Source organism: Staphylococcus sp. GDH8C109P (assembly GCF_017893405.1).
GTDB lineage: Bacteria > Bacillota > Bacilli > Staphylococcales > Staphylococcaceae > Staphylococcus > Staphylococcus cohnii.
Map to the genome: position 1 here is coordinate 461,373 of NZ_JAESMX010000009.1, position 115,343 is coordinate 576,715.

The 115,343-nt window shown below is 33.2% G+C and carries 93 protein-coding genes and 2 pseudogenes (2 of these 95 cut by a window edge); 34 read left to right on the forward strand and 61 right to left on the reverse strand.

The features are described 5' to 3' along the window. The 6 genes from KA867_RS04055 to KA867_RS04075 form a co-directional block, all read right to left on the reverse strand. On the reverse strand, positions 1-599 hold the start of the coding sequence (locus KA867_RS04055; RefSeq protein ID WP_210137087.1) for a PTS ascorbate transporter subunit IIC. 760 nt of this gene lie to the left of the window's left edge; the window shows 599 of its 1,359 coding nt (coding positions 1-599); the start codon lies at positions 597-599; the stop codon falls past the left edge of the window. A gap of 22 nt (positions 600-621) precedes the next feature. Beyond that, positions 622-906: a PTS sugar transporter subunit IIB gene (locus KA867_RS04060; protein ID WP_107383531.1), complete on the reverse strand. Its 285-nt coding sequence runs from the start codon at positions 904-906 to the stop codon at positions 622-624. Between the two features lie 5 nt (positions 907-911). Then, positions 912-1,352: a PTS sugar transporter subunit IIA gene (locus tag KA867_RS04065; protein ID WP_107383530.1), complete on the reverse strand. Its 441-nt coding sequence runs from the start codon at positions 1,350-1,352 to the stop codon at positions 912-914. 11 nt (positions 1,353-1,363) lie between these two features. After that, positions 1,364-2,731: a BglG family transcription antiterminator gene (locus tag KA867_RS04070; protein ID WP_348634796.1), complete on the reverse strand. Its 1,368-nt coding sequence runs from the start codon at positions 2,729-2,731 to the stop codon at positions 1,364-1,366. Positions 2,732-2,900: 169 nt separating this feature from the next. Further along, entirely contained in the window at positions 2,901-3,305 is a 405-nt protein-coding gene (locus tag KA867_RS13535) for an HTH domain-containing protein (RefSeq protein ID WP_348634792.1), read from the reverse strand. A 376-nt stretch (positions 3,306-3,681) separates the two neighbouring features. Next, positions 3,682-4,578, reverse strand: coding sequence for a DUF7916 family protein (locus tag KA867_RS04075; RefSeq protein ID WP_210137088.1), 897 nt, complete (start codon positions 4,576-4,578; stop codon positions 3,682-3,684). A gap of 283 nt (positions 4,579-4,861) precedes the next feature. Here KA867_RS04075 and KA867_RS04080 point away from each other — a divergent pair, with 283 nt between their 5' ends. From KA867_RS04080 to KA867_RS04105, 6 genes are all read left to right on the forward strand, one after another. Continuing rightward, a complete protein-coding gene (locus tag KA867_RS04080; RefSeq protein ID WP_107383527.1) occupies positions 4,862-5,686 on the forward strand; it encodes a zinc ribbon domain-containing protein in 825 nt (274 codons plus the stop codon). A 14-nt stretch (positions 5,687-5,700) separates the two neighbouring features. Further along, positions 5,701-6,996 carry a TcaA second domain-containing protein gene (locus tag KA867_RS04085; RefSeq protein ID WP_145372890.1) on the forward strand — a complete coding sequence of 432 codons (1,296 nt, stop codon included), beginning with the start codon at positions 5,701-5,703 and terminating at the stop codon, positions 6,994-6,996. Positions 6,997-7,317: 321 nt separating this feature from the next. Continuing rightward, positions 7,318-8,136 (forward strand): hypothetical protein, encoded by an 819-nt coding sequence (locus KA867_RS04090; RefSeq protein WP_210137089.1) that lies wholly within the window; start codon positions 7,318-7,320, stop codon positions 8,134-8,136. A 535-nt stretch (positions 8,137-8,671) separates the two neighbouring features. After that, positions 8,672-9,781 carry a carbohydrate kinase gene (locus KA867_RS04095; protein WP_107505238.1) on the forward strand — a complete coding sequence of 370 codons (1,110 nt, stop codon included), beginning with the start codon at positions 8,672-8,674 and terminating at the stop codon, positions 9,779-9,781. Further along, the gene (locus KA867_RS04100; RefSeq protein ID WP_119535607.1) at positions 9,765-10,676 is read left to right on the forward strand and encodes a pseudouridine-5'-phosphate glycosidase; all 912 of its coding nucleotides are present in this window, start codon (positions 9,765-9,767) and stop codon (positions 10,674-10,676) included. The genes KA867_RS04095 and KA867_RS04100 overlap by 17 nt, the downstream gene beginning before the upstream one ends. A 9-nt stretch (positions 10,677-10,685) precedes the next feature. Further along, a complete protein-coding gene (locus KA867_RS04105; RefSeq protein ID WP_107505240.1) occupies positions 10,686-11,900 on the forward strand; it encodes a NupC/NupG family nucleoside CNT transporter in 1,215 nt (404 codons plus the stop codon). Positions 11,901-12,022: 122 nt separating this feature from the next. On the opposite strand, the gene KA867_RS04110 is transcribed toward KA867_RS04105, so the two are convergent. The 5 genes and pseudogenes from KA867_RS04110 to KA867_RS04130 all read right to left on the reverse strand — a co-directional run bounded on the left by KA867_RS04110 (position 12,023) and on the right by KA867_RS04130 (position 17,972). Beyond that, complete coding sequence (locus KA867_RS04110) at positions 12,023-12,154, reverse strand: beta-class phenol-soluble modulin (RefSeq protein WP_019469020.1); 132 nt, start codon at positions 12,152-12,154, stop codon at positions 12,023-12,025. Positions 12,155-12,554: 400 nt separating this feature from the next. Beyond that, positions 12,555-13,322: a glucosamine-6-phosphate deaminase gene (nagB, locus tag KA867_RS04115; RefSeq protein ID WP_192959349.1), complete on the reverse strand. Its 768-nt coding sequence runs from the start codon at positions 13,320-13,322 to the stop codon at positions 12,555-12,557. Positions 13,323-13,384: 62 nt separating this feature from the next. Then, a pseudogene (locus tag KA867_RS04120) lies at positions 13,385-14,922 on the reverse strand (PTS transporter subunit EIIC). A gap of 178 nt (positions 14,923-15,100) precedes the next feature. Next, positions 15,101-16,132 (reverse strand): ornithine carbamoyltransferase, encoded by a 1,032-nt coding sequence (gene argF, locus KA867_RS04125; RefSeq protein WP_181187390.1) that lies wholly within the window; start codon positions 16,130-16,132, stop codon positions 15,101-15,103. 583 nt (positions 16,133-16,715) lie between these two features. Further along, a complete protein-coding gene (locus KA867_RS04130; RefSeq protein WP_210137090.1) occupies positions 16,716-17,972 on the reverse strand; it encodes an MFS transporter in 1,257 nt (418 codons plus the stop codon). Positions 17,973-18,332: 360 nt separating this feature from the next. Here KA867_RS04130 and KA867_RS04135 point away from each other — a divergent pair, with 360 nt between their 5' ends. Both KA867_RS04135 and KA867_RS04140 read left to right on the forward strand, forming a co-directional pair. Further along, entirely contained in the window at positions 18,333-19,922 is a 1,590-nt protein-coding gene (locus tag KA867_RS04135) for an L-lactate permease (protein ID WP_107505419.1), read from the forward strand. Positions 19,923-20,417: 495 nt separating this feature from the next. Next, on the forward strand, positions 20,418-21,077 hold the full coding sequence (locus KA867_RS04140) for a hypothetical protein (protein ID WP_107504476.1): 660 nt from the start codon (positions 20,418-20,420) through the stop codon (positions 21,075-21,077). A gap of 127 nt (positions 21,078-21,204) precedes the next feature. Here KA867_RS04140 and ssuE read toward each other — a convergent pair whose 3' ends face one another. Continuing rightward, positions 21,205-21,744, reverse strand: coding sequence for an NADPH-dependent FMN reductase (ssuE, locus tag KA867_RS04145; RefSeq protein WP_019469028.1), 540 nt, complete (start codon positions 21,742-21,744; stop codon positions 21,205-21,207). Between the two features lie 593 nt (positions 21,745-22,337). On the opposite strand from ssuE, the gene KA867_RS04150 reads away from it, so the two are divergent. After that, complete coding sequence (locus KA867_RS04150; RefSeq protein ID WP_107386034.1) at positions 22,338-23,570, forward strand: ArgE/DapE family deacylase; 1,233 nt, start codon at positions 22,338-22,340, stop codon at positions 23,568-23,570. Between the two features lie 186 nt (positions 23,571-23,756). On the opposite strand, the gene argB is transcribed toward KA867_RS04150, so the two are convergent. The 10 genes from argB to KA867_RS04200 form a co-directional block, all read right to left on the reverse strand. Further along, complete coding sequence (gene argB / locus KA867_RS04155) at positions 23,757-24,518, reverse strand: acetylglutamate kinase (protein WP_107384554.1); 762 nt, start codon at positions 24,516-24,518, stop codon at positions 23,757-23,759. A 12-nt stretch (positions 24,519-24,530) separates the two neighbouring features. Then, positions 24,531-25,769 carry a bifunctional glutamate N-acetyltransferase/amino-acid acetyltransferase ArgJ gene (gene argJ / locus KA867_RS04160; protein WP_210137091.1) on the reverse strand — a complete coding sequence of 413 codons (1,239 nt, stop codon included), beginning with the start codon at positions 25,767-25,769 and terminating at the stop codon, positions 24,531-24,533. A 23-nt stretch (positions 25,770-25,792) separates the two neighbouring features. Next, entirely contained in the window at positions 25,793-26,824 is a 1,032-nt protein-coding gene (gene argC, locus KA867_RS04165) for an N-acetyl-gamma-glutamyl-phosphate reductase (RefSeq protein ID WP_107384556.1), read from the reverse strand. Positions 26,825-26,869: 45 nt separating this feature from the next. Next, a complete protein-coding gene (gene rocD / locus KA867_RS04170; RefSeq protein WP_107384557.1) occupies positions 26,870-28,057 on the reverse strand; it encodes an ornithine--oxo-acid transaminase in 1,188 nt (395 codons plus the stop codon). Positions 28,058-28,432: 375 nt separating this feature from the next. After that, positions 28,433-29,770, reverse strand: coding sequence for a gluconate:H+ symporter (locus tag KA867_RS04175; protein ID WP_119517842.1), 1,338 nt, complete (start codon positions 29,768-29,770; stop codon positions 28,433-28,435). Between the two features lie 202 nt (positions 29,771-29,972). Next, positions 29,973-30,638 (reverse strand): ABC transporter ATP-binding protein, encoded by a 666-nt coding sequence (locus KA867_RS04180; RefSeq protein WP_107504469.1) that lies wholly within the window; start codon positions 30,636-30,638, stop codon positions 29,973-29,975. A gap of 10 nt (positions 30,639-30,648) precedes the next feature. Next, positions 30,649-31,572 carry an ABC transporter permease gene (locus KA867_RS04185; RefSeq protein ID WP_107384560.1) on the reverse strand — a complete coding sequence of 308 codons (924 nt, stop codon included), beginning with the start codon at positions 31,570-31,572 and terminating at the stop codon, positions 30,649-30,651. Beyond that, the gene (locus KA867_RS04190; protein WP_210137092.1) at positions 31,569-32,735 is read right to left on the reverse strand and encodes an ABC transporter permease; all 1,167 of its coding nucleotides are present in this window, start codon (positions 32,733-32,735) and stop codon (positions 31,569-31,571) included. The genes KA867_RS04185 and KA867_RS04190 overlap by 4 nt, the downstream gene beginning before the upstream one ends. Positions 32,736-32,754: 19 nt before the next feature. Beyond that, a complete protein-coding gene (locus KA867_RS04195) occupies positions 32,755-34,251 on the reverse strand; it encodes a DUF6583 family protein (RefSeq protein WP_210137093.1) in 1,497 nt (498 codons plus the stop codon). 346 nt (positions 34,252-34,597) lie between these two features. Then, positions 34,598-36,010, reverse strand: coding sequence for an MFS transporter (locus KA867_RS04200; protein ID WP_210137094.1), 1,413 nt, complete (start codon positions 36,008-36,010; stop codon positions 34,598-34,600). A gap of 212 nt (positions 36,011-36,222) precedes the next feature. Between KA867_RS04200 and KA867_RS04205 the strand changes: the two genes are divergently transcribed. Then, a complete protein-coding gene (locus KA867_RS04205; RefSeq protein WP_119536015.1) occupies positions 36,223-37,161 on the forward strand; it encodes a nucleoside hydrolase in 939 nt (312 codons plus the stop codon). A gap of 104 nt (positions 37,162-37,265) precedes the next feature. Here KA867_RS04205 and KA867_RS04210 read toward each other — a convergent pair whose 3' ends face one another. Together KA867_RS04210 and KA867_RS04215 are read right to left on the reverse strand one after the other, a co-directional pair. Then, on the reverse strand, positions 37,266-38,405 hold the full coding sequence (locus KA867_RS04210) for a CapA family protein (protein ID WP_210137095.1): 1,140 nt from the start codon (positions 38,403-38,405) through the stop codon (positions 37,266-37,268). A gap of 376 nt (positions 38,406-38,781) precedes the next feature. Further along, positions 38,782-39,408: a nitroreductase family protein gene (locus KA867_RS04215; protein ID WP_210137096.1), complete on the reverse strand. Its 627-nt coding sequence runs from the start codon at positions 39,406-39,408 to the stop codon at positions 38,782-38,784. A 394-nt stretch (positions 39,409-39,802) separates the two neighbouring features. On the opposite strand from KA867_RS04215, the gene KA867_RS04220 reads away from it, so the two are divergent. Beyond that, positions 39,803-41,959, forward strand: coding sequence for a bifunctional glycosyltransferase family 2 protein/CDP-glycerol:glycerophosphate glycerophosphotransferase (locus KA867_RS04220; RefSeq protein ID WP_210137097.1), 2,157 nt, complete (start codon positions 39,803-39,805; stop codon positions 41,957-41,959). Between the two features lie 383 nt (positions 41,960-42,342). Here the strand turns inward: KA867_RS04220 and betA are convergent, their stop codons facing one another. Continuing rightward, complete coding sequence (betA, locus tag KA867_RS04225; RefSeq protein WP_107383834.1) at positions 42,343-44,025, reverse strand: choline dehydrogenase; 1,683 nt, start codon at positions 44,023-44,025, stop codon at positions 42,343-42,345. Between the two features lie 57 nt (positions 44,026-44,082). Continuing rightward, the gene (gene betB / locus KA867_RS04230; RefSeq protein WP_210137098.1) at positions 44,083-45,576 is read right to left on the reverse strand and encodes a betaine-aldehyde dehydrogenase; all 1,494 of its coding nucleotides are present in this window, start codon (positions 45,574-45,576) and stop codon (positions 44,083-44,085) included. Positions 45,577-45,780: 204 nt separating this feature from the next. Between betB and cudC the strand changes: the two genes are divergently transcribed. Beyond that, entirely contained in the window at positions 45,781-46,332 is a 552-nt protein-coding gene (gene cudC, locus KA867_RS04235) for a choline uptake/conversion transcriptional regulator CudC (RefSeq protein ID WP_107383832.1), read from the forward strand. Between the two features lie 165 nt (positions 46,333-46,497). Here the strand turns inward: cudC and KA867_RS04240 are convergent, their stop codons facing one another. Continuing rightward, a complete protein-coding gene (locus KA867_RS04240; protein ID WP_210137099.1) occupies positions 46,498-48,120 on the reverse strand; it encodes a BCCT family transporter in 1,623 nt (540 codons plus the stop codon). 424 nt (positions 48,121-48,544) lie between these two features. Between KA867_RS04240 and KA867_RS04245 the strand changes: the two genes are divergently transcribed. The 5 genes from KA867_RS04245 to KA867_RS04260 all read left to right on the forward strand — a co-directional run bounded on the left by KA867_RS04245 (position 48,545) and on the right by KA867_RS04260 (position 52,294). Then, complete coding sequence (locus KA867_RS04245; protein ID WP_210137100.1) at positions 48,545-49,009, forward strand: DUF805 domain-containing protein; 465 nt, start codon at positions 48,545-48,547, stop codon at positions 49,007-49,009. 147 nt (positions 49,010-49,156) lie between these two features. Then, positions 49,157-49,429 (forward strand): class I SAM-dependent methyltransferase, encoded by a 273-nt coding sequence (locus tag KA867_RS13510; RefSeq protein WP_281060317.1) that lies wholly within the window; start codon positions 49,157-49,159, stop codon positions 49,427-49,429. Between the two features lie 22 nt (positions 49,430-49,451). Continuing rightward, the gene (locus KA867_RS13515; protein WP_281060318.1) at positions 49,452-49,874 is read left to right on the forward strand and encodes a class I SAM-dependent methyltransferase; all 423 of its coding nucleotides are present in this window, start codon (positions 49,452-49,454) and stop codon (positions 49,872-49,874) included. 136 nt (positions 49,875-50,010) lie between these two features. Then, positions 50,011-50,901: a fructose bisphosphate aldolase gene (locus tag KA867_RS04255; protein WP_107383828.1), complete on the forward strand. Its 891-nt coding sequence runs from the start codon at positions 50,011-50,013 to the stop codon at positions 50,899-50,901. A gap of 385 nt (positions 50,902-51,286) precedes the next feature. Continuing rightward, on the forward strand, positions 51,287-52,294 hold the full coding sequence (locus KA867_RS04260) for a PTS sugar transporter subunit IIC (protein ID WP_210137101.1): 1,008 nt from the start codon (positions 51,287-51,289) through the stop codon (positions 52,292-52,294). Positions 52,295-52,467: 173 nt separating this feature from the next. Here the strand turns inward: KA867_RS04260 and KA867_RS04265 are convergent, their stop codons facing one another. The 6 genes from KA867_RS04265 to KA867_RS04290 form a co-directional block, all read right to left on the reverse strand. Further along, positions 52,468-53,853: an APC family permease gene (locus KA867_RS04265; RefSeq protein ID WP_107385776.1), complete on the reverse strand. Its 1,386-nt coding sequence runs from the start codon at positions 53,851-53,853 to the stop codon at positions 52,468-52,470. 142 nt (positions 53,854-53,995) lie between these two features. Next, complete coding sequence (locus KA867_RS04270) at positions 53,996-55,375, reverse strand: NAD-dependent succinate-semialdehyde dehydrogenase (protein ID WP_210137102.1); 1,380 nt, start codon at positions 55,373-55,375, stop codon at positions 53,996-53,998. Positions 55,376-55,449: 74 nt separating this feature from the next. Next, positions 55,450-56,772 (reverse strand): 4-aminobutyrate--2-oxoglutarate transaminase, encoded by a 1,323-nt coding sequence (gene gabT / locus KA867_RS04275; protein ID WP_107383825.1) that lies wholly within the window; start codon positions 56,770-56,772, stop codon positions 55,450-55,452. Positions 56,773-56,879: 107 nt separating this feature from the next. Next, entirely contained in the window at positions 56,880-58,265 is a 1,386-nt protein-coding gene (gabR, locus tag KA867_RS04280) for a MocR-like transcriptional regulator GabR (protein ID WP_210137103.1), read from the reverse strand. A 238-nt stretch (positions 58,266-58,503) separates the two neighbouring features. Continuing rightward, positions 58,504-59,988, reverse strand: coding sequence for a cardiolipin synthase (gene cls / locus KA867_RS04285; RefSeq protein ID WP_210137104.1), 1,485 nt, complete (start codon positions 59,986-59,988; stop codon positions 58,504-58,506). Positions 59,989-60,145: 157 nt separating this feature from the next. Next, entirely contained in the window at positions 60,146-61,330 is a 1,185-nt protein-coding gene (locus KA867_RS04290) for a CynX/NimT family MFS transporter (protein ID WP_107383822.1), read from the reverse strand. An 86-nt stretch (positions 61,331-61,416) separates the two neighbouring features. Here KA867_RS04290 and KA867_RS04295 point away from each other — a divergent pair, with 86 nt between their 5' ends. Continuing rightward, the gene (locus KA867_RS04295) at positions 61,417-61,968 is read left to right on the forward strand and encodes a helix-turn-helix domain-containing protein (protein ID WP_107383821.1); all 552 of its coding nucleotides are present in this window, start codon (positions 61,417-61,419) and stop codon (positions 61,966-61,968) included. Between the two features lie 521 nt (positions 61,969-62,489). Here KA867_RS04295 and KA867_RS04300 read toward each other — a convergent pair. From KA867_RS04300 to KA867_RS04315, 4 genes are all read right to left on the reverse strand, one after another. Further along, on the reverse strand, positions 62,490-62,903 hold the full coding sequence (locus KA867_RS04300) for a VOC family protein (protein ID WP_210137105.1): 414 nt from the start codon (positions 62,901-62,903) through the stop codon (positions 62,490-62,492). Positions 62,904-63,022: 119 nt separating this feature from the next. Further along, complete coding sequence (locus KA867_RS04305) at positions 63,023-63,838, reverse strand: pyruvate, water dikinase regulatory protein (protein ID WP_210137106.1); 816 nt, start codon at positions 63,836-63,838, stop codon at positions 63,023-63,025. Then, positions 63,828-66,464 carry a pyruvate, phosphate dikinase gene (gene ppdK / locus KA867_RS04310; RefSeq protein WP_210137107.1) on the reverse strand — a complete coding sequence of 879 codons (2,637 nt, stop codon included), beginning with the start codon at positions 66,462-66,464 and terminating at the stop codon, positions 63,828-63,830. Before ppdK ends, KA867_RS04305 begins: the two co-directional genes overlap by 11 nt. Before the next feature lie 311 nt (positions 66,465-66,775). Beyond that, entirely contained in the window at positions 66,776-67,855 is a 1,080-nt protein-coding gene (locus KA867_RS04315; protein WP_210137108.1) for a CdaR family transcriptional regulator, read from the reverse strand. A 138-nt stretch (positions 67,856-67,993) separates the two neighbouring features. Between KA867_RS04315 and KA867_RS04320 the strand changes: the two genes are divergently transcribed. The 6 genes from KA867_RS04320 to larC are packed head-to-tail and all read left to right on the forward strand — an operon-like array spanning position 67,994 to position 74,395. Next, positions 67,994-69,124 carry a glycerate kinase gene (locus KA867_RS04320; RefSeq protein WP_210137109.1) on the forward strand — a complete coding sequence of 377 codons (1,131 nt, stop codon included), beginning with the start codon at positions 67,994-67,996 and terminating at the stop codon, positions 69,122-69,124. A gap of 21 nt (positions 69,125-69,145) precedes the next feature. Beyond that, positions 69,146-70,309 carry a 2-keto-3-deoxygluconate permease gene (locus KA867_RS04325; RefSeq protein WP_210137110.1) on the forward strand — a complete coding sequence of 388 codons (1,164 nt, stop codon included), beginning with the start codon at positions 69,146-69,148 and terminating at the stop codon, positions 70,307-70,309. Next, positions 70,306-71,568, forward strand: a complete 1,263-nt coding sequence (larA, locus tag KA867_RS04330; protein ID WP_210137111.1) for a nickel-dependent lactate racemase — start codon at positions 70,306-70,308, stop codon at positions 71,566-71,568. Before KA867_RS04325 ends, larA begins: the two co-directional genes overlap by 4 nt. A gap of 42 nt (positions 71,569-71,610) precedes the next feature. Next, positions 71,611-72,411 (forward strand): ATP-dependent sacrificial sulfur transferase LarE, encoded by an 801-nt coding sequence (larE, locus tag KA867_RS04335; protein WP_210137178.1) that lies wholly within the window; start codon positions 71,611-71,613, stop codon positions 72,409-72,411. Positions 72,412-72,443: 32 nt separating this feature from the next. Next, positions 72,444-73,214 carry a nickel pincer cofactor biosynthesis protein LarB gene (gene larB, locus KA867_RS04340; protein WP_210137112.1) on the forward strand — a complete coding sequence of 257 codons (771 nt, stop codon included), beginning with the start codon at positions 72,444-72,446 and terminating at the stop codon, positions 73,212-73,214. Positions 73,215-73,219: 5 nt separating this feature from the next. Beyond that, positions 73,220-74,395: a nickel pincer cofactor biosynthesis protein LarC gene (gene larC, locus KA867_RS04345; protein WP_210137113.1), complete on the forward strand. Its 1,176-nt coding sequence runs from the start codon at positions 73,220-73,222 to the stop codon at positions 74,393-74,395. A gap of 92 nt (positions 74,396-74,487) precedes the next feature. Here the strand turns inward: larC and KA867_RS04350 are convergent, their stop codons facing one another. From KA867_RS04350 to KA867_RS04380, 7 genes are all read right to left on the reverse strand, one after another. Continuing rightward, positions 74,488-75,708, reverse strand: coding sequence for a putative glycoside hydrolase (locus KA867_RS04350; RefSeq protein ID WP_210137114.1), 1,221 nt, complete (start codon positions 75,706-75,708; stop codon positions 74,488-74,490). Between the two features lie 225 nt (positions 75,709-75,933). Beyond that, complete coding sequence (locus KA867_RS04355; protein WP_210137115.1) at positions 75,934-76,923, reverse strand: Gfo/Idh/MocA family protein; 990 nt, start codon at positions 76,921-76,923, stop codon at positions 75,934-75,936. A gap of 315 nt (positions 76,924-77,238) precedes the next feature. Then, positions 77,239-78,261, reverse strand: a complete 1,023-nt coding sequence (gene lplA, locus KA867_RS04360) for a lipoate--protein ligase (RefSeq protein ID WP_210137116.1) — start codon at positions 78,259-78,261, stop codon at positions 77,239-77,241. 9 nt (positions 78,262-78,270) lie between these two features. Beyond that, entirely contained in the window at positions 78,271-79,161 is an 891-nt protein-coding gene (locus KA867_RS04365; RefSeq protein WP_210137117.1) for an SIR2 family NAD-dependent protein deacylase, read from the reverse strand. Next, positions 79,154-79,942, reverse strand: coding sequence for a protein-ADP-ribose hydrolase (locus tag KA867_RS04370; RefSeq protein WP_210137118.1), 789 nt, complete (start codon positions 79,940-79,942; stop codon positions 79,154-79,156). Before KA867_RS04370 ends, KA867_RS04365 begins: the two co-directional genes overlap by 8 nt. Before the next feature lie 3 nt (positions 79,943-79,945). Further along, the gene (locus KA867_RS04375; protein ID WP_210137119.1) at positions 79,946-80,278 is read right to left on the reverse strand and encodes a glycine cleavage system H family protein; all 333 of its coding nucleotides are present in this window, start codon (positions 80,276-80,278) and stop codon (positions 79,946-79,948) included. A 26-nt stretch (positions 80,279-80,304) separates the two neighbouring features. Then, positions 80,305-81,309, reverse strand: a complete 1,005-nt coding sequence (locus KA867_RS04380; protein WP_210137120.1) for an LLM class flavin-dependent oxidoreductase — start codon at positions 81,307-81,309, stop codon at positions 80,305-80,307. Positions 81,310-81,612: 303 nt separating this feature from the next. On the opposite strand from KA867_RS04380, the gene KA867_RS04385 reads away from it, so the two are divergent. Beyond that, the gene (locus KA867_RS04385) at positions 81,613-82,842 is read left to right on the forward strand and encodes an NADH-dependent flavin oxidoreductase (RefSeq protein ID WP_210137121.1); all 1,230 of its coding nucleotides are present in this window, start codon (positions 81,613-81,615) and stop codon (positions 82,840-82,842) included. A gap of 236 nt (positions 82,843-83,078) precedes the next feature. On the opposite strand, the gene KA867_RS04390 is transcribed toward KA867_RS04385, so the two are convergent. The 10 genes from KA867_RS04390 to KA867_RS04435 all read right to left on the reverse strand — a co-directional run bounded on the left by KA867_RS04390 (position 83,079) and on the right by KA867_RS04435 (position 93,819). Then, the gene (locus KA867_RS04390) at positions 83,079-84,566 is read right to left on the reverse strand and encodes an aldehyde dehydrogenase family protein (RefSeq protein ID WP_210137122.1); all 1,488 of its coding nucleotides are present in this window, start codon (positions 84,564-84,566) and stop codon (positions 83,079-83,081) included. Between the two features lie 118 nt (positions 84,567-84,684). Then, positions 84,685-86,328: an alpha-keto acid decarboxylase family protein gene (locus KA867_RS04395; RefSeq protein ID WP_210137123.1), complete on the reverse strand. Its 1,644-nt coding sequence runs from the start codon at positions 86,326-86,328 to the stop codon at positions 84,685-84,687. 207 nt (positions 86,329-86,535) lie between these two features. Further along, entirely contained in the window at positions 86,536-86,988 is a 453-nt protein-coding gene (locus tag KA867_RS04400; RefSeq protein WP_210137124.1) for a MarR family winged helix-turn-helix transcriptional regulator, read from the reverse strand. Positions 86,989-87,035: 47 nt separating this feature from the next. After that, the gene (locus KA867_RS04405; RefSeq protein ID WP_210137125.1) at positions 87,036-88,220 is read right to left on the reverse strand and encodes a MalY/PatB family protein; all 1,185 of its coding nucleotides are present in this window, start codon (positions 88,218-88,220) and stop codon (positions 87,036-87,038) included. 18 nt (positions 88,221-88,238) lie between these two features. Continuing rightward, entirely contained in the window at positions 88,239-89,186 is a 948-nt protein-coding gene (locus KA867_RS04410; protein ID WP_210137126.1) for an SLAC1 family transporter, read from the reverse strand. Positions 89,187-89,367: 181 nt separating this feature from the next. After that, the gene (gene arr / locus KA867_RS04415) at positions 89,368-89,796 is read right to left on the reverse strand and encodes an NAD(+)--rifampin ADP-ribosyltransferase (RefSeq protein WP_210137127.1); all 429 of its coding nucleotides are present in this window, start codon (positions 89,794-89,796) and stop codon (positions 89,368-89,370) included. 285 nt (positions 89,797-90,081) lie between these two features. Further along, complete coding sequence (locus tag KA867_RS04420; protein ID WP_210137128.1) at positions 90,082-90,840, reverse strand: glycerophosphoryl diester phosphodiesterase; 759 nt, start codon at positions 90,838-90,840, stop codon at positions 90,082-90,084. A gap of 173 nt (positions 90,841-91,013) precedes the next feature. After that, positions 91,014-92,111, reverse strand: coding sequence for a M23 family metallopeptidase (locus KA867_RS04425; RefSeq protein ID WP_210137129.1), 1,098 nt, complete (start codon positions 92,109-92,111; stop codon positions 91,014-91,016). Between the two features lie 368 nt (positions 92,112-92,479). Next, the gene (locus KA867_RS04430) at positions 92,480-92,830 is read right to left on the reverse strand and encodes a DUF4064 domain-containing protein (protein ID WP_210137130.1); all 351 of its coding nucleotides are present in this window, start codon (positions 92,828-92,830) and stop codon (positions 92,480-92,482) included. Between the two features lie 23 nt (positions 92,831-92,853). Next, positions 92,854-93,819, reverse strand: a complete 966-nt coding sequence (locus KA867_RS04435) for a DUF4352 domain-containing protein (protein ID WP_210137131.1) — start codon at positions 93,817-93,819, stop codon at positions 92,854-92,856. Positions 93,820-94,232: 413 nt separating this feature from the next. Between KA867_RS04435 and KA867_RS04440 the strand changes: the two genes are divergently transcribed. Further along, complete coding sequence (locus KA867_RS04440; RefSeq protein ID WP_210137132.1) at positions 94,233-95,423, forward strand: MFS transporter; 1,191 nt, start codon at positions 94,233-94,235, stop codon at positions 95,421-95,423. A gap of 55 nt (positions 95,424-95,478) precedes the next feature. Here KA867_RS04440 and KA867_RS04445 read toward each other — a convergent pair whose 3' ends face one another. Next, the gene (locus KA867_RS04445) at positions 95,479-96,456 is read right to left on the reverse strand and encodes a tRNA dihydrouridine synthase (protein WP_210137133.1); all 978 of its coding nucleotides are present in this window, start codon (positions 96,454-96,456) and stop codon (positions 95,479-95,481) included. A 277-nt stretch (positions 96,457-96,733) separates the two neighbouring features. Further along, positions 96,734-97,903 carry a YbfB/YjiJ family MFS transporter gene (locus KA867_RS04450; protein WP_210137134.1) on the reverse strand — a complete coding sequence of 390 codons (1,170 nt, stop codon included), beginning with the start codon at positions 97,901-97,903 and terminating at the stop codon, positions 96,734-96,736. A gap of 177 nt (positions 97,904-98,080) precedes the next feature. On the opposite strand from KA867_RS04450, the gene KA867_RS04455 reads away from it, so the two are divergent. Then, positions 98,081-98,887: a DUF3100 domain-containing protein gene (locus tag KA867_RS04455; RefSeq protein ID WP_210137135.1), complete on the forward strand. Its 807-nt coding sequence runs from the start codon at positions 98,081-98,083 to the stop codon at positions 98,885-98,887. A gap of 2 nt (positions 98,888-98,889) precedes the next feature. Further along, positions 98,890-99,342, forward strand: coding sequence for a hypothetical protein (locus KA867_RS04460; protein ID WP_210137136.1), 453 nt, complete (start codon positions 98,890-98,892; stop codon positions 99,340-99,342). 75 nt (positions 99,343-99,417) lie between these two features. Here KA867_RS04460 and KA867_RS04465 read toward each other — a convergent pair whose 3' ends face one another. Together KA867_RS04465 and KA867_RS04470 are read right to left on the reverse strand one after the other, a co-directional pair. After that, positions 99,418-99,759 (reverse strand): DoxX family protein, encoded by a 342-nt coding sequence (locus KA867_RS04465; RefSeq protein WP_070658088.1) that lies wholly within the window; start codon positions 99,757-99,759, stop codon positions 99,418-99,420. Between the two features lie 26 nt (positions 99,760-99,785). After that, on the reverse strand, positions 99,786-100,346 hold the full coding sequence (locus tag KA867_RS04470) for a TetR family transcriptional regulator (protein ID WP_210137137.1): 561 nt from the start codon (positions 100,344-100,346) through the stop codon (positions 99,786-99,788). A gap of 139 nt (positions 100,347-100,485) precedes the next feature. On the opposite strand from KA867_RS04470, the gene KA867_RS13385 reads away from it, so the two are divergent. Both KA867_RS13385 and KA867_RS13390 read left to right on the forward strand, forming a co-directional pair. Continuing rightward, positions 100,486-101,019, forward strand: a complete 534-nt coding sequence (locus KA867_RS13385) for a DsbA family protein (RefSeq protein ID WP_245355907.1) — start codon at positions 100,486-100,488, stop codon at positions 101,017-101,019. Positions 101,020-101,094: 75 nt separating this feature from the next. After that, on the forward strand, positions 101,095-101,427 hold the full coding sequence (locus KA867_RS13390) for a hypothetical protein (RefSeq protein ID WP_245355908.1): 333 nt from the start codon (positions 101,095-101,097) through the stop codon (positions 101,425-101,427). Positions 101,428-101,582: 155 nt separating this feature from the next. Here KA867_RS13390 and KA867_RS04480 read toward each other — a convergent pair whose 3' ends face one another. After that, positions 101,583-101,909, reverse strand: a complete 327-nt coding sequence (locus KA867_RS04480) for a hypothetical protein (RefSeq protein WP_210137138.1) — start codon at positions 101,907-101,909, stop codon at positions 101,583-101,585. 360 nt (positions 101,910-102,269) lie between these two features. Further along, on the reverse strand, positions 102,270-111,071 hold the full coding sequence (locus tag KA867_RS04485; protein WP_210137139.1) for an Ig-like domain-containing protein: 8,802 nt from the start codon (positions 111,069-111,071) through the stop codon (positions 102,270-102,272). 411 nt (positions 111,072-111,482) lie between these two features. Here KA867_RS04485 and KA867_RS04490 point away from each other — a divergent pair, with 411 nt between their 5' ends. Then, positions 111,483-111,896, forward strand: a complete 414-nt coding sequence (locus KA867_RS04490; RefSeq protein ID WP_046206960.1) for a DUF2871 domain-containing protein — start codon at positions 111,483-111,485, stop codon at positions 111,894-111,896. 62 nt (positions 111,897-111,958) lie between these two features. Here KA867_RS04490 and KA867_RS04495 read toward each other — a convergent pair whose 3' ends face one another. Continuing rightward, positions 111,959-112,699 carry a sulfite exporter TauE/SafE family protein gene (locus KA867_RS04495; protein WP_210137140.1) on the reverse strand — a complete coding sequence of 247 codons (741 nt, stop codon included), beginning with the start codon at positions 112,697-112,699 and terminating at the stop codon, positions 111,959-111,961. A 360-nt stretch (positions 112,700-113,059) separates the two neighbouring features. Between KA867_RS04495 and KA867_RS04500 the strand changes: the two are divergent. From KA867_RS04500 to KA867_RS04510, 3 genes and pseudogenes are all read left to right on the forward strand, one after another. Beyond that, positions 113,060-113,985: pseudogene (locus KA867_RS04500) on the forward strand (VOC family protein). Between the two features lie 12 nt (positions 113,986-113,997). Then, on the forward strand, positions 113,998-115,059 hold the full coding sequence (locus KA867_RS04505; RefSeq protein WP_210137141.1) for an LLM class flavin-dependent oxidoreductase: 1,062 nt from the start codon (positions 113,998-114,000) through the stop codon (positions 115,057-115,059). 11 nt (positions 115,060-115,070) lie between these two features. After that, a protein-coding gene (locus KA867_RS04510; RefSeq protein WP_210137142.1) for an NADPH-dependent FMN reductase crosses the window boundary here: on the forward strand, positions 115,071-115,343 show its 5' portion. 294 nt of this gene lie beyond the right edge of the window; 273 of the gene's 567 nt are visible here — the first part of the coding sequence; the start codon lies at positions 115,071-115,073; the stop codon falls past the right edge of the window.

The following is a 115,343-nucleotide window of genomic DNA, read 5'->3' on the forward strand; positions in this document are numbered from 1 at the left end:
AATAATTTACCTATTTCTCCAGCAGCCCAATAACTCAATGTACCAAAATGACCCAAAGCGACTTGGTCATTTCCAGTTATTTTTTTCATTGTAGGCTGTGCTAGTGCAGGTAGTATTGCCATAATTAAACCTAAAATAATTGCTCCAATAATCACCGTTAATGTACCTGTCACATGACCAACTGACAATAATATTTCTAAAAATGCGGCCATATAAAATGTATGGTGACCAGTTAAGAAAATATATTTCAAGTTAGTAATGCGTGCAATAATGATATTCACAATCATCCCAAACACCATGATTAATGCTGCAGTCGTACCATATTGCTCCAAAGCGATTGATATAATCGCTTCATTATTAGGCACAACACCCTGTACACCAAAAGCATGTTGGAAAATCTTGCCAAATGGTTCTAATGATTGCGTTACTACATTAGCACCCGCACTTAAAACTAAAAATCCTAGAATCGTCTTTATGCTACCTGATGTGATATCAGTTGCCGACTTTTTCTGGACAATTAATCCAATAAATGCAATTAAGGCAACTAATATCGCAGGTTGACTTAAAATATCGACGATAAAATCAAGAATTGACTTCATAATCTTACCTCCTTATTAATGATTAAAGTATATTTAAATCTTTTAATTTTTCATCTAGTTTTTGCTGTAATTCTTCTTTATCTAATATATTATCTAATACAATGACATCACCTAATTTTTGGGTATTTTCTTCTAAATCTCTCCCACAAATAAATAAGTCTGCCATATCGGGACTCGCGCTCATAACATCACTATGTTCAACTTTTATATCTGATGGTGCATTTAAATTTTTAAGTGCTTCTTGTGCATTCATTTCAACCATAAAACTACTTCCTAATCCGTGCCCACATACTACTAAAATTTTCATTGTCATCATTCTCCTTTAAATATATTTATAATTTCACTTGATGTTTGTGCATTTAATAAATTTTTTACTGTCTGTTGATTGCCTAATGTCGTAGCTAAACTTCTCAATACTTCTAAGTGTCCTTCATTGTCAATAGCACTTAATACAAAAACCAATGAAGCATAGTGACCCTCTTCTGAAAAGTTAATATGTTGATTTAGCTTTAACAAACTCAAACCTATCTTTTTCACATTATTATTCGGCCGAGCATGTGCAATTGCTATTTCTGGTGCAATCACTATATAAGGACCTAATTTTTCTACACTACGAATCATGTCATCAATATAATCTTGTTGAAAATAACCTTGTTCCTGTAAAGGACTTGCAGCTATATTAATTGCCTCACGCCAACTTTCAACTTGTTCAAGTACTTGCACTTTGTCTGATGATATAATTTCTAAAGTCATTTTTTCCCTCCTTAATGTTGACTCACTTCATTTATACAATGCATAATTGCTTCAATATTTCCTGAAAGTAATATTTTTCTAGTTTTGTCATCCATAATCAGCTCACTAAGTTGTCTCAGGGCATTTAAATGAATTTGTGGTTGAGCGGTTGCTAATGTAATAATAATATAAACAGGATCATATTGTTCATGACCAAAATAAATACCTTTTTGATAGTGAGTAATACTAAAACATACTGTCCCTTTAACGTGAGTTGGTTTCGCATGAATTAAAGCAATATGTGGACTTATAACCATATAAGGTCCAAATGCATCTAATTGTTCAATAATTTCATCGGCATAAATACAATCAACAATTTGAGCATCAACCAAAGTTTCAATACTTTGCTTAATGGCATCATTTCTATAAAGTGAAGGTTGTTGTGTTAAAATTCTATTTTCTGGTAAGACTTCTTTCAAAGTAGGCCCTAAACCTTTGATATCATGCACATATTGTTCTCTTGAATTATTGATGATTGTGTTAATTTGTTGTCGATCATTTTTATCTAAAAATGGCGAAACATTAAGTATAGGTATCGACGCATGTTCAAACGGTACTGTTGATATGATATAGTCAACGCCTTCATGTTTTAATAATGTTTCGTCAATTTCGTAGATTGAATAAGCATCTACAATTTCAAGTTCAGGATAAATATGGCGCATTCTACTTCTCAATAATTGTGAAGTACCAATACCAGAACCGCAAAGTAGCACTACTTTTATAGCATTTGTAGTAATTGCAGAAATACGTTCAATCGCTGAAGCAAAGTGTAACGTAATGTATGCAAGCTCATCTTTGTTAAAGCAAATATGATAATTCTCTTCAACGCCCCAAATATGATTGCGTAATCTTTCTACGATGTGATGATATTGTTGTAAGATTTCTTCTGCTAGAGGATTGTTATGCGTCATATCAAATTTTAATCGGTGAATAGCTGGTCTCAGATGAACAATTAAACCATTTAATAATTTAGTATCGTTAATTAAATCTATACCTAAGTCACCACTCATACGTTCTATCAATTGTTCGGTTAGAATTTCTAAGTCATCGATTGTTTCGTGCTTTTGATTCATCTCTGAAGTTTTAGCACCTAACAAATGTAAGGTAATAAAACCTGCTTCACTTTTAGGGAATTGTATATCTAGCTTTTCTTCCAAAGATGCTTTTATGAGTAATGCCACACGAAAATGGTCCGTTTCTGCCAATTTGTTATATTCCATTTCAGGTATTTCAAAAACAAATTTTTCTTTAGTTCGATGTATTGCAATTAAAATATGATAAATTAATCCATCAATCGCACTTTGTACTAACTGATAATCCGCTTCAAATAATACCGACACTACCGTCAATCGAATCGTTTCTAAAGCTTTGTTCGAAAATAGCTTGTGCCCTATTTGATGTGTATGATTTTGAAAATATTCATGGACACGTGTCGCATATGCTTTGCGGTAATTTGTTTCCTCACCTTGTATGATAAATCCTTTATTTTTAATATATTCTAACTTTAAATCATAAGAAGATAACCAAGTTTGTACATTTTTTTAGATCTTCAACGATTGTTCTACGTGTAACGGATACCATATCGGCCAACGTTTTAGAAGATGTTGGCGTATTAGATTCAAACAACTTTAATATGATATAACGTATTCTTTCTTCTTTAGAATAATGTATTGAAGTCGCCATATATTTTGGAACAATATCATTCAAGGGCATTTTAGATTTAATCATTATACCTGCATTTTTATTTCTAGCAATAGTTAAATCCAAGCGTTGTGCCATACTTTCTATATATTCTAAATCGTACTGTATCGTCCTTTCTGAAACATTGAATTGGATAGCTAAATGATGAATGGTTATGAACGTTTCACGTTCAAGTAAGAATGTTAATATATGATGCTGTCTCTTGCCTAACACATGAGCAACCTCCTTACATATTTATTGTAACCGCTTACTCGTACTTTTAGATGTGTAATCTCTTTCGTCTCATAATCCGAAAAGTTGCACATCTAACATAAACAATCACTTTTTTAAATTATAATTTATTGAATAATAATTTTATGTAAAAAATATCGATTAAATATAAAAAAAGAGAATCCAACGTTAATGTGTTGCATTCTCTCCTCTATATCTTCACTTTTTTGATGTCCAATAATTTATAAGTATTTACTTCAAATGAGTTATTATTGCTAAACCGTTCTAAACCACAAGAAAAATACTTTTTGATATATTTAATTAATCTAAAATAAACCAATTAATATTTGAAAACTGAAATTTATATATTGTAGTTTTATTAGCGATTAATAGAACGTGCAATCATTGACAACGTGTGTCTTTCTCCACGCAATGCCTTACTTAATTCAAATATATTTTCCACAGGTGCTAAACCACAGAAACTACCATCACCAATATGTTGAATATCCACACCACATATTTTATTTCGAATGGCAAAATCTCTAATAGTACTTGGATCAGCGCTTTCTTGACTCGTACCAATTGCTGACATGACAAGTCCCCCTTCACGATGAACTTCTTTGACAATGTCTTTAAGTTGCGCTTCATCGAAACCTGGCACTGTACCCACTGCAGGTACTAGTATAATATCAGCACCCGCTTCAAGAAATTCCCTTACATATTCTCTTGTAATCACAGATTCATCTACACCTGAACTATGCATTTTTCCAGCGATAATCAAACCAGAAAAATGATTTCTTGTATTTTGTATTGCTTCAACTATTTTCTTATTAGATACGCCAGTTGCAGGGTTTCCTGTCATACATATAAAGTTCACCCCTAATGCTTCAAGTACTTGAACCGTTTCAGGACTTGCTTGACGTCCTTCTGCAATTTCTAAGTGTTGATCATACATATTTGTTCCGTCATCAATAGGTTCTAAGTTCACGCCAATGGGTCTACCCACGAATTGTTTTAATGTTTCTATAACCTGTTCATGTTCTTCTATATTTTTCACTTTTGGATGAAACGCATCAAAGCCATTTAGTAAAATCAAATCGGCACCAAACGCACGCGCTATTTCAGCATTGGTAATATCTGGCACGACAGGCGTTTCTGTTACTATATTTTCAGATAAAACCACCCGTCCAGCACTAGCTTTAATACTCTGTTTCAATTCTTCACCTGTCATTGCTAGTAGTTCTGAAGCATTGTTACTTAATAATCGCTTAACCATTTGGATTCCACTCCTTAATATATACTTTAGTTGCCATTTTATTTATTATAACTACATTATATAATAATGATGTTCTTTTCCTTCGTGATAACTACACAGGATTACTCTACATTTCATTATACACACCCTCTACTTATTATTATTCTTTTTTAAATAAAAAACTACTTCTATATACATTTACAATCTTTTGAATTTTAATTTAGTTAATTTTCAAAACAGTAGTGTGTCGTAAATATAAATGTGATATTATATTTTAATATACATATTACAAGGGGGAAGCTTTATGCAGTGTCCAAAATGTGGAAATCCTATTGAAGCATCAGATTTATTTTGTGGAGAGTGTGGTACAAAATTATCTCATCAAACGAATACAACGAACGAAACTAATAACAAACCGAACTACACATCTGAACTAGATTCAACGCAATCTAATGCAACACAAACATCAACACAATATTCAACACAGTCTAATCCTAAAACCGAGCAGTTTTCAAAGCATTCTTCAGACATTTTCAATGAAGCTAAAACGTTCTTTTCAACTGCTTTTAGACATCCGGATAAAGAACTTGTGAGTCCTCACTTTTTTTCTTACAAAACACTTTTCAGTATAATTGTAGCGGGATTACTTTTATCCATCATATTACTAACAATACTGATACCTGCAGAAGTAGCATATTTCATGTCAAGTAAAGCAAGTGTTGTGTTTAACATTTCACTTTTCTTATTAATTGCAATTGCAGTACTATTTGGAATCACTTATGCACTAATCAAAATATTAAATATTAATTCGACGTTACATAAAGTATTTTCAGATTTCGTTTTAGTTAACACCCTATCTGTCATTGCACTTTTACTTGGTTTACTATTTTTAGCAATTCATGTTCCAAGTTTTGCAATATTCCTTATCATTATTGCTATATTATTCACTTTAATTGCACCAATATATTTAATTACGAAATATAGTCACAACCAACTTATACGTATGCCTGTCATTTATTCTATATTCATCTATATCATCATTTTGGGAATCATTTTACGTATTATAGTGGAAAGTACTGTTTCTAATACATTAAGTGATTTAAGTTCATTTTTTAATACAGGTTATTAAGGAGGATGTTTCAAATGAAGTATTGTAGTAATTGTGGTGCTGAAATTAAACCTGGTCAACGCGTCTGTACCCAATGTGGGACGCCTATTCAACAAAGAGCAACTAATCAATCACCTAACCATAAATCAAAATGGCCTCTATTTATTATTATTGCAGTGATATTAGTCATTATTATCGCTTTGTTTGTGGCTTATAAAATAATAGACGCGCAACTATCACCTACAAAACAAGCAGAAACCATTGCTAAAGATTTAAAAAACAAAGATACAGATCGTCTAGCTAGCCATTTAAAATCAAATGGTGAAGCTATTTCTAAAGATGAAGCTAAGGCTATTTATAAATATATTGACGAAACTGATAGCGTAGATCGTGTTGCTGACGAACTACAAAGTAGTGCAAAAAATATCAAAGAAAACAAATTAAACGAACAAACTGTCACTGTTGGCGATACTTCTCTAATCAATATCACCGAAGATGGGAAAAAATGGGGTATATTTAAAAATTACATTTTTAATGTTAATGAGGAACCTGTTTCTATTACTTCAGAAGAAGACACGACACTATCTTACAAACTTAATGACAAAACAACGCAAGTTAAGTTAAAACAAGGTAAGACGAAAACACTTGATGATTTTCCAATCGGCATATATGACTTAAAAGCAACGCAAAAGGTTGATAACAAAAAATTCGATGGTGTCATTCATATCGATATGTCAGAAAGTAATAGTGCAGATCTGCAATTCAAACAAAAACGTTTTACAGTTAGTATCGATTCATCTTTTGCAGATTCCGATTCACTTAAACTTTATATAAATGGTAATGAACAATCAGATTTTGATGAATATGAATCTGTCACTTACGGCCCTTATGCACCTGATGAAAAAGTCGAAGTTTATGCTACCACTGAAGTTGAGGGTAAACAATTCAAATCTAGTGTAGAAAATGTTTCAAGTCCAAATGATGATGAAGATGAAATTGACGTAGCTTTAACATTTGACGATGATGCAATAAGCGATTATGAAGATAAAATGATTGAAAAAGAAGCAGATTCTGATGACGACGATGATAGTACTTCCAATTCTGATGAAAAAGTAACACGTGATAATGTTATTGATAAAGTTGAATCTTATGAAGGGAGTACTTTGGATACAGATAATTATACTTATAAAGAACCCGAAAAAACTGGAGACGGTTGGGGATTCTCCTTCACAGATAAAGACGGAGAGTTAGCAGGTTCTTATAAAATTGATGAGGATGGTTACGTTACTGAATATGACGAAGACGGTGAAGAAGTCGATTCAGGATATTAACAAACCACAAATAGTAATCCAACTTGTTACTTGAAACGTGGCCATTACATTGCATAATTACTTAAACACACTATTTAAAGGAGTGGGATTGAAATCTAATTTTATTAAAAAGATTTCTGTCCCACTTCTTAATTTATATCTTTGTTAAAGTAAAACAAAATATCACCAAATGCATCACCTCAGTCTAAATGATGATGTTATATTTAAAAAAAATTAAGTAATATATATGAAAGACTATTAAAACAAGCAATGTTTATACTACTAGAGTTGGGTAATTTAAAAGTAAGCAATTAATATCTAAATATATTTGAAGGTGAAAAAATGGCTAATAATAACTCTTTCAATGATTATCCTAAAATTTTAAAAATTGAAGATGATGGAAAAATTATTGCGTTAGACAAATATGGGAACGTTAATACGGATTTAAATATTCATACTGTGAATGACCAGCAACAACAAGATACCTTCGGAACGATCTTATACAATCCCTATCGTCGTACTGAAAAAAATAGCGAATCTTATAATGACAATAAGTACAATGATTACAAGTCAGAAACAAGCTACAATCAGCGAGATCGCGAACGTGAGTTGCAGTTATTAAAAGAAAATAAAAAATCAAAACGCAAACAATTTTGGCTAGGTTTAGGTATGGTGGTTTTATTAGTTATCATTGTCATCTTTGCAGTTAGTACTTTTATGAATGGTGGCAATGATGATCAACAAACTGCAAATGAATCAAGTGAACAATCCACCGCCAATCAAAATCAATCGAATGATACTCAAGGCGATAATGTCAATTTCGAACGTCAGAACAATCAAGTTAAAGATGATATACAATCATTAAAAACAGATATTTCAAACTCTAATGAAGCAACAGATTCTAAATTACAAGCATTACAAGATAAGATTGATAGTTTAAAACAAGAAGCTGATTCTAATAAAACAAATCATTTAGCTGATAAATATCAAACTACGATAGATGATTTAAAACAGGCAAAAACCGAAAAAGATAATGGTAATACTGATAAAATGCAAGAAGAATTGGATAAAGTAAATAGTAAGCTAGATGATATAAAATCTAAATTTTCTTCTTTGTTTAATAAAGATGAAGAAGCAAATAATGATAACGCTGAAAGTTAGCATGTAAAATTAATATATGTTTTCAAAAAATATAAAATATAGATGATACTCTAAAATAAAAACTGTCGACTAAGGGCTCACCTTGTCGACAGTTTTTTATTTATGTTCACCTGCTGTCTGACATGTCTATCTATTACCTTAATCTCTCGCTCCCCTAGCTTTTTACTAGTTATAAAACTATTAAATATGTCTATTTATAAACACCCTCATTTCTATTTAATTTCATTAACGTTTGAAAATATGCTTTCCACAATTCAAACATAAAATTATTGAAGTTCGATTATTAATTGAAAAAAAATTTCATTCAAACTAATTTAATAAATTACACGAATTATAAAAAGCCATAAAACTCCTGATTTCCAGCAATATGTAGCATATTCAAATTGATATTTCGCAGTTATATAGATATTACAATTTTACGAACTATTATATGTAAGCGTATACAATTCAGAATATTCATGCTATTATCTTATCAACTTAAACAAATGTTTAATTTGTAAACTTAAGTTTAATTTTGCATAAAGGAGGTTGCCATATGAATAAAAATGAACAAGCAGTTTTAAATCGTATTCAGGAAAATCCATTCATTTCACAACAAGAATTAGCACAGTCCATTGGATTATCTAGGCCAGCAGTTGCAAATATTATATCCGGACTTATTCGTAAAGAATATGTTTTAGGAAAAGCATATGTTTTAAATGAAGATTATCCAATTGTGTGCATTGGCGCTGCGAACTTAGACAGAAAATTTTATGTTCATAGCGACTTACAATTAGAAACGTCTAATCCTGTTACCTCAACGAGATCTATAGGTGGTGTTGCGCGCAACATTGCTGAGAATCTAGGCCGTATGGGAGAAACAGTCGCATTTTTATCTGTGAGTGGCAATGATAGTGAGTGGGATATGATTCATAAATTATCAACTCCATTCATGAATTTAGACCACGTTCAGCAAATTGAAAATGCTAACACTGGTTCCTATACTGCATTAATCAATAGCGACGGTAATATGGAATATGGCTTAGCAGATATGGAGGTCTATGATTATATCACTCCAGAATTTTTAATTAAGCGTACACACTTATTAATAAAAGCAAAATGTATCATCGCAGACCTCAATATTTCAAAAAGTGCAATGGATTTTTTATGTGCCTATTCAGAAAAACATAGTATTAAATTAATAGTGATTCCAGTTTCATCCCCAAAAATGAAAAACATGCCTGATTCGTTACATGCTATCGATTGGCTCATTATCAATAGAGATGAAACAGAAACTTATTTAAATATGAACATACAAGACACTGATGATTTGCGTAAAGCTGCACAGAAATGGAATCAGTTGGGTGTTTCAAATGTCGTTATTACAAACGGTGTAAAAGAACTTATTTTTAGAAATAATGACGAAGAAGTAATTAAACCTGTCATACCTTCTAAGCATGTCGTTGACGTAACAGGTGCTGGTGACGCTTTCTCTAGTGCAGTCATTTTCAGTTGGTTAAATGATCTAGATACCGAAAGCATACTGACAGCAGGCATGATTAATTCTCGTAAAACAATTGAAACAGAATATACAGTGAGGCAAAACTTAGATAAAAAACAATTATTTAGAGATTTGGAGGACTATAAAAATGAAGCAATATATTGAATTTTCCACAGAAGTAGCACAAGCTAAAGCAGACAAGAAGCCCATCGTAGCCTTAGAATCAACAATTATTTCACATGGTATGCCATACCCGCAAAATGTAGAAATGGCTACGACTGTTGAAAATATCATACGTGAATATGGCGCTATTCCAGCAACAATTGCATTAATTGATGGAAAGATTAAAATTGGACTGGAAAATGATGAACTAGAATTACTTGCTAAAAGTGATAATGTCGCAAAAGTTTCACGTCGTGATTTTGCAGAAGTACTCGCTACTAAACAGATTGGCGCAACTACTGTTGCATCAACAATGATGAGTGCAGAATTAGCAGAAATTCAATTCTTTGTAACTGGTGGTATTGGTGGTGTACATAGGGGCGTTGAAAACACTATGGATATCTCAGCAGACTTAGAAGAATTAGGTAAAACAAATGTAACAGTAATATGTGCAGGTGCTAAATCTATTCTAGATTTACCAAAAACAATGGAATATCTTGAAACAAAAGGTGTACCAGTAATTGGTTACCAAACAGATGAATTACCAGCATTCTTCACAAGACAAAGCGGTATTAAATTAAACAGTTCTTCTGAAAACCCAGACGACATCGCACGTATTTGTAAAATTAAAAATGATTTAAATATTGAAGGCGGTGTTGTCATCGTTAATCCAGTTCCGAAAGAAGATGAACTACCAAAATCATATATTGACGGCCTTATTGAAGAAGCAGTTAAAGAAGCAGAAACGCAAGGTATTAGTGGTAAAGATTCTACGCCATTTTTACTCAGTAAAATTGTCGAAAAGTCTGAAGGCAAGAGTTTAAATACAAATATCAAACTAGTTGAAAACAATGCGGTACTTGGAGCTAAAATTGCAGTTGCTTTCAATAAATTGTAGGTGATACTTATGTCAATCATATTCGCCATTACTGGTATACTTTTTGCGTTATTCATCGCTTTTTTATTTAGCTATAACAGAAAGGCGATTGATTTCAAAAAACCAGTAATTATGTTAATCGTTCAAATCGTCATTGTATTATTCATGATGAATACGACTATTGGTTTAACGATATTAACAACACTAGGTTCATTTTTTGAAGAATTAATCAATATTAGTAAAGCTGGTATCGAGTTTGTCTTCGGCGGTTTACAAAACAAAGGTGCTTCAACTTTCTTTATTACAGTGTTACTACCTTTAGTATTTATTTCAGTACTAATCGGTGTATTAAACTATTTTAAAATTCTTCCGTTTATCATTAAATATGTTGGTATTATTATCAATAAAATCACACGTATGGGCCGTCTCGAAAGTTACTTTGCAATCTCAACGTCGATGTTAGGACAGCCAGAAGTTTATTTAACTATTAAAGAAATGATTCCTAAATTATCTAAAGAGAAATTATATACAATTACCACTTCTGGTATGAGTGCAGTCAGTATGGCTATGTTAGGTTCATATATGCAAATGATTGAACCTAAATATGTTGTTACTGCCGTTATGCTCAATATTTTCAGTGCATTAATTATCGCAAGTGTCATCAATCCATATCAATCAGATGATAGTGATGTTGAGATTTCCAACTCATCCACAGTTAAAAGCAATTCAAATAGTGATGAAACAAAGCCGAAAAAGGTTCCATTTTTCCAAATGATTGGTGATAGTGCTACGGATGGTTTTAAAATTGCCGTAAGTGTTGCTATTATGTTACTTGCATTTATCTCTTTGATGGAAGCAGTCACAGTGTTATTTAATTTTGTTGGTTTAGATTTCAAACAATTAATCGGCTTTATTTTTGCACCGATTGCTTTTATTATAGGTGTACCTTGGAACGAAGCAGTTCAAGCTGGATCACTGATGGCAACTAAATTAATCACTAATGAATTTGTTGCTATGTTAGACTTCCAAAAATTAGCTGGAGATTTAACACAACGTACACAAGGTATCATTTCTGTCTATCTTGTTAGTTTTGCTAATTTTGGTACTGTGGGCATTATCGTTGGTGCTATCAAAGGATTTAGTGATACACAAGGTAATAAGGTGGCTTCGTTTGCCCTACGCTTGTTGCTAGGTTCTACACTTGCTTCAATTATTTCAGCATCAATAGTTGGTTTAGTATTATAGTATTTTTAAAAAAAGTATGTACAGAAATCAAATTCACTTAAAATGATTTCGTCGTCCATTCCAGTAATTAAATAATAAAAGGCTGAGACAATTCAATTTGTCTCAGCCTCTTTCAATATTTATTAGTTAAAGAAACCTAAGATGAAGTCAGCGCCTTTAGCTAATGCGTCCGCAATGCTAGTTCCCATTGTTACCCAGTCAGCACTTAAACCTGCTTTTACAGCTTCACTGATTGCGTTTACGAAATCAGACATTTAACACACCTCATTCCTCGATATATTATTTGTTAAAGGTTGATTACCTTTAACTAAATTATAGTAAAAAACATTAATATTGTTGTAAATATTTCTTGGTTTGTAGTTTTTTATGCCTAAGTGTTATTACAATACTTAATTTTTACAATTAATGTTTCCTAGTTGTCATTCAGTGATAAAGTTTTATATTATTTTTATAACGACAGAAATGATGCGTCTGGGAGATAAATCCTAGAAAAATAGCCCTCAGATGATTTAATTCAATTCATCTGAGGGCTTCTTTTTTATTCAATACTTCGTATTGTTGGCTCGCTTTCTTAAGGGACAGCTTCAGTCTATAGTCTTCAGCTTGTCCTGTTACCTTAAGCGTCTCGCCAAAACACAACGTATTCAAATATCTTTATGACAAATGCCTTTCTAATCGCTGAACTTTATCTTGATCTAAAGCTTCGAATACTTCATTATCTACAATCACATCAACATGAGGGTGTTGATGTAATATAGATGCTGGTAATGCTTCAGATATATCCCCCTCTATTAATTGTGAAATGGCTTCTTTTTTATTTCTGCCCATCGCTAACAAAACAATACGTTTCGCACGCATAATGGATGCCAGTCCCATAGAAATTGCTTGCTTAGGAACATCTTCTATTGAATCAAAATAACGACTATTTGCATTAATCGTTGAAGAAGATAAATCTACAACTCTTGTGACACTTTCAAACGACGAACCAGGCTCATTAAATCCTATATGGCCATTTTCACCTATACCTAAAATTTGTATATCTGCAGGGCCTTTATCTTTTAAATATTGTTCATACATTAAGCATTCTTGTTCTAAATTATCGGTATCTCCTTGTGGTATAAATATATTTTCTTTATGCCACGTTTGATGATGTTTAAATAACTGTTGGTACATATATGCGTGATAACTTTGTTCATTGTCTGCGCTTAAACCCACATATTCATCCAAATTGAATGTCACTATTTGATCTAGTTGCAAATTATTATTATTGATTAATGTTTTTAAATACTTGTAAACATCTGTCATAGTATTTCCTGTAGCAAGCCCCAATACTGAATCCGGTTTTAATTTCATTTGTTTTAACAGTTCAATAGCAACATATTGACTTGCAAGTTGTCGATTCTCCAAATTTAAAATATACATATACTCACCAATTACTTTCTACATATTACTTTTGTTTAATGATAAATTGAATATTTTATAAATTACACTTGCTCGCTTTCTAGCAATTCTTCTACTTCATTTTTTATCGTTGTAACATGTGGCCCATAAACAATTTGTACACCATTACCTTTCTGAATAATACCTCTAGCTTCGGTAGAATTAAGCACTTGTTTATTGACAGGTTCATCCGACTTTAACGTCACTCTTAGTCTTGTAGCACAACAATCGACAATATCTATATTTTCTTTACCGCCTAAACCCTTGATGATTGTTTTAGCCCGTTCTGTCGTTTCAACGGTTTCTGTAGTTGCTTCCGCTTCTCTACCAGGTGTTTTAAAATTGAATTTTTTAATTAAAAAGCTAAAAATAACATAATATAAAATAAACCAAAGGATGCCAATTGGTATCACCCATAAAAAATTCGTCTTAGCATTACCTTGCAAAACGCCGAATAATAAAAAGTCTATAAATCCACCACTGAATGTTTGACCTATCGTAATATTAAATATGTCCGCCAACATAAAAGCTAAACCATCTAAAAATGCATGTATCACATATAAAACAGGTGCAACAAATAAAAAGCTGAACTCTAGCGGTTCTGTAATACCTGTTAAAAATGAAGTTAAAGCAGCCGATAACATTAAACCGCCAACGACTTTTTTATGTTGCGGTTTAGCAGTATGATAAATTGCTAAAGCTGCACCACATAGGCCAAACATCATTGTAATAAATCGCCCTGACATATAACGCGAAACACCTGAATAGTATTTCGTTACGTCTGGATCACCTAGTTGAGCAAAGAAAATATTTTGAGTACCTTGAACAAGATGACCTTTGACTTCTAATGAGCCACCTAATGCAGTTTGCCAAAACGGTAAATAGAAAATGTGATGTAAACCAAATGGTCCCAACAGTCTTAATACAAATCCAAAGAAAAAGTACCAATGACACCCGTTTTATCTACGATACCTCCAACGCCAAATATCCATCCTTGCACTGTAGGCCAAACAAAGAACATGATAACCCCGAGTATGATGGCAGAGATTGCTGTAATAATTGGCACAAAACGAGATCCTCCAAAGAATCCTAAATACGACGGAAGTGATATCTTGTGATATTTATTATGTAAGAGCGCTGTCATAACACCTGTTATAATTCCCCCAAACACGCCCGTTTCTACTGTTTGAATTCCAAGAACCATACTCTGTCCTTCTTCTGCCAAATTGCCTTTTGCTAACGTATCTGTAATGATCAACAACCCATTTATCGAAGCGTTCATAATCAGGAATCCTAGCATTGCTGCTAATCCTGCAGTACCTTTATCACTTCTAGCTAATCCTATAGCAACACCTATAGCAAAAATTACTGGTAAATTTTGAAATACAATATTACCTGCAGATGACATAAGGACAAATATATTCTGTAATAAAGTAATATCCAACACAGGATATGCTTTAATTGTATTCGGATTACTTAATGCGCCACCGATTCCCAGCAATAATCCAGCTGCTGGTAATATAGCGATAGGCAACATAAATGATTTACCAAATTGTTGCGCCTTTTCAAACAACTTACTCATAGTCATCAACCTCCTAATTACCATAAATATACAATCAAAGAAAATATTAATCAATATAAATTACCATTATGAAAAACTTTTTCATAAAATAGATAACTATTTTTATTTTAAATACAAAAAACCTCACAAAGTCACTTTACTTTGTGAGGTTCTATATTTATTCAATTATGATATGACGCTAAAAAATATCTCCTAATGTTCCAGCCATAATTGCTTTGATTGAATGTAATCTATTTTCCGCTTGTTCAAATATAACAGCATGTTCACCTTTAAATACATCATCTGTTATCTCCATTTCAGTTAATCCATGGGTCTTATAAATTTGTTGTCCCACTTTTGTATGCACATCATGAAAAGCTGGCAAACAATGTAATACAATAACATCCGGATTCATTGTATTGACAAGCATAGCTTCATTAATTTGATATGGAAGTAATTTTTCAATACGCTGTGTTTGAACTGATTCATCTTCTCCCATTGAAAACCAAACATCTGTATATATTGCATCTGTTTTATAAACTGCTTGTTGAATATTATCAGTAATTAAAATATTACTATGAGATTGTGTTGCATAATTTTTAGCGAGTTGCTGAATATCTTGATCAGGCTGTAGCGATTGAGGGGCTGCAATATGAATATTCATACCTAATATTGCACCGGTAACTAATAAATCATGCGCCACATTATTTCTTGCATCACCGACATAAGTCAGTGTCTTACCTTGTAATGTACCTAGGTGTTCTTTTAATGTATAAAAGTCTGCAATCATTTGAGTAGGATGCCATTCGTTTGTTAAACCATTCCATACTGGAACTTTGGCATGTTGCGCTATACTTTCTACATCTTTTTGATAAAAACCTCTAAATTCAATACCATCATACATACTACCTAATACTTTTGCCGTATCCTCTGTTGATTCTTTGACACCTAAGTGAATTTCACCTTGACCAAAATAATCTGGAAATGCACCTAAATCATTAGCTGCTACGCTAAATGCTGAACGTGTTCTTGTAGATGGTTTTTCAAATAATAAAGCAATATTCTTACCTTTAAGATAAGGGTGTGGAATACCACGCTTTTTCTTTTCTTTTAATTCTCCGGTAAAGTCAATCAATGTTACTAGTTCATCTGCAGTAAAGTCACTCGTTTTCAAAAAGCTCTTACCTTTTAACAATGCTAGTTTTTTTAAATCTGTTGTGTACGCCCCAATTTCATCACTCCAATATTTTTATAAGATTTATATACATATTAAACTTAAATAGTGTTATTTTCAAGTATAAATATACCTTTTTTTGTATATTTTTAAATATTTTATAAAATCAACAACGTGTAAGCTACTTTGAAAACATATTTATATACAATCACGACCTTATTTGCAACGGTTAAGCAAGCAAAATTTCTGACAATAAACAACGTGGCAATCATTTAACTAAGTTGTGCTTTCTTACACTATATTTTAATGATATATAGTAAATTAATGATGTAATCGCTAGCTCATTGGAGGTGAATATATATGTTAGATTTACTATTTGCCACTATTAAGCAAATTGCTGCTCATTTTGTTTCTGGTGGTTTCCAAGAAAAATAATTCCCTTTATCCCACATCATCTCAAAATCATTGCATAATCATCCTTTAAAAATGAATAAAAATAGGCATACAATATCAAAATCCATCATTTTGAAACTGTATGCCCGTTTTTTATTATTTACTAATTTCAAATTCATACTATTAGGTATATCATGCACTAAACCAAGTACTTACTTTTTCATAGCTTCTATATAGATTATTTACGCTATGATGCAAAATTTTCAGTTTTCCTACGTTCTCTTTCTTCTGAGGTTTTTAAAAAACGTGTCATGATTGCACTAGCAACATATAATCCAAAAATTAAGTACATCATGCCTTTCACACCAATACTGTCATAAAACAATGCCACTAATCCTGGTCCTGCAAATACACAAAGTCCAGCTCCTAAATTTAAAATTGCCATTGCAGGCCCTTTATCTCCATCATGAACTAATGAAGGAACAAGCGCAGAAATAGGGACAAAGCCTGCTAAACACATTCCCCATAAAAATCCTACAGCACCGACAATAAAGACATTACCTGTAAATAATTCAGGGACAAAATACAACCCTAACGTAAATATCGCGCATCCCACACCACCAATATAGGAAATTGTATTTTTCCAGCCAATTTTATCACTCAACGCACCAAAAATTAGATTGAAAATAATATTAGCAATAAAAATTGTCCCCCAAATATTTAACCAAGTTGTAGTTGCAATACCTTTGGAAGCTAAATAAATCGGCAAGAATAATGGAAAAGCATACTGCGCTGCTTGGTTAATGACTCTAACAACACATGCCACTGCAACACGCGGTTCTCTTTTTAGTATCGTTATACCTGCAAGCACCTCACTAAAGTGTTCTTTAAAGCCGTGGCCTTTTTCTTCAATAATAAACTGATCTCTATTTACAAACACTGCTAAAAATGTTCCTATTAACACCCAAATGATCGCAGTCCATAATGTAAAGAAATGTCCAAATAACTGAATCGCAAATGAAGAATAAAATGATCCTAGAACACTAAGCCCTCCTGTAAACACAAACCAAAACCATCCTACTGCAGCGCCTAAACGTTTTTGCGGAGAGCGATAAGCAACCCAAACCAAAAAAGAATAAGCAAATAACGGATAGCCAAAACCTCTTATTGCATAAGAAGGAATCATGATATTGTAATTCATCGTTGGAATTGCCAAACCAACGAATATTGCATGACCTATGATATATAACCCAGTCCCTAACAGCATTACTTTTCTTGGACCAATAATTTCTACCAAGACACCTGATAACCAAGAACCAATGGCTATCGTCACACCATAGCACGTTGTCAAAATCGCTGTTTGTTGTACGGACAGACCATGATCATGTAAATAAGGACTAATCCATGCTAACTCCAGACCATCCCCCATCATAAATATTAATACACCAACATATCCCCAAAATAACGTTGGAGGCATGCCCATTTTAGTTAATTTATCACTCATATTACGCACCCCTTATAAATCAATCGTTAATATTAGAATTGATTTAAATATTTTCTTCCAATTTTTGTGACTATTGTTTTGTAAACGCTTTCAAATATTATCATTATATTATTATATTTTTTCTAATAACGCAAATTTATTTTCGTTTATTTTCGTTTTAAGACATAAATGAATAAAATCAATAAATATAGGCTGTTAAAGTTAAAGAAAGAATATTTGCATAACACTTAATTTTTTAAAATTAAAAATATATTTTTTATACATGATTGAAAATTTATTTGTAAACGTTTACAATGAAAGTTATTTAAACATCATATGACTAGATGATTATTAAATTTTTATGAGGGAGTTTTATATAAAATGATGTTATTAGTTGCTTTCAGTGCAGTAATCGTACCTTTTTTATTTCTCGTACTCTTACGTATGTCTGCTTTAAAAGGAATGATTATTAGCGCTATCGTTGTTACAATCTTAGGGATATTTGTGTGGGGGATGCAAGGTAATGTCGTTATTGCTTCAATACTTCAAGGTACACATAAAACATTAACGATACTTTACATTTTATTCGGGGCACTCGTTTTACTTAATACATTACGTCAGACAGGTGCCGTAAACCGTATAAATGCAGGATTCAAAAAAATTTCACCAGATATGCGTGTCCAAGTAATTATTGTCGCTTTCTTATTTGGTTCACTTATTGAAGGTGCTTCAGGTTTTGGTACACCAGCAATGGTTACGGCACCTTTAATGGTTGCTTTAGGTTTTAGACCTATGATTGCTGTTGTTACAGCTTTAATTGCCGACAGTATTGCCGTGTCTTTCGGAGCTGTAGGTACACCAGTTATTGTTGGATTGAGTACTTTAAAAGAAGCAAATCAATCTTTTTTCCAGTCTACAGCTGAACAAATAACTGTATTAGATTTATTAAGTGGTATTTTCATACCTATTATCGTAATAGCTACAATGGTGATTTTCTTTGGAAAAAACAAGAAACTAAAATCTATTATTGAAATTTTACCGTGGCTAGCTTTAATAGGTATTGTATATGCCGTGTCTGCCTTTGTATATGCACATGTATTCGGTGCAGAATTTGTCGCTATATTAGGATCATTAACTGGACTTGTAGTAGCAGTCTTAACTGCAAGTAAGGGGTGGCTATTACCTAAAACAGTGTGGAGAGATGGCTTAGATGACACATACGAAGCAGATAGTACGGAACATTCTATGAGTTTACTAACTGCTTGGGCACCTTATGTAATGGTTGTTATCTTACTTCTATTAACGAGAACCGTGCCAAGTATTGAATACTTCACAACACATGTCCTTGATTTTTCTTGGAATAATATTTTGAATTTCTCTGAAATATCATCTGAATGGCAATTTCTTTATTCACCTGGGACGATTTTATTATTATCTGCAGTTTTCGCAATTATAGTTCAAAGAAAATCTATTAAGGATTTTGGTAATGCAAGTTTAACGTCTCTATCCACAATAAAAATCACTGGTATTACACTTATTGCTACGCTCGCTATGGTGCATGTTTTTATTAACTCTGGTATGAATGCACATGATTTAATTAGTATGCCAGAATACATCGCCAAAAATATGGCCAACACTTTAGGTCCTATTTGGCTATTTGTTGCACCATTCTTAGGTGCTTTAGGTTCATTTATTACAGGTAGTGCAACTGTTTCAACGTTGACCTTCTCGCCTATTCAATTAAATATCGCCAACTCTATTGGTGGAGATCCATTTATTGTATTAGCTGCACAAATCATTGGCGCAGCTGCTGGTAATATGATTTGTGTGCACAATGTAGTAGCAGTGTGTGCAGTGGTTAATATGCCAGGCAAAGAAGGTAGTGTCATAAGAAAAACATTAGGACCTGCACTTCTGTATTGTATTTTAGTTGGTATTAGTGCTTATATTATCTCATTATTATTCACTTAGTATAAGCAAGTCTGATATACAAACATCTTGAACTAACAAATCAGAGTGAAATATTGAAATCTAATTGATTTAAAACCATTTTGTCATCCTACTCTGACAAAAAAGGCTGAGACAAGTTGAATTGTCTCAGCCTTTTCTTTTTATGAAATTTTATCAATCGCTATATTACTATATACACATATCAAATACCATTTCTAGTTTAACTTTATTTAGTTTGCAGCTCTTAAAGTGTTAATAATAAGAAAATGTTTATAATCGTAGACAAATCCTATAACAAACATAAGCGAAATATGTACTGCATTATATATTTCTAAAAAATTAAGTTGTAGTAGATAGCGTTAAATGGCTTCTGAAAATAGGTTTTATTGTTACTTAAAGCGTATTATTTCATATAAAATTCTTATTATTATCATATTGATTATTATTTTGATAAAGTACAAGTAAATTATTTCTTATATTTATATGTTAAACATGAGGATTGGGTGGGGTTCGTTTATGAAAATTGAAAACATTAAATTATTCACTTCAGAGTTTGAAGAGACATTCCAATTTTATGAAGAAATTTTAGAATGTCCTGTTCGTATGATTAGTCGGGAAGCTTTTACAGTTGAAATTGGAGAGACTCATTTGTGTTTTCAACAAACAGACGATGATGTCCAACCATTTTACCACTTTGCAATTGACATTCCATACAACCATTTTTATGACATGAAACAGCATTATCAAAATATATTATTTTTATTGATGGAAGATGGTAAACATACGACTTATTTCGAATCTTTTGTTGCACATTCATTTTACTTTCAAGATCCATCTGGGAATGTCGTTGAACTCATTGCACGCATTTCTAATATTACGGATGACCCTGAATTTTCAAGAATTAGTGAGATTGGGTTCGTTTGTAATGAAACGACGGAAGTCTTTGAAGCATTATCAAAGTATCATTTAAATACATATGAAAATCAAACATTTGTACCAGATGATTTAAATTTTATCGGCGATCATTATGATGACAGTTTTATTTTACTGACGCCGGAAGATAATAAATGGCTATTCTCTGATCAATTTTCTGAAGCCCATCCCATGTGCATTCAAACAAATGAATTTAAGTTAACCTTAGATAACCAAGCTCAGTGGCATTTAAATGAACTATAAAAAATAATAAGCACACAATATCAATTTACAAGTTTTGATACTGTGTGCTTATTTTTTTATTACTGTTATATTATGGTTGATACTACGTTTATCGTAACTTTTGATATAATCCGTATTCCAAATACATTTATTCTTTAACTTGTGATTTGTCGCTGACAAATTTCTTTAAAGTTTTATTTAAGCCATCTTTCGCTTCTTGATCATAACCATAGCTACCATCTTCGTTTTGTGTGATATGCTTATCTAATATAAATCTACCTTTATGAATTGTATCTGCACCTAGTTCTTTGATCACTGGATCAAGACTGTATTGGATTGCCAATACATGCGCAAATGTGCCACCTAAAGCTAATGGTAGTACTGTTTTACCAGTAAATGCTCCACGTGGTAATAAGTCTAAATATGTTTTTACGATACCTGAGTAAGCTGCTTTAAATACTGGAGATACTATAATAATACCATCTGCATCTTCTATCGTTTTATGCGTAGTATTTATTGATTCATTAGAGAAATCTGCAGTAATTAAAGCCTCAGCATCTAATTGATGTACATGAATGACATTTGTTTCGATGCCCTCAGCATTCAAATATGATTCCGCATAATCTATAATACCTGTGAGTCTTGATTTAAGTTTATTGCCGCCAGCAATAATTGCTACTTTTGCCAATATGATTATCCCCTTTCTATATAAAATTTTCATATATATAACTGTCATTTTCATTCTTAACTATTTAAAAAATATATGAAAAAACAAAATAATTTGGAACCAAATTCCACTTCTTTAGCGTATCATCAAATACGGGTAAAATCATAGGAAATGATTTGAAATATTACAATAATTATTTTGCATTCCTTTCGGTTTATATTCAATAATACATTCATTAATGCCACAATAAATGTATACATTTAATTTATAACATTGATTATGCATTTCCATGGAAATACTGATGTTTTATTCAAAGCTATATGTTGAATTACCTAAATCCATTTATAAATTACCACTTCTACCATTGCTTCACAAATTGTTATGACATTTATCTTTCCAATTGATGTATTACTTATATTCCTAACACATACTTAATTTTCAATATCACACTTCGAAATGTGTAATCGTACAAGTACAGTTTATTTTGTTTTCATTATTAAAAATTTTACAATATAAATAATTTTGTTATATTCTTTTTTTAAAAATCGTTTCGCTTTAAAAATCATTTTTTCTAGATGTATACTTAATTTAGTCATACAAAGGAGTGATACACAATGAGTACATTTTCTAATAAAGAAAAAGTACAAATCCTATCAGATATTGTTGCAATTGAAACAGTAAATGATAACGAAATTGAAGTTTGTAATTATTTAGAGCAATTATTTTCGAATTATGGGATTGAATCAAAAATCCAAAAAATTGATGAACGACGTGCTAATCTTATTGCTGAAATAGGTGAAGGAAATCCAGTAATTGGTATCTCAGGTCACATGGACGTGGTTTCTGCGGGTAATAAATCTCAATGGACATACGATCCATTTTCACTTACTGAGGATGATGGATTTTTATATGGCCGTGGTGCAGCAGATATGAAATCTGGACTTGCTGCGTTAGCAATTGCACTTATTGATATTAAACAATCTCAAGCACTGCAACATGGTCGTATTAGATTTTTAGCAACTAGTGGTGAAGAAATGGAACAACTTGGTTCCCAAACTTTATATGAACATGGCTATATGGACGACGTTGATGCATTACTTATAGCAGAACCTTGCCAAGATATCATGGTATACGCACATAAAGGTTCTATGGACTATCGTATAACTTCCTATGGTAAATCAGCACACAGCTCTATGCCGGTAATGGGCATAAATGCGATAAAACCATTGATTTCATTTATACAAGATATCGATGACGCTTATGCTAGAATTTCCAAAGAAGTACAAGGAAAAGCGTTAGATTTCACAAAATTTATTGATAGAATTAAACCTTCATTGCCTGCAACAACAGCACTTGAAGATGTAGAATCTGCACTGCAAGGTTTAGTTATAAGTAATACTTTAATTAAAGGTGGGGTACAAGTTAACTCTGTCCCTGAAGAGGCTGATGCAGATTTTAATATTCGTACAATTCCAGAATATGATAACGCACAAGTAAAAGCATTATTCTCAAACACAATTAAAAGTCATAATGATAAAGGCGCAAATTTATCAAGCAACTTATATTTAGACCTAGATCCAGTACTTACTACTGGTGATAATAGCTTAATTAATACCGCTCAGACTATAGCTAAATCTCTATTTGATAAGGACTTTATTGCCTCTCCAATCGGTGGCGTTACAGATGCTTCAAACTTATTAAAAAATAAAGATGAAAGTTTCCCATTCTTAGTATTTGGCCCTGGTATTAAACCACATCAAATTGATGAATGTGTAGAAAAAGATATGTATTTAAAATTCATTGATTTTTACAGTGAACTTTTAACAACTTATTCTAAAAATCTTTAGTTTTGATTTAATTAAATAATCTTTAGCTATATAAAAAAGCTCAGAACATAGTAAATGTCTGGGCTTTTTTATATATAGGGCACGAGATGACAGATCTGTAAACTTACTTTTAAAACTTCATCCTTGTCTGAGTGGGACAAAAGCTTCACTTTTAAAAAATTGTGTATATACCACTCATGGTAAATATTATTTACGGATTGTAGTGCCTACATTATGGCCATGTTGCAGTTTTTGAATAATATGTGCTTCATTCCCTGCAGCAATAACCACTTTTTGGCATCCCATTTCTATTGCTTTTACAGCGTCTTGTACTTTAGGTATCATTCCACCATATATTAATTTTTGTTCAATATATGTTTCGATGTTTTTCGCATTCAGTGACGGTTGTACTTTTTCGTTGATTAAAACGCCCGGAATATCGCTCAATAAATAAATTGGTGCCTGTAAAGCTTGCGCAAGTTTGTATGCCAATGTATCGGCGTTAACATTATATACTTGAGACGTCGTCTGATTAGCACCTATAGATGCGATGACTGGTAGAAAAGATTGAGTTAAAGTTGCGATAACACTTGTATCTATATGAATAGGTTCGCCAACAAAACCATATTTTAGATCTAACGGTTTAATATCAAATAATTGAGCATCTATGCCATTCATACCAATACTTTGAACACCAAATTGATTGATTTTATTGACTAAACTAGGATTCACTTGTCCAATTAATGTTTGAGTCGTAACAGAAAGCACATCGTCAGTAGTAACTCTCAAACCATTTTTAAATTTTGATTCTACTTTTTGTAATTCCAAAGATTGATTTATAAAAGGGCCTCCTCCATGGACGATTATTGGATTATAACCTTGATTTTTTAATGCAACAATATCTTCAATTGTAGAATCATGCATATCCGTCAAAGTGCTTCCACCTATTTTAATTACAATGTAATCCATATCAAACACCTCTTAAGTTCTATACGACGCATTTATGCGCACGTATTCATATGATAAGTCACAACCATAAGCGGTAGATTCTCCTTCTCCATCACCTACAGTAGCCTCTATAACGATGTTATCTGCTTCCAATTGTTGTTTTAAATAAGCTTCATCAAATGCCACCGACATGCCTTGTTTAACCACAGAAACTTGGCATAATTTCACATTGGTTGCATTAGGGTCTATATATTTTGATGCGTAGCCCATCGCTGTTACAATTCTTCCAAAATTTGCATCTTCACCATGAATTGCTGTTTTAACTAAGTTAGATGAAACAATGCTTTTCGCCATTTTTCTAGCCTCATGAATATCTATTGCACCTTTAACCTTAGCTGTCACCAATTTTGTAGCGCCTTCACCATCTTTTGCAATCGACTGAGCCAAATAACGTGCAACATAATTGATAGCATAAACAAATTTTTGCCACTCAGGATGATTTTCATCTAACGAATGATGATTAGCTTGACCATTTGCCATACATAAGACCATGTCATTCGTACTAGAATCACCATCAACGGTTATCATATTAAAAGAGTGATCTGTAGTTTGACTTAAACATTGATTCAATGCCTTACTATCAACTTTTGCATCTGTCGTTATAAAACCTAGCATAGTCGCCATGTTAGGATGTATCATTCCAGATCCTTTTGCAGTGCCACCAATTGTCACTGTTTGATTATCTATGTCTACTTTTACAGACAAATGTTTCGTGGTCGTATCTGTCGTTAAAATCGATTGATTAAAATATTCACTCTGATTAAACGAATCTTGTAAAACATGATCGACGCCATGTTTTATTTTATCCATAGGTAAAAACGAACCAATAACCCCTGTCGAAGCAATACCAACATGATGTGGTTCTATGTTTAATCGTTCAGCTACCCAACTTTGCGTATCTTTCGCATCTTGTATACCTCTATCTCCAGTGCATGAATTCGCATTTGCTGAATTAACTACAACTGCCTGCAATGTTTGATTGATGCTGATACTATCTTCAGTTACTTTAAGAGGTGCCGCTTTGAAACGATTAAGGGTATATACACCTGCTGCAGTTGCTGCTGTCGTAGAATAAATCCAACCAAAATCTTTTTTCTTTCTTCTTAAACCAGCATGAAAACCACCAGCTATAAAGCCCAATGGTGATCCTACGTCACCATTAATATCTACAGTAATTTGATTGAGTGTATCTATTGTTTCAATATCTTTCATCTCATCTCTCCTTTCGCATTTTGTTAAGGATAAATTGGTAACTGATTCAAACCAGTTGCCTCATCTAAACCATAAAGTAGATTTAAATTTTGGATTGCTTGACCACTAGCGCCTTTAACTAAATTATCTATCACTGAAACGATGACAGCTCTTTGATTTTTTTCATCTACATATAGACCTATATCGCAAAAATTACTACCATACACTTCTTTTGTTTTAGGGTATTCTCCTAAGTCTCTAATTCTTATAAATGGTTTATGCTCATAATCATTTTTATAAATAGCATGTAAATGCTCAGCTGTCGTATATTCGTTTAACTTCACATAAATTGTAGATAAAATACCTCTTGTCATCGGTACTAAATGCGGCGTAAACATCACATTACACTTTGTTCCTGCAATTTTAGATATATACTGTTCTATCTCTGGTTTATGTTTGTGGTTTCCAATTGCATAAGCACTAAAATTTTCATTCATTTCAGCGTAATGCACATGTTGTGCTAATGAACGGCCTGCCCCTGAAACACCCGTTTTTGAATCAATAATAATTGATTGAATATCGATTACATTTTGAGCAATCAGAGGATGTAAAGCTAATAAAATAGAAGTAGGAAAGCAACCAGGATTCGCTATCAAATTTGTGCGTTGTGAATCTATTTCACTCCACTCTGCAATGCTATATAGCGACTTATCTAAAAGTGCTTGTTCTGCAGCTGCTTCACCATAAAATGTTTGATATAGATTTCTATCCGTCAGCCTAAAATCCCCTGACAAATCAATCACTTTAACACCTTTATTAATTAAATTTGGTGCCAAATGTTTGCTGACATTGGAAGGTGTTGCAAAAAATATGACATCACAAGACGTCGCTTGTTCATTTAATTCAGTATAATTAAGTGCGATATGGTTTAAATGTGGAAATGTTTTACTAATTGGTTCATCAATCTTAGAATGTGAAAATACATATTTAATTATGACGTTAGGATGATGTTGTAATAAACGTATAAGTTCTACCGCACCATAACCGCTTCCGCCTACTATTCCAACTGTTATCATCTGTTTCATACCTTTCTGAATATTCGGAATTTTTAATGTGCTATTTTATTTTTTTTCAAGCACTTCTTTAATCACTTCAGCAATTTGGTTAATCTCATCTTCATTAATAACTAACGGTGGTGCAATTCTAATTACATTGCCTTGTGTTTCTTTACACAACACACCTTTTTCTATCATTTCCAAGCAATAGGGCTGCGCTTGTTCTGTTAATTCAATACCGATAAATAATCCTCTCCCTCTGACATCATCAATGATTGGACTATCAATAAGTTGTAAATGGTTCAGCAATGTTTGGCCTAATTCAGCGGAACGTTCAATTAAGTTTTCGTCTAGCAAAACATCGATAGCTGCCATCGATACTGCGCATGCAAGTGGATTACCGCCAAATGTAGAACCATGTGTGCCGGGTGTTAAGACATTCATGATTGTTTCATTTGCTAAGATAGCTGAAATAGGGTAAAGTCCGCCGCCCAATGATTTACCGAGTAAATAAATATCGGGCTCTACACCTTCCCATTCCATAGCAAACATCTTGCCTGTCCTACCTAGTCCAACCTGTATTTCATCGGCAATGAATAAAATATTATGTTGATTACATAAATTACGCACTTCTTGAATAAAATAGTTTGGAGGAATATTCACGCCGCCTTCACCTTGAATCGGTTCTAATATAATGGCCGATGTATTATCATTAATCAATACTTTCAAATGTTCAATATCTCCAAATTCTATATAATTAATATTATCTAGCAATGGGCCAAACCCTTCTTTGTAATTATCTTGGGCAGATAAAGATAAAGACCCTAATGTACGACCATGAAAGTTACCTTTCATAGCAATGATTTCACTTTCATTTTCTTTAATACCTTTGACATCTGAGCCCCATTTTCGTGCAATTTTAATTGCTGTTTCCACAGCTTCAGTCCCAGTATTCATAGGTAGTACTTTGTCTTTGTTTGCTAACTTGCAAATTTTTTCTTCCCATTGCCCTAAGTTATCACTATATAAGGCACGTGATACCATAGTTATTTGCTCGCTTTGTGCTTGAAATGCTTCTATAATTTTCGGATGACAATGTCCTTGATTCACTACTGAAAATCCTGCTATACAATCAATATATCGCTTACCTTCAACATCCCATACTTGCGCACCTTTACCTTTGGCTAATGCTAATTTCAAAGGACTATAATTATTTGAACTATATTGATCTGTTAATTCGAATAACTCATTCATTAAATACACCAACCTTATTATTATTCTAATATTTGTATTAATATTCATGAATATTACACTTTTAAATATAATAAGTCAAAGGTTTATTTAAATAATTTTTTATAAAAATATATTTAAAGGCTTTAAAACAAGCAAAAAAGCATCTATCAAAATTATAAAATTTCAATAGATGCACATAAATCATTGTATACAATTTGCATATCATCATTTGATGTTTAAGATAATATTCGTACCTATCATTCAAATTATACATTCAGTCGTTTTAACAATTGCGGTAAAGGATATATTTAAGTGAAATGCCACATTAAATAACTAACAAAGGGGTATAGAGCGGAAAAAATCACCATTTTTTATTCCGCTCATACTATTGTTACTTTACATAAACAAATCCATGATTAATACAATGACCAAACCAACAATAGAAGATGTAAATAATAAAAGCCCCCAAGTTTTAAATGTATCTTTAATCGTTATATTAAAATATTCTTTAAATAACCAAAATGATGCATCATTCACATGCGTAATCGTGTTACTACCAGCAGCAGTTGCTAAAACCATCAATACTGGATTAACATTAAATGTAGGAATTAATGGCCCTACAATTCCAGCTGCAGTTATTGCCGACACCACGCCTTGTCCTGTAGCAATACGAATAAGTGCTGTAATTAACCACGCCATGATAAGTGGTGAAATATTTGTATTTTGCATTATTCCCGCAATATAATCACCTACATTTGCTTTTAAAATGATTTCTTTAAATGCACCACCAGCACCAACAATAAATATAATCGTTGCTACACCTTTCAACCCACTTTCAAAAGATTTCATCAATTCATCCATCTTTTTACCTTTTCTTAATCCAAAGACAACAATTGATGTAAGAATTGCGATTATAAGACTAATTTCTGCACTCCCAAAAAATGATACAATTTCATGCCATAAAGTGTCTTTAGTTATAAACATACTTAATATTGTTGAAAGTGAAATTAAAATAGCAGGAATTAATGGTATTAATAAACTCATTCCAAAACTAGGCATTTCACTTTCACTAAATTCTTTATTTTTCTGTAATAATGGTGGCACAGGATAATTTAAATTTTTCATCATTTTTGGCAAAAGAATACCTGCAATTATCACGCCAGGAATAAAGACAATCATTCCTAAAATGTATACCATTCCCATATCAGCATGATAAGCATCTACCAATGCAGTTGGACCTGCTTGAGGTGGAAATAAACTATGAGAAAGTGTCGTTGCGGCAACCATAGTAATAGCTAATTTCATAAATGGTATTTTAGCTTCAACCGCAATACTGATCACTAAAGGGGCTAAAATCATAAAGGCTACTTCATAAAATACAGAAATACCAAAGACAGCGCCAATAATAATCAATGCCCAATGTACATGCTTTGCACCAAATTTATTAATTAACGTAGTAGCTATTCGCTGAGCCGCGCCTGAGTCGACCATTAACTTACCTAAAATTGCACCAAATCCAATAATAAGCGCGAGACTACCTAACGTTGAACCTAATCCTTCTTTAATTGTATCTAATATTACCATCGGCTTCATACCGTTCAATAAGCCAACAGCAATAGCTGCAAAAATCAAAGAAAAAATACTGTTAACCTTTAATTTAATATTTAAGAATAATAATAACGCTACGCCAATAATAAGTGATATTATCGGTAAATGCTCACTCACAAATGACAATTTAAATCCCCCAGTCAAACCAATTTTATGAAAACGTATTCATAAACATATATTATACACCTTTTATTTTAAAATAACAACGTTGTTATTTTGAGGGTTTAAGCTTCATAAAAATTAAGAAGCACTTGCAAAGCAAATAGTTGAAATTTACCTTGCGCGTGCTTTTTTAGGAGTGAAGGGTCAAATTATCTTGAAACTAAAGTTAATTCTGATAACTTTCAAATTGCCATTGTTTATCTGATAATACTTTTTTATAAAAAGGATCGACACCTATGACTTTAATACAATCAGCCAGTGCCTCTACCTCATCTAAATGATGTGTTGTTAATATAATCAAACAATTTCGTTTCATTTGATTGAGTAAATTATGAATATCAAACCTTGATTTCAAATCTATACCTACCGTAGGTTCGTCTAATATGAGAACTTGTGGGTTGTTCAATAAACCAATTAATACATTAACTTTACGTTTCGTTCCTCCAGATAGACGAGAAACAGTAATGTCCAAATCATCGATATTTAATTGTTCCATATATTTTGTAATTAGCGCGTCCGATATTGCGTTTTTACATAAAGCTTTAAAACAATTGATGTTTTCTGCGACAGTCATATGCTCAAATAACGCAATATCTTGTGGTACATATCCAATCATTGCTTGTAATTGTTTTTTAGATAACTTTTTCCCAAAGTACGTAATTTCACCTTGATCGGGTTTTTCTAACCCCGAAAGCATTCTTAATAATGTCGATTTGCCAGCACCATTTTCACCTAATAGCACAGTTAATTGTTGATTTTCTAACTTCATATTTAGAGATTGAAAAATTGTTTTATTATGATATTTCTTCTGCACATGTTTTAAGGCTATCATCCCATCACTCCTAAATTTGTATAAAGACATAAATCACACTCATGACAAGCGCATATATAAACGTCATAAATAACCTATGACTCAGTGTGTTAATTTTAAATAATAGATACGCAACACCTGCTTCAAATAATACAATGATGAAAAGTGATTTTAAATAAAATATCCATGATAGTGACTGATGAAACAATAATGCGCTTATAATTAATATCATTAGCAACAAAATTGCATGTATAAGTATGTATGTAACATACAATCTTAACTGACTAAATTGTACTAAAAAAATTCTAATCAACGGACCGTTCTGTTTTAATCTTTGGTGCAAAATAATTTGCACACTACTGATACACAACAATATCGCAAAAATAACACTCAATGATATAGAAGTTTCTGAATGTGACTTCACAAAATAATGTGCAATTTGCGATTGAGGTGTCTTGTCATCCAATATTTTATTCACTCTAGTCAAGGATGTACGATCACCATTATCATCTAGATGACTTTTAACGATGTTAGGTATCTGTTGTTCATATAATGACATACTTATAATTTCTAAAGTAATATCACCAATAAAATCATCTCTTCCATACAATAAAATGGTTTCTTTCAAACGATTGTCATGTAACTGTTGACTGTAATTTTTCGGTATTTGTAAACTTACAATCGCTTCTTTTCTTACTATATATTCATCCAAATATGTTTCTTCTGTTGGCACTTCGATTTTAGTAATGTATTCGTTACTTGTGATGCTTTTGATTAAGCTTTTTGAAGCTGCTGATTGATCTAAATCTTGTACTGCCACAGGAATTTGAAATGATTTATTTAGCGTTTTATATACACCCCAGATAGCAATTAAAGAGAGTAATAAGATGCAAATAAAGGCTAAATGTTGTTTCCACTGTTTTTTAACAATTATGAAGAAATAGGGTTGGATCATGTGCGATACCTCCCAATCACTATCAGGACTAAGATAAAAATTGATATAAATAGACTACTATAAAAAGTTATTGGTACATCTAAAATATAATTATTCAATACAATTTCTAGCATTTGATTTGTTACAAAACTAAACGGTAAGTAATCAACCATACCCAAAATAGAATGTTTAAAATAAATTGTTGGTATCGTCATCCCCGATAATACACTAATCAATGTACTCAATATAATTTTTAGTGCATAGTTCATCCATTTAAAAGCAATTAAATCAATAATGGTTAACCAAATAATAATCATTAAGACATAGTAGCTAAGTTGAATTACAAGCGTTAACCAATTATAACTTTCAAATTGATTAGGTATAGATTTAATCAACCAAAGCGCACCGAAAAATGTCCATAATCCTGTATAAAATAGCGTGAATATACTTCTTATCAATGTTAATTTTTCAAAAGAAAAATGATGCATGCTTAACCTTGACCACAACGCCGTCGTTTGGTTCATTTTTAAAATGGTAAATAATGACAAAGCGAAAATATAAATAGACGCTAAATAAGTCGTGATTACATAATAACTTACACTGTCATATATATGTATAGGTTCATAATCAAATGCACCAGTACGGTTTAGTTCCGTAAACAATAAATCTGTTAATAACATCAATGTATGATCTTTATCATTATGTGATGACAATGTTGTATAACTTAGACCGCCACCCATCGATAGCATGAGTCTTTGATATACTGAATCTGTTAACTGATTAATAACTAGACTTTTTGTAGATTGTTTATCATATGTATGTACTGAAATGGGCAAACTTCCATTTTTATAAAAATCATGTGTCATACCTTTTTCAAAAACATAATAACCCTCTAAAGTTTTATTTTCTAACTTTTTTTCAGCTACTTTTTGATTATACTTTTTTATGCTAATATCCTTCCCCAAATTGGCACCGTCACCTAGTGATTTCAATATGATTTGCGTTTCTGGAGACTGATCTTTATCAACAACACCAATTCTAAATTTCTCATTATCTTGATTTAATTGTTGAATCACTATTAAAGTAGCAAATAACCCTACAACTATAATTAATAAGTATAGTTGTAAATACCATTTTTTTAATAAAAAAGAGTGGTAAATGCGAAACAATTGTAATGTTTTCATTTTACCACTCTCCTTTTAGTTATTTATTAAAATCTTTTGCTAAATCTTTAACGATATCTTCTGTTTTTTTAGAAATTTCCTTTTGTAATTTTTTCAAATCACTATCGGACAATTCATTTAAATCTTTAGCACCTGATTTTTCAAATTTAATATCGTCTTTAAGTTTTGTCTCACCTTTGATATTAAATGTTACTGGCTGATATTGAACGTCTGTAGTTAATTCGAAATCTTGTTTTTGCGTATTATTTTTCACGTCGGTTTCTAAATTATTATTATATTCAAATTCAGTTTTGCGATAATTTGCATCGACGCTCACTTTACCTTTATCTGTACGTTTGTCACCATCTTGAGTTTCATTGTTTGATAGTTTTATCGTAGATTTCTTGTAACTTTCATTAGCTCCAATAGTATAATTATCTTTATATTTATCATCGTCTTTTGTTGATTTACCTTTCAATGATAGCTCAGTATCATCTGCAGTAATTTTATAATTCATAGCTAATTTGTCATCATCAATTTGATTCGTTCCTGTTAATTTTACCTCTGAATCATTTTTATCTTTAGCAGTTAATTCACGTTTTAAAATCAGATTATCTTCTTCCCAAATCACAGATTTAATACTTGGAAAATCATTTTTATCTTGATCTTTCACTTCTTGTATAGCTTCATCAATTTTATCTTCATAATCTTCTGTTTTGAATTGATCTTCTGCAATTTTTTTAATATCTTTATCTTTCTTAGCTTTTTCCAAAACTGATTTCACGATTGCTTTTGTTTCGCCTTTGCTAAGTTTCAATGTTACTTTCTTAACATCTTTTTCATCACCATCTACATCAATCGTAGCATTTTCTTTTTCAAAATTATCTTTGTCTAATTTATCTATGACAACATCTGTATATTTACTACTTATTTTTTCTATATCTTTTTGTGAAATTTGAGACCCTGATAATAATGAGTTTAAGTTTAATGTATCATTTGTCAATACACTCTCTTTACCTGTTGTGCTTGATGTATCTCCAGTTATTTTTTCATAAACGTCTACAAGTTCGTCATTTTTAGCTTTGTAAATATCATTAAACAATGGTGATGCATAATATTGATTATCTTTGTCTGCTGCCCATTGAAACTTTCCAATTTCATTGTCAGCTATCGTTGGATTTAAAGCTAAAACTGATTTTTCTTTTTTAGGATCGTGTCCCACTGTCAATCCTATTTCAGAAGCATCCGCGACAGATTTAGGAATACCTGATGATTCTAATAAACTTTTTGGAACATCAGCATTTGCTTTTAAATCGATTAAATATGATTCATCTTTCATTTTATCTTGAAATTTAAATTCATTTTCAAATCGATCCTTAGCATATTCTTGAAATTGGTTAGCTGTTTCCTTTTCGCTCAATAAATATGTGTTTTTAGGTGTATTTTTGGTAATAAAGTAATAAGCGGCGCCCCCAATACCGGCAATTAAAAGCACACCAATTACAATTGAGATAATAATTTTTATTGTTTTAGACATACCCTTCAACCTCCCATTAACTTTGATTGTTTTAATAATACCACAAAAGGCTTAATAATAATTTATTTATTTGATTTTTCTTTTATTTTTTACTTGCACTTTAAATTAATTACTAAACATTTTTAATAAATATAATATATCATTACATCCAATCAATTGTGCACACAATACATATATAATTGATATTTTTACATCTTCTCTTAATTTGTAATATATTCATAACCAACGAATTACAATATGAGAATAAAATGAGCCTCAAAGATTACTTTCATCAGCAATCTTTGAGGCTCAATCTTAAGCTCTAAATTTTAAAATGTATAATTGAAAAACTGTGATTTCAGTCACTCTATGTTGTGCTATTTTTTTCATGTTTAACTTCTTTTTCCCACCATAACGCATCTTTTGGATTTTGAATCACCTCTTCGTAATCTTCCTGTGATTCTACATTAGGATATGATCCTCTTAAAGATTTATTAGATGTTGATTTGAACATTGTTACAAAGATAATTAGTCCAACTATATTTATAAACATTAAATAGTAGGAAGGTGCAATTTGTTGGCCGGTTGTTTCTACTAGTGTAGAAAGGATAAATGGTGTTAGACCACCAAAAATAGCAGCACCTATATTATATACAAGCGACAGTGTACGCAATCTAACTTTAGTATGGAACATACTTGGTAACACTGAAGGCATAACACCTTCAAATGTTGACATAAATAGTGCAATGATAAATAAACCTAAGACTACTAAAGGCAACATTGGGATACTCATTAACCAAAAAGCTAACACTGAGAATAAACTAAAGCCTACTAAACCAAATATAATCGTCCGTTTATTTCCAATTTTATCACTATACCATCCGAAGAAAAATACGGCTGGTATCATGAGTAACATGGTAATCGTACTTAATATTGAGCCCATCGTTCCACCTAAATTAATCGTCGTATTCAAGAACGAAGGCATATATGACAACACCATGTAATTAGCTACATTTAAGAAAGCTACACCAGTAAAACAAACAACAACATCTTTCCAGTAATATTTAAAGATATCTAAATATGAATATTCTAATTCTTTTTGTTCTTCTAGTGTAGACTCATAGGCTGGACTTTCGTCAAGACTTGAACGAAGTATAATACCTACAATACCTAATGGTGCTGCTATGATAAATGGAATTCTCCATCCCCATTCAGCCATCTGTTGGTCATTCAACAAACTATACATTGTACCAGCAAGTATTGCAGCTAATATATTCCCTGCAAGTGTTCCTACTTCAAGTCCGCTACCTAATTTACCTCTTGTTTTATCTGGAGATGTTTCAGCAATATAAGTCATTGCTCCTGCATATTCACCACCAGTAGAGAATGATTGAATCATTCGAACTACTAATAAGAGTATTGGTGCCCATATTCCAATTTGTTCTTGCGTTGGTAACAAACCTAGCATTAATGTAGAGGCAGCCATCAATAAAATGGTTGTAGATAAAACGATTTTTCTACCATATTTATCTCCCAAATGACTAAAAAATATTCCTCCAATTGGTCTTACAATAAATGCAAAAGCAAAGACGGCAAAGGTTGACACAATTTGCATTTCTTGTGGTAAATTACCAAAGAAATTCGCACTGATAACTACTGCCAATTGTGCATACAATCCAAAATCAAACCATTCGATTGCGTTACCTATCCCCGTTGCTACTACACCTTTTTTAGCTTGATTAGAATCTACATGATTCACTTTTTCTTTTTTAAACTTCACAAATAAAAACACCCCTTATTTATTTCCATAGATATAACATAACCTTTACGCGTATATATAAACACTTTCATTCTCTATTTTCAGAATTTTCCTACTCAATGACTATTAATATAGCGTTCTTAAGATTTATGAACTTTTGTTGAATGAACTATTTCTAATAACTGAGTTTGGTATAATGATTAAAAATCATTAAATTCGGAGGATTACATTTTATGAAAAAAGTTTATTTTAACCATGACGGTGGTGTAGATGATTTAGTCTCACTTTTTTTATTAATTCAAATGGAAGAAGTTGATTTGATTGGTGTCAGTGCAATTGGCGCTGATAGCTATGTAGAACCAGCTGTGAGTGCTTCACAAAAAATTATAAATCGTTTTTCATCAACGCCTATCCACGTAGCAGCATCGAAAGAACGCGGCAAAAATCCATTTCCTAAAGATTGGCGTATGCATGCATTCTTTATGGATGCTTTACCTATACTGAATGAACCTACTTCGCAACACTCCAAATTGCTAAAACACGCAGCTTATGAAGATATTATAGAAAAAGTGAGCGCAAGCGATGAAAAAGTCACTTTATTATTTACTGGACCGCTTACGGATTTAGCTAAAGCTATCACTATCGAACCAAAACTCGTAAATAACATTGAACGCTTAGTATGGATGGGAGGCACATTTTTAGATAAAGGTAATGTTGAAGAACCCGAACATGACGGTACAGCTGAATGGAATGCATTTTGGGATCCTGAAGCAGTTAAAACTATTTTTGATTCAACGCTAAAAATTGATATGGTCGCTTTAGAAAGTACAAATCAAGTACCTATGACTTGGGATATCAGACAAATGTGGGCAAATGAGCGTGCGTATACCGGTGTTGATTTTTTAGGTGTAAGTTATGCTGCAGTACCGCCGCTCACACATTTCCAAACAAATTCTACATATTTCTTATGGGATGTCTTAACAACTGCTTACATAGGCAAACCAGACTTGGTAAAACAACACGATGTTAAAACTTCTGTTCATGTTGATGGCCCTAGTCAAGGAAGTACATATATCGATGAAGAAAATGGCCGATTAGTTTCTGTGGTACATCATGTTGAACATGATAGTTTCTTTAATTACATCACAAATTTAGCTAAGCAAGTAAAATAAATATATGTAAATCAAAGAAGAAGCATAATCAAAATATGTGAATTGATTATACTTCTTCTTTTTTGCTTAAAAATATATGCTTTGATTTTATAAACAGTTAATAATCAGAAACTTTCTTCTGTTAAAAATGCAGGATCGATATGTGCTTTAGTGATTTCCTCTAAACGTTGTACGTTAACGTCACCTTGCTTTGTTTGATTTAACCCATGCCTATGAGCTAATTCATTATTATATTGATTCAATGGATACATTTTAAAATTTTGTTTCTTATTTTTATACAACGTAGGTTCCAGCTCATAATGTGTTACCAGTGATTTCCATTTAACCTGATTAATTTTAGTTTGTTTCGGAGACTTTTCAATATTGAACGTTAAATTGCCTCCCAGTATATTGTTTTCATCACCTGTTGCCTGGCCATTCAAAAAATTTCCCAGGGAATAAGCCACTAGTGTTTTATGATTATCTTTACCTTTAACCCACTCCACAGGTTGAATGACATGGGGGTGTGTCCCAATCACTACATCTACCCCAGCGTCCGCAAACACTTTCGCAAATTTCTTTTGTGTTTTGTTTGGGTTATGTTTGCCTTCATTACCCCAATGCGCTGAAACGATGACAAAATCACCTTGTTTTTTGGCCTTAGCCACATCCTTTTTAATTTGTTTTTCATCGAAATAGTTAATGTAATATGGTTTATCAGATTGAATATCATTCGTGCCATATGTATAACTCAATAACGCTATATTAATATCGTTTTTATTCATGATTTGAATTTTATCTCTATTGTTTTGCGAATTGTATGTCCCAAAATATTCAATATCATCAAATTGATTCCAAAGTGCAATTTCATTCATAAGTCCGCTCATTCCTTGATCTAATGCATGATTATTAGCACCGTTCACTAAATTGAACCCTGTGTCGGATAAATCTTTTGCTATAGCTTCTGGCGTATTAAACCGCTTAAACCCAGACAAACCTTTACTATCTCCACCAATGGGAGATTCTTGATTTATATAAGCTATATCTGAAGCTTCAATATCTTTTTTTAAATGACTATACATTGGTTTGAAATCAAAATTCCCATTGTTCACCGAAGCATCATTATATACTTCTGGATGAATTAAATTATCTCCCACTGCATAAAATGAAACATTATGGTTCAAATGCTTAATATTTAATAAACAGCAGGCACTAACTACGATAAAACATAAAAACAATAAAGGAAGTAAAACTTTATATCTCATCACCTAAAACCCCTTCAATACAATATAAATTGTTGAAATGTTTTTCAAATTATAAATTCAATCGCTTCATATATTTATAAACTATTTATAGCATAACAAACTTTAAAAAATTAAGCTTTTATTACATATATTAAAATGAAATTTATATTGTGTAGTAAGCAATTTAAAAATAAACACGCGAAACCAAATAGCGTTCGCGTGCTTATTCTTGAGTATCAAATTTTTCGTCTAAACTCTTTTTGTCTTTATTAACTTATAATTTTAATCCTTTTAAAAATACAAATTCATATTTAGACAACATTACTTATCAATAATGATTTGTCTATTATCTAAATTATAACTAATAATTAGACGAATTTTATCAAAACTATAATTTTTAAACATATTTTGTAACAGTTTCTGCTGACAACCTGTATGAGTCATGTCCAGGATTTTTAGCCTTTCCAATTGCAACAATCATTACTGGTTCAAAGCGTTCTGGGTCTAAATCGAATGCTTCAGCAATTTGATCTTTTTCAAAACCACCAATTGGATTTGTGTCATAACCATAAGATCTAGCAACGAGCATAAATTGCATTGCTGCTAAACTACTATCAATTTTAATAATATCATTCATTTCTGAACGATTTAAACTTTTATATAAGGGCGATATTTTTCCCAACATTTCAACCTTTACTTCTTCAGGCATATAACCATTTAAAACTGCATTATGATAAATATCTTCTCCATATTCATAATTTTGCATGTCGCCAAATATAATAACCATAGCTGCGGATGTATCATTTTGGCGTGTATTAAAACGAACAAGTGGTTTCAATTTTTCTTTCCCTGCTTCACTTTCAACCACTAAAAATCTCCACGGTTGCATATTCACAGATGATGGCGCTTTTGTTGCTTTTTGTATCATCTCATCCATTTCTGATCTAGGAATTTTAACTTGCTCATCAAACACTTTTACAGATTTTCTATTTAATACAACATCTTCAAAATCATTATTTTTCATTTCAAAATTCTCCTTAGTCTTTTTTACAAAATCAAATTATACGCAATTTGTTATATTTTACAAATCATCTGTTTAAAAATTTAATGATTTTTAAACTTCGAGAATAACATTACTTTGACTCATGAATTTCGTATTAATGAAGTTTTTGATTTATTAAAATAATGAATAAACTAAGAAAAATATTTTTTATCAATAAGTCATATATAGTATAATTGAGATTAAACAATAGTTGATGTTTTGAATATATATTTATATTGTAGTAAAATAAATAAATCCGTTTTAACTCACAAACGGTGAACTTGTTTTTAAAAAAACACCCTATTATTTTGAACATTAGCAGACGATGTGTGCTATTCAAATAATAAATAGAGTTAATGGAAAAAGAGGTAAAATAATGAAATCTGTATCTGTTATTGTAACTTATTATAACTCAGAAGATTATATTGAAAAATGCTTAAACAGCTTAAAAAATCAAAGGTTCCAGGATTTTGAATTAATATTAGTTAACGATGGTTCAACTGATAATTCAAAATCTATTGCAACTGAAACAATCAAAGATTGGAACATCTCAATTAAAGAAATTGATTTAACTCAAAACTATGGGCATGCTTACGCAAGAAATATCGCGTTAGAAGCAGTAACATCACCTTATTTTATATTTATAGATTCTGATGATTATCTTGCATCATATGCGCTCGCTTTTTATATGAAACATTTAAATCAATACGATGCTTTAATTGCACCTATTCATTCTTTCACTTTAGATGTACCTCAATACGTTGACCAAAATTTAGTGAAAGTGCAATATTTAAACACTAAAACAAAATCAAATCAGTTTCTGCGTAAACATTCTGTTTGTAACATCGTTTTTAAAACAGCCATCATACGTGGACATAATATTAAATTCAATGAAGATTTAGATATCTTTATCGATTGGTCTTTCGTCTTAGAATTCATTAAATATTCTAATGGTTTTGTAAGAATCAGTAGATTTCCTTTCTATATTAAAGGAGAAATCTATGATCCTTTCGAAAAACCGACTTTATCAACTCAAGATTTCAATATTATTTTTAATGACTATGTATATAGCTTTTCAGACGCTGTAAAACGTGCGCCTTTAAAAGAAAATAAGAAATTCATAAAAACTAAAATGAAGAATTTATATAGAGATTCTTTTGAACCATCATTAAGAAAAACACCAGAAAGATATGAATCAAATAGCGAACTTTTACCAAAAGTCACTAGGCAGTTAATGACTACAATATTCAAGAGTGAAAAACCATTATTTATTTTAGAATCATTAATGCTTATGTTTAATAAGAAAACACCAGCATTTAAAGTTAATAGATTTAGAAAGCGTGCTCGTTTAGCCAAAAATGTTGTTTTACGTCGGAAAAATAAAAATCGTTCATTATATCAACTTACAGATAATGAAAACAAAGTTAAGCCGAATACGATCATTTTTGAAGCTTTTGGTGGTAAAAATTATAGTGACAGTCCAAAATATATCTATGAATATATGATGAAATACCATCCAAACTATGAATTTATTTGGGTCTTCAGAAAACCTGATCAAGTATATTTACCAGGACCTGCTAAAAAAGTTAAAAAAGGTTCACAAGCATATTATGAAGCATATGCTAGCGCTAAATACTGGGTAACAAATGCAAGGCTGCCTTTATACTTGAATAAAAAAGCTAATCAAGTTTATATTCAAACTTGGCATGGAACACCTTTAAAACGTTTAGCAAATGATATGAAAGTCATCCGTATGCCTGGAACAACAACTGATAACTATAAACGTAATTTCAAGGAAGAAACAAGCAGATGGGATTATCTTATCTCTCCAAACGCTTATTCATCTAAGATATTTGAAACAGCTTTTTGGATGCCACCAGAAAAAATACTTGAAATTGGTTATCCTAGAAATGATGTCTTAGTTAATCGTGCAAATGATCAAGCTTACATTCAAGAAATCAAAGAAAACTTAAACTTGCCTGAAGACAAAAAAGTAATTATGTACGCACCAACTTGGCGTGATGATGAATTTGTCAAAAAAGGAAAATATTTATTCGACTTAAAAATCGATCTAAATAACTTGCAAGAAAAAATTGGTGATGACTATGTTATTCTATTAAGAATGCATTACCTTATCGCTAACGCATTAGATTTAAGAGGTTATGAAGATTTTGCAATTGATGTATCAAATTATAGTGATATCTCGGAATTATATCTAATTTCTGACTGCTTAATTACAGATTATTCTTCAGTAATGTTTGATTATGGTGTGCTAAAAAGACCTCAAATCTTCTTTGCTTATGACCTAGATAAATATGCCAAAGATTTGAGAGGCTTCTATTTAGATTATCACAAAGATTTACCGGGACCTATTTATCAAGATGCTCATAAACTAGCAGAGGACCTACAACACTTAGATCAAATTGAAAATGACTATAAATCTGAAATTAATAAGTTTTATAACGATTTTTGTTCAATTGAAAATGGTAATGCTTCTAAAGCAATCGCTGATTTGATTACCAAAAATCAATAAATATTGAATGAATGATGCAAAGCGCATGGATATACACGCTTATGCTCAAAATAAGAGGGCAAATCCTTAACAATGGATTTGTCCTCTTTATATTTAAAATATTATGATTTTGATCGTGCATGCTTGCCTGGGGATATGGCTCGAGCCTGTAGTCTCTCAATCATACTATTCCCCCAGGCGTCAACACGTTACAAAATCACTGTAACTGATGCGCTATAGTATAAGGTAAACACATTTTCGTCTAAGCGCATTAAGTTTCATAAATTAAAGAGAACGCCATTTTACAACAGTTGGTCTCGATTCAACATATTAAACATAAACATCCCTTTCTCATTCACAATGAATGAAAAAGGGATGTGCTATATAGTGTCTTAACTTATAAATTATTTTACTGTTCCTGCATCTTTATCATGTACACCATGACGATAATAATCAATATGTTCAGGTTCTAATAGTTTTTTACCTCTGATTACATCAGCAGCTCTTTCAGCTATCATTAATACTGGAGAATGGATATTACCGTTTGTCGTGCGTGGCATAACTGAAGCATCTACAACACGTAAGTTTTCCATACCATGTACTTTAAATGTATCAGGATCTACTACTGACATTTCATCAGATTTTGGTCCCATTCTACAACTACAAGATGGATGCAATGCTGTTTCTCCGTCACGTTTTACCCATTCGATAATTTCTTCATCTGTTTGAACTTCAGGTCCTGGTGAAATTTCTCCACCATTGAAAGGATCTAAAGCTTTTTGAGACAAGATATTTCTAGCGACCTTAATTGCTTCTACCCATTCACGTTTATCTTCTTCAGTAGATAAGTAATTAAAGACAAAATCAGGTTTTTCAAATGGGTCTTTAGATTTGATCTTCAAGTGACCGCGTGAATTAGAGTACATTGGACCAACATGCACTTGGTAACCATGTGCTGTTGGTGCTTTAGTGCCATCATATCTTACTGCAATTGGTAAGAAGTGGAACATTAGATTTGGGTAATCTACTTCATTGTTAGAACGCACAAAGCCGCCACCTTCAAAATGATTGGATGCAGCAGCACCTTTACGACCTAATATCCATTGCAAACCAATAAATGGCATTTTCAATTTATTCAAACTTGGTTGCATTGATACAGGTTGTTTACATGCATGTTGTACATATACTTCTAAATGATCTTCAAAGTTTTCCCCAACACCTGGTAAATGTAAACGAGGTTCGATTCCTACAGAACGTAAATGTTCTGAATCACCAATACCTGATAATTGTAATAATTGTGGTGAATTAATTGCACCACCTGATAAAATAACTTCTTTAGCATTAACTGTATGTTCTTTACCATTTTTCTTGAATGTAACACCAGTTACTTTATTTCCATCAAAATTTAATTTAGTAACAAAAGCACGTGTTTGTACGTCTAAATTTTTACGTTTCATAGCTGGATGTAAATAAGCTCTTGAAGCTGAAACACGACGACCATTATGAACTTGGCTATCAAAAGGACCAAATCCTTCTTGTCGGAAACCATTAACATCTGGTGTTTTATTATAGCCCGCTTCTACACCTGCATTGAAAAATGCTTGGAATAGTGGATTTGTTGCTGGACCTCTTCTTAACTTAATCGGACCATGATGGCCACGATATGGATCATCTTTACTTGAACCAAATGTTGTTTCTAAACGCTTAAAGTATGGTAAACAATGCGCAAAATCCCAATTCTCCATACCTTCAGGTTTTGCCCATTTTTCATAGTCCATTGGGTTACCTCTTTGATAAATCATGCCGTTAATAGAACTTGAACCGCCAAGCACTTTACCACGGGCATGACCTACTTTTCTACCATCCATATGTGGTTCTTCATTAGTTTCATAAATCCAGTCATATAGCTTATTACCTGCTGGATACATTAAAGCAGCTGGCATTTGGATTAATAAATCCCAAGGGTAATCGCTGCGTCCTGCTTCAAGTACAAGTACATTATTAGATACATCTTCACTAATTCTCGCACCTAATACTGATCCGGCACTGCCGCCTCCGATAATAATATAATCATACGCTTCTCTCATTTTTATAGCCTCCTGATATATATTTCTAAGATTTTTAGTTAATTTTAGTGATTAACGTTACGCTTTACCGAACCAATTCACAGGCTCTGGATTTGTATTACGAAGGATATGTTTCTCAACTTGATACTCTGCTAGACCTTCTTTTCCAAGTTCTCTACCAATACCTGACTGCTTATATCCACCCCAAGGTGCTTGTGCAAAATATGGATGGAAATCGTTAATCCAAACTGTGCCCATTCTTAATTGATTAACGACACGTTCTGCTTTACCAACATCGTTAGTAAATACACCGCCAGCTAGTCCATAAATAGAATCGTTAGCTAGTGTGATTGCCTGCTCTTCTGTATCAAAACCTTCGATTGTTACAACAGGGCCAAACACTTCTTCTTGAACGATGCGCATTGAAGTATCGCAATCAGTAATCACTGTTGGTTCAAAGAATAAGCCATCTTGTAAGTCTTCACGTTCTGGTCGCTTACCACCTATTGCAATAATGGCATTTTCTGATTTAGCTACTTCCATATATTTCTCTATTTTTTCTCTATGTTCTACAGAGATTACTGGACCCATTTCAGTTTCTGGGTTAAAGCCATCGCCTAATTTTATGTTTTTGATTCTCTCAATTAATGCTTGTTCAAATTGGTTTTTAATTTTGTTATCCACTAAAATTCTGGCACCTGCTGAACAAACTTGTCCTGCATGGAAAAAGCCACCATTTAGTGCCTGATCAACTGCAAGCTCAAAGTCTGCATCACCGAATATAATATTAGGATTTTTACCACCTAATTCTAAAGCAACATTCGTTACATGATCTGCCGCTTGTTTCATAATGTGTTTACCTGTCTGAATACCACCTGTAAATGATACTAAATCGACATCTTTATGCGCTGATAATGGTTCTCCTACTTCAGAACCCTTACCTAATACTAGGTTAATAACGCCTTTAGGGAAGCCAACTTCTTCCATCAATTCAAACACACGGATTGTTGTTAATGGTGTAATTTCACTTGGTTTCATTACTAAAGAACAACCAGTCGCTAATGCTGGCGCAATTTTCCAAGATGCTTGAAGTAAAGGATAATTCCAAGGTGTGATTTGTGTAACTACACCAACTGGTTCTTTAACGACTTTACTTTCTGTATTTGGGATCGGAGAATCAATAATTTCTCCTCCATCTTTATCTGCTAACCCAGCGAAAAAGTTAAATACATTTGCAATATCGTCCATATCAGCATAAGACTCTTCTAATGTCTTACCTGTATCTAACGTTTCAAGTTTCGCTAATTCTTCACGATGCGTTTCAATTAAATTAGCTATTGCTCTAACTTTCTTACCTCTATTTTCACTTGTTTCATTAGCCCATGTTCCTTCTTCAAAAGCGCGTCTTGCTGCTAAAATTGCACGTTCACTATCTTCTGCAGTTCCTTCTGCTACTTCAAGAATAACTGCTTGATTATATGGATTAATAATCTCTCTCGTTTGCTTATTTGAGCTTTCCACCCATTCTCCATCTATATATTGAAGACGAGATAAATGATCTACAAGTTCCATTAAAATTACCTCCGTTAAGTTTGTTAAATTTTTATTTAACGAATTTTATGAACTTTATGTTATCATAGTAGTTGAAAAAGTGTCAAATGTGTTTAAATATGATAGGGGTTTATACATGCATCTTTTGAGTATGGAATGTAAACTATAGGAACTCACTATTTATTTTTCACTTAACTATATATGGACTTGAACGGAGGTGGACAATTGGTACATTCGACCAACCCTGATTATCAATTAGAGGAAGCTAAGGATATCGTTATTAATGCTATAGGCGAAACCATGGATTTATACGGCATCAATAGAAGTGTAGGAAACTTATTTGGAACAATGCTTTTTGAAGACAGTATGACACTTGATGAAATGAGAGAACAGTTACAAATGAGCAAACCCAGCATGAGTGCTGGTGTTAAAAGACTTCAAGAATTTGATATTGTTAAGCAACAATTCACACGTGGTAGTAGAAAACAACATTTTGTCGCTGAAAAGGATTTCTTTAATTTCTTTAGTAATTTCTTTTCACGCAAATGGCGTCGGGAGATTGTTATTAATTCAGAAGGCGTTCACGATGCAGTAGCTATACTTGATAAGATTATTGATAACAGTAAAGCAGACGAAGCTACAAAATCGGAAGCAGAGGAAGTTAAACAACAATTACTTGATACTTTGCCTTATTATGAATGGCTAGACAATTTAAGTAATGCATTAGAATCTGGTGAAATATTTAAATATTTCCCAATTCCAGAAAAAAAAGACTAACAAAAAGCTGAGACAGTTCGTTATGTCTCAGCTTTAAGTATGTGCTCATACGAATTGAAATACCGTGAATAAACTCACTTTTCAATGTTTGATTAATAGCTAGTTATTATAAAAAAGCACACTAAAATCTTACCGTAAAATAAGATTTTGGTGCGCTTGTTATTTTTATTTATCATTTTCTCTACGTTCTCTTACTTGTGTTATGCGTAAAGAACGTCTTTCTACTTCTCTATATTTTTCTGCTCTATCTTCAAGTTTCAATCTATCTTCGGACAATGTCCTTAAGAATGAAATCATCATCATGACAAATATGGCCAACAGAGGGACACTTGCCAATAAAGAAGCTGTTTTTAAGACTTCTAAAGCTCGTTCCCCACCTACTAACATCAATCCAAATGGTAATAGACATAGAGCAAAAGCCCAGTATAATCTATTTGCTTTTAATGGCTCGCCTATAACTTTCTTTTGAGAAGCCGCAGCCAATATATAAGAACCTGAATCAAATGTTGTTGCTAAGAATAAGAATGCAGATAACAAGAATAGCACGATGATTAAATTAGGGAACGGCAATTGATGCATCACTTCTATAATAGTAGCCTCTGTGCCATGCGTATTTAGGAAATGTATCACATCGAATGAACCAGTGATTTGTAAATAAACTGCATAGTTACCAAAGATACCAAAGAACAGTGCACATCCTAACGTTCCATAAATGATTGTACCAAGCACAATTTCTTTAAGTGTACGCCCTTTAGAAATACGTGCAATAAACAATCCTATAAATGGCGCATATACAATCCACCATGACCAATAGAAAATCGTCCATTGTTGTGGAAAATTCGTTTCTTTACGACCACCTATACCACCAAATGGTTCAATCCATGTAGCCATTTGGAAAAAGTTTTTAATCATGTTACCCATGCCTGTAATAGAGGTTTCCATGATGAATACCGTTGGTCCAACAATAAATACAAATCCTAGTAATACAAAAGATAAAATAACATTTGCATCACTTAAAACTTTAATTCCTTTTTTCAAACCAGAGTAAGAACTATATGCAAAGACAGCTGTAATTGTGAATAGAATAATACTACGCATCAACATACTGTCTCCTATACCTGTTAATTTTTCTATACCTGCAGAAATCATTGGTACGCCAAGTGCTAGTGACGTAGCTGCGCCACCAAGTAGACCAAAGATAAATAGAATATCAACTATTTTTCCTATAATGCCATCTGTCTGACCTTTTAAGATCGGACGCATTGTTTGACTGATTTTGTAAACTGGTTTTTTCTTGATAAAAACAAGATAACCAATTGCCAATGCTGGCAGTACAAATGTAGCCCAAGCAATTGGACCCCAATGGAACATGCCATACATAGTAGCGTAATTCAATGCACTATCCGTCATTCCTTTACCGCCATGTGGTGGATCTTGATAATAGAATGCCCATTCAATAACGCCCCAGTATAAGATATCTGAAGCAATTCCGGCACAAAACAGCATAGCTGCCCAACTAAAATTATTAAATTCTGGCTTATCTGTCGCTTCACCAAGCGTTACATTGCCATATTTACCAAATGCGATGTAGAGTACAAATATTAACGTTGCAAGTCCAATCAATAAATATACTGAGCCGAGTGTACTCGACACGACATCATTTAAATGCGTTATTATGTCCTGACTGGCCTTAGGAAAAACCATCATCGGAATAACTGCAATAAGTAATATCAGCGAAGACCCTATAAAGGTCGTCCAATCCATTACTTTTACTCTTTCTTTTTTCACAATAGACACCCCTTATTGTTAGTAAAATATGTAAAAAATTTGCTAATTAATATAATTTTTTAGCAAAACCATTTATTAAATTACAAACATGAGCCTAACGAACTTTTAATAATAATGCAAATTACATTCAAAAATCACAAACTCAAAAGATGAATAAATATATAATTTTTATAACATCCACAGTCTTGAAATTCGTTCTAATCGTAGTGTTAAGTTTAAATTTAACGAAATTAACGAATGGAACAAACTTTCTTTTTGTATTATTATTCATAAATAGTGTATTAATATTAGTTTTATATTTTTTCGAAAAGTTGTTATTTTCTTTTTGATATCACAAATTTAATACGTTTTTAAGTTGTGATATATTTTAATTTTGTTAGAATAATATTGTTTGTTATCAATATTTGACAAAGGAGTTTATATCATGTGGCATTATTATAAATTGTATTGGCAAAATGCGTTTGATTTTAAAGGGCGTGCCAGAAGAAAAGAATTGTGGTTTCCATTTTTGGTCAATGTGTTAATCTCTATCCTATTGGCTATACTATTAGATCATATTTTCAAAATACCTATGTCGATGAGTGACGCAATTAGCGCTTTATTTACAATTATTATCTTTATCCCAGATTTTTCAGTAGCTACAAGACGCATGCATGATATTGGCCGAACAATGACTTTTCCAATTATATTTAGTATCTTTTTCATATTATTTTTTATTGGTTCATATATCACATATGGAGAAGGCATATTTTTCAATATTTTAGAAGGCATTTTAGGCATTGCCAGTATTATTTTCTTCATTTTAAATATCGTCGCATTCTTTTACATGATTACTGACAGTGACAAAACAGGTAATCAATACGGCCTTCCACGTAAGTCATTAGAATAACGCGCATAAAGAACGGGACAGAAATCATGCTTTACAAGCAATTCCTGTCCCGTTTTTCTTTTTACAAAAAATATTAAGCCCATACTTTTCAGCTAAAATAGCTTATAATCCATATATAGTGTATTTATAATAAATGAGGTATTTATCATGAACAAAAATAAAATAATTAATTATTGGAATAAGCGTGCGTCATCCTTCAGTCAAGATAAACAAGCAGAACTAAAAAGTGTGCACGCAGAAAGATGGTTAGCTGAGATAAATCAGATTATAACAATTAGACCTGGTATGAAAATCTTAGACATTGGCACAGGTGCAGGTTTTTTGGCAATACTATGCCAGCAACAAGGCGCACAAGTTACTGGCATTGATCTTTCCCCTGAAATGATTCAATCTGCAAAGCAAAATGCTTTACATTTTTAATATGAATGTCAACTTTCAAGTCATGGATGCTGAGCATTTACACTTTGACGACGCATGTTTTGACCTAGTCATTTCTAGAAATGTCACTTGGTTATTGCCAGATACAAAAGCTGCCTACCAAGAATGGTTACGGGTTTTAAAACCAAATGCTACACTCATTAATATTGATGGAGATTATGGAAAAGATGCTTTTACCGATTATAGTAATTTACCAAATCACCACGCACATCATGCTTTAGAAGACACGATGTTAGCGGAGAGCGAAAATATAAAGCAAAGTATTTCAATTAATCACTACAGCCGCCCTCAATACGATTTAAATATCCTTAAGCAAATAAATACGAAGTCCATTCATGTAGATACGACTATTTATCAACGTATTTATCAAACACAAGATGAATTTTATAATCCAACACCTATATTTTTAATAGCACTAACGAAATAATATGTGTCAATGAACAATAAAACATCGCTTATCCTATTAAAATATGAATAATTCGTTTCACTTAGAGCCTACAACTTGCGTTGGCATCTATTTTTTATCATACTATATATGAATAAAAGTAAAAGGAGTGGTAAGAATGAATAAAGAACAATTTGATAAAGTAAAAAATGGCAAAGGTTTCATTGCTGCGTTAGACCAAAGTGGTGGAAGTACCCCTAAAGCATTAAGTGACTATGGTGTAACTGAAGACCAATATAACAGTGAAGATGAAATGTTTAAACTTGTGCATGATATGCGTACACGAATTGTTTCATCACCTTCATTCAGTTCTGATAAAATCATCGGTGCAATTCTTTTCGAACAAACAATGGATCGTGAAGTAGATGGTAAACATACTGGTGACTATTTAGCTGATAAAGGTGTCGTTCCTTTCTTAAAAGTAGATAAAGGTTTAGCTGAAGAACAAAACGGCGTACAGTTAATGAAGCCAATTCCAGACTTAGATAAATTATTAAGCCGTGCAAATGACCATAAAATTTTTGGTACAAAAATGCGTTCAAATATTTTAGAATTTAATAAAACTGGTATTGATCAAGTCGTACAACAACAATTCGAAATCGGAAAACAAATCATCTCTGCCGGTTTGGTACCAATTATCGAACCAGAAGTGAATATCAATGCTGATAACAAAGCAGAGATTGAATCATATTTAGCAAGTGCAATCTTAGCAGAGTTAAATAAATTAAATGACGATGAACTCGTAATGCTAAAATTAACAATCCCAACTAAAGCAAACCAATATCAAGAATTAATCGCACACCCTAATGTGGTTCGTGTCGTTGCTTTATCTGGTGGTTATAGCAGAGAGCATGCTAACGAAGTTTTAAAACAAAACAAAGACTTAATTGCTAGTTTCTCTCGTGCATTAATCAATGACTTAAATGTCAATCAATCAGATGAAGAATTTGATAAAATTTTAGCAGATACAATCGACTCTATCTATGATGCATCAGTAAACAAAGCTTAATGATTAATCAGTAATATCTTTATATTTCCCAGGAAAAGTAGCAAACATAAAAAACATTTAAAACACACACTGACCTTTAAAAGTTAGTGTGTGTTTTTATATAGTAATGTTTAAATGCAGTTCTATCAACGATTTACAAATTCAACCTATATTTATTGTCCTCTGTACGCAATCTAACGTACACATATGTCATTTATCAAAATAGTGAGTACTTTATTAAAAAATGTTTGCACCCCGAATCTATACCTTATTTCATCAATACTTTCTTAGTAAGTAAAATCAATGTAACTTTATGAGAAATCGATAAATAGTCTAGCCATAAATAACAACAAACTATATAATTATATTAATTTGCTAATTACCAATGATTTTAAGGGGAGGAAATATGAAAAATTATTTACATAGATGGATCATTGAAGCGCTAAGTTATATGGCTTTAGGTTTATTTGGCTCTTTGATTATCGGCTTAATTTTAGAAACGCTTGGAGAACAAACATTACTACCACAATTAAATCTGACATTTCTATCAGAAATCGGTAAAGTAGCAATGTCCATGACGGGTGCTGCCATCGGTGTGGCGATTGCTTACGGTTTAGGCGCAAAACCACTTGTTACATTTTCTTGTGTTATTGTAGGTACCTTAGGTTATACGACTTTTGATGGGGGTCCAGTAGGCGCTTATATTGCTACAGTTATCGTTGTTGAACTGAGTAGATTATATGCTGGAAAAACTAAAATCGATATTATTTTATCTCCACTACTAACGATATTAATAGGTGGGTTTATCGCAAAAGCTTTCGGACCAGCATTAAATCAATTTATGACAGGCTTAGGTAAAATTATTATTGCATCTACGGAGCAACAACCTTTCATCATGGGCATCTTAGTTGCTGTTATCTTTGGTTTAGCTTTAACTGCACCGATATCTAGCGCAGCATTAGCGTTGATGTTAGACTTAAATGGTCTCGCTGCAGGGGCGGCAACAATCGGATGCGCTTCACAAATGATTGGTTTTGCAGTCACTGGTTATAAAGATAATGGTTGGGTTGGTGTGCTTTCAGTAGGTATTGGTACAAGTATGCTGCAAGTCCCTAATATCATTAAGCATCCAATGATTTTACTACCACCTACTGTTACCAGTGCGATTGTCGCACCTATTATGACAACGTTCTTTCCTATGACGAATAACGCTGCAGGTGCTGGTATGGGGACGAGTGGACTCATCGGTCAAATTATGACGATCAATACAATGGGTGGTTCTATACAGACTTGGTACTTAATCATTACTTTCCATATTTTATTGCCAGCCATCATTAGTTTCCTTCTTTATAAACTTTGTTTAAAAAAACAATGGATAAGTCCTGGCGACCAACTCATTCACATTGCAAAGTAGAAATGATATTTAAAATAAGACAAAGCCTGAGACACATAAATGTCTCAAGCTTTCCTTTATTTTGATTAATTTAATTATGCTTAAATTTCACTCATCATTTTCATGCGTAATCTTTGCCAAAATCAACATAACTATTTTCAACAATAACGTTGTGATCATTGCTTTATTTCATTCTACTCTTTATCCACATGTGCATTTACAGGCACATTCGTAGTAGATTTTCTTGTTTGTGTTATATATAAAATCGCTGCTATAACATACCAAGCCAATACGATAAGCCATTCAGAAGGCCATGCCAACGATGATGGCATGCCTGGCAAATAGATGACTATAAACAAAACACTTAAAATAATAGCTATACTACCAACGAGTTTGCCATTTTTTATACGATAAGGTCTAGCTAAATCAGGTTGCACTTTGCGTAATTTCATAAATGAAATCGCTACGAGTAAATAGCCTAATACCACGCCAATACCGCCAGCATTAACGATCCATACAAGTGCTGCTCTACCTAAAAGTGGTGCAACGAACGCTAATACACCAAGAAATAAAATACCGTGTGTAGGTGTTTTATACTTAGGATGAATAAATGCAAACCATTTAGGAATCATGTGATTTTTTGCCATAGCATACAAAATTCTACTACCGCCAATGATAAAAGCATTCCAACTTGTAATTATGCCAGCTACACCGCCTAATACAAGTAAGACACCAAATCCACTATGGCCAAATAAGTTGGCCATTGCATCTGCTGTTGCCAAATTACTGTTGCTTAAAGCTTTAGGTGATAAGCCTGTTGCCACACCAAATACAATGAGCAAATAAAAAATTACAGAGGCGATAATAGATAATATTAAAATACCGCCGATTTTTTTCGCAGGTGCTTTAACTTCTTCTGCGATTTGCGGAATGACATCAAAACCAACAAATAGAAATGGAATCATCATTAATACAGACATTGTTCCACTAACACCATTTTCAAATGGTTGTAAATTGTTGAAATTACCATTAAAGCCCGCTCCAAATACAAGCAATAAACCAACACCTACAATAAAAATTGTAAAAACAGTTTGCATAATTGCTGCAGGTTTGACACCAAAATAATTAAGTGAAGTTAAAATGACACTTCCAATCGAGCCAATGATAACCCATGTGAAATATACATCCCAACCTGCGATATTCCACATCAATCCTTGATGTTGAAATGGAATGACGTAGTCGATCACGGTAGGCAATGCAACCGCTTCAAATGTAATTACAGAGACATAGCCAAATAATACGGACCAACCTGATATAAAGGCAATTCCTGGAGTGAAGGCTTTTTTAACAAATACAAAGCCTCCACCAGTTTCTGGAATTGCAGCAGCTAATTCTGCATATGTAAGTCCGATAACAATGACTAAAAATCCACCGAGTAAAAATGCCACAATACTTCCTATAAAACCTGCTGTTGATACCCATTCTCCTGACAATACGACCCAGCCCCATCCAAGCATTGCGCCAATTGCCAAAAATAAGACATCAGCAATATTCATCGTCTTATTAAATTGAGATTTCATTTTACATACCCCATAACATTCATTGAATTAAAAGTGAATGAGTTTAAATTTCCAATATTGGTTTCAATCTAATCATCACTTTCTTGTTCGTTTAGATTCAAAGTTTTGCTTTATTTACGACTAGTACTTCTTCGCTTGCACTTTAAATACCTATGGATAAATATTTCGTTTCTAAATATGGCTCTATACCTTCAATGCCACCTTCTCTACCATAGCCACTTTCTTTCAAGCCACCAAATGGCGCATGGGCAGCTGAAGGACCACCATCATTCCATCCAACAACACCATATTCTAATTCATTATAAAGTTTTAATCCTGTACGATAATCATTTGTAAAGAAATAAGAAGCTAAACCAAATTCTGTATCGTTTGCCATTTTTATTGCTTCATCTAAATCTTCATAAACCATAACTGGTGCAATAGGACCGAAAGTTTCTTCATGCATTACTTTCATATCTAAATTCACATTAGAGATAACAACTGGTTTTAGGAAATTTCCTTTTAATGCTTGTATATCATCCACTGTCCGTGATAATTTCCCACCTTTAGCTTGTGCATCTGTGATATGTGTCATTACTTTTTCAACTGCAGCCTTATCAATTAGCGGGCCAATTTTAACGTCCTCTTGAAAACCGTCACCGACAGCTAGTTCGTTAACTTTCTCAATCAAGCGCGTTGTATATTGATCAGCAATATCTTGATGTACGAAGATACGATTTGCACAGATACATGTTTGACCAACATTTCTAAATTTAGAGGCAATGGTGCCATCTACGGCCGCTTCAACATCAGCATCTTTATGCACAATTAAAGGTGCTAAACCACCTAGCTCCATCGTTACATTTTTTACACTTTGCGCAGATTGTTCAATCAGTGATTTTCCTACAGCAGTCGATCCAGTAAATGTCACTTTATTAATCAGTTTATGAGAGGTGAAGATATCACCTGCATCTTTACCAGACGCAATAATATAAGATATCGCACCTTCAGGTATGCCTGCTTCATGTGCTAGCGCAACAAGTTTAATGGTTGTTAATGGTGTTTTGACAGCAGGTTTACAAATAATCGTACATCCAGCTGCCAATGCAGGCGCCATTTTACGCGTTATCATCGCTGCCGGGAAATTCCAGGGTGTAATTGCACCTACGACACCTACTGGAAATTTATCAATCATTATTTTTTTAGATGGCGTGTTTGCTGGTATCGTACGTCCATATACTCGCTTAGCTTCTTCGGCATACCACTTAACATAAGCATTAGCATAGATGACCTCCCCTTTGGCTTCTGCTAGTGGTTTTCCACCCTCAAGTGTAATCAGTTTCGCAAGTTCATCCTGATGTTCATCAATGAGATTCGCCCATTGATACAATTTTGCTGAACGTTCGTGTGCATCCACTAATTTCCATTCTTCAAATGCTTTATGTGCACGTTCAATTTTCGAATTAATTTCATCATGGCTCGTGTAATTCAAACGTTCTATAACTTCATTTGTAGAAGGGTTATAAACTTCCAATTGACCCATTTTTATTCTCTCCCTTACATTTATTTTTGTTATGAGGTATGACTTATCTATACCCTCTATTTAAAAATAAAATTTTAAGCGTTTGTATGTGCTTCTGTTATGTCCACATTTTTAAAAGTCTCAGATAATATTTCTAATCCTTGTTGTAATTCATCGTCTGAAATAACGAGTGGTGTTAAGAAACGTAAAACATTACCTTTAATACCAGCAGATAATAATAACAAACCATTTTCATTTGCCGTTTGAATAATTTTTCCAGTTAATGCTTTATTGGGTTCGCCAGTTTGATCATCGATGATTTCGCAGGCTACCATAGCGCCAAGTCTACGAATATTCGTGATAAATGAATGTTGTTCTGCGTTGTGATATAAGAAATCTTCAAGTTGCTTTCCAATTTTTTCTGCTTTATTGTTTAAATCTTCCTCTTCAATGATTTCAATGACTTTTAAAGCAGCTTCACACGCTAAAGGATTACCAGCATATGTGCCACCTAGTTCCCCTGGAGATGCACTATCTATAATTTCCGTTTTGCCAACCACACCACTTAAAGGAAATCCTGCAGCTAATGATTTAGACACAGTTATTAAATCAGGTTCTATATCAAAATGTTCAATCGCAAATGTTTTTCCTGTTCGAGCAAAACCTGTTTGAATTTCATCCGCCACAAAAATAATGTCGTGATCTTCACATATTTTTTTAACTGCTTTCACGAATTTTTTGTCCGGAATAATAAACCCACCTTCTCCTTGAACAGGTTCCATCACGATACAAGCTACTTCACTAGGATCTACTGTTTCAACAAAGAAATCATGTAACTTATTAATCATTTGATCAATATAAGCTGTTTCGGATAAAGATTCGGATTTTTCTGAAATATTAGGATATGGTGCTTGGTAAACTTCTGGTGCAAAAGGACCAAACCCAAGTTTATAAGGTCTCACTTTACTTGTCATAGACATTGTTAAATTTGTACGGCCATGAAAGCCTCTTACAAAAGATACAACTGATTGCCTTCCAGTGTGTTTTCTAGCAATTTTTACAGCATTCTCTACAGCTTCTGCACCTGAATTAAGTAAAATCACTTTTTTATCAAAATCACCAGGCGTAATTTCAGTTAATTTTTGTGCTAAGTTGAGATAACTTTTATACATGATGACATTGAAACCAGGATGTATAAACTTGTCCAATTGTTCTTTTAAATGTTTGGTTATCTTAGGATGTGTGTGTCCAACATTTAATGTACCAATAGCTCCCGCGAAATCAATGAAACGTTCACCGTCTACATCTGTGACCGTAGCACCTTGTGCATAATCTGCCACATGCAGATTGCCGTTTCCAACACCACGTGCTACATATTTATCACGTTGTTTTTTATAGCTTTCGAATTGATTTGTCATCAATAACCCCTCCTCTTTGTCCCCACGTAAGACGCATGGTTTTCTAAAATTTAAGGGATTATTGGTATAGTGTAAAGTACCAGTTATGATAATTTAATGGAACCAGATCATTCCCAAACGACTTCCTTTAATCTCTGAACTGCCTGGGGAATCTGGTCTTGCTTGATTTTTGAAAAACCTATGATAAGCGTTTTATATGCATTATTTTTTTCAAGCGCTTTCACGGAAAATCGATTTAACGTATAAAGCTCAAGTTTCTTTTCTTTAGCACGCGATTCAATTTCTTGGTAAGAAAATGGTGTGTTCACTTCTATAATAAAATGCAAACCAGCTTGTGTATCTTTAATTCGAATGTCATTTTCAAAGCTATTTGATAAGTGTGTGATGAGTGCTTCTCGTTTTTTTCCATATATCTGATGCATCTTTTTCACATATTTTTCATAATAACCTTCTTTGATCATTAAATTTAGTGTAAGTGCATGAATCGTTGAAAAATCAGGAATCATATTTAAATTAAGGCAATCAAATTTCTTCACTAAATTTATAGGCAAAATCATATAACTCATGCGTAATCCTGGCATCAAAGTTTTTGAAAAAGTACCTAGGTAAATCACGCGTTCATTTTTATCAAAACTAAACAGTGAAGGTATATTATCTGTTTCATATTTGAATTCACTATCATAATCATCTTCTATGATATAACTTTGCGTTTGACTTGCCCAATTCAGAAGGTCAATTCGACGCGATACAGGCATGATTATCCCCATTGGAAATTGGTGTGAAGGTGTCACTATCGTGGCATCAGGTTGAGCTTGTTTAATATCTTCAATAGATATCCCCTTACGGTCTAAAGCAATCGGTTTTAACTGCGCAGATGTTTGATTGATTAATGTTCTAAACCTTGAGTATCCAGGGTTTTCCACTGCTATTGTGATTTCATCTGGTAATAATTGAATTAATTTGGTTAACAGTGTATTAGTTCCAGAACCAATGACAATTTGTTCCGGATGACATTGGATGCCTCTTTGATAAGACACTAATTTAGCAATCGATTGTCTTAACTCTATTGGACCTTTAATTTGAGGTATCGAAGACAATTCATAATCATAATTTTGAAATACACGTTTAACGAGTTTGGTCCATATTTCTACAGGAAATGCTGAAATATCGGTACTCATATGTGAAAATGAATAATCGTATGTAGCTTCAATATGATGTTCTTGCACATCCAGAGATATTTGCGCATTTGGATCGATAATCAATTTTTCTAAAGGCTCAATAAAATAGCCCTTTCGCTCTTCAGTATAAATATAGCCTTCAGCTAATAACTGTTCATATGCTGCTTTTACACTATTCACACTAATATTTAAATGTTGAGCCATATCCCTTTTTGAAGGCAACTTTTCATGACTCTCATATTTGAATGCGAGAATATCCTCTTTTAATTGTCTATATAATTGACGATAAATAAATTGACCGCTTTCTCGTTGCATCCATTCTCCCCCATTTCACTTCATCCATTCTCCTGTTATTTCATATCACTCATTATAATGAAAACGAGGACGGTATTGAAATCAAAGCGTAAATTTGATTTCATATTCCGCCCTCGTCAGACTAATCTTATGATTTAAAAACAACAATATGTTATTGAAACTTCAGTGGCACAATCGATTGCTACATTGATAAATACATGCAATCGTATGCACTGTCACTTCAATGTTCTCTATATTTTTATAGAATTGGTGACGCTAATTTAGCAATCGCTTGTTTGAATTTAATCCAATTTGATCGCTGTTCATAGCGTTCCTCTGTCAATTCCTTAGATACTTTCATATCTTCTATAAAAGCAGCTTTAAGCTCTTTGACAATGTTTTCATCATACATAAATGCATTAATTTCGAAATTCAATTCAAAACTACGTATGTCCATGTTTGATGAACCTACACTTGCGACTTCATCATCAATAATCATCATTTTCGAATGGATAAATCCATTTTCATACGTATAAACTTTGACACCATCTCTAATCAACTGCGCAACACTTGTAATTGTGGCCCAGTAAACAAAAATATGATCTGGTTTATTAGGAATAATTAACCGCACGTCTACTCCAGCTTTTGCAGCTATACGCAATGCATTGATATAACCTTTATCTGGTATAAAATACGGGCTGTGCATATAAATAGATTCTTTGGCGTTCATGATCATTTTCATATAGCCAAATTCTATCTGATGCCAATTATCACTTGGGGCACTAAGCGCAATTTGCATCGGCACATCTCCACCTTGCTTTGCATTATCTGGGAAATACTTATCATTAAACTCCAATTGTTCACGGTGTGATTGAGAATTCCAATCGTGGATAAAACTGAGCTGTAACGCGTCAACACCATCACCTTTAACCCTTAAATGTGTATCTCGCCAATAGCCAAAGTTTTCATCTAAACCTAAATATTCATCACCAATATTAAATCCGCCCACATAACCAGTCATACCATCAATCACTAAAATTTTACGGTGATTTCTATTGTTTAATCTAAAATTTACTAATGGTATTTTAGCTTGGAAGAAAGCCTCAACTTGTCCACCAGCTTCTTGGAATTTTTTGAATTTTGATTTATGTACCGTTTTAGACCCTACTGCATCATAAAGTATTTTAACTTCTAATCCTTCTTCAGCTTTTTGTTGCAAAATATCGACAATTTCAGAACCCAACTTATCTAATTTCAACACATAATACTCTAAATGAATATACGATTTTGCATTGCGTAAATCTTCTTTCATTTGGTCAAATAACGCATGCCCGTCAGTATAAATATCAACATTATTATCGTAACTTAAAAATGTTGGTTCTTTCGTTAGCAATGTATTAACAATATCTGCATGTTTTTTAACTAATCGATAATCTGAATGATTAATCTTGTTGGTAGCATCTGATAACTGCGTCTTCATTCGTTCCTTCATGTCATCTATCTGATTATGATGAAAACCTTGTTCACGTTTTTTTCGCACTGCTCGTCCAAAGAATATATAAATAACAAATCCTAAAATAGGTACTACAAATAGTAAAAATAACCAAGCCCAAGTCGCTGTTGCATCTCTACGATCCCTGTCTAAAAATACAATAATAAACGCAAGCGCTATATTAATAACAAAGAAAAATGCAAGTATACCTCTATAAATCGGGCTTACACTTGGATCAAAAATAAGTTGCATAATGACACCTCATCGTTTTTTATTAGATTTTAATGAAACTATATTCCTCATTTAATTGACGAAGATATAGTTCAACTTATCAAATCCAATTATTTTAAAAGCTCATTGAAAAACAAAACATGTTGTAAAATATCGTACAATATTTGCATTATACTGTCTATTGTTCTATTGTTTTTTCTATTGTGCGATTACGACCTGCTTGTGAGCCGAATAATGTGATTAATAGCGCAGTGATTAATAAAATACTTAATGAACCTATCCATTGACCTGTGACATCATGTAGTATACCAAACAGTAAAGGTCCTATTGCTGCAAAAAGGTATCCTACAGATTGGGCCATGCCAGATAACTTCGCCGACGTTTGACTATGTTCCGTTCTTAAACTAAAGAATGTATTCACAAGTCCAAACGCTAAACCACTTGCAACACCAACTAAAATCGTAGCAATTAAAGCAAGTTGCGGTGAAAATAACATTATTGAAACACCCACCACAAAACATAAACCAGTCATAAAAGTTAATAAAAATTGTGATTTCATTTTAGTAGCAAATATAGGGGTAATAAATGTTAACGGTATAATAGCGATTTGCATAATTGATAAATACATCCCCGCTTCACTGATAGTCATGCCACTTTGAGATAAATATGCTGGTAGCCAATTAATCAGAGAATAAAAAATAAGTGACTGTCCGCCCATAAGTATTGTTATTTGCCATGATAATGGCGACTTCCAAACATTGACACTCTCTTGAGGTAATGATGCCGTTGTTTCTTCTTTATTTTTCAATTGAAATGCCCATATAATAATTGTAATCAATGTAATGACACCAATCGCACTAATGGCAATATTATAATTAAACGCTTTGACAAACGGTGCCGTTCCATATGAAGATAATCCTCCAAATACGTTCATAACGACAGTATAATAACCTGTCATCACACCTATATGTAATGGGAACTTCGCTTTGATTACTGCAGGTGCAAGTACATTACCAAAACCAATACCAACGCCTATAAGGATGGTACCTATATATAACCATGAAACACCTGTGATAGAACGTACGATTACGCCAATCAGTATTAGCCATAAAGCTACAAAAATCGTTCGTTCTAATCCAAACCGATAACTTGTTTTTGCTGCAAATAGTGAAATGATTGCGAATGCGATTAATGGGACGACTGTAATTACACTAACAGCACTGTTAGACATCGCCAAATCATTTTTTATATCAGGTAGCGCAACTCCGATTGAAGTAATTGGCGCCCTTAAATTTGCACCCACTAACAAAATACCTATAAATAATAGCCAATTAAATGGTTTTACTTTTCTATAATTTTCCATTTTGCTCACCTTACATCATAAATTTTTCTAAACAACATTATATATGGTACAATATGTACGTTATAATGTAAATAGGAGCGATTCACATGTATCATATTCAAAATATTATTGCCAAAAATTTAGCAACTTATCGTAGTAAACACCAACTTAGTTTAGATAAAATGGCCAATCTGACTGGCGTTAGCAAAAACATGTTAAGCCAAATTGAAAAAGGCACATCTAATCCAACAATTACAACATTATGGAAAATTGCTAACGGGCTTCATTTACCCCTGTCACAACTGACATCAACAATACACGAGCCTGTAGATTTTGTAGATGAATCTGATATTATTCCTATTGTTGAAGATAAAGTTAAGATCTTTCCATACTTTCCTTACAATGAAAGAAAGCATTTCGAAATGTTTAAAATGGAAATTCAACCAGGTGGTAAAATGGTTTCTGATCCACATCATATACAATCTGAAGAGTTTATCATCGTTAACTCAGGTACTTTAAAAATTGAAGTTGGTCAAACTTCTTATACAATTACCAGTAACCAAGCTTTTCGTTTTAATAGTGATGTAGCACATCGTTACTATAATCCAACTGATGAAGTTGTTATACTCACCGCCACTATTCACTATCAAGCACAATAGCAATCAAATTAAAATCTCATCCAACATTAGATACTATCAATGCTACATACACAGTGGAAAATAAAAATATATCAAAAAAGCATGTAACGGCGGTATCATATTTGCGCTTGTTATGTTTATAACGTTCAACATCAATAATTATCTTATTCCATTTGTCATGCACCAAGAACTTCCTGAAATCACAGCGTTAAGTGCCCAATTACCTATGACTACAATCATTCGTACATATATAAAATGATGATTTAATTTTGAAAGCAGTGTAAAAAACTCAGCTGCTTTTAAATGTTTCGTCGCTTCAATGAATCAGCTTACGTACCATTTCAAATAAAATATGCAAATCTATTCTAAAGTAAAGCCCCTCAGTTGATAGCATTAAATAGCTATTCAACTTGAGAGGCTCTCTTCAAAAATGAAAATGCATTTTTTTATTATATGAAGTTATACTTTAATAAACATCTCTTTACATTTAATCAGATTAAGATGCATGTTCGTGAATATTTATATTCGAATTGCAACTTTAGTTATTGTGGAAATGTGTAACTTAAATCCCAACCGATATCGTATTTATCAACCAACTTGGCATATTTCGCTCCCCAAAACATAGTGTCTAACTCCATTTGAACATCGCCTTCGTCTTTCAATTGTTCATACACTTCTTCGATTGCTGTTTCACTATCAAATTCCAAAACAATATAAACATTTCTATCTTGTAACATTGTGTCATCGTCTTTGGGTATATCTGACAACATGAATAAGTTTCCATCAACGTCTAACTGCGCATGAATGACACGATTAGGATCATCTGCAACACTTTCATTCGCTTCACCATACGTCATTGTAGCTTTAATTTCCCCGTTCAGCGCCTTACTATAAAATGCCAAAGAGTCTTTACATTGACCGTTAAAAAACAAATACGGCACTGTCGATTTCAACATAATATCCCTTCTTTTTAAATATTATTTTCTAATATCAAACATACCCTTTAAACATAAATTTAGACAACTGAAGTTTTAATAATACCTTTGAATTCCATACTTAATTATAATTTTCATTCTTATAAAAACTTTTCAATATAAAATGCTGACTCTTCAATTGATTTGAACTCCGTATTAATGACTGTAGCATTTAATTTAGCAAATATTTCTTCGGCATACATCAACTCTTCTTTAATTCTATCGACACTATTATAATCTGTAGGTCCATGTAAACCTAAAACTTTCACACGTTCCGTACGAATATTTAAGATATAAGTAGGACTCGCTGTCAGACCAAATACTTTTAAATTTTTATTTCTAAAGACCTCATCTGGAATATCAACTTCTGGAACTAAAGGAATATTAGCTATTTTATAACCTTTATTCGCTAAATACATACTTAAAGGCGTCTTTGACGTACGAGAAACACCTAAAATTAAAGCGTCAGCTTCTCCTATATCCGTGAAATGTTTACCATCATCATATTTAACAGAATATTCCATTGCCTCAATTCTTTTAAAATAGTTGTCATCCAACTTGCGCAAAGCACCACTTTCTAAAATAGGTGAACAATTCGTATGTTCTTGAATAATGTTAATTAAATCAGACATATAGTCAACATACGGAATTTGTTGTTCTTGAGCATAAGCCTGCCCCTTTTTATTAAATTCTGGATTAACTAAAGTCGTTATAACAACTGCACCACGTGCTTTAGCAAATGAAAGTACATTGAGTAGTTCATCTTGATTTTTTATAAAAGGAAATTTTTTAATTTCTATACGCGTGACATCTGGAAATTGTGTTAATGTCGCATGAATCATTCGCTGTGCTGTTTCACCTATAGAGTCAGATACAACGAATAGCGTTAACTGGTTTTTTTCATTATCATTTAACACGCAATCTACCACCTTCGACTTCACTTTGAGCAGTTGATAATAAGGCACCTGGCACTCTAAATGGAGAACATGATACATAATCCAAATCTAGTTGATTAAAGAATTGAATTGATTTGTGGTCACCGCCTAATTCTCCACATACGCCAATTTTTATCGTTGGATTTGCCGCTTTTGCTTGTTCTGTTGTTTGTTTAATTAACTGTCCAACGCCATCTATATCGAGTGTTTGGAATGGATCTATCGTTAATATGCCTTGTTCTGAATAGGCATTAATAAATTTACCAGCATCATCACGTGAGAAGCCAAACGTTAATTGTGTTAAATCATTTGTCCCAAAACTAAAGAAGTCACATTCTCGTGCTAAATCGCCAGAAATCAGACATGCTCTTGGGGTTTCAATCATCGTTCCAATCATGTAATGAACGCTTGCTCCCATTTCAGATTGTAAAGCTTCAATGCGTTCAACAACTTGCGACTTTAACGTTGTAAATTCTGAAACAGTAGATACAAGCGGAATCATAATCTCAGGTTGACAATGAATGCCCTGTTGTTTAAGTTTCAATGCACTTTCCATAATAGCTTCTGCTTGCATAATATAAAGTTCAGGGTAAGTAATCGCCAAGCGACATCCACGATGCCCTAGCATAGGATTAACTTCATTTAAACTTTCAATATAATGTTCTAACTCTGAAACAGTGACATTGAGTTGACTTGCCACACTATTTTTTTCTTCAGTTGATTTAGGTAAAAATTCATGTAAAGGCGGATCAAGCAAACGAATAATTGTTGGACGTTCTCCAGATAACTTCAAGATAGTTTCAAAATCTTCTTTTTGATATTCCTTAATTTTATTTAAAGCATTAATTCTTTTATCCTGTGTATCAGATAAAATGAAACGTCTCATTTCAATTAAACGTTCAGGACCAAAAAACATATGCTCGGTACGAACTAAACCAATGCCCTTCGCACCAAATTGGTAACCTGCTTGAATATCTTGTGGTGTTTCGGCATTCATGCGTACATCTAATCTTGCTATTGCTTCTGACCATTGCATAAATTGTTCAAAAGCTTTACTTCTTTCAGCTTTAATCGTTTCAACTTCACCTAAATAAATATCACCTTTAGCACCATCAACTGAGATAATGTCTCCTTCATTTAATGTTCCATTAGGATATGTTACTTTTTTATCTATAACATTAATTTCAACGTCTGAACATCCAGTCACACAACATTTACCCATTCCTCTGGCAACAACTGCCGCATGAGAAGTCATACCGCCATGTGTTGTAACTATCGCTTCACTTGCGACCATACCTTCTATATCTTCAGGCGAAGTTTCAGGTCTCATCAATATCACTTTATCCCCCTGCTCTGCTTTCAATTTTGCAGTTTCCGCAGAAAATACGATTTCACCACTCGCAGCACCAGGGCTAGCAGGAAGTCCCATTTTCGAAACAGCTGTAGCTTTCTCAAGGGCATTATCATCAAAATTAGGATGCAATAATTGGTCAATTGATTTTACTTCAACATTCATAACTGCTTCATTTTTAGAAATTATACCTTCTTCCACTAAATCTACTGCAATATGAATCGCTGCATTAGCAGTTCTTTTACCACTTCGCGTTTGTAAAACATATAATTGCTCGTTTTCAATAGTAAATTCAATATCTTGCATATCTTTATAGTGTTTTTCTAATTGTTGGGAAACTTCTATAAATTGTTGATGGACTTGAGGCATTTGTGCTTTCAATGTACTGATATCTTTTGGCGTTCTAATGCCAGCAACAACATCTTCCCCTTGGGCATTTAACAAGTATTCACCAAATAATTTTGCTTCACCAGTCACTGGATTACGCGTAAATGCAACACCTGTACCACTTTGTGCACCACTATTACCAAAGACCATCTCTTGGATATTAACTGCTGTGCCAATATCGTGTGGTATTTCATTTAATTGGCGATATACACGTGCGCGATCATTATCCCATGATTTAAAAACTGCTTCAATTGCTTCTGTTAATTGCACAATCGGCTCTTGTGGGAATGGTTTATATACTTCTTCCAAATAAACACCTTTAAAATAATCACATATTTCTTCTAAACCTTCAGCTGGGATATCTGCATCATTTTGATAATGGTGTTGTTCTTTATATTGATTAAAATATGTATCAAATGACGTCATCGGTATGCCGTATACTACTTCGCCAAACATTTGTAACAGTCTACGGTAACAGTCGTATGCAAAACGTGCATCATTTGTCTTTTCTGCTAAAGTTTTAACATTAATATCATTCAGCCCTAAGTTTAAAATAGTATCCATCATTCCAGGCATGGAAATTTTTGCACCACTTCTTACAGACACTAATAAAAGTGATTCTTTAGAAGAAAATGATTTTTGTGTACGTTGAGAAAATGCTTCTAATTGCTCATGTAATTGTCCAATTAATTCATCTGAAAGATGAGCGCCTTGCTTTAAATACTCAATACACGCTTCAGTAGTAAGGGTGAAACCATCCGGTACAGGTAACCCTAAACGTTTCATTTCAGCTAAATTAGCCCCTTTACCTCCCAATAAATCTTTCATAGCTTTGTTACCTTCATCAAATGCATAAATATATTTCGTCATACAGATTCACCTCAAATTTTTAATATGTCATACTAATTATTATTGAGTATGTCATATTACTTTATAAAAAACAACCAAATTTTTACGATTACTTTTATCGTTCACTTTCTTTAATCTGTTCAGTTAAATTAAATCCATATAAAAAAGCCCTAAGCAATACGATTTCACGATATGCTTAGGACTTTTAATTTTTAATGTATGACATAATTAAAATAAAGATACATTTAACTTTAATTACTAAAAATATTTTTAATTTTGTTCCAATCATTTTTGTTAAACTTTTTTATAAAACACTCCGATTGTTTTCGTTATTAACACCATATTGCAATCTGTAATTTGACAGCATCAGAGTACTTTTTAGGATTTAACCCTGTTTCTTTTTCACATTTTTCTAACCTATACAATAAAGTATTTCTATGGATGTACAATTTTTTAGAAGTTTGCGTTATATTTAAATCATTTTGAAAGAAAGCTTTTAGTGTATCTATACTCTGCTGATCCACATTACTTAATATCCTTTTTTTAAATCGTTCTCTTATATTTTTATCAATTTGATATAAAAGTGTTTTTTCTTCCACATCTTCAAATGAAGTCACGGTCTTTCCATTTTCAGCTAACATAAACACCAACTCACACTCTTCATATGCATTTCTAAAGTCTTTTAATCTTTTAAACATAAGACTTGAGGCAATTTGGACTTTCAGCTCTAAGTTTTGAAATATTTGGTATATATTATTGATTTTATTATCTAAAGCTTGCATCGAATGAGCAGTAGCAAGAATAACGATGCGGTTATAATTCGTAAATGCAATTGTAAATGAACTAGCATCTATCCTGCTCGTTAATGAACGAACAATACTATTTCTAGAAAATATCTGTTTTTCGATATCGATAATGATACATTTTCTATAAGTTAATAAATCAATATTAAGTTGTTTCATTAAATATTGAATAAAGGATTTTGATGATTCACTTTTTAATAACTCCTCTATAAATAATTCTTGACTTCGTATTTGTCCCTCCAATTCGTACGTAAAATAATTTTGATAAAGTAACAATTCTGTAGACATTTTAACTAAGTCTGCTACATGTGTTATTTGATTAGGATTACCTGTAATACCAATAACACCAACGATATTATCTTGGAAAATTATGGGTAAGTTTATACCTGCCTGAGTACCTTTAAAATGCAAACTATCTTCCTGGTTGATTATCACTGTTTTTTCTTGTTTCAACACTTCAATAGCACCTTCGTGAAGCGTACCGATACGACTTTTATCGAAAGATGCAATAATTACTCCATTAAAATTCATAATATTAATATTAGTTTTGGTTCTTTTAGCTGTTTCTTTAACGATTAGCGTTGCCATTTCTTCAGTCAATATATCCATTTATCTCACCACTTGTTATTTATATACAAATTCAAAGTATTATTTTTGTATAGTTTAACCCTTTTTTCAATATAATAAAATCGTTAAACTTAAAACAACACATTTTAGAAAGCGCTTTCTTAAAAGGAGAAATTCACAATGGAAATCATATTAGCACCTGATTCATTTAAGGGAAGTATGAAGGCAAGCGAAGTAACAAAGTATATGAAAGATAGCATACTGGAAATTTTCCCTGAATCTACCATTCATGATTTACCAATCGGTGATGGTGGTGAGGGCACAATGGAAGCATTAGTAAATGCAACAAATGGAACGTTTACTACGGTCAATGTAACCGGACCACTCGGTAACAAAGTAACAGCTCAATATGGTGTTTTAGATAATCATACTTGTGTCATTGAAATGGCGGAAGCTTCAGGATTAAAGCATTTAGCCCAAGACGCATTAAATCCTTTATCTACAACAACGTACGGTACAGGTGAATTAATTTTACATGCCTTAAATCACGGGTATCAAAACTTCGTACTGGCGATTGGTGGTTCAGCTACAAATGATGCTGGTGCTGGCATGTTACAAGCTTTAGGGGCAGAATTAAAAGATAATCAAAATCATTCAGTAAATTTTGGGGGTGGCGAACTACAAAATTTAGCTCAAATTGACTTATCAAATTTTGATCCTCGAATAAATCATTGTAATTTTATTATAGCAACTGATGTTCAAAATCCATTAGTAGGACCTAATGGTGCATCATTTATTTTTGGAAAACAAAAAGGTGCATCTGCACAAAATATGCAACAACTTGATGATAACCTCACGCATTGGGCAAATCTTGTTGAACATACCACAGGCATAAAACTACACGATTTACCTGGTGCTGGTGCAGCAGGTGGATTAGGAGGTGCTTTCAAAGCGTTTTTTCCAAGTTACTTTAAAGAAGGTATTCAGGTAGTTATGGAATATATACAATTCGAAAAATACTTAAATCAAGCAGACTTAATTCTTACTGGAGAAGGAAAAATCGATAAACAATCTTTTTATGGTAAAGCACCAATCGGCATTGCAAAATGTGCCAAAAAGTATAATATACCAGTTATTTTTATAGGGGGATCAGTAGAAGTAGATGCAAAAGACTTAAAAGACAGTGGTATTCTCAGCGCTTTTAGTTTAAGTAACGGACCTATGTCATTAGAGGAAACATTTTCAAAATCGGAAAAATTGATAAAGCAAACAACCAAGAATATTGTAAAAACATTTTTCCATAACCAATAACATATTAAGGGGATGTTAGTTATGAGAATTAAAGATACAATAGAAAAAATTCCTGGAGGGTTAATGGTAGTCCCATTACTTTTAGGCGCTACTATAAACACGGTTGACCAGTTACATTTAAGCCCTATAATGAACATACTTAAGTCACTCGGCGCACCCAAAACTGAACAAGGTCATTACGAAATGCTTCAAATTGGGGGATTTTCACAAGAACTATTCAAAGATAGTGCACTTGTCTTAATTGCACTTTTTATCTTTTGTGTAGGAAGTCAAATGAATTTAAAAATTGGCGGTAAAGCTTTAAAAAAAGGTATGCTATTAACAACAACAAAATATTTTTCTGGGTTAGCGGTAGGACTCTTATTAGGCTCATTATTTGATCCTTGGAGTGGACTGTTCGGTTTGTCTACCATAGCTGTAATTGCAGCAATGACAAATAGCAATAGTGGTATGTATGCTGCTTTAACCAGTACTTATGGGAATCGTTCAGATGTAGGTGGCTTATCCATACTTGCTATTAATGACGGGCCATTGTTAACTTTGATTTCATTGGGATTTATTGGTACAACTTTTCCAATCATTTCATTTATTTCTGTGCTTTTACCGTTAAGTATAGGTATGATATTAGGAAATCTTGACCCTAAAATATCAGAATTTTTACGTCCTGGTGAAACCATACTCATCCCCTTTTTCGCTTTTTCTTTAGGTGCTGGTATGAATTTGGCTGAATTCTTTAATTTTTCCGTATTATCAGGAGGCTTAACATTAGCACTATTAACCTTTATTTTCACCGCATTTACTGGTATCATTGCCTTTAAAATATTTAAAGAAAAAAGTGTAATTGCACCAATTTCCGAATCATCTACAGCAGGTAACGCAGTATCCACACCTGCTGCAGTAGTTGCTGCTGCTTCTACAGCACTCGCAAATGGTAATCTGAGTCAAAGTGAGTTTGCTATGATTGAAAAAGTAGCACCTATCGCGACAGCACAAATTTCAATTTCAGCTATTACTACAGCAATATTGTGTCCAATAGCAGTCATATTGATCGATAGGTATCAAAAAAGCAAAGGCATATATGGAACAAAGGAATATATTGCTCACTCGGCCAAAACACATTCTAATACACAAATAAAAACACGATTTTATGAAAGCGCTTCATATAAGGAGGAAGATCGACCTTGAATACAGAAATATTATATGGAAAGTCAAACCTTAATATAGAATTACCTGAAAATAGCGTTTTAATAGAGCCAAAACCTATACCTGCACTCGAAAATGATGTACAAGCTATACGCGATGCATTAAGGAATCCTATCGATTTGGATCCACTGGAAGATCTAGTACAACCTAACCAAACTGTTTCAATCGTTATTAGTGATATCACTCGCCCTACGCCGAATCATATACTTGTACCACTTATTGTAGAGTCACTTGCACATGTACCTTTAGAAAATATTGTCATCATCAACGGCACTGGTACACATCGAGATCAAACCAAAGATGAATTGATACAAATGTTAGGTGAAGATATCGTAAACAACATTAGAATTGTACATAACCATTGTAATGATAAGCAAACTTTAAAAAAAGTTGGTCACAGTAAATACGGGTGTGATGTTTACTTAAACAAAGATTATGTAGATTCTGATTTCAAAATTGTAACTGGCTTTATAGAACCACATTTTTTTGCTGGATTTTCAGGAGGGCCAAAAGGAATCATGCCTGGTATTGCAGGTATAGAAACGATCATGACATTTCACAATGCTAAAATGATCGGTGATATTCGTTCTACTTGGGGGAATATGACAGATAACCCAGTACAAGATATGACTCGAGAAATTAATGCTATGTGCAAACCTGACTTCATGCTTAATGTAACATTGAACAAAGAAAAAGAAATTACAGAAGTTTTTGCTGGAGAACTGTATAAAGCACATGATTTAGGATGTGCTTATGCTAAAAAACACGCTATGTTCAAATGTGACCATCGTTTTGATGTCGTTATCGCATCTAATTCTGGTTATCCACTTGACCAAAATTTATATCAAACAGTTAAGGGAATGAGTGCTGCTCATAAAGTAGTTAAAGAAGGAGGCAGTATTATCATGTTATCCGAATGCAGTGATGGTTTCCCAAATCATGGTAATTATGCAGAAATACTGAAGATGGCAGACACCCCAGAAGCACTTGTCAAAATGATTAATGATCCAAACTTCGCCATGTTAGACCAATGGCAAGTGCAAAAACAGGCTGTGATTCAGACTTTTGCAGATGTATATTTATATTCCAAATTAACTGATCAACAAGCAAAAGATGCGATGTTACATCCTGTTTCAAATATTGAAGCAACATTAAAATCTTTAGAACAACAATATGGAAAAGACATGAGTATTGGAGTTATGCCATTAGGTCCCCTTACTATACCGTATGTAGAATCATAATTTTCAATGCGTTCAAAAATATTCAAGGAGGAAATTTAAATGATGACTAAATTACAAGATAAAGAAGTTAGACTTGAAATGATTTTAAAAGAAATGGAAACAGTCGTTATTGCTTTTTCAGGCGGTGTTGATAGTAGCTTAGTCCTAAAAAAAGCAATTGATGTATTAGGTATCAATAATGTAAAAGCAGTGATAGTTAAATCAGAATTATTTAGAAACGAAGAATTTAATCAAGCGATTCAACTCGGTAACACGTTAAATGCAGATATTGTAGAGACTGAAATAGAAGAACTTAAAGAACCACACATTATTGAAAACACTCCCGACAGTTGGTATTACAGCAAACGTTTATTATACGCAAAACTAGAAGATCTAAGAAAAACATTTGGATTCAATTATGTGTTAGACGGCATGATTATGGACGATATTTCAGATTTCAGACCTGGTCTTAAAGCGAGATCTGAATACGGTGTGAGAAGCGTTTTACAAGAGGTTGAACTTTATAAAGAAGAAGTGCGAGAACTTAGTAAAACAAATGACTTACCTGTTTGGAATAAGCCAGCACTCTGTAGCTTAGCTTCTCGTATTCCATATGGTGAACCACTTAGTTTCAATAAAGTTAATGAAGCCGAAAAATTCATTTTAAGTTTAGATATTAATAACGTTAGAGTACGTTATCATGACAACATTGCGCGTATCGAAGTTGATGAAACAGATATTGTTCCAATCATTCAACATAGAAACCAAATTTCACTTCGCCTTAAAGAACTTGGTTTTGACTATGTCACAATTGACTTAGAAGGCTATCGTACAGGTAGTATGAATGAGGTCATACAATCTTAATCTTAACGCTATAATATAAAGGTGGTTTAACTATGACAGATAAATATGATTCCATTGAATCATTATTGCAAGCTGTAAAAACAGATCAACTATCAATATCTGAGGCTAAAATAGAATTAAATCAGTATGATGAATTAGGTTTTGCAAAAATCGATCTGCATCGTAGAAAGCGACAAGGATTCCCAGAGATAATATTCGGCGAAGGTAAAACTGAACAACAATTAGTAAAAATCATCCACTCATTAATATTACACGAAGAAACAATATTAATTACTCGTGTCAATAATGAAAAAGCGAATTTTATTTGTGAAACATATCCTCAATTGGTGTATCATGCAACAGCACAGATCGTTTGTACATCATTAGAGCATATTACCAAAACACAACGTCAAGCTGCTATCATTTGCGCTGGCACGTCTGACCTTCCTGTAGCGGAAGAGGCTGCTATAACAGCAGAAGTAATGGGGATATCCGTAAAAAGATTTTACGATGTTGGGGTCTCTGGTATCCACCGACTTTTCGCTCATATTGATGATATTCGCAACTGCAATGTATCTGTAGTAATAGCTGGCATGGAAGGTGCGTTAGCAAGCGTAGTTGCTGGCTTAGTTGACCATCCTGTCTACGCCGTACCGACTAGTATTGGTTATGGTGCGAATCTAAATGGTGTCACAACATTGTTATCAATGATTAATTCATGTGCACCTGGTTCTAGTGTACTAAATATTGATAATGGCTTCGGTGGTGGTTATAACGCTGCTATGATTGTCAATATGTTGGAACAACATTCAGGGATGGAGTGAATGATATGACAAATACAATATATTTAGATTGTCACGCTGGTATTGCAGGTGATATGCTGCTATCTTCTCTAGTAGATTTAGGTGCAGATATAGCTTACATTGAATCTCATTTGCAAAAGTTGCCACTTAATGATTTTAAGTTGCACTTTTCTAATCAAAACAAGCAAGGTATTCAAGCCAAGTATCTAGATATTGATTTTAGTGAAACAACACATCATAGAACAGCTACTGATATCACAAATATGATACAAGATAGCGATTTACCTGAAAGAGTTAAAGTACGAAGCCAAAAAGTCTTTGATACGATTGCTCATGCAGAAGCTAAAATTCATGGGATGTCCGTTGAAGAAGTGCATTTTCATGAAGTTGGCGCTATGGATTCCATTATCGATATTATAGGCGGCTGTCTTGCTTTAGAAAATTTGAAAATTGATGAATTACACGCTTCTCCAATTCCAACAGGTGGAGGTAAAGTAAATATCGCTCATGGATTGTACCCTGTTCCTGCACCTGCAACAGCAGAAATTTTAAAAGGTATACCACTCGCTTCTTTTGATATTAATAGCGAATTAACGACACCAACCGGAGCAGCTTTCATTAAAGCATTAACATCTAAAATTGGTCCTTTACCATCTGTCACAATAGAGCAAATTGGTTATGGATGTGGCACCAAAGACTTTGATTTTCCAAACATATTAAGAGCAATTCAATTCAAATCTAAAGATAATACACCCACGCAAGTCCAAGTAATAGAGAGTCAGATTGATGATATGTCTGCTGAAATGCTAAGTTACTTTCTTGAACAAGTTTTAGAAGATGGGGCATTAGATGCATACTTCACACCTATCACTATGAAAAAAAGTAGGCCAGCCACTCAAATTACAGTCATTTGTAAGATAGAAAATGCACAATTTTTCGAAGACTATGTTTTAAAAAATACATCGACATTAGGTATTAGAAGTTACACGGTTAATCGTAAAGTACTCCATAGACAATTCGAAACAATTCATACAAATTATGGAGCGATTTTGGTAAAAACAGCAATGTTAAACGGCAAAGTAATTAAGGCAAAACCAGAATTTGAAGATGTGCGAAACGCCGCAATTCAAGCCAACAAACCATTCTTACATGTATATAATCATATTAATCAAGAGATTCAAAAACATATACAGATTGATTGAACTCCTTAAAAAGTTTTGACACATAAATCCTAATATAATAAGCCTATAACTGAGATGCTGTAAAATCAGTTATAGGCTTATTTTATATATGATTAATTATTTTTTGTGTTTTCTGGCTTTTGAGCATCCGGATTGGTATATTTTGACGGATTGTAATCGGCACCTTTCGTATAGTCAGCAGAAGCATCCCATAATAAAAATTCATTTATATCATGATCTTTTAACGCTTGTACTTGTGCAGTTACTTCTGATTTGTCATAGACTTTATATTGCCCTTCTCCTAAATAAGATGCTGTAAAGTCTTGAAGCCATGGACGAGATTTAACCTTTTTGCGATCGATACCTTTGAGTGCTTCTTTTTCCTTATCAAGATAACGATCCACTGTTTTATAAGGTTCTGTATCTGGAGCTTCTAATCCAAAATCACCTGGACTCCAATGAGAAGGATAAATCATCGATGAAATGACATCTACATTCTTCGCGATTTTAGGGAAACTTTGCCCAATACCTGGTGTTTCTTTAACAGTAGCTGCGTAACCAAAAACATCAGCAGATGTTTGAACATCGTATGCTTTCAAATCTTTACGTGCTGTTTTCAAAAAATTAGTAATCGTATCTACACGTTGCTCAACATGGTTTAAATCACTATTTTTATATTTTCCATTTGAATACTGAAGTGATTTATCCTTATTTTCAAATCCCTCAGGAAATCGAACATAGTCGAATTGTACTTCTTTAAATCCTGCTTTAGCCGCTTCTTTTGCAACTGCAATATTATAATTCCATACTTTATCATTAAAAGGATTTGAAAAACTATCTCCACCTTCATTTTCCCAAACATTACCATCAGGCGTTTTAAATGACCAATCTGGTTTTTTCTGAGATAATCTAGAATCTTTAAATGTAACAATACGTGCAATTGGATAAATATTGTTTTTTTCCATCGCTTTCATGATTTTTTTCACATCAACACGATTCACTGTATTACTACTAATCAATTTATTGTCACTTTTAAAATCCATCGTTATATTTCCTTCATCATCTTTAACATCAATGACCATAGCATTTAATTCTGTTTCATTTATAAATTGAATGAGTTCTTCAAAATTTTTACCATTTGCTGAATCAGGTGTGACATAGATACCTTTCACACCATCTTTTGGATAGTCAATATCACTATATGTATGTTTATTCGATTTATTAGAGCTTTCTTTTCCTTCATTCGTTTCTTTCTCATTGTTAGAACCACTGTTACAAGCTGACATCATTAATACGGACACAAGTAGCATCACTATAAATTTCCAAAACCTCATTAAATAATCTCCCTTTCCCTTAATCATTTCAACAACAAAAACATTTCAATGACAAATAAGTATTACACTACATATATTATAGTATTTTAATATTTTAAACAATGTAAATTACGAACTTTTATTTATAAAAAAAGACAGAAACAATTATCAATTGAAGTATTGATGACTTATTTCTGTCTTTTTAGCTATTATTTTTAATATTATGAATTCAACTGTGCTCAAATTTTATTTAATTGAAGGTCCTATGCTTAAGTGTGCACTCGTTAATGCTTGCTCTAACACATCTAGTACATGAATACTGTGTTCTAACTGTCTTGTTGCAAATATAGTATTATGTTCCCGAATTACTTTTTCGATTTTTATAAATTCTTCATACATTCGATGCTTGTGTGCATTAACTTGATAATACTGTGTACCACCAGTGTGATATTTTAATTCGAATGCATTCAATTCATTTGTAGGACCTTTAAGATTAATTGTAGCTTTGTCTCCTTGAATATAAGATTGATTATCAGAACTAGAGTCTTTAGCACCGATGCAAACCACTTTCATATCTTCATATTCTAATTGTAAAATACCAGAAGTATCGATATTTTTTTCAATATTTGCAAAGTATGTCACTTTATTAGGTTTACCAAATAAACCTACTGCTAAATGGACATTGTAAACATTTATATCCATTAATGCGCCTCCACCCTTGCTCGGGTCAAATGCTGGTTGAATAATGTCATTTTTAAAATCATCAAATCTTGAAGAATACTGAGAATAGTTAAACTGAGCAATTTTGCAATTCCCAATTTCTGGTATGCTTTGCTTTAGTACGTCATAATTACTTAAATACAAATTTGTAATAGCTTCAATTATAATCACATTTTGTTTCTCGGCTAAACCTTTTAGTGTGATGAGCTCATCTGCAGTTAATGTAAATGGTTTTTCACAAATCACATGTTTATTTTGCGCTATTGCTTTACGAGCGTATTCAAAGTGCAGATGATTGGGAACGGCCAAATAAACAGTATCTATCTTTTCATCTTCTATAAACGCTTGATAATCTTCATAGACTTGTTTAATATCAAATTGCTTTTGCAATTGAGCTACATTCTCAGGATTACGTCCAGTAGTCACTATGCTTTGTATCTGAATTCCAGGTACCTCTGACATCACTGGCAATGCTTCTTTTACAATTTTTCCGGCTCCAACTATACCTATATTCATAAATTTCCCCTTTTTTATCATAAAAATTTATTGTCCATATTGAATTAGCTACAACTTTTTCGAATCAAAAATCAAACCATTCATTACGATCATAAAATCTGTGATATTTATCTGTCCAGTCTTATAATGCATAATACATCACAGTTTGTTTGTTTATTTTATCATCTGTATGTAATTATATTTAAATATTTCGGGACAACTTTAAATGTTTAGTTAATGTCACTTTAATACCTGGCTTTGCACTATTTCCCAAGAAATAAATGTGTACAAATCATTTACCACTACATTGATTTTAGCAGATGTTCACTTTTGCCATTAACTTAAAATCAAATCAACGAGTTCTTCTGCTGACGTTTTACCGAAATAGTAAGGAATATCCATTTCTCTTAATGCATCCAGCAAATCTGTTTTAACAACTCGAACACCAATCAGTTGCTGTTCAACTTCTTTAATCTCACCTTGTCCGAAAAAATCACCATAAATACGACATGCAACAATACGACCTTTTTCAACGGCTAGTGTGATATCAATAGTACCTGCCGCTAATTTTGCATCTCTATTATATTCATAACGTGGAGAACGTCCATAGTTCCATTCCCAATTCTTGTATTTTTTTGCCACCATTTCATCTATTGCATGCCAGTCTGCTTCACTTAGTTCATAACGTTTAACGTCATTAATATCATCTAATCCCAATAATTGTTTAATCATTAAGTCTTTAAACTCATGTATAGTAATATTTTGATATTTATTTGCTAAATTGTCGCGAATGCTTCCAACTCTCGACCTAACAGATTTAATGCCTTTAGATTCAATTTTTTTACGGTTCGGTTTCAACACTTTAATCATTGCTTCATAGTCAACATCTAATAAAAGTGAGTAACCACCATAGATACGTCCATTGATCAAAGTCATTGCAGCGCCAGAAATTTTCTTTCCATTAATCTCTAAATCATTACGCCCACTTTGAACGACTTCAGTAGCACCTAAGTTATGTAACGCCTTAATTGCTGGTTCATAAAATTTTTGAAAATCACCATATATCGAATTATCATTTTGTAAAAGACAGCACATATTTACAGCACCACGATCAACATAAACTGCGCCACCTCCTGTTTCACGACGCATCACTTGTATATCATGTTCATCTATATAATCTTGATTAATCTCTACTGCTGTATTTTGAAAACGACCTATTTCTACTTTTGGATCGCAATAATAAGGTAATAAAATATCATCATCTAAAAAAATATTTTGACTTACATAGACTTGCATTGCAGTATTAACTGCACCGTCTGTTATATATTCACCATTTCGAATCGGTTCAATTAAATACATAGTTTTCTCCTACTTTGCTAATTTATTATTTGCTTCTAAAACTAATGTCGAAATATCGTCTGTTAAATGTATTGTTCTTTCACGTATATTTTGAGGAATCCGATATGCTTTTTTATTTAATGTCATAAATAATGCATCAGGGTTCTGTCTCGTCATACGTTGAAAAGGATGTTTCACAAACTGAGGTGTAGTATAACCAATACCAATTTCTAAATATAGGACTTTTCCTTCCTTATGATTTTCAAGAAACTGATTGTAACGAGATAATTGTGCCTCAAAATCTGCATCTTCTACCATACCGACTTGTGCTTTTCGCTTATTAATTTCCATAGGTGCATCACACTTAGGACAATGTGGTACAAGTTCACGCGGCACTTCCATATTTGATTGCTCTTGAATCATTCGACGGATTGCTTCATCGTCTCTATAGGTTTGTGGATGACAATGTTGGCTACACTGCCATAGAATATATTCTCCTTGAATATGAAATACTTTGTCCAAATCATAACCAGCAACTGCAAACGCATTATCTGCGTTAGTGGTAATAATATGATGCGCTTTGTTTTCTAGCATTTCTTTTAGCGCAACATAGGATGCACCTACTGGTTGATTCAAATAATTCAATGCAACAAATCTACTTTGAAATGCCCAATATTCTTGCCAACTTTCAAATGTATGAAGACTTGCTTGTAACATATCAAAAAATCCATATTTTTCTATAAAGTCCGGAAAATTTTGGGTAAATCTTTTTCCTATATACGTAAACCCATCTGATGCAGACATACCTGCCCCTATTCCTACAACTATTGCATCTGCTTCATCTATAGCTTGTGCTAATACATCAGATTGAGATTGACTACTTTGAGTTGTTGACATAACACGCCATGTTGTTTCAGTCATAACGTTTTAGCTCCTCCTTATATAATTGTGCATCTGTATCAGTGAACACGTTAAAAATAATCTTCGTATCATCCATATGATGCTCTTGTTTATAATCCAATACAGTGTTAATGGCTATCTTTGCAGCTTCTGCTTGAGGGAAACCAAACACACCTGTAGAAATACAGCAAAACGCTATACTTTTTAGCGAATGTTGTTTTGCAATTTCTAAACAACTTCGATATGCGCGTGCCAACAAATCTTTATTCATATCAGATACAGGTAATTTGCGAACTTGTGGCCCTACTGTATGAATTACATATTGGGCTGGCAAATTATATGCTGATGTTATTTTAGCTTTTCCTATACCTTCTTTTTTCCCTTGTGCTTCCATAATTTCATGACATGCCAAACGTAACTGTACCCCAGCTTTAGTATGAATGATGTTATCAATACAATTATGATTAGCTTCAAAACAACCTAATAATTGACTGTTTGCTGCATTCACTATTCCATCTACTTTGAGTTGAGTAATATCTCCTTGCCATAAAAATACATTGTCACCAATCATTGGCGACAATGTATCAATATGAGTAACATGTTGACGATTCATCGTTTGTAAAAATGCATCTTGTACATCTAAATATGTGTCAGCAATAGGTCGAGGTAATCTTACATTGGTAAGCCCTCTATACATTTCCCAACGTGATGTTTCATCTTCCGGTAAATTTAAAGTTGTTTCACCATGTGCTTCACGCCATAAATATTCAATTAAATAAGATAAGCGCTCTTGTTGTTGCATATATTATGCCTCTGGTAGCGCGTTAAATGCTGCTTCATCAACATTTTCTAATTTCACTAACCAGTTCTCTTCTGGTTTTTCTGAATTCAAAATTGTTGGTTCACCTTCTGCTTTTGTATTTCGTTCTACAATCGTACCAGCTAATGGAGATTGAACATCTAACACTGTTTTAGAAGCCTCAATACTTACTATTTCATCATCTACTTTCACTTCATCGTTACCTATAAATTCTACGTAACCAACTGTACCTATATCGTCTTGTAACTCTGGCGTCATACTATAAACATATTGTGCTCCTACTTTTTCTACCCATAAATAATTCGCTAATTTTTTCATAATATATACTTCCCTTCATAAATAATTTATAAATATATTTCTGCAAGCAATTCAATAGCTCGACAACGTGCTTCAATACTTGGTATCAAAGGCACCACCATGATTTCATCTGCATTAAAATCTTGTATCATACGATCTATTTGTGGCTTCGCACTTTCTTTGGTGCCCACAATAATGCGTGCACGACTTTGAGCTATTTGTCGCTCATCTTTCTCTGTACAATGATAAGATTGTGCAGTTTCAGGCGAGGGCATGCGTTCAAATTCAGCAAACTGTTCCTTGCCTAATAACCATATATCTAAACTTTGACCCAAAGTTTCCGCTTCTTCTACTGTATCAGCTAATGCAATAAAGACAGTAATCATCACAGATGGCGCCATATTTAATGACGATGGTTGAAATGCGTCTCTATACATCTTCACACTATCTTTTGCTTTAGCTATTGCATTAGCATTAGGTAATAGAAAAGTACCTAATGTATAACCCATACCTTGTGCACCCGCCTTTTTAGCTGATGCTACACTGGTGCTCAGCAACCACATGCTGGGCATGAATTTCGTACTTGGTTGTGCTACAACGCGATGATGTCGTTGCTGCGTCTGTTGCTCTGTTAAATAATGTCTCACATCTTCAATAGACTGCCCGTAGTCTAAAAAGTGTGATTTTGTTTCATTCATCGCCGATTTCACTTGCGCAGTACCTGCATTATTCCCTATACCTAAATCGACGCGTCCAGGATGAAGTGCTTCTAACATACGGAAGTTTTCAGCAACTTTATATGGACTGTAATGAGGTAACATCACCCCACCTGACCCCAGAGAAATGTGCTTTGTTTTATTTAAAATTTGCATCATTAATAACTCGGGACTACTACATGCAAATGCTGGTACATTATGATGTTCTGTTAACCAAAAACGTTTATAGCCGAGTTTGTCAGCTAACTGTGCTAATCGAACAGTATCTTGTAAAGCTTCTTCGGCAGATTTGCCTTCATCAATCACAGCATAATCTAACACATTAAATTGAACCACGTGAATTACCACCTCCACCAATCATACATTATACAATACGCTTTGTTAACGATTGTTCTTAAAGCAAGTATATTTGAGTATCTTATGACTTTCAGTTAAGATAAATGCAACGTAACATCACTATACACTCTACTTAATACAACATGCGTCCACTTTAAATTGTCTACACCTTATAGGATAACGGATATAAAGAATTTTTGTTAGATTTTGCTTAAAAATTTTCTACTTTCAATCGTTTTGACCCTTTTATATTTAAGTGTTACTTTAAAATTATTAATAACAACGAAGATAGAGGTTATAATTATGAATATGAATTACAATGCATTATTAAAGCCACTAACATTGCCAAATGGTATTGTCTTAAACAACCGTTTTGTTTTATCTCCAATGACAACTAATTCTTCTACACAAGACGGACACATCACAGAAGCAGATATTAACTATGCACGACGTCGTGCACATTCAGCACCACTTCAAGTTACTGGCGCTGCTTATATTGAACCTTATGGTCAGTTATTTGAATATGGTTTTAGCATTACTGATGATAGTTGTATTCCAGGCTTAACAACTTTAGCTAATGCTATGAAACAAGATGGAAGCAAAGCAATACTACAACTTACGCATGCTGGTCGTTTTTCAAATCAAGCTATTTTAAACTTTGGTCAAGTATATGGTCCAAGTGCAATGACCTTAAATTCTCCAATTAAGCATGAAGTTTTATCTATGACTACAGACAAAATCAAATCCGTTATACAACAATATGCAGATGCAACATCACGTGCAATTAAAGCAGGGTTTGATGGTGTTGAAATTTCAGCTGCACAACGTTTATTAATCCAAACTTTTTTCTCGACTTTCTCTAATTTAAGGACCGATGAATATGGTAGCCAAAATTTAGAGAATAGATCACGCTTTGAATTAGAGATTTTAAAAGCTGTTCAAAATATTATTGATCGAGAAGCATCTCCACAGTTTATTTTAGGTTATCGTGCTACACCCGAAGAAACACGTGGTAGTGATGTAGGTTACACTGTTGATGAGTTTAACCGTCACTTAGACTGGGTGCTAGAAACTGCTAATATTCAATATTTAGCGATTGCAAGTTGGGGACGTCAAATTTATCAAAATAAAGTACGTTCTGAAGGAAAATATAACGGAGAATACGTCAATGCGGTCGTTTATAAATATCTCAACGGACGCATTCCACTCATTGCTAGTGGAGGTATCAATTCTCCTGATAGTGCATTGGATGCCTTACAGAATGCGGATATGGTGGGGATGTCATCACCATTCGTCACTGAACCAGACTTTGTCACTAAATTAAAAGCACAAAGACCAGATGACATTGATTTGCATGTAACTCTAGAAGATATAGATGAATTAGCTATCCCTTATGCTGCTTTTAAAGATATTGTGAAAATGATGGATTATGGTGAAGGATTAAAGAAAGAAACTCGAGATGAATTGCGTAAACTTGAAACAAATTATGATGAAGTAAATTATAAAGAAGTAGATTATAAAAATGAGACATAATACTTCCGTTATATAAAAATTATGATTCTAAAAAGCACACACGATGAAAATCATCATACATGTATTCAACAAATTCAATACTTAATAACGAGTCACAAAATACACTAAAATACGCTTTGATATTTGTTTTAATCACGCTTTGTTAAACATTTTTTAAAAAAGCAGCCTCGAAAATTAATGTTCTAATTTTCGAGGCTGCTTTTTTTATCATTTTCACAAAACTTATAGAAAAAAGTTTAATATAAACCTTTTAATTCATTACTTGTGTCAATAAATATATTTTTAACTTGTTGATAGTTACTCAATGCTGCTTTATACGTTTCACGACCAATACCTGATTTTTTGTAACCACCAAATGGTGAGCCTTCAGGCACTTGGTTATACGTATTTATCCAGATTCTGCCTGTTCTAACTGCTTTAGCAATATTCAATGCGCGAGTAATATCTTGTGAGAATACCCCACCTGCTAAACCATAGTCAGAATCATTAGCAATTTTAATCGCTTCTTGGTCGTCTTTTACTTTAATTACTGTTAAAACAGGACCAAAGATTTCTTCTTGCGCTAATTTATCTTGATTATCACTAACTGCAATCAGCGTTGGTTCTATAAAGTGTCCTTTATCTAATCCATTTTCAACAATACGTTTGCCTCCAGTTAACACCTCAGCATTTGATTGTTCAGCATAATCGATATAAGACAATATTTTATTCATCTGTTCATCACTCGTTTGGCTGCCCATTTGAGTATCTTCATCTAATGGATCACCAACCTTAATATTTGAAAATGCCTCTTTTAATCTAGGAAGTAACGTGTCGTATATACCTTCTTGAACCAATAAACGTGAGCCTGCACTACATACTTCACCTTGATTAAATAATATACCGAGTTGGATACCTTCAATAGCTAAATCTAAATTTGCATCATCCAAAATAATATTAGCACTTTTACCACCAAGTTCTAATGTGGCAGGGACAATACGTTTTGCACCTGCTTCGGCAACTTGATAGCCGACATCTGTTGACCCTGTAAATGATAACTTATCTACACCATCATGATTAAAAATAGCGTTACCTGATTCTGAACCTTTACCAGTTACAATATTAACCACACCTTGTGGCAATACTTCTTGGAAGATCTTTCCTGCTTCTAATAAACTTAAAGGCGTTGAAGAAGATGGTTGAATAACAATTGTATTTCCTGCCGCAATAGCTGGTGCAATTTTCCATGCTGCTAAGAGCATTGGGAAATTCCAAGCTACTACAGCGCCTACAACGCCAATAGGTTCATGGCGTACGATACTCATAGTATCTTTATCAATATCATTAACCGAACCTTCGTGTGTTTCAATAACACTTGCAAAATAGTTAAAATGTCTTGCAGCGTATGGTATATCAATTGTTGACGTTTCACGAATCGGTTTACCATTATTCAAGGTTTCCACTGTTGCAAGTTTATCTTTATTTGCCATCAATTTTTCACTGATTTTTCTTAATAAATTCGCACGCTCTGTTTTAGAAGTTAAACTCCATGATTCAAAGGCGTTTTGGGCAGATGATACAGCTTTGTCGATATCCTTTTCGTCAGCTTTGGAAATATTTGATAGTATCTCCCCTGTAGCTGGATTAACAACTTCTAATGTTTCTCCACTATTACTTTTTACAAATTCACCATCAATTAACAATCCATAATTCTCATCAACATAATCTTTTATATTTACTGTCATGACAATCTCTCCTTTGTTTTGGTGTTATTGATAATAACTTTATTTAAGCCTATAGTTAACCTAACTTCACAAATCAATTGTAAACGAATATGTGCTATTTTTAAAAAATTTCCAATTATCACCCGTTTTGTTGGGCAAAAGCTTTGCCAATAGCATCTAATTTTTCTGGCGCATCATGTACATCCATGTGCACTTCTACAAAATGCATCATGTTAGGTGTTTGATTGATGTCATTTAATGCGGTTGCTAACGCATTACTTGTTGTAACATCATGTATCTTAACTTCCGTTTCTTTCATACCAAACACGAACGGTAACTGCTTGTAGTCCCACATTTTGATATCGTTGTATGGTGCGCTTTCACCATGAATTTTACGTTCCACTGTATAACCATCGTTATTTATTACAAAAATAACTGGCTTTAAATCCTCACGTATGATTGTTGATAATGCTTGAACAGTTAACTGTAGTGAGCCATCACCAATCAATAGCACATTTCTACGTTGTTTGTCAGCAATTTGTGTTCCTAAAGTCGCAGGTAACGTATAACCGATTGAGCCCCATAATGGTTGTCCTATAAATGTATTATCTTTAGAAAAAAGTAAATCATAAGCACCAAAGAATGATGTTCCTTGTTCAGCAAGTATAACGTCCTTGGGTTGAATAAATTGTTGCATTAATTTGAAATATGTTGACTGTTTTAATGGTTCATCACTCAATTCAACCGTTTCGTTGGTTACTTGATAACGTGGATAGCTTACGTCAGCCGTATAATCAATTTCCAATAAACTATCTAATAAATCTGCAAGTCTTACTTCTTCGTCGCGTAATTCATCAACTTTGAAATGATGATGATTAATCATGATTACATTTTCTAAATTAAATTTATAAGAAAATCCAGCTGTAGCAGAATCCGTAAGTTTTGCACCGATATTCAAAATTACATCACTATGATCTACATAATCTTTAATTTGTTCGTCTGCGATTTTTCCATCATAAATACCCATATAATATTGATTCTCTTCATTGAAAGCCCCTTTACCTAAGGACAATTGAGCAACTGGTATATGTGTTTGGTTAACAAATTGTTCTAGTTTATCATGCAACGCAAAACTATTGATTTCATGTCCAGCTATAATTAAAGGCTGCTTCGCATTTTTCAGTTTGTTTTCTATGATGTCTATATAACTGTCAACATCTTGTTTGACTGGTGCCGTATATTGATATGGCGTTTGTACTTCAATATTTACAGCAGCTACATCGATAGGTAAATGTATATGCACGGGACGTTTTTCATTAATTGCTGCATTGATTAATCTTGGAATTTCAATTTGTGCATTTTCTGGGGTGATATATCCTTGCGCTGTTGTGATAGGTTCATACATTTTTCGATAATCATCAAATGTGCCTTCACCTAATGAATGGTGAACATATTTACCAGCACGTTCAACTTCACGAGTTGGTGCTCCTGTGATTGCTATGACTGGTACACGTTCTGCATAGGCACCTGCTATTCCATTAACCGCACTTAGCTCTCCCACACCAAATGTTGTTACCATTGCACTAATGCCTCTGATTCTTGCATAGCCGTCTGCTGCATAACTAGCGTTAAGTTCATTTGTGTTACCAATCCATTCCATATCATCTCGATTGATAATATCATCTAAAAATGTAAGGTTAAAATCACCAGGCACACCAAATACTTTATCAACACCAACTGAGCGAATTGCATCCATCAAATATTGTCCTACTCTTTTTTGCATACATCATTTCTCCTTTAATGTGTTCCATTTTCATTACACATTAAATATAACTTGTTAAATAAATTAGGTCAAGTTTGTTGACTTATTTTTAACTCAAAATAAAATAAAGAGACTTACTTTCTAAAATTTAGAAAACAAGCCTCTGATATAAAAAATTGTATTCAGCAGATATAACTTCGCTATGCTATTGACAAAAATACTTAAAAATTATTCTTGGTCACCTTTCAAATATTTTACTGATTGAAATCCTTCTCTATATGAAGCAAATTCTTCCATAATTGCATACCAATCATTGCCAACTTTATCTTGAATTTCTTTAAACATATCATTTTGTGCTTTATTTAATTTACGAACTAAGTTTCGGCCTTTTTCTGTTGGATACAACGTTTTAATACGCTTGTCCTCTGGTGCTTGTTTTTCTACAATGAATGCCTCATCTCTTAGTTTTTTTAATGTTGCATGACTACCTTGTTTTGAAATTTCTAGATTTTTCAATAAATCTTTTATCGAGATACCAGGGACTTTTTCAATAAAAAATAAAAATCTATGGTGTTGGCGATTCAAACCATAATCTTTAATGATTTCATCCGCTGTCGTAATAAATGTTTTATATGCGAAGTAAAATAGCAAATTTTCATAGTCATTATTTTTTATTTCCATAAGTCACAATCCTTTTTAAATATGTCTTAAAATTTTGGGTGGTAAATTTATTTCAATGCTTTAATAAAACGTTCAACGCCGTCTCTAGCAGTTTGAGGTGCACAAGCCACATTCATTCTTAAAAAACCTCTGCCTTCTTCGCCATACTTTGTCCCAGGTTCAAGTGCGACTTTACCTTTTTCTAGTAATTTTGTCATTATTTCTTCTTCAGTCAAGCCAGTTTCTCTATAATCAATCCATAACAAATAGGTTGCTTGAGGTTTTTTAATCTTTATTTGTGGTATAGCTTTGGTAATTTCTGAAATAACATAATCCATATTTGAAGAAACAATATCTATGAGCTCATTAAGCCAATCTTCTCCATGGTTGTAAGCAGATTCTAGTGCAGCTGCTCCAAATGGACTAATACGGTTAACACCTAAACCATGTGCCGTAAAATTTGCCTCTAATGCTTGTCTAACATCTTTATTAGGCGAAATAATCAAAGCAGCATGAATACCTGCTAGATTAAATGTTTTTGTAGGTGCAGTACATGTAATGATTTTTTGCGCTTCTTTATCAGACGCTAATTTATCAAGAGGGATATGTTGATACCCTTGAAATACCAAATCGGCATGGATTTCATCTGATAATATTAACACGTCATATTTAACACAAAGTTCAATCACTTTTTTTAAAGTGCCTTTAGACCAAACAATCCCGCCTGGATTATGCGGATTACATAAGATAAACATTTTTACGCCTTGCTTCAACTTTTCTTCAAAGTCTTCAAAATCAATTGAGTAATTTCTCTCATCTTCTATCAAAGCACACGTAATTAATTGTCGATTCATACCTAAAGGTAAATTAGAAAAAGGTGGGTAAACTGGAGGTGTGATTAAAACACTGTCTTTTGGAGTCGTAAATGTCTCAATAATTGATGCTATCGCAGGAACTACGCCAGAATGCGCAAGAATCCAATCTTTTCCAATATGCCACTCATGACGTTTGTTAAACCAAGATTGAATTGCATTTTTACAGTGTTCATCTAAATAAGAATAGCCAAACACACCGTGATCGACACAATTTTTCAATGCATCAATCACTGGTTGAGGTGCCTTAAAATCCATGTCTGCAATCCACATTGGCAGTATGTCTGAAGCATCATCAATATGATACACATCCTCCATCGTATCCCATTTAACTGATCTCGTCTGTTTTCTATTAACAACTTCATTAAAATTATAAGTCATTACAACCACTCCTTTATCTTAAATCACTTTACTGTTGATTCTTTTTCTCAAAAAAACAATATAACCCAATATGACATATACCACAGCTAACGACACAAAAATAATTTCACATATCAACATGAATTGTAATAAAGTTTGTAATGGGCTCGGAAAGCGCATATGATACATAAAATTAAAATAAGCAGTCGCTGTTGTTACCCATGGAAACGTTAAAGCAGCAAATGAAAATTTAAAATTGATCGCCATTAACTTAGGAATAAACGTTAATGAAACTACAAAGAGTAATTGGGATATGATAAAGCCAGCTATCATCAATATGAAGTTATCAAATTTTGCACTAATTAAATAGCCATTAAAACAAAGTGCTGCTGGAGCCGCTATGATGACTGCCATTGGAAATTGGTTTTCGTTATATAAGCGCCAAGTTTTTTTGATTAAAATAATTGCTATTAATATTATAAAGCAAAAAGTTGCTATATATACCGTGAATTCTCCTAAAACTGGATTAAATTCTTTTGCAGTTTCAGATATTACACCTATTCCAACAAATGTTACAAACCAACTCGTATGCGGCAAAACAATACCTTTGTTATGTAATATTAGATGATAATAAATGAAACCTGCGATAATAATGAATTGGATGATAATCGTTAACCACCATAACCATATTAGTATACCGATATTGACATTTAAGTGATGTTTTATGATGTAAATGATTGTCATTAGAGCCATTGGAAAAGTTGGGAAAGTAGCACAGATATTACGATCGCTCAATTCATTCCGTACTGTATTGGGATACAATATGCATTTTTGTATAAATAACAATAAAATGGTACAGCTCAATATAAAAAACAATACCGCTAAACCATGCCAAGTCATATTAAACAACAAATTACTAAGCGAAGCGATACCTAATGCTAATCCACAAATAGCTGTTGGTAATACTTTTATCAATTTATAAAACATAATTTTTAATCCTTTTATATTATATAGTTATATGATTACTATACTATGTCCATTCTATTTATGTGTAAAAAAAGATTATTATTTCATAATCTTTTTTCATTTGATTTAATTTACTATGCCTTTATCTATACATTGATTCAATCGGTACGCATAGGTTGAATGTCTCATTCATATCAGTATATTAATCTTCAATAACGTCTAATCCTTTGTCTCGCAATTGCTTTATGCCTCTGAGCATTTGATTAATTTCGATATCTGAATGTCTTTCCCATGTGCTTAATTCCGCGACAATTTTTAGTGGTTCACTAGAACGATAAGAAAGCGTTGGATTGCCAGGAAATTTTTTATCTGTGACATTCGGATCGTCTTCGAACTCTCCTAATGGTTCAACAACATAAATATGCTCTTCTGCTGTATCTTTAGACAAAGTAACTGCAAGTTCAGCTCCCCATTTTGCTGCTTCTAATGTACCTGTGAAATATATATGGTTCATAATTCGGTCTTGATAATTAGATTTATACAAAGGATATAATAAATCACCAATCTCCAATTTAGCTTTCGTCCCATGTAAATATAAATTTTGCCCAAACTGTGCTTTTGTACTGTTCATCGTGTAGCCCCCTCATAATCATTAAATTGTTAAATTATTATATGCAATATCTATTTGGAAATATAGACTATAATATCTGAAATTCTCATAGTATAATTAAAGCAAAGGACATTTTAAATTTTTATAACTTTATATCATTTTTGAACAATTGCTAATTATAAAAAATAATGAACAGTATAGCGGTATTTTAAAAACTGTTGCTTTTTCTATATCTAAATAAAAGCGGAGCTACTAAACTACAATACGTTTAGATAGCCCCGTTTTATATACGATAATGATATTAACTTAATAAGCACTAAACCCACTATTTAAATGGACTAACTCATCTGCTTTATCTGTAAAGACGCCGTCTACGCCCCAATTTGACAACTGATTCGCTCTCATTTTACTATTCACAGTCCATACATTTAATTCATAACCAGCATTTTTAATTGAACGCACGCGTGCTTGACTTAGTTTCGCATCTTCTATATTGACAATCGTTGATCCACAATAATCTAAAAGTGTTCTCCAATCACCTGTAAAAGCTGCTGCTTTAAAAAGAACTGCCCGCTTATATTGTGGCATTAATTGCTGTGATAATTTCAATAAAACAATATTAAAACTAGATAATAAAACGTCCGAGTCTGAATTTAATGCTTTTAATTTTTCTGCAACTTGTTTAACCATACTTTCTGATAAAGCACTGCCATTTCCACCAGTTACACCTTTTAATTCTATATTTAAATTCATTTTATATTTATTAGCAAATGCAATCACATCATCAAAAGTCGGTAATTTTTCTGCTGCATATTTTGCATTAAACCAATTACCAGCAGATACATCTTTGATTGCATCATAATTTAATTGTGTAATTTCACCTATCATATTTGTTGTTCGATCTAAAAAATCGTCATGAATTATGACAAGCTGTTCATCCTTTGTAATTGCAACATCAAGCTCAATCCATTCTAATCCAGTCACATTTGCTGCTGCTTCAAATGCTGCCAACGTATTTTCGGGAGCTTTACTTGATAATCCTCTATGAGCATAAACTGTAAACATATCATCTTCCCTTTCAATGTGATTTTAGTGTAATTATGATATGTCATGAACCATAATTCAAATTATCTAAGTTATTATCGACCAAAAATCATATTTTACAGTTGAAATTAAACAAAAAAGTCGCCTTCTACATCCTTAAAAGGATTTCAAGGGCGACCAATATGTGTCGTATATTATGATTTTGAATTTACATATGAAGTTGGATCAACAGAATATCCGTTACCTACGCCACCTGACATACGTTGGAAATGTAAATGAGGTGCAGTAGAGTTTCCTGTGCTTCCTGATAAACCAATTTGTTGTCCTTCTTTAACTTGTTGGCCAGACTTAACATTTAAAGAATTCATATGCATATACCATTGATAGTTATCACTGTTTTTCTCTTGGATTGTAACTTGGTTACCACCACCATAATTACTCCAACCACTTTGAATTACCGTACCATCTGCTAGTGAATAAACAGGTGTATTTTCATCCATAGCATAGTCAACGCCATAGTGTGCACCACCGCCATGGTAGCTACCATAAGGTTGTAATTGACGGTTTTTAGTTAACCAATTTGATGAATGCGCACTATTATTACTACTGTTTGATGCTACTTCTGATTGTGTATTGTTTTGTTGTGGTGCAGCTTGTTGTTGTGGTGTTGTATCATTACTTGATGTAGCGTTTTGTTGTACATCATTAGTACCATTATTTTGTGTGTAATTCGTTTCATAATTGTTATTTGTTGATGCGTTATTTTGTGTATTATTTTCTACATTATTTGCCGCATTATTTACGTTATTAGAATTACTTTGTGTCGTTTGTTCAGATTCAGTGCTTTGGTTTGTTGTTGCATTATTATCAACATCACTGTTTTCTGATGGTTGGTTGATGTCATAACCTTCTGATTGTACTTCTTCATGACTTTGGTCATCAGTGTAGTTATTATCATCTGAAGTATTTACATTATCAACGCTTGAAGTGTTAGCACTTTGATTGTTCATTGGGAAATAATAGTAATGATAATTCCCTTCACTATCTATTAAATAGAAATAATATTGTTGTTGATCAAACATAGATTGATCCCAGTTTCCATCTAACGTGTGATGATAGTTCCCATTATCATCTTGATCAATATAACCATAATTAAAAATATCACTATTCGCGTGATTGCTTGTATACTGTGTATTTGATTGATTGTTTTCTGAAGCGTGTGCTTCTCCTTGTGCGACACCAATTGCACCTAAAGATAACGTAGCAATTGTTGCTGTAACCATTTTTTTCATAATTAATAAGTCCTCCCAAAATTTTTACATACATAATAGTATCAGAGAAACTGTATAAAGAGAATAGCAGAAACTGTTTTTTAATTTGTTAGTAATTTGTTTGAGATGTAACGTAAATTTTTTGAAAATTCCTAATATGTATTACGAATGCACCTTCAAAATTTCAAAAAAAAAAGCGTATTATGATATTTCATTTTCTAAAAAACTTTCCTTATTCTATTACATAGTTAATAATCGAATAAATACGTTTTTAAATACATTTATATACATGGTTAATAATTATCTAATTAACATTAGTTTGATACAAAAAACCGAAACATCATTATCTATGTTTCGGATGTTTTAATACTATTTGCTTGTCTACTGTATTACTTTCTTATTAATGCTAATATACCGGCTACTAATATTAATATACCTGATAAAATACCAAAAAAGCTTATAAAAATTATATTTAAAATACCACCTATGATTAATAATATTCCTATTAAGATTCTTTTTTTGTTTATAATACAACTAAGAACTAGTGTTATTATACATGTTATTATAACAGCTATGCCTAATCCAGTTATACTGCCACTATCTGTTGCTCCAAATTCTTTACCAATACCGTCGACCATTATAGCGAATAAGCCACCTATAATACCAAAGATACTTCCTAATATTCCTAAAATCATTTCTGCTACTCTATTTGTTTGTTTTTTTCCAATATACTCATTCATATAAATTACTCCTTTTCTTTTTACTACGCTGCTTCATCTTCAGCAGTTTCATCTTCTTCGCTTTGTTTTATATTTTCTTCATACTCTTTATCAATTTCATCCATTTCTTCTTCATATTCTTTATCTATCTCATCCATTTCTTTTTCGTATGCTTCATCTTGCTTTTTCATTTCTTCTTCAAATGCTTGATCTTCTTCTTCCATCTTTTTATTGTATAACTCATCGACACGTGCTTCTAATTGATCATATTCTATCTCTAACACCTCATGATCAACATGATCCATTTTTTCACCATCCGTGAGTTCATTATATTCATCAACTAATGTATTATACATTTCTGCTGGATATGTTATTTCATCGCTTTCATTATCTTCTTTTTCGGTATCAGTTTTTTCAGCATCCTCTGTTTCACTTGTACTTTCATTATCATTACTTTCTGATACAGAATTATTAGTTTGTTGATTACTCATTTCCTTAATATCTTCTTTCTTTATGTTCCATTTTGCTTTAATATTTTCAAAATTTGGCGTGGCGTCCATTTCTAAAGTATATGTATCACTTTCAGGAACGTCATAAGTAATCATACCTGATCCAGTATTTCCTTTGTTCAATTGATGTGAAAACCCTGAGTCTCCTTCACTATCCCCATACCATTCTTGATAATTTTCACCGTTTACTTTCATGCTAAAATCAGTCGAATCAACTAATACTTGATCTTCATTATTATTTTTAAATTTCAAATATACTTTGATAACTCTGCCATTTTCAGGTTCACTATATTCATCATAATTATTTACATATTCCACTTTTGCTAATTTCACATCTACTCCATCAGCGTCCACTACTTGTCCAATTTTAAAATTCTTCATAGTACTCGTAGCTTTTGACTTATTATCTTCTTTTCTGTCAGATTTTGTTTCCTTATCTTCCGTATTACAACCAGCTAAGATACATATTATTAAAACAGCAAAAAACAATATTTTTTTCATTTTACCACTTCCTTATTTTACATTTACAGTTAATTTGAATTTCGTTCAACTTTAAAATTTTTTTAAACCATACTACATAATCTTATAACATTTTTAGTTAAAATCAATCGTTTTTTTGAAATTTATGTTAATTTAAAACTTTATTAATGTTTTATTTTTAGAAAATGCATATATAACACAAAAAGGACCGTAGAAATAATTATTTCTACAGTCCTTTTTAATCTAATTTAAAAATACTTTATACATATATTATCCTCTCAATTTGTAACAAACCTTTAAGTTATTTAAAAAGATAGTGTTTCATAAAACTAATTTTATGATATGAGTATACGCCAAATTAAAAATCATATATTTTTTATATTATTAATTACATGTTACCATAAACACATCAAATAATAAGTGGGGGCTTACCATTGGGCAATTTAAATAATAGCTATGTAGAAAAAGGATCGAGAGCTTATATAAAAATCATCATAGCTCTTTTTATTTCTGGATTCACTATATTTTCAATACTTTATAGTGTTCAACCATTAATCCCTCATTTTACAAAATCTTTTAATGTGAGCGAAACAAAGGCAAGTTTAGCTTTATCATCATCAACTTTAACACTTGCCTTTGCCATGCTATTTTTCGGAGCCATATCTGAAGTGTTAGGCCGTAAACCTATAATGATTTTTTCCGTTCTTTCTGTATCCTTGCTCGCCTTAATCCAGCCATTTTTAACAGATTTTAATACCTTTTTAATTGTGCGATTGATACAAGGCATATGTTTAGCTGGTTTACCATCAATCGCAATGGCATATATCGGCGAGGAAATTTCTTCGCACAATTTACCTGAAGCGATGGGCATTTATATTAGTGGAAATGCTTTTGGTGGTGCGTTTGGAAGAATATTCACCGGCTTTATTTCAAGTATCTATGGATACCAAACTGGTCTAATTTGCATAGGTATAATCAGTGTCATTGCAGCCATTTTATTTACATTTTTATTACCATCATCTAAACATTTTGAAAAGCAGCGTTTTTCTGTCAAAGCATTATTAATTAGCTATTATAAACATCTAACAAATATCCGATTACTCAAACCTTTTATGATTGGCTTTCTGCTACTTGGTTGTAACATCGCAGCCTTTAACTATATTGGTTTCGTGTTATCAGAAAAGCCATATAATTTACATGATAGTATCATTAGTTTTATTTATTTATTGTTTTTAATAGGTATGATTTCCTCAATACTCAATGCAAAATTACGTACGAAATTAGGTACTTTAAACGCTTTAAAATTCAGTGTTTTATTGTTGATTTTCGGTATTAACATCACATTATTACCACCGCTAACATTCAAAATTATTGGTTTAGCCTTTAGTGTTTATGCTTTTTTTAGTGGTCATGCAATCGCAAGTGCAGTAGTGACTAGTCGTGCGGAAGATCATAAAGCACAGGCTTCTAGCCTCTACTTATTATTTTATTATATGGGGTCTTCTGTAGGCGGGACTTTAGCCGGTGTGTTTTATAACTACATTCAATGGCCAGGTGTCGTTTTAATGATTACTAGTTTTATGATTATTGCATTCGTTATTTCGCTTACCATTAAGCAAAAATAGGCTTGAAAATCTAAAATTTTAGATTTTCAAGCCTTTTGATATATTCAAACTTTTACTATTGTATTGTTGTTTCCATATTAGATTCAAATTCATCTAATAGTTCACGTGCTTCGTCAGTCGTATTTGTGCTCATCAGTTGATGTCTTAACTCACTTGCACCTCTGATACCGCGTACATAAATTTTAAAGAATCTGCGCAACGGTTTAAACAAGCGTGTTTCTTCTTGTGAATATTTGTCGAACAAATCAAGATGGAGTCTTAACAAGTCTAAAAGTTCTGCACTCGTATGTTCTCTTGGTTCTTTTTCAAAGGCATAAGGATTATGGAAAATTCCTCGCCCAATCATAATACCATCAATACCATACTTTTCTGCCAGTTCAAGTCCTGTTTTTCTATCCGGAATGTCACCATTTATCGTTAATAATGTGTCTGGTGCAATTTCATCACGCAATTCCTTTATTTCACCGATTAATTCCCAGTGTGCGTCTACCTTGCTCATCTCTCTACGTGTACGAAGGTGGATGGACAGATTCGCAATATCCTGTTTAAAAACATGTTTTAACCATTCTCTCCACTCATCAATTTCAGAATAACCTAACCGCGTTTTAACACTTACAGGTAGTCCTCCTGCTTTAGAAGCTTGAATAATTTCAGCTGCTGTTTCAGGGCGTAGTATTAAACCTGAACCCTTACCTTTTGTTGCAACATTCGCTACTGGACAACCCATATTCAAATCAATACCTTTAAAACCCATCTCTGCCATACCAATACTCATTTCACGAAAATGTTCAGGTTTGTCTCCCCAAATGTGTGCAACGATGGGTTGTTCGTCTTCTGTAAACGTTAAACGGCCACGGACACTGTGTACACCTTCAGGGTGACAAAAACTTTCCGTATTTGTAAACTCAGTGAAAAAGACATCGGGTCTTCCCGCTTCACTGACTACATGACGAAAGACTACATCTGTTACGTCTTCCATAGGCGCCAAAACAAAAAATGGACGCGGTAATTCACGCCAAAAATTATCTTTCATATATTTTTTAACCTTCTTATCTATTATTATCTCGAATTTTTATTCATGACGATATTACCACAAAAATTAGACTTATACAAAAAGATTAAAACACTCCAAAAAGTAACTCCAAACTAAGACTTATTACTTAAATAATTGAAACGTCACACAGTCACTAAAAAATCTATTGTTCGCTTGAATGACTTAGAAATCAGTTCAAGGTATACGCATGGAAATAATCTATACTATTCTTTCTTCATACTTTTAGCAAAACCATCAAAGTTATAAGAAATTACATTTAATTCCTAGTCTGGTAACTATACATACTACTAAATAAACCTACATATAAAATAACAGCGGCAAAAATCAATGCTGCATTGAAGTTCCCTTCGTTTCCAATTAATAACCCAGATAATGCCGGCGCAATCATTTGTCCCAAACTATATATGACTGTCAATATCGCAACTAAGTTCAATTTACTATTATTCTGATACATTAAAGCTTGTGCTTTGGACATAAATAATGTAGTAAGTCCTAAAAATGTTGAACCAAATAATAATGAACTTAATATTAAACTCAACATACTTTCTGAGAATATCGGTAAAGTAACACTTATTATTTGTAAAATAAAGGCTAAATACGTTGCCTTACCATGACCTAAAACATCAGCCAACATAGACCAAAGAATGGTCGATGGTATCGCACCTAACCCCACAAACATCCAACTTAATGCCGCATAGTCTGATAGTGAGGGTATCGATTTAACAATGGCAACCAAAAAAGTGCCAGTAATAATATATCCGGCCCCTTCACAAAAATACGCAATGGAAAAGCCCCAAATAAATTTTTTCTTCAATTTACTTGATGCATTAGATTGATTTTCGTTTGTTTTATGACTTTCGTATTCAGCAACATCATTTTCACGCATACCAAATATAATAAAAATCGCCATGATTAATGAAAAAATACCGAGCAAAACCCATGTCGTTTTCCATGTATTCACTGATGTGAATAAAAAAATAAAGATACTACTTGCAAAAATACCTAACCCTACACCACTATATAACAGACCAGAAATGCGTTCTTTCCGAACCATTTTTAATGCTTCTAACGCAACATTTGATGCCAATACAAAAACAGTACCACTAGAAACACCAGCAACAAATCTAAAAATTGCCCATGAGATATAACTATCAAAAACACCCATGAATAGTGTTGAAATAATATTGATCATTAAATATATTTTTAGATCTACTACCTTATTAAATACAACAATCCAAATTGGAATCATTGCTCCAATAAGATATCCTAAGTAATTATATGTAGCTAACATACCAGCACTTGGATTATCCATACTGCTATTAAGCTGCATAAAAGGCATAATGGGGGTATATGCAAAACGTCCAATTGCCATAACAATAAACAAACACAACATACCTAAAATAAGTTGCTTATACGCTCGTCTCATACTTTACACACTTTTCAACAAATCAATTACATTATACACTTTTTATGATTTTTACATATCCCTTTTATTAATAATTAATAATATTATCCTTAACCCCCTTTTAATTTTGAATTAGTAAGTATAAAATAGGCTTTATTATTATTTTGAATTTTCAGATTTTTTGTTAGGAGGATTGTTATGAAACAACAAAACATTCTTTGGAAAGATTGGAGATTACATGGCATTGTTTTAATCATTATGATCATTTCTGAAGTAATCGGCGCACATAAAATACCATTAGGCATAACATCAATCCTTTTATTACCAGTAGTTTATGCAGTATTACTCGGTTTGGGCGTATATTTCACACCTATTATCAGTAAAAGACAAGCTAAGAACTCTGAACTAATGGTCTTTATTTCTGTAGCTTTACTCATAGCAAAATTCGGGGTAGAGGCAGGACCTGCACTTCCTAAAATCATTGCTGCTGGACCCGCTTTAATACTTCAAGAAGCCGGTAATTTAGCTACTATTATTATTTCATTACCGTTGGCTATACTTTTAGGTTTACGCCGAGAATCTATAGGCATGACACATTCAATAGGAAGAGAACCGAATTTAGCACTTATCACTGAAAAATATGGTATCACTTCTCCTGAATGGCGAGGCGTCATGTCTATGTATATATTTGGAACAATATTTGGGGCAATATTTTTTAGTATTTTCTCTGGCATTCTAATCTCTGTTTTGCCATTTAGCCCATTAGCATTTGCAATGGCGACAGGCGTAGGAAGTGGTGTTATGACTGCTGCTGCACTAGGCCCTTTAGTTGAAATGTACCCCGACCAAGCTAGTACAATTACAGCATTTTCTGGTGTGAGTAATTTACTTACATCTGTCACAGGACTTTATGTGGGGATATTAATCGCTCTGCCATTAACTCGAAAATACTACAGCTTTATTATGCATATCAAATCAAAATTCACAAAAGATAAGGAGCAATGATCATGAATTCGAAAGTTACAAATTGGATACTCACATTATGTGTAGTAGGCATTATTTCACTCTTTAGTAATTGGATTGGTTATAGTGTAATGCCTGTAGTAGCTTTACCTGGCATCCTTACGTTAATGGGGATTGCATTAATAGGTTTAATCTTACGTGATATTGTTCCACTAAACATACCTAGTATTGCTTATATTGGTATAATCGGGCTCATCATTACAATACCTGGCATACCTGGATCATCACACATCGTTGAATGGACTGAAAAAGTAGACCTGTTGTCATTAGCTACACCAGTTGTTGCATATGCAGGCGTTTCTATAGGAAATTCGTGGGCCGATTTTGCCAAGTTAGGTTGGAAAACAATTGTCGTCGGTATCGTAATCTTACTCAGTACATACGTAGGTTCTGCCCTTGTAGCAGAAATTGTTTTAAGAATTCAAGGTTTAGCATAATTTACACATAATAATATCCCCATACAAACAATTCAACCTGTCGTTTATATGGGGATATTAAAATTAACCATTATTTTAAATATAATAAATGAATACTATAAAGTTCAATAAAAAGAGTACAATAGCTGGAATCGCTTTTTTAATTGGGTCTTTGCCTAAGAAAATCAATGAAATTGCACCCACAAACATCGTTGCGCCTAATAATATACTCGATAATAATGCAATCACGTTATACAACACACCTATCAACATGCCCAGGCCACCTACAAATTCAAAAATTCCTGTAATTTGATTAAAAATAGGTGGGTAGCCAAGACGTGCAAAATCTTGTTTCATTGCACCAGATAAAATTTTAGATCCTGTCATGATAAAAAATATTCCCAAAATGATTTGCAATATAATGATAATAATACTCATTTTAACGCCCCCTTTTCATATTTATCTTAGTCACGCGCTACCAAACCAGAAATCATGTAAGGCGTGATGCTTTTAATATAATCTTCAGGTAACATTTCATTATTCTTTTGATACCATGTTTCAGCTGCTTTATAGATACTTGCACTTATCATGTTTGCAGCCAATTGTCGCGTACTATCATCTTCAAAATCAATATCAGCCAACAATTTATACAATACATTTGCAATATGTTCTTGAACAATATGATCTATAGTCTCTGGATAACTTCTATGACATCTTCTATTTAAAGACAATTGAAACTCTGCCACTACTTTAAAGATATCGACAATTGTGCTTTCATTCAATGGATTATCTTTAAAATATTCATAATTTAAATTAATTAATAGTTCTTCAGCAAGCGCTTTTTCTAACAAATCATAGATATCACTAAAATGATAATAGAACGTAGCTCTATTAATAAGTGCCTCTTGTGTAATATCTTTCACAGTTATACTTTTAAAATCTTTATCACTAGATAATTGGATAAAAGCTTGCATAATTGATTTTCTCGTTTTAATGACGCGCAAGTCTGATTTTGATTGTACCATTCGACTCCCTCATTTTCTCCCAACATTAAATACTAAATGTTGAATATTCAACATTTTCTACAATTTGTTGGTACTTATTATTCATATTACTACTTATCATAAGAGTATATCAATTTAATTAAACTACGGAGGTACAATTATGGAAAAAAATATGGTATGTGATATTTATTCGGGTGTTTGTAAACCGAATGAAGAAAAAGAAGTAGAAGACATTAACTTAAATAACCAAAGTCCTAATTTAACTTTATTTTATGTAACTGATCCTATGTGTTCACATTGTTGGGCTTTCGAACCAATTTTAAATAAACTATTAGTCCAATACGGTCATTTGTTTAATTTTCAAATGATTATGGGTGGTCTTTTAGAAGCTTGGGGGGATGGACCTATTGACCCAGCAAATGGCATTTATAAACCAGCTGATGTGACACCACATTGGCAAGAAGTAGGCCAATATGCACGCATGCCTATCGACGGAACGATTATGGAAATAGATCCTGTGCAATCTTCATACCCTGCATCTCGGTTATATAAAGCAATTCAGCAATTAGATTCTCCGGCTACTGCTATCGAATTTATTAGATTAGTTAGGGAAGCTGTTTTCGTCTTTAACCAAAATATTTCTGATGACAAAATACTGAAATCAATTGTACAAACTTTATATAAAAATAATTAAACAATCAATATTGAAAATATTTTTGATTTAGCAAATGGTACACAAGGTCAGCAATTACTATCAAACGATTTTAACTTGGTACGTGAATTAGGTGTTCGAGGTTTCCCTACAGTTGTCATAGTAAATCACGATAACCAAGGTACTAAAGTTGTAGGTGCTAGAGATTTAAATGTATATATAGATACACTTAAAAAACTTAACAGCAATGAAAAAATCGTTTCAAAACCTTTACCAGATTTAGAATTATATTTAAAAAAACAACATCGCTTATTTTCTAAAGAAATTGAAGTTATGTATGACATTAAACAAGACGAAGTACCAAATTTTGTTAAACAAAATTTAAATCCTTCAGTTTACACAGCTAAAAATATACTTGGTGAAAATTATTATGAATTTATTTTATCGTAATATGTCACAACCTTGCTGACGTTGTGAACGAAACAGTTGACGATCATAAAATACTATATCTACATGCGCAATTGAAATTAAAATATGAGTAATTCATCAAAAATGTTTCTATAAAGTGTCAATTATGCAATTGTACGCTTAATCACATTGCCTTTTTACTTCTTCAAATATTCATTGTAATTAAAAGTTTCAATACTATTAGTTACAATGATATTTTTATTTAGTTGCTTTTCTAAATATCTACTCACTTCACAAACTGCATTTATTTCTAATGATTCTATGTCATTCATTTCCATTACTACAAAGTCTAACTCTTCAATACTATGATTCGTTTGAGAAAGCATACTATAAATGTGTTGTAGCAATTCTTCATTATATTTGTTTTTCGAAATTGCCACTACTTTTGAATTGATTGGTTCTTGATTTTTATTACGTAAATAAAACAATGTATTACCTTTACTATATTGAACAATAATATACATATAATAACCCCGTTTTATTATTTAATAACTTATAATTACTATATACACATTACGAGCAATTATAAACCTTTTATAATAAATTAAACTCAATCTATTAAAATATAATTTGAACAATAATAAAAAAGAATTTAGGACATAAATCTCAGAAAAATAGCACTCAGATGATTAAATTCATCTGAGTGCTTCCTTTTAATTCAATAATTCGTATTGTTGGCTCGCTTTCTTAGGGGACAGCTTCAGCCTGTAGTCTTCAGCTTGTCCTGTTCCCTCAAGAGACTCGCCAAAATACTTGTCTCATTTATCCAAGAACTTTATATCTCAAGCTCTTCTTTAGTTTAAATTATTTTTATATTTTATTAACTACTTATCTTCTTCGTTTTTTCTACGACGCTTGATAAATAACAATAATGCTCCCAAGCCTGCAAATAATGAACCAAATAAAGTACCTTTATTAACTTCGTCTTTTCCTGTTTCAGGTAATTCAGATTTATTATCGTTGTTTTTTCTAGAGTTGTCAGAACGCATATTTACTATTTCTGAATTATTATTTTGTTTTATTTCAGAACTACGGTCGTTATTAGATGGTTGACTTATATTTGAAATTTCTGCTGAGTCTGGTTTTTGAGTATTTGAGTTTCCTCCATTACCTGGATCTTCTCCATTACCTGGATCTTCTCCATTGCCTGGATCTTCTCCATTGCCTGGGTCTTCTCCATTGCCTGGGTCTTCTCCATTACCTGGATCTTCTCCATTACCTGGATCTTCTCCATTACCTGGATCTTCTCCATTACCTGGATCTTCTCCATTACCTGGATCTTCTCCATTACCTGGATCTTCTCCATTACCTGGGTCTTCTCCATTACCTGGATCTTCTCCCGAAGTACTTACTATAACAATACTTGGTTTAGATATATTACCATTTTCATCTTCAGCTGTAACTTGTAATTTTTCTCCACCTTTTAAATCTACATTAGATGGAATTTCAATCGTATAATTGCCTTGGTCATCAGCTGTGCCTGTTGCCGTTGTGCCATCTGGGAACGTTACTGTAACCGTTGATCCTGGCTCTGCTGTGCCACCAATTGTTGTGTCTTCACTTGTTACTTCTTTCACCGTTGGTGCCTTTGGCGCTGTCGTATCTCTAACTGTTGTTGTTGCTTCTTTTGATGTGTTGCCATCTTTATCTGTAGCTGTTACGACAATGTTTTCTCCGCCTTTTAGGTCAATATTTGTTGGAATTTCAACAGTATAGTTGCCTTGATCATCGGCTGTGCCTGTTGCCGTTGTTCCGTCTGGGAACGTCACTGTAACCGTTGAGCCTGGTTCTGCTGTGCCACCAATTGTTGTATCTTCACTTGTTACTTCGTTCACCGTTGGTGCCTTTGGCGCTGTCGTGTCTTTAACTGTTGTTGTCGCTTCTTCTGATGTATTACCATCTTTATCTTTAGAAGTAACTATAATGTTTTCTCCACCATCTAATTTGACATCTGATGGAATTTCAATCGTATAGTTGCCTTGATCATCAGCTGTGCCTGTTGCTGTTTTACCATCTGGGAATGTCACTGTGACCGTTGAGCCTGGTTCTGCTGTGCCACCAATTGTTGTATCTTCACTTGTTACTTCGTTCACCGTTGGTGCTGATGGAGCCGTTGTGTCTTTAACTGTTGTTGTCGCTTCTTCTGATGTATTACCATCTTTATCTTTAGAAGTAACTATAATGTTTTCTCCACCATCTAATTTGACATCTGATGGTATTTCAATCGTATAGTTGCCTTGATCATCAGCTGTACCTGTTGCCGTTGTTCCGCCTGGGAATGTCACTGTAACCGTTGATCCTGGCTCTGCTGTGCCACCAATTGTTGTATCTTCACTTGTTACTCCGTTCACCGTTGGTGCTGATGGCGCTGTTATGTCTTTAACTGTTGTTGTCGCTTCTTCTGATTTGTTGTTTTCTTTGTCTGTCGCTACAACTTTGATTGGCTCTCCACCTTCTAAATCTACATCTGATGGTATTTCAATCGTATAGTTGCCTTGATCATCAGCTGTGCCTGTTGCCGTTGTTCCGTCTGGGAATGTCACTGTAACCGTTGATCCTGGCTCTGCCGTGCCACCAATTGTTGTATCTTCGCTTGTTACTTCTTTCACCGTTGGTGCTGTTGGCGCTGTTATGTCTACTACCGTTGTCGTCGCTTCTTCTGATTTGTTGCCATCTTTGTCTGTCGCTACAACTTTGATTGGCTCTCCACCTTCTAAATCTACATCTGATGGTATTTCAACTGTGTAGTTGCCTTCACTGTCTGCAGTACCTGTTGCCGTTTTACCGTCTGGGAACGTTACTGTGACTGTTGAGCCTGGCTCTGCTGTGCCACCAATTGTTGTGTCTTCGCTTGTTACTTCTTTCACCGTCGGTGCTGATGGCGCCGTCGTGTCTTTAACTGTTGTCGTTGTCTCTTCAGATTTGTTGCCATCTTTATCTGACGCTACAACTTTGATTGCTTCTCCACCTTCTAAATCTACGCCTGAAGGAATGTCAACTGTATAGTTGCCTTGATCATCGGCTGTGCCTGTTGCCGTTTTACCGCCTGGGAATGTCACTGTAACCGTTGATCCTGGCTCTGCTGTGCCACCAATTGTTGTATCTTCACTCTTCACTTCGTTCACCGTTGGTGCCTCTGGTGCCGTTGTGTCTTTAACTGTTGTCGTTGTCTCTTCAGATTTGTTGTCATCTTTATCTGTTGCTGTTACGACAATGTTTTCTCCGCCTTTTAGATCAACATTTGTTGGAATGTCAATTGTATAGTTACCTTGATCATCGGCTGTGCCTGTTGCCGTTGTTCCGTCTGAGAATGTCACTGTAACCGTTGAGCCTGGTTCTGCTGTGCCACTAATTGTTGTATCTTCACTTGTTACTTCTTTCACCGTTGGTGCTGATGGCGCTGTTGTGTCTTTAACTGTTGTTGTTGCTTCTTTTGATGTGTTGCCATCTTTATCTGCCGCTACAACTTTGATTGGTTCTCCGCCTTCTAAATCTACATCTGATGGGATTTCGATTGTGTAGTTGCCTTCACTGTCTGCAGTACCTGTTGCTGTTTTACCACCTGGGAATGTCACTGTAACCGTTGAGCCTGGTTCTGCTGTGCCACCAATTGTTGTATCTTCGCTTGTTACTCCGTTCACCGTCGGTGCCTCTGGTGCTGTTGTGTCTTTAACTGTTGTCGTCGCTTCTTTTGATGTGTTGCCATCTTTATCTGCCGCTACAACTTTAATTGCTTCTCCACCTTCTAAATCTACGCCCGAAGGAATGTCAACTGTGTAGTTACCTTGATCATCAGCTGTGCCTGTTGCCGTTGTTCCGTCTGGAAACGTTACTGTGACTGTTGATCCTGGCTCTGCCGTGCCACCAATTCTTGTATCTTCACTTGTTACTTCTTTCACAGTTGGTGCTGATGGCGCCGTTGTGTCTTTAACTGTTGTTGTCGCTTCTTCTGATTTGTTGCCATCTTTATCTGCCGCTACAACTTTAATTGCTTCTCCACCTTCTAAATCTTCATCTGATGGGATTTCGATTGTGTAGTTGCCTTCACTGTCTGCAGTCCCTGTTGCTGTTTTACCATCTGGGAATGTCACTGTAACTGTTGAACCTGGTTCGGCAGTGCCACCAATTGTTGTATCTTCACTTGTCACTCCGTTCACCGTCGGTGCTGATGGCGCCGTTGTGTCTTTAACTGTTGTTGTCGCTTCTTCTGATTTGTTGCCATCTTTATCTGTTGCTGTTACGACAATGTTTTCTCCGCCTTTTAGGTCAACATTTGTTGGAATTTCGATTGTATAGTTACCTTGATCATCGGCTGTGCCTGTTGCCGTTTTACCGTCTGGGAACGTCACTGTAACCGTTGATCCTGACTCTGCTGTGCCACCAATTGTTGTATCCTCACTTGTTACTCCGTTCACCGTCGGTGCTGATGGTGCTGTTGTGTCTTTAACTATTGTTGTCGCTTCTTCTGATTTGTTGCCATCTTTATCTGTAGCTACAACTTCGATTGGTTCTCCACCTTCTAAATCTACGCCTGAAGGAATGTCAACTGTGTAGTTGCCTTCACTGTCTGCAGTCCCTGTTGCCGTTTTACCGCCTGGGAATGTCACTGTGACCGTTGATCCTGGCTCTGCCGTGCCACCAATCGTTGTATCTTCACTTGTTACTCCGTTCACCGTCGGTGCCTCTGGTGCTGTTGTGTCTTTAACTGTTGTTGTCGCTTCTTCTGATTTGTTGCCATCTTTGTCTGCCGCTACAACTTTAATTGCTTCTCCACCTTCTAAATCTTCATCTGATGGGATTTCGATTGTGTAGTTGCCTTCACTGTCTGCAGTCCCTGTTGCTGTTTTACCATCTGGGAATGTCACTGTAACTGTTGAACCTGGTTCGGCAGTGCCACCAATTGTTGTATCTTCACTTGTCACTCCGTTCACCGTCGGTGCTGATGGCGCCGTTGTGTCTTTAACTGTTGTTGTTATAGAATCTGAGATATTTCCATTACCATCCATCGCTGATATTAATAGTTCTTCGTCACCTTTTAAATCTATTTTTTCAGGAATAGTAATTGTATATTCACCTTGGTTATTTGCTTTACTTTCTGCTGTAGTACCATCTGGGAACGTTACGGTAACTGTTGAACCTGGTTCTGATATGCCGCTGATTGTTGTGTCTTCACTTGTTACTTCTTTCACTGTTGGTGCCTCTGGCGCTGTTGCATCAACTACTATTGTTGAAGCTTCTGTTGATTTATTATTAGATTTATCTTGTGCTATCGCTTGAATCTCTTCGCCACCAATTAAATCAATAGCATCTGGAATATCTACGCTAAAGTTACCGTGTTCATCCGCTTCTACATCAACCGTGATATTACCAGGGAATGTGATTGTGACTGTTGAATTAGGTTCTGAACTTCCCGCAATTTGTGCGTCTTCACTTGATACTCTATTTATTTTAGGTGCATCCGGTGCTGTCTTATCTATAACAATCGTTGAAGTTGGGTTTGAAATATTTCCTGTTTTATCTGTTGCTGTTACTTGTAGTTCTTCTCCACCTTCTAATTTAGTACCAGACGTAATATCTATTGTGTAATTACCTTGGCCATCAGCTGTTCCTATTGCCGTTGTGCCATCTGGGAATGTCACTGTAACCGTTGAGCCTGGTTCGGCTGTGCCACCGATTGTTGTATCTTCGCTTGTTACTTCTTTCACCGTCGGTGCATCTGGTGCTGTTGTATCTTTAACCGTTGTTTTAACTGGTTCTGTTTCATTACCAGCATCGTCTGTAGATGTAACTTGTATTTCTTCGCCACCTTCTAAACTAACTTCATTCGGAATTGCTATTGTATAATTTCCTGTTTCATCTGTTGTACCAGTAGCTGTTTCACCATTTGGAAATTTGATTGTTATTGTAGAATTTGGTTCTGCTGTCCCACTAATATTTTTATCTTGGCTAGTTACACCGTTAACCGTTGGTGGTGCAGGTGCTGTTGCATCTGTTACTGTTGTTGATCCAGCATGAGAAACATTACCAGCACTATCTTTTGATGTAGCACTGATCGTTTCTTTACCTTGTAACCCTTCATTTTCTGGGATAGTTACAGTGAAATTACCATCTTGATCAGCTTTAGTTTCCACAACTTTGCCACTTGGGAATGTCACACTAACTGTCGAATTTGCTTCTGCTGTGCCTTTAACCTCTGTACTTACACTTGTCACATGGCTTATTTGTGGTGCATCTGGCGCTGTTGCATCTATGACTTGAGTGCTACCTTTTTGAGAAACGTTGCCTGCTTTGTCCTTCGACGTAGCTACTATCGTTTCCCCACCTTGTAATCCTTCGTTTTCTGGAATATCTACTGTGAAGTTTCCATCTTGATCTGCTACTGCATCTACAACTTCGCCACTTGGGAATGTCACACTAACTGTTGAATTTGCTTCTGCTTGCCCATTCAATTGCTTACTATTACTATTGACGTCATTTAATGTAGGAGCATCTGGAGCTGTTGTGTCTGTTACTATACGCGTCGCAACAGTTGATTCATTACCTGCTTTATCTGTTGCTATAGCTTTAAATACTTCCCCACCTTGAAGAGTGACACCACTCGGTATATCTACTGCATATTTACCCTGACTGTCAGCAGTTGTTGAAACTTTACCACCACCTGGGAAAGCAACAGTTACTGTTGAATTAGGTTCTGCTGTACCAGTTACTTGTGTGGCTTTACTTGTTATTGGATTTATCACTGGTGCGTCTGGTGCTGTCGCATCTGTTACTGTAATTTGATCTGAAACTTCACTTGTTTTTCCACCTTTACTAGCTGTTGCAGTTAAAATAGTTCCAGCTTTCAATGGTTGATTCAATGTTAAAGAGGCAGCTGAACCATCATTGGGAATTTGAACTTTTCCAATTTCAACATTGTTATTATCTTTAACCGTAACAGTTGCACCCGCTGCACCATTAACTTTAATTACTGTATCATTGTCATCAACTGGATTAATTGATGGTGTTGGTACCTTGGAAATATCAATAACTTCGAATGTATTCACTTCATCATTTTCATAATTAGGTGAATCGATTGCGATAGTGTAGGTGCCCTCAGGCGATTGTGGTATAGATACTGAGAAAGTGCCATCAGGATTGACCGTTGATGTACCAATGACTTTTCCAGTTGCATCTAACACTTTTGCAGTTTGAGTTGCTGCACCTTCTTTTAATGGAACTGACCCAGTTACAACTCTAGCCTCATTTGTAATATCAGCCGCATCAGGTTTACCAACTAATGGTGACGTTTTATAATTGATAACTTCATCACCATCATTTTTACCATCTCCATCTGTATCTTCGTTTTCAGGATCTGAAAGTGATACTTGTCGTTCATATCGATCTAATAAACCATCTTTATCATAATCTTGTAGTGCTAAAGTTGAAGTCCCTAACGTATTATTTATTAAAAGATTATTACTATCAGTTAAATAACCTGCGAAAGTAAAATCTTCTTTTTGTTTTGTTGTTTCTCGAATAAGATTACCTTCAGAATCATATTCCGCATCTTTAGTTAATATATTATTTACACTTTGATTTAATTTAATTACAATACGAACGCCTACTGTTTCAGGCAAAGTATTGTTAAACTCGATTAGTTTATTTAAGTCATTACTAGTAATTGTGCCATTACCGATACTATCAAGCTGTAAGTCAGCTACTTTGTCTCCAGCGTGATATGTCTTGTCAAAGCCCGAAAGGCCCTTGTAATCATATGTGTGTAATTCTACTCCTTCAATATACGGTAATAAATCTTTATCTATTTGATAGTTATATGACCATTGTTTTGATTTAGTTTTAGAATATGAGAAAATACCATTTTTCATTATTTGTTGATCAATCAGTATTCCTCCGTGTTCTCCCACAGAACCATCATATGTAGCAGAGCCGCTACTTGCTTTAAATGCATTACTATTTTCTGGAGAAAGATTATTTTCTAATTGACTTAAATCTTTGTCAGCTGTAGTTAAGAAATAACCACTACTTTCAGAGGTTTTAACTATTTTATTAGAAAGTGAATCTCTAATAAACATTTGATAATTCAACTTATTATTACTTAAATCTCCAGATGCATTCAAAATGTTACCTATCGTATCATCCAACTCTATTTTACCGTTGGCTGCTGTATACTGTGATAATATTTCAGCGCCTCCAAATAAGCCATCATTCGCTCTAATGAAATTGATTTCCCAAGTATTAGTGAAATTACCGTTTTCATCTTTTAATCTTATAAATTCAACAGGGGTATTTCTACCACTAGGATTAGCAGATATTTTTGTGACATGATTTGCTATTTTCGGATCCAATTTCAGATCAATTTTATAGCGATCTCCTGAATTTGAGCCTGACATATAACTATGAATGTCAAAAGGAATGACATTGCTGTCTAGAGTCTTTTGTGAATCTAACTTACTTGGATCAAAAATCAATGATGCAAATGTATAGTTGTCCATATAGCCCAGTGATTTTTCAACTTTTTCATTTTGTTCCACTGCTGCTCGTAATGCAGTTGGCGTAGCCATTGAACGCAACAAAGTACGTTTTGGAGTGGCTAACGTTTTCGCTTTATCTTGTTCATTTGAAAGTTGAATAATTGAAGCCTTTAAAATTTCAATATTTATTGCTTCATCAGTTGTATTTTTATAATCAATATCAGCGTTTTCTAAAATTGCTTTAGTGTCTTCTGTTGAAAGCTGACTCTTTAAATAGTCTTCAACTGCCTTTTGTTTATTCTCTGTTTCTGACAATTGTTTTGTTAATTGTGACTGTGTATGATTATTAACTTCAGGATTTTTCGCCACTTTCGTAGTTCTTTCTTCTTCAGAAGATGGTTCAGTTAATGGTTGGTTATCATTTTGTCCATCTAAATTTTTGGTTCTAGTGTCTTCTTTTGTATTATTAGAAGTGTCAGGATTTTTTTCTAATGCTTTTTCAGTTGGCGTTTCGTTACTAGATATATCTGTTTCCTTTGTTGTTTCTGTTGATGTCTCAGTTGATGTTTCATCTGTTGTATCTTCAGCTTTATTTTTATCATTTGTTTGTTCATTACTTTTAGTTGTTGTTTTTTGATCAGTATTATCTTTATTTGTACTATCTTCAGCTGAACTAGAAGTATCACTGTTTACATCTTTTTTTGTTTCAGATGTATCTGATTCTTCTATCGTTTGCTTATTCAAATCTTCATTTGCAGATTCATCAGTGTTATTATATTCTTCATTATTACCTAATGCCGCGTCATTATTGTCTGACTTCTTTTGATCCGTATTAAGATTATTATCAGTTTCTTCTTTTTGTAATTCGTTATTAGAATTTTCTGTCTTTTCTTCAGTAACATTATTTTCACTACGGCTTGACGTCGTATTATTATCTTCTACACTTTTTATATCTTGCACATCGAGTGCTTCACCTTTATCTGAATCATTAGCCTTATTATCATTAGTAATTGAGTCTAATTCAGCAGCTTTCACTTCACTGCTCACTCCAAATACAAGTGTCGTCCCAATTAATAATGATGCTGTTCCAACTGTAAACTTTCTAATAGAGTATTTGTTTAACCTATTAGGTAAAAATCCTTGTTTGTTTTTCATCTTTTCCCACCTCAAAATAAACTTTATCACAATTTAATTCTACTCAATTAATTCTAAAAATCAAGATATTTTTTAAAGGTAAGTTATTAATTTAAAAGAATGTCGCAAATCACAGTTGTTCACCATTTTAAAAATATAGATTTTAGCATACTGCAATTAATAAATTTTCGACATTGTTATTTTTCATTTAATTTTAGAAGTTCTGTGTTGCAATCAACTTTTCCATTAAGCATGATAAAATAAATTATTTTGAATTGTAAAGTTGATTAAGTAATGAAAATTTTTGAAGAACAAATGTTGCATAACCACATAAATGCCATACAAAAATCAGAAAGTTTTTCAATCGTTCATATAGAGTTCATAATCCTGCCTTATATTAAAATTAAAGATTCATTAAAGGAGGTCGTAAAAATGAAAAAATTAATGTTCAGTTCAGCTTTTTATACTTTATTAGGCATGCTCAGTGGTCTATTTTATAGAGAGATGTCAAAAGCAGAAAATTTTAGTGGTTATTCGCAATTAAATGTAACGCATACACATTTACTCGTATTAGGTACAATCATGTTTTTAATATTTATGGTGATAGAACACCAATTAAAACTTACTCAGCACCATACTTTATTTAATTATTTCTTTTATGTTTATCATATCGGGGTATTATTAACGGTTGCTATGCAATTTGTTAATGGTATAGCAACGATGAAAGGTTTTGAAGTGAGTCCTGCTATTGCTGGGATTTCAGGATTAGGTCATATTGCTATTTCCATTGCTTTCATTTTATTCTTTGTATTATTGAATAAAAGTATTAATGTCAATTCCAAATAATAGTAGATATAGTTAAAGGTCGAATCACGTTTCTAAAGATAGAACGCAGTTCGACCTTTTTTTTATACTAATAATAGTAAAAATCCTAAAATTGTAATAAACAAGTAAATCCACTTTTCAAAATTATGATAAGTCGTATGATTGATTAGATACTTTCCAATAATGACTGAAATAACCAAGCAAGGTATGCTCAACAAAAATAAGGATACTGTTTTGCTAGTCCATATACCTCCAGATGCTTGTCCAATCACTACAAATATCGCTGTAATTAAAAAATGTGCTTGTACCGTACTTCTAAAATCTTTAATGTGCCAAGGTGACATTGTGCCATAAATTATTACTGGTACACCGTGTGAATTATACAAACTTCCTAATACACCTGAAATCATGCCTGTTAGGCTCGCCCAAATGTTAGATTTCAATATGATGTTATATCTGTTTTTAAAAAATGTGATTTTTCCAAACGCATATATACCATAAAATATTAAAAATAGTCCTAACATCAATTGTATGTAAGAGGTTGTAATATGCTGTAAAATCAAAATGCCAATTGGAACACCTAATAAGCTCCCTAACAACATCAATAATAATACTTTGATTTTTATATTTCTATAATCTAAAAATATATTTAAACATGCTACCGTTAGTCCAGCTAAACCTACCAGTGAAATAGAGGTATGTAAGTTTAGCCCTATCAATGTTAAAAGTGGCATACTCACGAGTGCTTCCCCAAAACCAAAATATGTTCTGACTAATCCACCTAAAAATATAGCAATTAAAATGTAAACTAAAAATAAATCCATACTTTAACTCCTGATTTAGTTCGTCATCAATACGTGTCATATCTCTTCCACAATATAATGTTATTTATTAATATATTTAATTAATGCTTATTGATATTAAAATTTCAGACACTATTAAAATAATTATACCAAACTTTAATTATGATATTTGAAAATCAGACCATTCTTCATAGTTCGATCATTAATAATCTTTCAAACTTGCTTTTTTTGTAAAAAGGAAATATATTATACAAAACTAGTATATTTTTTATACTAACTGTGTTTAATCTATACGATAGTGGTTATGAGTATTGAGAAGTTTTATTGCTATTATACTTAGAACACTAACAACTGAAAAGTTCATTACGAGGAGGTATATATATGAATATTGTTGGCCACCATCACATTTCAATGTATACAAAAAATGCTCAAAAAAACAAAGACTTTTATACTCAAATATTAGGATTAAGACTGGTTGAAAAGTCCGTTAACCAAGATAATCCTAAAATGTATCATTTATTCTTTGAAGATGAAATTGGCTCTGCGGGTACGTTATTAAGCTTTTTTGAAATACCACTTTTAGGGAAAAATCGACCTGGAACCGATTCTATCTATCGTTTATCGTTACTTGTCCCTGATGAAAGTGCTTTGAATTTTTTTAAAGAAAGACTAAATCAATTCAATGTTACATGGACATCATTAGTTTATTTAAATCAACCCGCCATTACCTTTAAGGATATAGATGGTTTAGAGATTATTTTATTAGTTAATGACAATTATCATACACCGAATGCTTGGAGAAAAACCCGTATACCGAGATTCCTGAGCAACACCAAATTTTAGGCATGGGCCCTGTAGAACTAAGAGTTAAAAATGCTCAAGCCACGCTCGATTTCTTAAAAAATAGCTTGTCATATACACTTAGAAGCGATGTAAACGAAACTGTTATGACTTTAGATCAAAATGGATTATATACTGATTTTGTTATTGTAGAGCAACAAGGTGAGCGTGCTAGACCTGGTCAAGGTTATGTGCATCATATTGCTGTTAACACACCAAAAAATAGTGACTTAAATTCAATTTATAAAATAATAGAACAACAACCTGAAAATAATTCAGGAATTATAGATCGATATTTTTTCAAATCTTTATATTATAGACAAAACCGTATTTTATACGAATTTGCTACGAATGAACCTGGATTTACGGTAGACACAAAAATAGAAGATTTAGGTAAACACTTAAATTTACCAGACTTTATGGAAGCACAGCGAACAGAAATTGAAAGTAATCTACATGAATTATAGAAAGGTGATTATATGGCACATTTAAAAATGAATGAAAATACTCCATTAGAATTTGGACTCTACTCATTAGGTGATCATTTATTAAATCCACATAATGGAGAAAAAGTAAGTTATGAACAAAGAATCAATGAACTTATAGAAGCTAGTCAATTAGCTGAACAGGCTGGTATTGACGTATTTGGTATCGGTGAAAGCCATCAAGAACATTTTACAACACAAGCACACACAGTAGTTTTAGGTGCCATAGCACAAGCCACTAAAACAATAAAAATTTCCAGTTCTTCTAGTATTATAAGTGCTGCAGATCCTGTAAGAGTATTTGAAGATTTTGCCACTTTAGATCTAATTTCACATGGCCGTGCTGAAATTGTAGCAGGTCGTGCTTCACGTACAGGGATATTTGATTTATTCGGATTAGATTTGAATAATTATGACGAACTTTATGAAGAAAAACTTAATTTATTAATGGAATTAAATAAAACCGATAAAATTACTTGGTCAGGCAAATTTAGACCTGATTTAAATAACATGAAAATTTTCCCACGTCCAATCGATGATACATTACCTATTTGGCGTGCAGTTGGTGGCCCTCCCGCAAGTGCTATCAAAGCGGGTAGACAAGGTATACCAATGATGATTACAACACTCGGCGGTCCAGCAATGACCTTTAAAGAGTCCATTGAACAATACAGACTCACTGCACAAGAAAATGGTTTTGATCATTCACCTGAATCTTTACCAGTATCCACAGCAAGTTTATTTTATACTGCTGACACAACTCAAGATGCTTTAAAAGAATTCTATCCACATCTGAATGTTGGAATGTCGTTTATCAGAGGTACAGGTTATCCAAAACAACAATTTGCAAAAGCTCCTGATTATAGAGATGCCTTAATGGTTGGCAGCCCACAACAAATCATTGAAAAAATCCTATATCAACATGAATTATACAATCACCAACGATTTATGGCTCAAATTGATTTTGGCGGCGTTCCGTTTAATAAAATTATGAAGAATATAGAACTTATAGGTAATGAAATTATTCCAGCTGTAAAAAAACATTTAAGAAAGTAGGTCAAGATACTATGAATATTGTATTACTATCTGGCTCTAGCGTTGGTTCAAAAACACGTACTGCCATGACTTATTTGAATCAAGCACTTAATAATCAAGATGATACGCATCATGTTAATTTTATAGATTTAAAAGATTTAGAATTAGTGTTTAGTGATGGAAGAAATTATTTAGATTATAGTGGCGATACGTTATATCTCACTCAAACTTTGATGAACGCTGATGTCATTTTCATCGGATTCCCAATTTTCCAAGCTTCTATTCCAGGTACATTAAAAAATGTA

Bases quoted from the DNA above. Each gene is read 5' to 3' on its own strand.
- rocD (WP_107384557.1), bottom strand. From the start codon at position 28,057: ATGAATGAGTTATTCGAATTAACAGATCAATATAGTTCAAATAATTAT.
- KA867_RS04095 (WP_107505238.1), top strand. From the start codon at position 8,672: ATGAATAAAAATGAACAAGCAGTTTTAAATCGTATTCAGGAAAATCCA.
- KA867_RS04210 (WP_210137095.1), bottom strand. From the start codon at position 38,405: ATGAGATATAAAGTTTTACTTCCTTTATTGTTTTTATGTTTTATCGTA.
- KA867_RS04245 (WP_210137100.1), top strand. From the start codon at position 48,545: ATGTGGCATTATTATAAATTGTATTGGCAAAATGCGTTTGATTTTAAA.
- betB (WP_210137098.1), bottom strand. From the start codon at position 45,576: ATGGAACTTGTAGATCATTTATCTCGTCTTCAATATATAGATGGAGAA.
- KA867_RS04465 (WP_070658088.1), bottom strand. From the start codon at position 99,759: ATGAGTATTATTATCATTATATTGCAAATCATTTTGGGAATATTTTTT.
- ppdK (WP_210137107.1), bottom strand. From the start codon at position 66,464: ATGACGAAATATATTTATGCATTTGATGAAGGTAACAAAGCTATGAAA.
- KA867_RS04490 (WP_046206960.1), top strand. From the start codon at position 111,483: ATGAAAAAATTAATGTTCAGTTCAGCTTTTTATACTTTATTAGGCATG.
- KA867_RS04325 (WP_210137110.1), top strand. From the start codon at position 69,146: ATGAGAATTAAAGATACAATAGAAAAAATTCCTGGAGGGTTAATGGTA.
- larC (WP_210137113.1), top strand. From the start codon at position 73,220: ATGACAAATACAATATATTTAGATTGTCACGCTGGTATTGCAGGTGAT.
- KA867_RS04185 (WP_107384560.1), bottom strand. From the start codon at position 31,572: ATGATCCAACCCTATTTCTTCATAATTGTTAAAAAACAGTGGAAACAA.
- gabR (WP_210137103.1), bottom strand. From the start codon at position 58,265: ATGCAACGAGAAAGCGGTCAATTTATTTATCGTCAATTATATAGACAA.
- KA867_RS04100 (WP_119535607.1), top strand. From the start codon at position 9,765: ATGAAGCAATATATTGAATTTTCCACAGAAGTAGCACAAGCTAAAGCA.
- KA867_RS04385 (WP_210137121.1), top strand. From the start codon at position 81,613: ATGAATATGAATTACAATGCATTATTAAAGCCACTAACATTGCCAAAT.
- betA (WP_107383834.1), bottom strand. From the start codon at position 44,025: ATGAGAGAAGCGTATGATTATATTATTATCGGAGGCGGCAGTGCCGGA.
- KA867_RS04270 (WP_210137102.1), bottom strand. From the start codon at position 55,375: ATGGGTCAATTGGAAGTTTATAACCCTTCTACAAATGAAGTTATAGAA.
- KA867_RS04080 (WP_107383527.1), top strand. From the start codon at position 4,862: ATGCAGTGTCCAAAATGTGGAAATCCTATTGAAGCATCAGATTTATTT.
- KA867_RS04350 (WP_210137114.1), bottom strand. From the start codon at position 75,708: ATGAGGTTTTGGAAATTTATAGTGATGCTACTTGTGTCCGTATTAATG.
- KA867_RS04410 (WP_210137126.1), bottom strand. From the start codon at position 89,186: ATGTTTTATAAATTGATAAAAGTATTACCAACAGCTATTTGTGGATTA.
- gabT (WP_107383825.1), bottom strand. From the start codon at position 56,772: ATGACAAATCAATTCGAAAGCTATAAAAAACAACGTGATAAATATGTA.
- KA867_RS04105 (WP_107505240.1), top strand. From the start codon at position 10,686: ATGTCAATCATATTCGCCATTACTGGTATACTTTTTGCGTTATTCATC.
- KA867_RS04260 (WP_210137101.1), top strand. From the start codon at position 51,287: ATGAAAAATTATTTACATAGATGGATCATTGAAGCGCTAAGTTATATG.
- KA867_RS04290 (WP_107383822.1), bottom strand. From the start codon at position 61,330: ATGGAAAATTATAGAAAAGTAAAACCATTTAATTGGCTATTATTTATA.
- cls (WP_210137104.1), bottom strand. From the start codon at position 59,988: ATGCAACTTATTTTTGATCCAAGTGTAAGCCCGATTTATAGAGGTATA.
- KA867_RS04355 (WP_210137115.1), bottom strand. From the start codon at position 76,923: ATGAATATAGGTATAGTTGGAGCCGGAAAAATTGTAAAAGAAGCATTG.
- KA867_RS04320 (WP_210137109.1), top strand. From the start codon at position 67,994: ATGGAAATCATATTAGCACCTGATTCATTTAAGGGAAGTATGAAGGCA.
- KA867_RS04480 (WP_210137138.1), bottom strand. From the start codon at position 101,909: ATGTATATTATTGTTCAATATAGTAAAGGTAATACATTGTTTTATTTA.
- KA867_RS04395 (WP_210137123.1), bottom strand. From the start codon at position 86,328: ATGCAAAAAAGAGTAGGACAATATTTGATGGATGCAATTCGCTCAGTT.
- KA867_RS04460 (WP_210137136.1), top strand. From the start codon at position 98,890: ATGAATTCGAAAGTTACAAATTGGATACTCACATTATGTGTAGTAGGC.
- KA867_RS13510 (WP_281060317.1), top strand. From the start codon at position 49,157: ATGAACAAAAATAAAATAATTAATTATTGGAATAAGCGTGCGTCATCC.
- KA867_RS04315 (WP_210137108.1), bottom strand. From the start codon at position 67,855: ATGGATATATTGACTGAAGAAATGGCAACGCTAATCGTTAAAGAAACA.
- KA867_RS04390 (WP_210137122.1), bottom strand. From the start codon at position 84,566: ATGACAGTAAATATAAAAGATTATGTTGATGAGAATTATGGATTGTTA.
- KA867_RS04085 (WP_145372890.1), top strand. From the start codon at position 5,701: ATGAAGTATTGTAGTAATTGTGGTGCTGAAATTAAACCTGGTCAACGC.
- argC (WP_107384556.1), bottom strand. From the start codon at position 26,824: ATGATAACAGTTGGAATAGTAGGCGGAAGCGGTTATGGTGCGGTAGAA.
- KA867_RS04375 (WP_210137119.1), bottom strand. From the start codon at position 80,278: ATGAAAAAATTAGCGAATTATTTATGGGTAGAAAAAGTAGGAGCACAA.
- KA867_RS04190 (WP_210137092.1), bottom strand. From the start codon at position 32,735: ATGAAAACATTACAATTGTTTCGCATTTACCACTCTTTTTTATTAAAA.
- KA867_RS13385 (WP_245355907.1), top strand. From the start codon at position 100,486: ATGGAAAAAAATATGGTATGTGATATTTATTCGGGTGTTTGTAAACCG.
- KA867_RS04110 (WP_019469020.1), bottom strand. From the start codon at position 12,154: ATGTCTGATTTCGTAAACGCAATCAGTGAAGCTGTAAAAGCAGGTTTA.
- KA867_RS04090 (WP_210137089.1), top strand. From the start codon at position 7,318: ATGGCTAATAATAACTCTTTCAATGATTATCCTAAAATTTTAAAAATT.
- KA867_RS04505 (WP_210137141.1), top strand. From the start codon at position 113,998: ATGGCACATTTAAAAATGAATGAAAATACTCCATTAGAATTTGGACTC.
- larB (WP_210137112.1), top strand. From the start codon at position 72,444: ATGACAGATAAATATGATTCCATTGAATCATTATTGCAAGCTGTAAAA.
- nagB (WP_192959349.1), bottom strand. From the start codon at position 13,322: ATGTATATTTTAAATTTGGAGAATCGACAACTTGCAAGTCAATATGTT.
- lplA (WP_210137116.1), bottom strand. From the start codon at position 78,261: ATGTATTTAATTGAACCGATTCGAAATGGTGAATATATAACAGACGGT.
- KA867_RS04060 (WP_107383531.1), bottom strand. From the start codon at position 906: ATGAAAATTTTAGTAGTATGTGGGCACGGATTAGGAAGTAGTTTTATG.
- argB (WP_107384554.1), bottom strand. From the start codon at position 24,518: ATGGATTACATTGTAATTAAAATAGGTGGAAGCACTTTGACGGATATG.
- KA867_RS04495 (WP_210137140.1), bottom strand. From the start codon at position 112,699: ATGGATTTATTTTTAGTTTACATTTTAATTGCTATATTTTTAGGTGGA.
- KA867_RS04450 (WP_210137134.1), bottom strand. From the start codon at position 97,903: ATGAGACGAGCGTATAAGCAACTTATTTTAGGTATGTTGTGTTTGTTT.
- KA867_RS04150 (WP_107386034.1), top strand. From the start codon at position 22,338: ATGAGTACATTTTCTAATAAAGAAAAAGTACAAATCCTATCAGATATT.
- KA867_RS04215 (WP_210137096.1), bottom strand. From the start codon at position 39,408: ATGAAAAATAATGATTTTGAAGATGTTGTATTAAATAGAAAATCTGTA.
- KA867_RS04405 (WP_210137125.1), bottom strand. From the start codon at position 88,220: ATGACTTATAATTTTAATGAAGTTGTTAATAGAAAACAGACGAGATCA.
- KA867_RS04445 (WP_210137133.1), bottom strand. From the start codon at position 96,456: ATGAAAGATAATTTTTGGCGTGAATTACCGCGTCCATTTTTTGTTTTG.
- KA867_RS13515 (WP_281060318.1), top strand. From the start codon at position 49,452: ATGGATGCTGAGCATTTACACTTTGACGACGCATGTTTTGACCTAGTC.
- argJ (WP_210137091.1), bottom strand. From the start codon at position 25,769: ATGAAAGATATTGAAACAATAGATACACTCAATCAAATTACTGTAGAT.
- KA867_RS04265 (WP_107385776.1), bottom strand. From the start codon at position 53,853: ATGAAATCTCAATTTAATAAGACGATGAATATTGCTGATGTCTTATTT.
- KA867_RS04205 (WP_119536015.1), top strand. From the start codon at position 36,223: ATGAAAAAAGTTTATTTTAACCATGACGGTGGTGTAGATGATTTAGTC.
- KA867_RS04255 (WP_107383828.1), top strand. From the start codon at position 50,011: ATGAATAAAGAACAATTTGATAAAGTAAAAAATGGCAAAGGTTTCATT.
- KA867_RS04435 (WP_210137131.1), bottom strand. From the start codon at position 93,819: ATGAAAAAAATATTGTTTTTTGCTGTTTTAATAATATGTATCTTAGCT.
- KA867_RS04075 (WP_210137088.1), bottom strand. From the start codon at position 4,578: ATGGTTAAGCGATTATTAAGTAACAATGCTTCAGAACTACTAGCAATG.
- KA867_RS04455 (WP_210137135.1), top strand. From the start codon at position 98,081: ATGAAACAACAAAACATTCTTTGGAAAGATTGGAGATTACATGGCATT.
- KA867_RS04295 (WP_107383821.1), top strand. From the start codon at position 61,417: ATGTATCATATTCAAAATATTATTGCCAAAAATTTAGCAACTTATCGT.
- KA867_RS04370 (WP_210137118.1), bottom strand. From the start codon at position 79,942: ATGCAACAACAAGAGCGCTTATCTTATTTAATTGAATATTTATGGCGT.
- KA867_RS04130 (WP_210137090.1), bottom strand. From the start codon at position 17,972: ATGAGTGATAAATTAACTAAAATGGGCATGCCTCCAACGTTATTTTGG.
- KA867_RS04430 (WP_210137130.1), bottom strand. From the start codon at position 92,830: ATGAATGAGTATATTGGAAAAAAACAAACAAATAGAGTAGCAGAAATG.
- KA867_RS04220 (WP_210137097.1), top strand. From the start codon at position 39,803: ATGAAATCTGTATCTGTTATTGTAACTTATTATAACTCAGAAGATTAT.
- KA867_RS04470 (WP_210137137.1), bottom strand. From the start codon at position 100,346: ATGGTACAATCAAAATCAGACTTGCGCGTCATTAAAACGAGAAAATCA.
- KA867_RS04065 (WP_107383530.1), bottom strand. From the start codon at position 1,352: ATGACTTTAGAAATTATATCATCAGACAAAGTGCAAGTACTTGAACAA.
- KA867_RS04420 (WP_210137128.1), bottom strand. From the start codon at position 90,840: ATGTTTACAGTTTATGCTCATAGAGGATTATCAAGTAAAGCTCCCGAA.
- KA867_RS04195 (WP_210137093.1), bottom strand. From the start codon at position 34,251: ATGTCTAAAACAATAAAAATTATTATCTCAATTGTAATTGGTGTGCTT.
- KA867_RS04180 (WP_107504469.1), bottom strand. From the start codon at position 30,638: ATGATAGCCTTAAAACATGTGCAGAAGAAATATCATAATAAAACAATT.
- larE (WP_210137178.1), top strand. From the start codon at position 71,611: ATGACTAAATTACAAGATAAAGAAGTTAGACTTGAAATGATTTTAAAA.
- KA867_RS04365 (WP_210137117.1), bottom strand. From the start codon at position 79,161: ATGACTGAAACAACATGGCGTGTTATGTCAACAACTCAAAGTAGTCAA.
- KA867_RS04135 (WP_107505419.1), top strand. From the start codon at position 18,333: ATGATGTTATTAGTTGCTTTCAGTGCAGTAATCGTACCTTTTTTATTT.
- arr (WP_210137127.1), bottom strand. From the start codon at position 89,796: ATGAACAGTACAAAAGCACAGTTTGGGCAAAATTTATATTTACATGGG.
- KA867_RS04140 (WP_107504476.1), top strand. From the start codon at position 20,418: ATGAAAATTGAAAACATTAAATTATTCACTTCAGAGTTTGAAGAGACA.
- KA867_RS04400 (WP_210137124.1), bottom strand. From the start codon at position 86,988: ATGGAAATAAAAAATAATGACTATGAAAATTTGCTATTTTACTTCGCA.
- KA867_RS04425 (WP_210137129.1), bottom strand. From the start codon at position 92,111: ATGAAAAAAATGGTTACAGCAACAATTGCTACGTTATCTTTAGGTGCA.
- KA867_RS04485 (WP_210137139.1), bottom strand. From the start codon at position 111,071: ATGAAAAACAAACAAGGATTTTTACCTAATAGGTTAAACAAATACTCT.
- KA867_RS04300 (WP_210137105.1), bottom strand. From the start codon at position 62,903: ATGTTGAAATCGACAGTGCCGTATTTGTTTTTTAACGGTCAATGTAAA.